This window comes from Arenibacterium halophilum (genome assembly GCF_005938225.1).
Classification (GTDB): Bacteria; Pseudomonadota; Alphaproteobacteria; order Rhodobacterales; family Rhodobacteraceae; genus Arenibacterium; species Arenibacterium halophilum.
The window spans coordinates 167,294-278,825 of sequence record NZ_VCPC01000004.1 but is presented as its reverse complement, the minus strand read 5'-3'; the positions used below and the strand labels follow the sequence as shown (position 1 = coordinate 278,825).

The window sequence follows — 111,532 nt, the reverse complement described above, 5'->3', positions numbered from 1 at the left end:
GGGCAATCCTTGTAGATATCACCTCGCGTGCGCTGCATTTCTGGGACGAAAGCGGGCAATACTTCCTGTTTCCCTCCAGCGTTCCGCTGACCGAGGATCTGACGCGCCGGGGTCGCACGCAGGTGACGCGCAAGGTGGAAGGGCCGGATTGGCGCCCGACCCCGAACATGCTGAAGCGAAACCCCGAGTGGCCTGCGCATATCCCGCCGGGGCCGAACAACCCGCTGGGCACCCATGCGCTGTACCTCAGCTGGCAGTATTACCGGATTCACGGAACCCACGACACGCGCAAAATCGGGCGGCGATCATCGAACGGATGTATCGGGCTTTACAATGAACACATCGCACGGCTGTTCTCGATGACCGAGGTCGGGACACAAGTGTTGCTTATTTGACGACATTCTGGATGGCCTGCGGGTCATAACCTCAACAACCGATTGCAATCTTTTGGCATAGCTGGTTAGAAAAATAACCACGAGGTATGTCTTGGGTGCGCGATTCATCTTGGTGAATCGTGCTTATTCTGGAGGTTAACATGAAGAAACTCGTTCTCGCCGCCGCTCTGGCAGCTGCTGCTTCGACCGCAACTGCTGGTTCGCTCGCAGACCCGATCATCGAAGCACCGGTGATCGTTGAAGATGCACGCTCGTCCTCGAGCGGTATCGTTCTGCCGCTGATCCTGCTGGCACTGGTTGCTGCAGCTGTCGCTTCCTAAGCGATCGGCACAGACCAAAAGAAAGGCGGTGGGGAAACCTGCCGCCTTTTTTATTGTTTGGTGGTCTGGTGTCTGACTAAAGCCAGCCGCCCAGGTTTTCGCCGATCACCTCGGCCAGCGCGGCGATATGCGCGGGCTCGTCGTTCAGGCAGGGGATATAGGTAAATTCCTTGCCGCCCGCGTGTTCGAAACTTTCGCGGATTTCCTCGTTGATTTCTTCCAGCGTCTCGATGCAGTCGGCGGAAAACGCCGGGGCGATCACCGCGATGCGGGTTTTGCCCTCTTCCTGCGCAAGCCGCGCAACTTCTTTCACCGTATAGGGTTTCAGCCATTCCTCGGGGCCAAAGACCGATTGGAAGGTGGTCCTGATCTCGGTCTGGGGCCAGCCCAGCCGTTCGCGCAGCAGCCGCGTGGTTTTCTGGCACTGGCAATGGTACGGGTCGCCGTTCATCAGGTATCGTTGCGGCATCCCGTGATAGGACGCGATCAGCAGGTCTGGGCGGTTGTCGATCCCGGCATAGGCGCGTTCGACGGATTGGGCCAGCGCCTCGACATAGCTGGGGTGGTCGAAATAAGCAGGTACGGTGCGGGCGGCGGGCTGGTACACCTGTTTTGTCAGCGCGCGAAAGAATTCATCGTTTGCGGTGGCCGAGGTGGCGCCCGCATATTGCGGATAAAGCGGGAAAAACAGGATCTTCGTGCAGCCGGCGGCGACCATCGCATCGACCTTTGACCGGGTCGAGGGGTTGCCATAGCGCATGCAGAAATCGACCATCACACCATCGCCGTAGCGTTCGGCCAGCGCCGCGGACAGCGCGGCGCATTGCTGTTTGGTGATTGTCATCAGCGGGCTTTCGCCTGCTTCCTCGTTCCAGATGGATTTATAGGCCGCGCCGCTGGTGAAGGGCCGTTTGGTCAGGATGATCGCCTGCAACAGCGGCTGCCATTTCCACGGGGCATAGTCGATCACCCGCCGGTCCGACAGGAATTCGTTCAGATAGCGCCGCATCGACCAGTAATCATAGCCATCGGGCGTGCCGAGATTGGCGATCAGCACGCCGACCTTTTCGCGCGGAACGGTTGGGTGATCCTTCGGCGCATGGGTCGGGCGGGCGGAATCGTTCATCTGGGCATCCTGCGTTGGATCGGGTTTCGGGTGAGTTAAGCGGTTTTCCGCCGTGGTCAATCGGGCAGCGGCGTTTCCGAGGTGCCAAGCGCGTCCGCCAGCCGCGCCTGCGCGGACCCGGGGCGTAGGGGTTTGGGCTGGCTCTCGTCCGGTGCCCAGCCTGTCAGGCAGACCAGCTCGAAGGTCGCAAGGATACGGCCCTGACCCGTGGCGAATTGGTCGATGTAGAGCCGGTTTGCCACGTCGAACAGCGCGCGCCGCGTGGGGTGGCGCAGACGCCCGCTCAGCGCGTTCGCCTCGCCCATGGCGCGCAGGTCGTGCATCAGGTGGCGCAGGTCGCGGTATTCGGCGGTCAGCGGCACGGAATCGGCCACGGGCAGGTTCAGCCCCGAGCGTTGCAAAATCGCGCCCAGATCGCGGATTTCGGGCATCGGCGCGACGCGGGGCGACAAGCCGCCGGATACGGTGCTTTCGGCATGGGCCAGCACGGCGCGCAGCTGCGCCAGCGTCTGCCCGCCCAGCGTTACCGCAAGAAACAGACCATCGGCCTGCAATGCCCTTCGGCACTGGATCACCTGTCCGACCACGTCATTGGCCCAATGCAGCGCCATGGCGTGGATCACCAGATCATGAGCGCCCGGTTCCAGCGCCAGATGCGAGTCGTCCGCGACGATCGTCGCCTCTGGCATCGCGCTGGACCAGAGCCCCGGGAACGGCGTCACGACGGCAGGCGACGTAAACGTTCTGTTAACCATCGCCAGACGATCCTGAACCTCGTCGATCGCGGCGCGGTGCAGGAACAGCGCCTCGGGCGCGGCGCGGGCGCGATTGCGGGTAAGGGCGGCGCGGTCGGTGATTTGGGGCACTTCTGACATGGGTAGACCCTTAGAATGATGCAGCAGATGATACAAACGGCGGTTCGCCTTGTGTACCCGCCGCGCTGCCTTGGCTGTGGCGATCTGGTCGAAAGCGATTTTGGTCTGTGCGCCACCTGCTGGCGCGACACCCCATTTATCGGTGGAACCACCTGCGCGGCCTGCGGCATTCCGTTGCAGGGGCCAGATGATGGCCATCGGATTGAATGTGACGATTGCATCGCCACCCCCCGGCCGTGGCGCGACGGGCGCGCGGCGCTGATGTATCGTGATCGCGCCCGGCGGATCGTGCTGGGGCTGAAACACGGCGACCGCGCCGACCTTGTGCAAAGCGCCGCCGACTGGATGGCGCGAGCCGGGGCCGACATTTTGCAACCCGGCTGCCTGCTGGCACCGGTGCCGCTGCATTGGCTTCGGCTGGCGCGGCGGCGGTACAATCAATCCGCGCTGCTGGCGCAGGCCATGGCGCGGCGCACGGGCCTGATGGCTTGCCCCGATCTGCTGCAAAGGATCCGGCGCACGCCCTCGCAAGATGGGCTGACCGCGTCGCAGCGGGCCGAGAACCTGACCGGCGCGATCCGAGTGCACCCCCGCCGTGCCGAGATGGCCCGGGGCGCAAGCGTCGTGCTGGTCGATGACGTGATGACTTCGGGCGCGACACTGTCGGCCTGTACGGATGCCTGCCTTGCGGCTGGGGCAAACCGGGTTGATGTTCTGGTACTGGCGCGGGTGGGCAAGGATGATTAGGTTCTGCGCAAGTCAAGCAAGGAACCCGTCATGCAACCCGTCGAAATCTATACCACGCCGCTGTGCGGTTTCTGCCATGCGGCCAAACGGCTGCTGACCCAGAAGGGTGTCAGCTTTGCCGAGGTTGACGTGGCCGCCCAGCCGGAGCGCCGGGCCGAAATGACCCAGCGCGCCAATGGAGGGCGCACGGTGCCGCAGATTTTCATCGGCGATACGCATGTCGGCGGTTGTGACGACCTGTACGCGCTGGAACGAGCGGGCAAGCTCGACCCGCTTCTGGCCGGCAAATGAAGGCCGCGCTGATCCAGCTGTGTTCCAGCGATGACCCGGCCGCCAATCTTGCCATGGTGCAGGACCGCGTGGCGCAGGCCGCCGCGCAGGGGGCCGGGTTTGTCCTGACGCCCGAGGTGACGAATTGCCTGTCGACCAGCCGCAAGCACCAGCAAGAGGTGCTGAAGCTGGAGGAAGAGGATCAGACCTTGCCCGCGCTGCGCGATCAGGCGCGCGATTTGGGCATCTGGCTGCTGATCGGCTCGCTCGGGCTGAAAACCGGGGATGCGGACGGGCGCTTTGCCAATCGGTCGTTCCTGATTGGCCCCGATGGCGCGGTTGCCGCGTGGTACGACAAGATCCACATGTTCGACGTGGATGTGACGCCCGAAGAAACCTATCGCGAATCCGATGGCTATCGGCCGGGCACGCGGGCGGTGGTGCAGGATGCGGGCTTTGCCACCATCGGGATGAGCGTCTGTTACGACGTGCGCTTTCCTGCGCTCTATCGCGCGCTGGCACAGGCCGGGGCGCAGGTCATCACCGTTCCGGCGGCGTTTTCGCCTGTCACCGGCGCCGCTCATTGGCACAGCCTGCTGCGCGCGCGGGCCATTGAAACCGGGTGTTACGTGCTGGCGCCCGCGCAATGCGGCACGCATCCATCCTCGGGCTCCAAGCAGCGCAGCACATACGGCCACAGCTTGGCCGTGTCGCCCTGGGGCGAGGTGCTGGTGGATGGCGGAACCGAACCGGGCATTCACTTTGTCGACATAGATGTTAAGACTGTGGTCGAAGCCCGCCGCAAGGTGCCTTCGCTTTCGCACGGCCGCCCCTTCGACGGGCCGTGATTCGCCCCGCCCAAGCCCGGACGCCCGATGACTGACGAAAAAAATGCATTGGCGATTGCCCTTTTCAGCGAGGTGCTGACAGCCGACCAGCTGATCCGCAACCGGCTGAGCAAGGTGCTGCCCAAGGGCATGGAGATTTCGCATTTCTCGGTGCTGAACCAACTGGTCTTTGTCGGCGGCGAACGCACGCCCGCACAACTGGCGCAGACGTTTCATGTGACGCGCGGTGCGATGACCAACACGCTGAACAAGCTGGAGTGGGCGGGGTATGTTCATATCCGCCCCGATTGGGATGATGCGCGCCGCAAGATGGTGGCGATCAGCCCGGCCGGGCGGCAGGCGCGCGATCAGGCGGTCGATTCCATCGCGCCGCTGATCAACACAGTGGTGGGCGAAATGGGTGCCGACAAGGTACGTACCGTCCTGCCCGTGCTGCGCGAATTGCGCGCGCAGCTGGAACCTCGCGATTAGGGCCGCAGGCTGGCGGTGACGTAGTTCACCGACAGGTCGCGATCCGACAGGCTCCAGCTCCACGTGATCGGGTTGAACACGAATCCCTTGCGGTCCACCGGGGTCAGCCCGGCGCGGCTCAACAGGTCGAACAGCTCGTCCGGGGTGATGAACTTGCGCCAGTCATGGGTGCCGCGCGGCAGCCAGCGCATCACCACCTCGGCCCCGACGATGGCGACGGCAAAGGATTTCGGGTTGCGGTTGATCGTGGAACAGATGTGCAGCCCGCCGGGGCGCAGCAGGTCGTGGCAGGCCGTCAGATAGGCGAGCGGGTCGGCGACGTGTTCGACCACCTCCATGTTCAGCACCACGTCGAACTGTTCGCCCGCCTCGGCCAGCGATTCGGCGGTGGTGTTGCGATAGTCGATGTTCAGCCCGGATTGTTCTGCGTGGACCTGTGCCACCGGAATGTTCCCGGCAGCAGCATCGGCACCCACCACGTCGGCGCCCAGCCGCGCCATCGGCTCCGACAGCAGCCCGCCGCCACAGCCGATGTCCAGCAGCCTCAGCCCGTCAAACGGCTTGGCCCCGGTCAGGTCGCGCCCGAATTCGCCTGCGATCTGGCGGGTGATGTAATCCAGCCGACAGGGGTTCAGCATGTGCAGCGGCTTGAATTTCCCGTTCGGATCCCACCATTCGGCGGCCATCGCCTCGAATTTCGACACCTCCGCGAGGTCAACTGTAGACTGCGACACTTGCATTCCAATCTGTGAATGACGTTTTCTGCACAAGGCAGTATATAGGTACGTAATGGACAAGTACCCGGACCAAAAGCGCGCAGTGCAATATCTTCACCCGCCGATCGACCCCTTCGATCAGCGCCTGCTGGACGTGGGTGATGGCCATACCCTGTATGTCGAGCAATGCGGCAACCCCAATGGTATTCCGGTGGTGGTGCTGCACGGCGGACCAGGCGGTGGTTGCAGCCCAGCGATGCGGCGCTATTTCGATCCCGAGGTTTATCGTGTCGTGCTGTTCGATCAGCGCGGATGCGGACGCTCGCGGCCCCATGCCTCGGTCCAGGACAACACGACATGGCATCTTGTTGCCGATATCGAGCTGATCCGCACGACCCTGGGAATCGACAGCTGGCTGGTGTTCGGCGGTAGCTGGGGCGCGACGCTGGCGCTGATCTATGCGCAGACCCATCCCGAGCGGGCGCGCCACCTGATCCTGCGCGGTGTTTTCCTGATGACGCAGGCGGAACTTGATTGGTTCTATGGCGGAGGGGCAGGGCGGTTCTGGCCCGAATCCTGGGCGCGCTTCGTGGCCCCCATCCCCGAAGACGAACGTCACGATCTGATCGGCGCCTACCACCGGCGGCTGTTTTCCGGCAACCTGGCCGAGGAAACCAAGCTGGCCCGACTGTGGGCGGGTTGGGAAAACGCGCTGGCCTCGGTGCATTCCAACGGCACCATTGGCGACGCGCCCGGCGATTACGCGCGCAGCTTTGCGCGGCTGGAAAACCACTATTTCCAGAACGCCGGGTTTCTTGAGTTCGACGGTCAAATCCTCGCGAACATGGACCGGATTGCGCATATCCCCGGCGTCATCGTGCAGGGCCGTTATGACATGATTTGCCCGCCGGTGTCGGCCTGGTCGCTGGCCAAGGCGTGGCCGGGGTCGGATTACCGGCTGGTGCGCAACGCCGGGCACGCGCTGTCTGAACCCGGGATCAGCGCCGAACTGGTGCGAATCATGGACGACATCGCGCACAGCAAGGTGGGTGCGGCATGACCCGGATCGACCGCCGCGCGCTGTTTACCTCGGGTGCGGCCGCCGCGCTTCTGGCGGCGTCGGGCCTGTCTGCGCAATCGCGCCCGCGTCGGGGCGGCCGGTTGCGGCTGGCGCTGGCGCGCGAGGGTGATTCGCTGGGGATGATTGCGCGTGGCGCGGCCTTTGACACGCTGATCGAACTGGCCCCCGATGGCACCCTGCGTGGAGAGTTGGCGACGGACTGGACAAGCGATGCCACGGCCCAGCACTGGGTTTTGATCCTTCGCGAGGGCGTGACCTTCCACAACGGTGCAGCATTTTCCGCCACAGATGCCGCGCGGATGCTTCGGCGGCATGGTATCGCGGCACAGGCCGAAACCGCCATCCGCCTGACGATAGCGCTGGATCAGGGCGATCCGCAATTTCCGTTCCGCCTGACCCGGGCCGACATGATCGTGCGCGATGCCGATGAATCGCCGCTGAACGGAACCGGGCTGTACCGCATTGCGCGCTTTGAAGATGGCCGCCATTTCCGCGCAACGCGTGTGGCCGACCACTACAAGGGCGACACCGCCGGTTGGGCGGAAACCATCGACGCCATCGCCATGTCGGATCCGCGGGCGCGCGCCGCCGCTTTGCGTGACGATTATGTCGATGTGGCCGAACTGCCCGAAGCCTCGGAACTGCCTGTAGACGGTGACCTGCGTTATCATCCCTCGCGTGATCATATGCTGCTGGCAGCGCGTCCCAGCGTGGGGCTGCCGTCGGTGATTGGGCAAGGCACCCCGCTGGACGATGGGCGGTTGGCCGAACGCTGGTGGCTGGTCTAGCCGCCCCTTTTCAATCGGGGCTTGCAGACTCGGGCGGTTGAGCGTATACGCCCCTTAACAGCGGCGCGCTTGGCCTTGGTCGGGCGCTCCACCGGAGACGTGTGACGGGCCGCGCGCCCGTTTTTTTGTGTTTGGACCTATGAGCAACGACCTGATTGCAAAAGCAGCGATCGACCGCCGCCTGGCCGAGATCATCACCCCCGCCATCGAGGATCTGGGGTTTGAACTGGTGCGCGTGCGTCTGATGTCGGGCAAATCGACGACGCTGCAAATCATGGCCGACCGTCCGAATGGCGGGATCGAGGTGGATGATTGCGCCGAGATTTCCAATGCCGTGGGCGCAGTGCTGGATGTCGAGGATCCGATCCTTGACGAATATACGCTGGAAGTGTCGAGCCCCGGAATCGACCGCCCCCTGACCCGGCTGAAGGATTTCGAAGCCTTTGAAGGTTATGAGGCCAAGCTGGAAACGACCGAGCTGATCGACGGGCGCCGCCGGTTCAAGGGGATGCTGGCGGGCATCGAAGGCGACGAAGTGCTGATCAACGTCGAGGAAGGCACCATCGGGTTGCAGTTCGACTGGCTGAGCGACGCCAAGCTGGTGCTGACCGACGATCTGATCAAGGAAATGCTGCGCCAGCGGAAATCGGCAGGCGCGCTGAACGAAGACAATTTCGACGAGATTGAGACCGAAGGGTCAACCGAGGAGAACAGGTAAATGGCAATCACCTCTGCGAACCAGCTGGAGCTGTTGCAAACCGCCGAAGCGGTCGCGCGCGAAAAGATGATCGACCCGTCGCTGGTGATCGAGGCGATGGAAGAGTCGCTCGCCCGTGCTGCCAAGAGCCGCTACGGCGCCGAGATGGACATCCGCGTGAGCATCGACCGCAAGACCGGCCGCGCCACCTTTACCCGCGTTCGCACCGTCGTCGAAGACGAAGAGCTTGAGAATTACCAGGCCGAATTCACGGTCGAGCAGGCCAAGCAGTACATGGCCGACCCGGTGGTGGGCGATACCTATGTCGAAGAGGTTCCGCCGGTTGAAATGGGCCGCATCGCGGCGCAATCGGCCAAGCAGGTGATCCTGCAGAAGGTCCGCGAAGCCGAGCGTGATCGCCAGTACGAAGAATTCAAGGACCGCGCCGGCACGATCATCAACGGTCAGGTCAAGCGCGAGGAATACGGCAACGTCATCGTCGATGTGGGCGCGGGCGAAGCGATCCTGCGGCGCAACGAAAAGATCGGCCGCGAAAGCTATCGCCCGAACGACCGTATCCGCTGCTATATCAAGGACGTGCGCCGCGAACCGCGCGGGCCGCAGATTTTCCTGTCGCGCACCGCGCCGGAATTCATGGCCGAGCTGTTCAAGATGGAAGTGCCGGAAATCTACGACGGCATCATCGAAATCAAGGCCGTGGCCCGCGACCCGGGTTCGCGCGCGAAGATCGCCGTGATTTCCTATGATGGCTCGATCGACCCGGTTGGTGCCTGCGTGGGTATGCGCGGCAGCCGCGTGCAGGCCGTGGTGAACGAGCTTCAGGGCGAAAAGATCGACATCATCCCGTGGAACGAGGACCAGCCGACGTTCCTTGTGAACGCGCTGCAACCGGCCGAAGTGACCAAGGTGGTTCTGGACGAAGAGGCCGAGCGGATCGAGGTTGTCGTTCCCGAGGAACAGCTGAGCCTCGCCATCGGCCGCCGTGGTCAGAACGTGCGCCTTGCCTCGCAGTTGACCGGGCTCGACATCGACATCATGACCGAAGAAGAAGAATCGGCCCGGCGTCAGGCGGAATTCGAGCAGCGCACCAAGCTGTTCATGGATACGCTGGATCTTGACGAATTCTTTGCACAACTTCTGGTATCTGAAGGGTTCACCAACCTGGAAGAAGTCGCCTATGTCGAGGTGGACGAACTTCTGGTGATCGACGGAGTCGACGAAGACACCGCAAGCGAGCTTCAGGCGCGCGCCCGCGATTACCTGGATGCGCAGAACAAGGCGGCGCTGGAAGCGGCCCGCGAACTGGGTGTGGAAGACAGCCTGGTTGAATTCGAAGGCCTGACACCCCAGATGCTTGAGGCGCTGGGCAAGGACGGCGTCAAGACGCTGGAAGATTTCGCAACCTGCGCCGACTGGGAACTGGCTGGTGGCTGGACTACGGTCGATGGCGAACGCGTCAAGGATGACGGTATTCTGGAACCCTTCGATGTGTCCCTGGAAGAGGCACAATCGCTGGTCATGACGGCGCGGATTGCGCTGGGCTGGGTTGATCCCGCCGAGCTGGAAGACGAAGACACCGAAGGTGATGTTGACGGCGCTGATGCCGAAACCGAGGAGGCCGGAGCCTGATTTCAGGCTCCGAGGAGGCTGAAATGGGACGCGGTGGCGCACCAAAAGACAGATCGGGCGATCCCGATCGCAAGTGCGTCGTCACCGGCGAGGTTCAGCCCAAGAATGGGCTGATCCGTTTCGTGGCGGGCCCGGAAGCACAGCTTGTTCCCGATGTGGCGAACAAGCTGCCGGGACGCGGCGTTTATGTTGCGGCGGATCGCGCCGCGCTGGAAAAGGCCGTCGCGAAGAAGGCCTTCGCGCGCGGATTGAAAATGCAGGTTGCCGTGCCCGATGGGCTGGTCGACGAAGTCGAACGACAACTGGCGCGTCGTGTGGTCGATTTGATCAGCATGGGGCGCAAATCCGGCGACGCGGTTGCCGGTTACGAAAAGGTAAAGGCCTGGCTGGACCGTGAAGAAGCGCATGTGCTGATTCAGGCGGTCGATGGATCCGGGCGTGGAAAGTCGAAACTGAGCACGCCGCACTTCGGCAAATACATCGGCTGGCTCACGTCGGATGAACTGGGCATGGCTTTTGGCCGTGAAACTGTGATACATGCCGCGCTCGCCTCTGGTGGACTCGGCCGACGTGTTGTAGAGGAAGCGCAAAGATTGCGCGGTGTACGCGAAACTGAGGACGGCAACGGCTGTTCGGAAGGAAAAAGAGCTTTATGAGCGATACTGACGGCAAAAAGACTTTGGGCCTGCGGGGCGGGTCCCGCCCGGGGAATGTGAAACAGAGTTTCAGCCACGGACGGACGAAGAATGTCGTAGTGGAAACCAAACGCAAGCGCGTTGTCGTGCCCAAGCCCGGTGCTGTCAAATCTGCATCCGCCGGTGTGTCGGCTGGCGATCCGTCGCGGCGTCCGGGTGGCATTTCCGATGCCGAGATGGAGCGTCGTCTGAAGGCGTTGCAGGCCGCCAAGGCCCGCGAAGCCGACGAAGCCGCGCAGCGCGAAGCCGAGGAAAAGGCCCGCGAGGAAGAACGCGACCGCCGCCGCGCCGAGGCCGAGGCCAAGGAACGCGAAGAGCGCGAGCGTGAAGAGGCGCTGAAGGCCAAGGCCGAAGAGGAAGAGCGCCAGAAGCGCGAAGCCGAAGAAGCGGCGCGCCGTGCGGCCGAACCGGCACCCGCGCCGGAAGAGGCTAACCGTGGTGGCGGTGCAGCCAAGGCTGCGCCCAGCTCGCCCCGCAAGGTCGACACCGAGAAAGACCGCGAACAGCGCACGACGCGTGGCAAGGGCCGCGACGACAACCGGCGTTCGGGCAAACTGACACTGAATCAGGCGCTTAGCGGTGGTGAAGGTGGGCGGCAACGTTCGGTTGCGGCGATGAAGCGCAAGCAGGAACGCGCACGCCAGAAGGCGATGGGCGGCAATGTCGAGCGTGAAAAGGTCGTGCGCGACGTGCAGGTGCCCGAAGCCATCGTGGTCAGCGAGCTGGCCAACCGTATGGCCGAACGCGTGGGCGCTGTCGTTAAGGCGCTGATGCAGAACGGCATGATGGTGACCCAGAACCAGACGATCGACGCGGATACCGCTGAACTGATCGTCGAGGAATTCGGCCACAACGTTGTTCGCGTCTCCGACTCGGATGTGGAAGACGTGATCACACAGGTCGAGGACAAGGCCGACGATCTGTCGCCGCGTCCGCCGGTCATCACGATCATGGGCCACGTCGACCACGGCAAAACCTCGCTTCTGGATGCAATCCGGAATGCCAAGGTTGTCGCTGGCGAAGCGGGCGGGATCACCCAGCACATCGGTGCCTATCAGGTGAAAACCGAAGGCGGGCAGATGCTGACCTTCCTTGATACGCCGGGCCACGCGGCCTTTACCTCGATGCGCTCGCGTGGCGCTCAGGTGACGGACATCGTGGTTCTGGTGGTCGCTGCAGACGATGCGGTGATGCCGCAGACGATCGAGGCGATCAACCACGCCAAGGCGGCAAAGGTGCCGATGATCGTGGCGATCAACAAGATCGACAAGCACGAGGCGAACCCGACCAAGGTGCGTACCGACCTGCTTCAACACGAAGTGGTCGTGGAACAGATGTCGGGCGACGTGCAGGATGTCGAGGTGTCGGCCCACACCGGCCAGGGCCTGGACAACCTGCTGGAAGCCATCGCGCTTCAGGCGGAAATCCTTGAACTGAAAGCCAACCCCGACCGCGCCGCCCAGGGCGCCGTGATCGAGGCCAAGCTGGACGTGGGCCGCGGCCCCGTTGCCACCGTTCTGGTGCAGACCGGCACGCTGAAGCAGGGCGACATCTTTGTCGTCGGCGAACAGTGGGGCAAGGTTCGCGCGATGGAGAACGACAAGGGCGAACGCGTCAAGGAAGCCGGACCTTCGGTGCCTGTCGAGGTGCTGGGTCTGAACGGCACACCCGAAGCGGGCGACGTTCTGAACGTGGTCTCGACCGAGGCGCAGGCGCGCGAAATCGCGGAATATCGCGAAAAAGCGGCCAAGGACAAACGCGCAGCTGCCGGTGCCGCCACGACGCTGGAACAGCTTATGGCGAATGCCAAGGCCGACGAAAACATGTCGGAGCTGCCGATCCTCATCAAGGCCGACGTGCAAGGTTCGGCGGAGGCGATCGTGCAGGCGATGGAAAAGATCGGCAACGAAGAGGTGCGCGTGCGCGTGCTGCATTCGGGCGTCGGTGCCATCACCGAAACCGACGTGGGCCTGGCCGAGGCAAGCAATGCGCCGATCATGGGCTTTAACGTCCGTGCCAACGCCAGCGCGCGGAACACGGCAAACCAGAAGGGCGTGGAAATCCGGTACTATTCGGTCATCTACGACCTTGTGGATGACGTGAAGAATGCGGCCAGCGGTCTGCTGTCGGCCGAAATTCGCGAGCACTTTATCGGTTACGCCGAAATTCGCGAAGTCTTCAAGGTGACGGGCGTGGGCAAGGTTGCCGGCTGTCTGGTCACCGAAGGCACGGCGCGCCGTTCTGCCGGTGTGCGCCTGCTGCGCGACAACGTGGTGATCCACGAGGGCACGCTGAAAACGCTCAAACGCTTCAAGGACGAAGTGTCCGAGGTTCAGTCGGGCCAGGAATGCGGTATGGCCTTTGAAAACTACGACGATATCCGCAACGGCGATGTGATCGAGATTTTCCAGCGCGAAGAGGTGACCCGGACGCTGTAAGCCTGGGTCGCACATCACAAAATACTAAAAAAGGCACGGTCTTGCGACTGTGCCTTTTTCCGTTTCGTGAGTGGAAGCTTCGATCAGGCGGCGGTTTTCACCGGTTTCCCCGTGTAGATCGTGTTTCCGTCGCGAACAGCGATTTTTCCATCCGGATAGTCCCGGACGAACATTCCCTGAATCGTGACTGAAGTGCCAAGTGTGATGGTACGTAACATGTCGAATCCTCCCCAAAAGAACCGAACTGTTGCTGTGTAAGAAAAAAATACGGTCAAACAAATAATATAGCGAGAGTTAATATTAAGTTCACATGCAGAAATTTGTGGCGAAACGATGAAGCGGCGCCCAGATCCTGTGCAAAAACTGTATATACATGCAAGAGGCATGAATTTATCGTTTAGTTACATGCACATCACAGGCGAACTACAGCCAATCGCGTAGAATCGCTATCAGCGGAACGTCGGCCTCGGGCATCGGATAGCTGCGCATTTCATTGGGTCGCGCCCATGCAAGGCGCTGTCCTTCGCGCGGCTGAGGGGTGCCCTGCCACTTCCGGCAGGCGAACAGCGGCATCAGCAAATGAAAGCTGTCATAGCTGTGGCTGGCGAATGTCAGCGGTGCCAGACAGGATTGCCAGGTCTCGATCCCCAACTCTTCGTGCAGTTCGCGAATCAACGCCGCCTCGGGCGTTTCGCCCGGTTCAACTTTGCCGCCCGGAAACTCCCATAGTCCGGCCATGGCCTTGCCTTCGGGGCGTTGGGCCAGAAGCACCCGGCCGTCGCGATCAATCAAAGCGACGGCCGAGACCAGAACGGTTTTCAACCCACTCACGACCGGTAGTCGGCGTTGATGTCGATGTAACCGTGGGTCAGATCGCAGGTCCAGACAGTAGAAGCGCCATCGCCTAGGCCCAGATCGACACGAATCACCAGATCTTGCCCCTTCATGTGGGCGGCGCCGTCGGCTTCTTTATAGTCGGGACTGACCCAGCCTTTTTCGGCCACCAACACATCGCCGAACCAGATTGACAGCAGATCACGGTCAGCCGCGGCGCCGGATTTGCCGATGGCCATGACAACACGGCCCCAGTTCGGATCTTCGCCGGCGATGGCAGTTTTCACCAGCGGAGAGTTCGCGATGGCCAGCCCGTGCACCTTGGCATCGGCATCGCTGGCCGCGCCTGTCACGCGGATTTCCACGAATTTCGTAGCGCCTTCGCCGTCGCGCACCACCTGGTGTGCAAGGTCCAGCATCACGTCCGACAAGGCGGTGCGGAAGGCATCGCTGTTGCTGGCATCAACGCCCGAGGCCCCCGTAGCGGCCAGCATCAGGCTGTCCGAGGTCGAGGTGTCGCTGTCCACCGTGATGCAGTTGAAGGTGCGGTCGGTCAACGACGACAGCATCGATTGCAGCGCGCCCTGTTCGACCACGGCATCGGTGAAGATGTAGACCAGCATCGTCGCCATATCGGGCGCGATCATGCCCGATCCCTTGGCGATGCCCGCGATCTGAACCGTCTTGCCATCGATCGTGACCGATTTGCACGCGCCCTTGGGGAAGGTGTCTGTGGTCATGATCGCGCGGGCCGAGCCCTTGATCGCATCTTCGCTCAGGTTGCCCGTCAGCTCGTCCAGCTTGGCGACGATGCGCTCATGTGGCAGCGGTTCGCCGATCACGCCGGTGGAGGCGGTGAAGATTCGGGACTGCGGAACGCCGGTGGCCTTTTCGGCAGCCATGCACAGCTCGGCGACCGAGGTTTGCCCGCGCGCGCCGGTGAAGGCGTTGGAATTGCCCGAATTCACAAGGATCGCGGCGCCGGCATCGCTGGCGCCGCCGCCCGCCGCCAGTTTGGACTGGCAATCCAAAACCGGTGCCGACCGCGTGGCCGAGCGCGTGAACACGCCCGCCACCGTGCTGCCGGGCGCAAGCACTGCCAGCATCACATCGGTGCGGTTCTTATAGCGCACGCCGGCCTCGGCGCTGGCAAAGCGCACGCCCGAAATCACCGGTAGCTCGGGAAAGCTGGCCGGAGCCAGCGGAGACACAGCCAGAGTTTTGCCCATCTATCAGTTCCGAATCAGATCAAGGTTGTTGATGATTTCAGGCGACAAGCCTTCGACCTCGGGGCGTTCAATCGTGGCTTCGCGCGTCAGCAGTTCGACCCGGTCCTGCACGGCCTGCTTGCGCAGTTCTTCGCCCAGCTGGCCCTGCACCTCATCCAGAGCGGGGGCTTCGGATTTGCGCTTTTCATTCAGGCGGATCACATGCCAGCCGAATTGCGTCTGCACCGGGTCGGAGACGGTTTCGGGCTCCAGCGCGACAACGGCGGTTTCAAACTCGGGGACCATCGCGCCCATACCGAACCAACCCAGTTCTCCCCCGTTGGGGCCCGAGGGACCTGTCGATTTTTCCTTGGCGACGGTGGCGAAATCGGCGCCTGCGTCCAGTTCGTCCTTGATCGCGTTTGCCTCGTCTTCGGTTTCGACAAGGATATGCGAGGCGTTGAATTCGTCGCCGCCAAAGCCGTCGGCGTATTTCGCATCATATGCGGCCTTGATATCGGCGTCGGTCACCGCGTCGGCCATGATATTTTCGATCTCGGCGGCGGCAATCAGCGAGCGGCGTTCGTTGTCCAGCGACAGTTGAACATGGCGCGGGGGGTTGCCTTGATAGGCATCGGACAGCGCGGTTTGCTGGATCAGCTGATCAACCACCGCGTTGTACAGCACGTCCGGCGGCAGCTGGCGGTACTGTTGCGGCAGCGTGGCCGTGGCCACGATGACATGGCCCAGCGTGATATCCTGATTGTTGACACGGGCCACCAAGGTATCCGCATCGGGTTCGGCAATGGCGAGCTGCGGCAGCGCCATCACGGCGGCAAACGCCAGCGTTGTCGCAAAAGTGAGACCTTTGGGCATGGAAATCTTCCTATTCTGGGCGCGCGACCGGGCGCGCCGTTGACACTCTAAACCCTGCCCCTTACATCGCGGTGTGGCCTTGGCAGGGCCGTCGTTCACCCCCGTATCTATGGGGAGCGTGACAGGCGGGCAAGCCTGCGACAACCACGAAAACGTCAGATCGGCTGGAGAGAGCATGCTGGGTATCGGAACACTTGCAAAAAAGGTGTTCGGCACACCGAACGACCGAATGATCAAGGCAGTCCGCCCTCTGGTTGCACAGATCAACGATCTGGAAGACGAATTCGCCAAGCTGGACGATGCCGGGCTGAAGGCCAAGACGGAAGAGCTGGCCAAGCGCGCGATGCAGGGCGACAGCCTTGACGATCTGCTGCCTGAGGCTTTTGCCAACTGCCGCGAAGCCGCCAAGCGGGCCCTAGGCCTGCGCGCGTTTGATACGCAGCTGATGGGCGCGATCTTCCTGCACCGCGGCAATATCGCCGAGCAGAAGACGGGTGAAGGCAAGACGCTGACGGCGACCTTCGCCGCCTATCTGAACGCGCTGCCGGGCAAGGGCGTGCATGTGGTAACGGTCAACGAATACCTCGCCCGCCGCGACTCTGAATGGATGGGCAAGGTTTTCGCGGCCTTGGGGCTGTCCAGCGGTGTGATCTATTCCGAGCAGCCGCCCGAAGAAAAGATGGCCGCCTATACCAGCGACATCACCTATGGCACGAACAATGAATTCGGGTTCGATTACCTGCGCGACAACATGAAATCGGATCTGGCGCAGGTGCACCAGAAACAGCATTTCTTTGCCATCGTGGACGAAGTCGACAGCATCCTGATCGACGAGGCGCGGACCCCGCTGGTGATTTCCGGCATGGCGACCGACCGGTCCGATCTGTACCAGGCGATTGACGCTCTGATCCCGTCTCTGACAGAAGAACATTTCACCATCGACGAAAAGTCGCGTCAGGTGACGTTCACCGACGAGGGCAATGAATACCTGGAAGACCAGTTGCACGCGCGCGGTTTCCTCGAAGAAGGCCAGACGCTGTACGATCCCGAAAGCACCACGATCGTTCACCACGTGAACCAGGGTCTGCGGGCGCACAAGCTGTTCCTGAAAGACAAGGATTACATGGTTCGCAACGGCGAGGTCGTGCTGGTTGACGAATTCACGGGCCGCATGATGGCCGGGCGCCGCCTGTCGGACGGGCTGCATCAGGCAATCGAGGCGAAGGAAGGCGTTGATATCAAGCCCGAGAACGTCACGATGGCGTCGATCACCTTCCAGAACTACTTCCGCCTCTATGAAAAGCTGGCCGGGATGACTGGCACCGCCACCACCGAGGCCGAAGAATTCCAGGAAATCTATGGCCTTGGCGTGGTCGAGATTCCGACCAACGTACCGATTGCCCGGGTAGACGAAGACGATCAGGTGTACCGCACCGCGCGCGAGAAATACCTTGCGATGATCGAAGAGGTGAAAGCCGCCCATGCCAAGGGCCAGCCGGTTCTGGTGGGCACCACCTCGATTGAGAAATCGGAAATGCTTAGCCAGATGCTGACCGCCGAAGGCATCGCACATAACGTTCTGAACGCACGCCAGCACGAACAGGAAGCCAATATCGTCGCTGATGCGGGCAAGCTGGGCGCTGTGACCATCGCCACCAACATGGCCGGGCGCGGCACCGACATTCAGCTGGGCGGCAACGTCGAATCCAAGGTGCTCGAGGCGCTGGAAGCGAACCCCGACGCCGACCCGGAACAGGTCCGAAAAGATGAAACCGCGCGCCACGCCGAAGAGAACCGCAAGGTGAAAGAGGCCGGTGGTCTGTGCGTTCTGGCCTCGGAACGGCACGAAAGCCGCCGGATCGACAACCAGCTGCGCGGCCGTTCGGGCCGTCAGGGCGACCCGGGGCGCACGGCGTTCTTCCTCAGCCTCGAAGACGACCTGATGCGCATCTTCGGGTCAGAACGGCTCGACAAGGTGTTGAAAACGCTGGGCCTGAAAGAAGGCGAGGCGATCGTTCACCCTTGGGTCAACAAATCGCTGGAACGCGCGCAGGCGAAGGTTGAAGGCCGCAACTTCGACATCCGCAAGCAGTTGCTGAAATTCGACGACGTGATGAACGACCAGCGCAAGGTGATCTTTGCGCAGCGTCGCGAAATCATGGAAGCAGAGGATCTGGCCGAAATCGCCGCTGACATGCGCCATCAGGTGATCGACGATCTGGTGGACGAACATATTCCGGCAAAATCCTACGCGGAACAGTGGGATACCCACGGGCTGTATGCGCAGGTGATCGAAAAGCTGGGCATGGATGTGCCGGTGATCGATTGGGCCGCCGAGGATGGTGTGGACGACGAAGCGATCCGCGAACGGCTGGTCAAGGCGTCGGACGAACATATGGCCAAGAAGGCCAGCGAGTTCGGCCCCGACAACATGCGCAACATCGAAAAGCAGGTGCTGCTGCAAAGCATCGACAGCAAGTGGCGTGAACACCTGCTGACGCTGGAGCATCTGCGCTCGGTCGTTGGCTTCCGCGGCTATGCGCAGCGCGATCCGCTGAACGAATACAAGAACGAAGGCTTTGCGCTGTTTGAAAACATGCTCGACAGCCTGCGCCTGACCGTCACGCAAACCCTGTCAAGCCTGCGCCTGCCGTCCGAGGACGAACAGCGCAAGATGATGGAAGACTATCTTGCCCAGCAGGGGCAAACGGCCGCCCCCGCGCAGCCCGAGCCTGCACCGACGGGCGAAGCAACAGCGGGGTTCGACGAAAACGACCCCGCAACCTGGGGCAACCCCAGCCGCAACGATCCCTGCCCCTGTGGCAGTGGCAAGAAATTTAAACATTGCCACGGTAAGGTCGCCTGACCTGATGTGACCAGTCAGGGCGTTGCGCCTGAATGACTCCGCATCGCGGCCACACCTTGGCCGCGATTGCCTGCAAGCTCTGGGATGCTCGCCACATCGCCGGAGAATGAGATGCCCAAGACCAGATTGATCGCAACCAGCGTTGCCACGCTTAGCTGCGCGCTGGGCGTCGGGTACTTCATGCAACGTACCGGGGGGCCGGAAACGACTGGCCGGATGGCGGCGTCGGTCATGCTGGCGCCTCAGCCAGCTGTTACGGCGGAACCTCTGGACCTGTCGCAGATCATTCTGGCATCGGCACCTGCTGACATTGCGGCGATGGATGCGGCGGAAGAGCCGATGGTCATCGAGCCTCAACCGCTCGCTCTGCCGGCCGATTGCACTGTCTCTGTGGCGGCTTCTACCGTCGAACCGGCCAGTGTGGCGCTGGACATTGCTGCGCCTTGCAATCGAAACGACAGGATCACCGTGCACCACAGCGGCATGATGTTTACCCTTGCCACGGACACGACCGGCGCGGCGAGCGTGACTGTCCCGGCGCTGAACAGCGATGCGATCTTCATCGTCGAAACCCCGACCGGAGGCGCCGTTGCCTCAGCCGAAGTGCCCAGCCTGAGCGACTATGACCGCGTGGCGCTGCAATGGACCGGCGAGACCGGGCTTCAAATTCACGCCCGCGAATACGAGGCAGACTACGGATCGGGCCGCCATGTCTGGACCGGGCACGCCGAGTCTGACGGCCCGGTTGGGGGCAGCGTTGTGCGGCTGGGCGATCCCGACACGCTGAACCCGCGGCTGGCCGAGGTGTATACCTTCCCCGCCTCACGCGCGGTCGAGTCGGGCACAGTTGCGCTGACCGTCGAAGCCGAAGTGACAGAGGCGAACTGCGGTCGCGATATCGCCGCGCAATCGATCACACCGCGTGGCGCGGAGTCGGCCCCGCGCACCCGCGATCTGGTTCTTTCGGTTCCCGATTGTGACGCAAAGGGCGACTTTCTGGTGTTGAATAATCTGCTGGATGATCTGAAGATCGCCGCGAACTGACCTGATACGGTACGGCATCACCATGATCTGGCATCGTGCGGCGATATTCGCCGCACTTTTTCTGTTTCTTTTCGGGCCGCTGGCCCGCGCGCAGGACATCACGCTGACTTCGCGTGACGGTGCGGTGGAAATCACCGGGACCCTGCTGGGCTATGACGGCGAATTCTATCGCGTCGAGACCAAATTCGGAGAGCTGACGCTGGACGGGTCGGGCGTGCTGTGCGACGGGCCAGGCTGCCCCAGCCTGTCTGATTTCGTGGCCGAGATCGACTTTTCCGGGTCCTCCACCATCGCGCGCGTGTTGATGCCCGCGCTGGTCGAAGGCTTCGCGCTGCGCAATGGATATGATACCCGCGCCAGTCAGACCGACGAGTCGCACCAGTTGATCGAGTTGATTGACCGGACCACCCAAGACCCGCGCGCGCGACTGCGTTTTCGCGTGACCAATACCGACGAAGGCTTTGCCGATCTCTTGGCCAACGAGGCCGATATTGCGATGGCCTTGCGTGAAATCCGCCCGACCGAACTGTTGCTCGCGAAAGAGGCCGGGCTTACTGGCCCCGATGGCACAATTCCGCATCGGGTCTTGGCGCTGGACGCGGTGGTGCCGATCGTTGCGCCTGATAATCCTGTCCGGCGGATTTCGGCGGCAGATCTTGCGCGCGTTTATTCGGGTGACCTGACGAACTGGGCAGAGGTTGGCGGACCGGATGCGCCGATTTCCGTGCACATGCCAGCCCAAGGATCGGGCCTGTCGCAGGCGGTCGAAGACTATGTGCTGGCGCCCGGCGGGCTTGCTTTGGCCGAAACAATACAGCGGCATCGGTTGAATGCCGATATGGTGCGGGCCGTCACGCGCGATCCCTTCGGCATTGGCGTGGCCAGCTTTGCCGAAACCGGAGATGCGCGGGTGTTGCCTTTGTCGGGTGGCTGCGGCTTTGCGATTTCGCCCAGCCGTCGCAGCATCAAGACCGAAGATTACCCCCTGACGTCGCCCGTGTTTCTGTACCTGCCGGCCCGGCGGTTGCCAAAGGAAGGGCGTGAATTCCTGAAATATCTGCGCGGCCCGATGGCGCAGAACGTGATCCGGCGCGCGGGATTCGTCGATCAGGCCCCCGAAGAGATGCCGATAGATGCGCAGGGCGCGCGATTTGCCCATGCGATTTTGGCGGCGGGGCAGGAAACGACGCTGGATGACCTGCGCGAGATGACAGCCTTTCTGGCACCCTTGCGGCGATTGTCGCTGTCGTTCCGGTTCGAACCGGGTTCGTCGCGGCCGGATGCGCAATCGCGGGCCAATGTAGAGTATTTGGCCGATCTGTTGGAAACCGGCGCCGTCGGCGCCCGGCGATTGGTGTTTGTCGGGTTCAGCGATGGTGACGGTGCGGCCGCTTCGAACCGGCGCATCGCTGCCGCCCGCGCCCGGCATGTGCGCGACGCGGTGCGAGAGATGGCCGGCGCCATGGGCGACACCGCGCCCGCCCTGGAAACCGAAGCCTTTGGCGAGGCGCTGCCGATGGCCTGCGACGACAGCGAATGGGGCCGCAAGATCAATCGCCGTGTCGAAGTATGGGTCGAATAGGGCGGGCTAAATCAATCCCTCCGAGCGAAAGCTGAGTTCGCGGGATTTCCCGATAATCAGGTGATCGTGCAGCGTCAGCCCCAGCGCAGTACAGGCCGCCTGTACCTGCGCGGTCATGGCGATATCGGCCTCTGACGGGGTTGGATCGCCCGAGGGGTGGTTGTGCACGAGAATAATGGCGCAGGCGTTCAGTTCCAGCGCGCGTTTTGCCACCTCGCGTGGGTAGACTGGCACGTGATCCACTGTGCCTTTGGCTTGCTCTTCATCCGCGATCAGCACGTTCTTGCGGTCAAGGAACAGCACGCGAAACTCTTCCGTTTCGCGATGCGCCATGGTGGTGTGGCAATAATCCAGAACGGCATCCCAACTGGAAATCACATGCTGTTTCAGCACGCGGGATCGCGCCATGCGATGTGTTGCGGCCTCGACGATCTTAAGGTCAACAATTGTCTGATCGCCAATTCCGTTAATCTTGGCAAGACGCTCGGGCGACGCTGTCAGCACGCGATTAAAATCGCCGAATTCGTCCAGCAGGTTGCGCGCCAGCGGCTTGACGTCCCGGCGCGGGATCGAGCGGAACAGCACCAGCTCCAGAAGTTCATAATCGGGGATGGCCTTGGCCCCGCCGGCCATGAAGCGCGCCCGAAGCCGGGCGCGATGATCCGTGATATATGAGGGCAAAGGCCCGGTCCCGACAGGACTAGCGGGGGCTTCGTCGCTTTCAAACAGCGACCCCATCGATTCGTGAAAAGAGCGATCCGTAGACATGGGCCCAGCGTCGGCCAGATTGGTGAATTATGGGTTAATTCAGCACTGATCGCCCGTGAATTCCGGCGGGCCATGCAGCGGCCCGCCAGCAAGTGTTTTCAACCCTTCATGCCGTCCCAGAAGGATTTCACGGACGAGAAAAAGGACTTGGATTCCGGGTTGTTATCTTCGCCCAGGTCCTCGAATTCCTTCAAGAGCTCTTTTTGTCGGCTTGACAGGTTTACCGGCGTTTCAACGGCCAGCTCGATATACATATCGCCATTGCCGGTGCCGCGCAGAGGAGGCATACCTTTACCCCGCAGACGCATCTGACGACCAGACTGGCTGCCAGCAGGAATCTGCACACGCCCGCGCCCGCCATCTATCGTAGGAACTTCGATCGCGCCGCCCAGCGCGGCTTTGGCCATGCTGACAGGCACGCGGCAATACAGGTTTACGCCGTCACGCTCGAACAGGTCATGCGGCCCGACCTCGACAAAGATGTACAGATCGCCCGGTGGGCCACCGCGCATACCGGCTTCGCCTTCGCCGGCCAGGCGAATGCGCGTTCCGGTTTCCACCCCGGCAGGGATGTTCACGTTCAAAGCACGGTTCTTTTCGACCCGGCCTTGGCCGCCGCAGGATTTGCAGGGGTTCTTGATGATCTGCCCAAGCCCCGAACAGGTGGGGCAGGTCCGCTCGACGGTAAAGAAACCTTGCTGTGCCCGCACCTTACCCATGCCAGAACAGGTGGGGCATGTCGTCGGCTCGGCCCCGCCTTCGGCGCCCGACCCGTTGCAGGACGAACAGGCCACAGCAGTGGGCACGTTGATGGTTTTCTGCATCCCGGAGAAGGCTTCGTCGAGCGAGATGCGTAGGTTGTAGCGCAGGTCGGCGCCACGCGCGGCGCGTCGTCCGCCGCCTCCGCCACCTTGGCGGCCGCCCATGAAATCGCCGAACAGATCGTCGAAGACATCCGAGAAGGCGGACGAGAAATCGCCGCCGCCATATCCCTGACCGGGACGGGCACCACCGCCGCCACCCATGCCTCCGTCGAACGCCGCATGACCAAAGCGGTCATAGGCCGCCTTTTTTTCGGCGTCCTTCAGGACTTCGTAGGCGGCATTGGCTTCCTTGAACTGTGCCTCTGCTTCGGGATTGTCGGCGTTGCGGTCGGGATGAAGTTCCTTGGCCTTCTTGCGATAGGCTTTCTTGATTTCATCTGCCGAGGCGGATTTGGCAACGCCAAGCACATCATAGAAGTCACGCTTTGACATCGTTTTACCTCTCTCCCGGAACACATTGGGCCGACCCACACCGGGCCGGCCCAAAAATGGCTCCGGTTTTTAAGCCTTACGCACGCTTGTTGTCATCCAGATCTTCGAAATCCGCATCCACGATGTCGTCGTCGGATCCACCCATGTCGGCGCCTTTGGGCTCGTCTTCGCCCTCGTCCTGGCTGGCCTTATAGATGGCTTCGCCCAGCTTCATCGCCGCTTCGGTGACGTTCTGGATGCCCGACTTGATCTTGTCGGCATTCTCGGTTTCCAGCTCGTCCTTCAGCGCGGCGATTGCCAGTTCGATGGCTTCGATCGTCGTCGGATCGACCTTGTCGGAATGCTCTTCCATCGACTTTTCGGTCGAATGGATCAGGCTTTCGGCTTGGTTCTTCGCATCCACAAGCTCGCGCCGTGCCTTGTCGGACTCGGCGTTTTCTTCGGCGTCCTTGACCATGCGTTCGATATCATCGTCCGACAGACCGCCCGACGCCTGGATCGTGATCTTCTGTTCCTTGCCAGTGCCCTTGTCCTTGGCGCTGACCGACACGATGCCGTTGGCGTCAATGTCGAACGTCACTTCGATCTGCGGCATCCCGCGCGGGGCCGGGGGGATGTTTTCAAGGTTGAACTGGCCGAGGATCTTGTTGTCGGCGGCCATTTCGCGTTCACCCTGGAACACCCGGATGGTCACGGCGCTTTGGTGGTCTTCCGCGGTCGAGAAGATCTGCGACTTCTTGGTCGGGATCGTGGTGTTGCGGTCGATCAGTCGGGTGAACACGCCACCCAGCGTTTCGATACCAAGGCTCAGCGGCGTCACGTCGAGCAGAACGACGTCTTTCACGTCGCCTTGCAGAACGCCGGCCTGAATCGCGGCACCCATGGCGACCACCTCATCGGGGTTGACGCCCTTGTGCGGCTCTTTCCCGAAGAACTTGGTCACCTCTTCGACGACCTTCGGCATACGGGTCATCCCGCCGACCAGCACGACTTCGTCGATGTCCGAGGCTGAGATACCGGCATCCTTCAGCGCGGCCTGGCAGGGTTTCAGCGATGCCTTGATAAGGTCGCCCACCAGGCTTTCCAGCTTGGCGCGGGTCAGCTTCATCACCATGTGCAGCGGCTGCCCGTTCGACCCCATCGAGATGAACGGCTGGTTGATTTCGGTCTGGCTCGAGCTCGACAGTTCGATCTTAGCCTTTTCAGCAGCTTCTTTCAGACGCTGAAGCGCCATCTTGTCCTTGGTCAGGTCGACCTGGTGCTCTTTCTTGAACTCGTCCGCCAGGTAGTTGACGATCCGCATGTCGAAATCTTCACCACCCAGGAAGGTGTCGCCATTGGTCGACTTCACCTCGAACAGGCCATCGTCGATTTCAAGGATGGTCACGTCGAACGTCCCGCCGCCAAGGTCATAAACGGCGATGGTCTGCGTGTTTTCCTTGTCGAGACCATAGGCCAGCGCGGCGGCGGTCGGTTCGTTGATGATGCGCAGCACTTCCAGACCGGCGATCTTGCCGGCGTCCTTGGTGGCTTGGCGCTGGGCGTCGTTGAAGTAGGCCGGAACGGTAATCACGGCCTGGGTCACTTCCTCGCCCAGATAGCTTTCGGCGGTTTCCTTCATCTTGCCCAGGATGAACGCGGAAATCTGCGAGGGGCTGTATTTTTCGCCCTTGGCTTCGACCCATGCGTCACCGTTGCCGCCGTCGATCACGTTGAACGGCAGGTTTTTCTTGTCCTTGGCAAGATCGGCGTCGTCGTTGCGGCGGCCGATCAGCCGCTTGACACCGAAAATCGTGTTGTCGGGGTTAGTGACGGCCTGGCGTTTGGCCGGCTGCCCGACAAGGCGCTCGTCATCCGTGAAGGCGACAATCGACGGAGTCGTGCGCGCCCCTTCCGAGTTTTCGATCACGCGGGGTTGGCTGCCGTCCATGATGGCGATGCAGCTGTTGGTGGTCCCGAGGTCGATCCCGATTACTTTACCCATGTTTGATCCCTTCTGTACGTTAAGGCGATAACCCGAGGCATGAACCCGTTACGGCATCCCTGCCCCGATTGCTCTGCAGGCTCAGGCTGGGCCTGTTCCTGCGTCTCGGCGTATATAGGGAGCGGAAAATCGGCCTGCAACCATTCCTGCGTGCGGTGGGCAGAGAAACGGCTCGGATTTTAGGCAACTGGTTGAACAAGGGCACAATCGACCCATGAACATGCTGACGATCAGAGGCGTTCACGTGTTTCGCGGCTATCTGGATGGGGAACAGCAGCGCGCCATATTGAACGCCGTGCGCGAGATTGCGCGCGCCGCGCCGCCGTTCACGCCGGTCACCGCGCGGGGGCGGCCGATGTCGGTTCAGATGACGGCGGCGGGGCGGTTCGGCTGGTATTCCGACCGGCGCGGCTATCGCTATGTTCCCCACCACCCCTCTGGCACCGACTGGCCCCCGATCCCGCCAGAGATCATGGCGATATGGGAGGATCTGGCCGATTGTCCGCGCGCGCCCGAATGCTGTCTTGTCAATTTCTACGGCGAAGGCGCGCGAATGGGGCTGCATCAAGACAAGGACGAAGCCAGTTTCGACCACCCCGTTGTTTCCGTTTCGCTGGGCGATGATGGCCTGTTCCGCATCGGGAATGTGGAACGTGGCGGCGGCACCGAATCGATTTGGCTGAATTCCGGCGATGTGGTGGTACTGGGCGGCGCGGCGCGGCTGGTGCATCACGGGGTGGACCGTATCCGGTTCGGGTCCTCCCAGTTGTTGTCGAATGGCGGGCGGCTGAACCTGACGCTGCGGGTGGTGACGTAACTACCGGCGGGCGCCCCAGCTGCGCGAGGCATGGCGGCGGGTATAGAATTCGCCCATCAGACCCACCATCGTCAGCGCCATGCCAACCCACAGCGCATAGGGCCAGTGGGAAAAATGCGGGTTGTAGTTGACAAAGACGAACCCGCGCGACTGGTCGATGGTGTGAAACAGCGGGTTCCAGTCAAAGATTGGCAGCATGAACCCCGGCAGCGAATTCGCCAGAAACATCTTGCCCGAGGCGATCATGTTGGCGCGCTGATAGATGGTCGACGCGACGCCTGTCGCCGCCGGGGCCCAGGGTTTCAACGCCATGAAACACAGCCCGACCGCGCAGCCGGTGAACCAGCTGAGCAGCACCATTCCCATGGCGGCGGCGGGTTGGTCTATGGTGATCGGCGTGACCGCGACGTGATAGCCGAACAGGATCACGAACATCGTCAGCACCTGAATATACAGCACGCCCAGCGCGGCCGAAGATATTGTGATCGCCGTATTCAGCGGCGCGTGTTGCAACATTCCGCTGGTCGGCCCCTCGGCCCCGGCGACGGCGCCAACCGCCTTGACGTGGCACATGAACAGAAAGATGCCTGACATCACATAGAGCAGGAAATCACCCCGCACGGCCGAGCTGCGCATTTTCAGCACGGTGAACATGATGTAGAAAACCAGAACGAAAACAATGACCTGAAGCATGTTCAGGCCAATCGCGATCAGTGCATTGTTGTGTTTTGATCGGACGCTGCGCACCACCGAATGATAGATCAGTTCAAGCGTGACAAGCGCGCTGGAAAAAGCCGAGCGTTTGACGCGGTGCTTGAACATGGCGGCGGATTTCCTGTTGCTCTGCCGGGTGTGCGACGGACTTCTTGCTGTTCCGATGCAGGCGCAGCATAAGTGGCGGAAGGTAAAAATTCAACAAATCGAACCGCGTGGAGCGAATTACGTGAATTATGAAACATTGATTCCACTCATCCGAAAACTGGCCATCGAGGCTGGCGAGAAGATCATGGAAATTTATGACGGCGATGATTTCGAGGTGAAGGCCAAGTCGGACGACAGCCCGGTGACGGCCGCGGACGAAGCGGCGGATGCGCTGATCTCGGCGGGGCTGCGTGCGGAACTGCCCGACGTGATGCTGGTGACCGAAGAGCAGGCCGACAGCCACGCGGCCAAGGGCGATACATTTCTGATCGTCGATCCGCTGGACGGGACCAAGGAATTCATCAACCGGCGCGGCGACTTCACGGTGAACATCGCCTATGTCGAAAACGGCGTGCCCACGCGCGGCGTGGTCTATGCGCCGGCGAAGAAGCGGATGTTCTACACCCACCCCTCGGGGCAGTCGGTCGAGGAAATTGGCAGCTTTGATCCGGAAACGCCGGGCGAGCTGCGTGAAATCCATGTGTCCAAGCCGGACAATGGCGCGCTGATGGTGGTGGCCTCGAAGTCGCACCGCGATCAGGCGACGGACGATTACATCGGCAAATACGATGTGAAAGACATGAAAAGCGCCGGGTCGTCGCTGAAATTCTGCCTTGTCGCCACGGGCGAGGCCGATCTGTATCCGCGCGTCGGGCGTACGATGGAATGGGACACGGCCGCAGGCCATGCGGTTCTGGCCGGTGCGGGCGGCAAGGTAGTGCGCTTCGACAACCACAAGCCGCTGACCTACGGCAAGGAGGATTTCGCCAATCCGTTCTTCATCGCCTACGCGCCTGGCGTCGAGCTGAAAGACGCGTGATGTCGGTTCTTGTCGTCATCCCGGCCCGCTATGCCTCGACCCGCTATCCCGGCAAACCGCTTGTGCCGCTGACCGGCGCGGGTGGTGACCGGCGCACGCTGATCGAACGGTCTTGGCGTGCGGCCATGCAGGTGCAAGGCGTCGACCGCGTTGTCGTGGCTACGGATGACGACCGGATTCGCGAGGCCGCAGAGGCCTTCGGCGCAGAGGTGGTGATGACCTCGACCGACTGCGCCAATGGCACCGAACGTTGCGCCGAGGCGCACGCCGCGCTGGGCGGCGGGTTCGACATCGTGGTGAATCTGCAAGGCGATGCGCCGCTGACTCCGCACTGGTTTGTCGAGGATCTCGTTCAAGGTTTGCGTGACAATCCGGATGCCGACATCGCCACGCCGGTGCTGCGTTGTAGCGGCGGGATGCTGGCTGACCTGCTGGAAGATCGCAAAAACGACCGTGTTGGCGGCACAACGGCTGTTTTTTCAGCAGATCGGCAGGCGCTGTATTTCTCGAAAGAGGTTATCCCCTTCACCGCGAAATCCTATGGAACCGATGAGCCAAGCCCGGTGTTCCATCACGTTGGCGTTTACGCCTATCGCCCCAGACCTTTGGGGGAATATGCAACCTGGTCGGTCGGCCCGCTTGAAACCCTGGAAGGGCTCGAGCAGTTGCGGTTCCTCGAAAACGGCCGGCGGGTGTTGTGTGTCGAGGTGGAAGCGCGCGGTCGGCAGTTCTGGGAGTTGAACAATCCAGAAGACGTGCCGAAGCTGGAGAAAATGATGGCCCAGATGGGTCTGGAATGATCGGAGTTGCTATGTCAGACTATTGTGATCGAAATTTGAACAAATTTAGTAGCGATGGTCCGACCGAACGTTACAGATCATGACGAATCTTAGGCTCGGAAAAGCCGGTCGCAAAGTTGAAACGAGAGACGTGTATAAAGCCGGTCGGCCCTGAATAGCCAGTAACGGTGTCACCAAGATTGAGGACAGTAATGCGTAGAAAAGTCACCAAAGCGATTTTCCCGGTCGCGGGGCTCGGGACCCGGTTTCTTCCGGCCACGAAATCGGTGCCGAAGGAAATCATGACGCTGGTGGACCGTCCGTTGGTTCAATACGCCATCGACGAGGCCCGCGCGGCCGGCATCAAGGAATTCATTTTTGTCACCTCGCGCGGGAAGAGTGCGCTTGAAGACTATTTCGACCATTCGCCGGTGCTTGAGCAGGAGCTGCGCAAGAAGGGCAAGGATGACCTGCTGGAAATCCTCAAGGACACCAACATGGACAGCGGCGCCATCGCCTATATCCGCCAGCATAAGGCGCTGGGGCTGGGCCATGCCGTGTGGTGCGCGCGCCGTCTGATCGGCAATGAACCCTTTGCGGTGATGCTGCCCGACGATGTGATCGCCGCCGAAACGCCCTGTCTGCAACAGATGGTCGAGGCCTATGCCGAAACCGGCGGCAACATGGTCGCCGCGATGGAGGTTCCGCCGGAACGTGCCTCGGCCTATGGTGTGCTGGACGTGCAGGAAGACATGGGGTCCATCGTGCAGGTCAAAGGCATGGTCGAAAAGCCCAAGGCGAATGAGGCCCCGTCGAACCTGGCTGTGATTGGCCGCTATATCCTGTCGCCCTCGGTTCTGACCAACCTGAACAAGATGAAATCGGGCGCGGGCGGTGAAATCCAGCTGACCGATGCCATCGCTGCCGACATCGGAACCGACAGCACGGTTTACGGCTATCGTTTCCGCGGCCAGCGGTTCGATTGCGGGTCCAAGGCCGGGTTCCTTCAAGCGACCGTGGCCTTTGCGCTGGCCCGCGACGATCTGCGCGACGACCTGAGCCGCTATCTGCGCGATGTGGTGCAGCAGGACAAGGCGGCCGAATAGGCGCTGACGCGCACCGATCTAGGTGTTACGAAAAGACGGCCCGCAACGCGTGGGCCGTCTTTTTCTTTGAAAGCGGGGCAGATGGCACTGGGGCGCCACCACGTCGGGCTGTTGGGCAGGTATTTTTTGCACCTGAAGCGGCAGCGGCTGGTTTGGCGATCGTTTCGTAGCCGCCACCGGCTGGTCTGCGTCGCCGACCGGACCGGGGAAATCAGGCGGGAAGATATCCTTGCCGTCGTCGTGTTGCGCAACGAAGCGCGGCGCTTGCCCTACTTCCTGAACCACTACCGCGCGCTGGGCGTCGCGCATTTCCTCGTGGTCGACAACGCCAGCACCGACGCTACCGCCTCCTTGCTGGCCGATCAGCCAGATGTATCGCTCTGGCGAACTTCGGCCAGCTATCGCGCAGCGCGGTTCGGGCTGGATTGGGCCAACTGGCTGCTGATGCGATACGGGCATGGGCACTGGTGCCTGACGGTGGATGCGGACGAACTGCTGGTGTTCGCGGGTCACGATACGCGCGGGCTTCCCGGGCTGACCGCCGATCTGGACGCACGCGGGCAGCAGGCCTTTGGTGCACTGATGCTGGACATGTACCCGGAACAGGCGCTTGGTACAGGCGCGGCAGATGCCGACCCGATTCAGGCGGCGCCATGGTTTGACCCGGGCCCTTACGACGCGCGGCGGCAGGCGCCGATGAACAACCTGTGGGTGCAGGGCGGCGTGCGGCGACGGGTATTCTTCTCTGACACGCCTGAAAGTGCGCCGACGTTGAACAAACTGCCACTCGTGCGCTGGAACCGGCGCTGGGCCTATGTGAATTCAACCCATGCGCTGCTGCCCTCGCGCCTGAATATGGCTTATGACGGCCCCGACGATACCCGCCCCAGTGGTGTGTTGCTGCACAGCAAATTTTTGCCCGAGGTCGTGGACAAATCGGCTGAGGACATGTCTCGCCAGCAGCATTTCCACGATCCCGATGCCTATCGGGACTATTACGCGCAGATCGCGACGCGGCCGGTGCTGTGGTCGCCGCAATCGGTGCGCTACGAGGGCTGGCAACAACTGGTCGCGCTTGGCCTGATGTCGCCCGATGCCGGCGCGGACTCGGACGACGAACAAGGCTCTTGTAACGAATAATAAATTATTCGAGTCTCAACTCAGCGGCGGCGCCAATAGCCGCCGATTGAAAAGGGCCGGATGGCGGCGCCTGCGCGGGCGGCGTCAGCAAGGTTGGGCAGAGAACGTGAGCCTTTGGGAGTCTTACAAGATGCGGATCCGGCGTCGTCGCCGGCTCATCCGTGCTGCCCGAAAATCGTTCGAATTGCGCAGAATCCGCAACAACACCAGCGCCATTCGTCCGCGTGACGTGCTGCTGGTGGCGACGATGCGCAACGAATGCGTGCGGCTGCCGTTCTTCCTGAAATACTATCGCGACCATGGCGTGTCGCACTTCCTGATCATCGATAACGGCAGTTCCGACGATACGGTCAGCTATCTGTCGGACCAGCCCGATGTGTCATTGTGGAGCACGCAGGCAGGCTACAAGGCGTCGCATTTCGGGATCGACTGGGTGAACTGGCTGTGCCGCCGCTATGCGCACGGCCATTGGACGGTGGTTGTCGACCCGGATGAATTCCTTGTCTACCCGTTCTGCGATACCCGCCCGATCCCGGCGCTGACCGACTGGCTTGACAGTTCAGGCATCCGGTCGTTCAGCGCGATGCTGCTGGATGTCTACCCCAAGGGGCCGATCAACCAGCATGTCTATCGCGCGGGGGACAATCCGCTGGACGTGTCGTCGTGGTTCGATCCGGGCAACTACTCGATCAAGCGCAACTGGGAATACGGCAACCTGTGGATTCAGGGCGGGCCGCGCGCGCGGATCTTCTTTGCCGACCGCCCCGAACAGGCCCCCGCGTTGAACAAGATCCCGCTGGTGAAATGGCACCGCAAATATGTCTACGTCAGCTCGACCCATATGCTGCTGCCGCGCGGGCTGAACCAGGTCTACGACGAATGGGGCGGTGAAAAAGCCTCGGGTGTGCTGCTGCACGCCAAGTTCCTGAACACCTTTGGCGACAAGGCCCGCGAAGAGCTGGAGCGCGGCCAGCATTATGCAGGATCGGCCGAATATCGCGCATATGCAGAACAGGGCGCGCAGGAACTGTGGTGCAAGTGGAGCGAGAAATACATCAACTGGCGCCAGCTTGAGATTCTGGGCCTGATGTCGAAGGGCAACTGGGCATGACTGTCGGAATCATCATGCTTGTGCATACCGCGCTGGATCGCGCGGCACAGGTCGCGCAGCATTGGACGGCGGCGGGCTGCCCCGTGGTTCTGCATGTCGACACCAAGGTGTCGAAGCCGCGCTATGATGCCTTTGTAGAGACGCTTTCCAGCGATCCGCTGATCCGGTTCAGCCGCCGCCATCACTGTGAATGGGGCACGTGGAGCATCGTTGCCGCCTCGCAATCTGCGGCCGAGCGGATGCTGGCCGAATTCGATCAGGTGCTCCATGTCTACCTGACCTCGGGGTCATGTTTGCCGCTGCGCCCGGTGCAGGAACTGGTGGATTACCTTGCCGCGCGTCCGCGCACCGATTTCATCGAAAGCGCGACAACCGCCGATGTGCCTTGGACGGTGGGCGGGCTGGATCATGAACGATTCACCCTTCGCTTTCCGTTCTCGTGGAAACGGCACCGTTACCTGTTCGACAAATGGGTCGACGTGCAACGCCGGTTTGGGTTGAAACGGGCGATCCCGCACGGGTTAGTGCCGCATATGGGCAGCCAGTGGTGGTGCCTGACACGCCAGACGATCTCGGCCATCCTGCAAGACCCGGATCGCGATATGCACGACCGGTACTTCCGGCGGGTGTGGATTCCGGACGAAAGCTATTACCAGACTCTGGCGCGGAAATATTCGGTCAACATCGAAAGCCGGTCGCTGACGCTGTCGAAGTTCGATCATCAAGGCAAACCGCATGTTTTCTATGACGATCACCTGCAACTGCTGCGGCGGTCGGATTGCTTTGTCGCGCGCAAGATCTGGCCGCGTGCGGATCGGCTCTACCGTGCCTTCCTGACCGATGCAGACACGGCGATGAACCGGACGGAACCGAACCCCGGCAAGATCGACCGCATCTTTGCCAAGGCTGTCGAACGACGCACGCGCGGGCGCGCGGGGCTGTACATGCAAAGCCGCTTTCCCCGGCTGGGCCATGAAAACGGCATCACCTCGAACCCCTATTCGATGTTTCAGGGCTTTGCCGAGTTGTTCGAGGATTTCGAGCCCTGGCTGACCCGCGCGACCGGCACCCGGGTGCATGGTCATCTCTTTGCTCCGGACCGCGCCGAATTTGCGGGAAATCAGACTCTGAACAACGGCGCGCTGACCGACAGCGCGAGGTTGCGCGATTATGCGGCGGAGAGTTTTCTGACCAACTTTCTGTGGAACACGCGGGGCGAACGACAGTGTTTCCAGTTCGGCCCCGGCGACAACCAGCAGGTAAACTGGCTGATCGCACGCGATCCGAATGCGCAGGTGTCGGTGATCTCGGGCGCGTGGGCGGTGCCGCTGTTCCGCGCCAACCTTGATTTCACCGAGGTCCGGCAAGAAGCCGCGCGCCTCCAGCGGATCGAAAGCGAGCATTTGGCGATCCTGCGCTCGGCCCATGCCAAGGCGCGAATACGCATCTGGACGATGGCCGAATTTATCGAGGCCCCGATGGAGCCCTTGCAGGAGATCGTTGATGAAATTGGCTCGGTCCACAGTCGGCGGCTGGCCGAAGTGCCGAAGATGGCCGATCTGGACGGGTTCGGGCGATTTCTGCAGAATCTGAAAAACCAGGGGATGCATCCCTATCTGATGGGCGATTTCCCCGTCGATCAAACACCGCCGCAGCTGCGCAAACCGCCCCGCAAACCCTATTTGGTGCGATAGATGCCCTCTGATTTCGACTATTTCATCGTTCTGGCCGAAATGCGGACAGGCTCCAACTTTCTGGAAATCAACCTGAATGCATTTGAAGGCGTCGCCTGCCATGGCGAGGCGTTCAACCCGCATTTCATCGGCTATCCCAACCGCGATCAGCTGCTGGGGCTGACGCAGGCGCAGCGCGATGCTGACCCGATGGCGCTGGTTCAGGCCATCCGCGCGGCCCCCGGGTTGAACGGCTTTCGGTTCTTTCATTCACACGATCCCCGCGTGATAGAGCCTGTTTTGGATGATCCGCGCTGCGCCAAGATCGTGCTGACCCGCAATCCGCTTGACAGCTATGTCAGCTGGAAAATCGCCCGTGCCACGAACCAGTGGAAACTGACCGATGTGAAGCGCCGCAAACAGGCGCTGGCTGACTTCGACGCCGAGGAATTCGCCGCCCATGTGGCCGAGCTGCAAGCGTTTCAGTTGCGGATTTTGAATCGCATGCAAACCTCGGGGCAGGTGGCGTTTTATGTCGGATACGAAGATCTGCAGGATCTGGCCGTGATGAACGGCTTGGCCCGCTGGCTGGGGGTATCGACGCAGCTAGAGGCGCTGGATGACAGCCTGAAGCCGCAAAACCCCGGTGCAGTCTTTGATAAAGTGGCGAATCCCGAGGTGATGGAACAGGCAATGGCCGATCTGGACCGGTTCAACCTGACACGCACGCCAAACTTTGAACCTCGGCGCGGCGGCGCGGTGCCCAGCTATTACGGCGGGGTGAAAACGCCGCTGCTCTATCTGCCGATTCACGGCGGCCCTGTGGACCGGGTGGCGCAATGGTTGGCGGCGTTGGATGGAGTCGCGGTCGACGCGCTGCATCACAAGATGAACCAGAAAGCGCTGCGCCAATGGAAACGCAAAGCGGGGCAGCACAGGTCGTTCACAGTATTGCGCCACCCGGCCGATCGAATTCACGACGTATTCTGTCAGCGTATCCTGAACACCGGTCCGGGCAGCTTTGTCGCGATCCGAGAGACGTTGATGAAACAGTTCAAGTTGCCGCTGCCTGCGGGTGCGCCCGGAGCCGACTACACCACCGCGCAACATCACGATGCGTTCGAGGGATTTCTGGCTTTCATCAAGGCCAATCTGGCCGGGCAGACCGCGATTCGCGTGGATGCCGCCTGGTGTAGCCAGTCACAGGCATTGGCGGGGTTTGGCGATGTGGTGCTGCCCGATCATGTGCTGCGAGAGGACGAGTTGCCCGTGATGCTTCCACAGCTGGCGCGTCAGGTGGGGCACAACGCTCCGCCCGAGTTGCCTGCGCCCAAGGCATCGGGGCCGTTCACCCTGTCAGATATTCACGACGCGGGGCTGGAGGCGCTCATTCAGGACATCTATCAGCGCGATTACCGGATGTTCGGATTCCCTGACTGGCCAGGCCCGCCAGATCGGAACAATTCAAATTAAAGCGAAGGTGGTTCAGGCCGCTTGAACCGAGCTTCCGGTGGTCAAGAGAGCGTATAGCTTGCTGGCTTCGGGGTTGGCCCGCAATTTCGAGCAAAGCGAGGGCTCGCGCAGGGTGCGCGACACCAGCGCCAGTGCCTTCAGGTGTTCAACACCCGAATCTTCCGGCGCGAAAAGGGCAAAGGATATATCCACGGGCTGGCGATCCACCGAATTGAAATCCAACGGCTTTTCCAGCATCAGGAACACGCCGACCACCTTGTGAAGCGTAGGCAGTCGGGCATGGGGCAGCGCAACGCCGTGGCCCACACCGGTGGGGCCCAGCGCCTCGCGTTCCAGCAACGCTTCGACCGTGTTCGCCGCGTCAAGCCCATAGCATGACGCGGCAACGTCACCGATTTCCTGGAACAGGCGCTTCTTGCTGGACGCAGATGCAAAGACCTTCACGGCCTCAAGTCTCAGGATGCTGGACAGCTCCATAAACACATTGCTCCAACAAGAATTCGCGCCCGTGGCGGTTTTATTCCAGGCTGCTCGGGTCGATCCAGCCGATGTTTCCATCATCCCGGCGGTAGACCACGTTCAACCCGCTTTTGCCTTCATTCCGAAAAATCAGCACAGGGGCACCGGCCAATTCCATCTGCATCACGGCTTCGCCGACCGACAGAGATGGTATCTGCGTCTCCATTTCAGCAACGATGATGGGCTGAAGGGATTCGGGCTCGGCGTCGTCTGACTGCTCTTCCGACGCGAGGATATAAGAGGAGGCGCCGAAAAGTTCAACCGGTTCGGCCCGGTCGCGGTGGTGGTCTTTCAACCGGCGTTTGTAGCGGCGCAACTGCTTGTCCATCTTTTCGGCGCAGGCCTCGAATGCCGCATAGATTTCAACGGCATGGGCCTTGGCCGAGGCATTCAGCCCGGTGGACAGGTGGATGGTGGCTTCGCATACGTATTCATGGGCGGAGCGTGAAAAGATCACGTTGGCGTCGGTAGGTCGGCCGGCGTATTTGCCGCAGATTTCGTTCAGCTCGGTCTGGACATGGCTCTGCAGGGCTTCGCCGATGTCGATCTGCTTTCCGCTGATTTGGTAACGCATTTGAGCTCCTTCACTATTGCATCCGCATGACGCCGCCCGAAGGGGCGGTTGGTATTGCCGTCATGTCTGGATGATGGGGGCGACAGTCGCGCGCGAAAATAAGGGGCCGGGCCATCCACGGAAGGCCACGTAAACCCCTGCATCACAGCGCGTTATCACCATACCCATGATTTGGTCATTGCCACGGGCCGGAGTCAACGAAAAGCGGCTGCGACTTATTGTGATGGGGGCGTCGCTTGACGGCGGCGGGCCGCCCACAGGTCAGGAAATACGAAAGTTCTCGCCCAGATAAACGCGGCGGACGTTTTCGTTTTCCACCACATCCGCGGGCGTGCCCGACATCAGAACCTGGCCGTCGTGCAGGATGTAGGCCCGGTCGACGATTTCCAGCGTTTCGCGCACGTTGTGATCGGTTATCAGAACACCGATGCCACGCTTTTTCAGGTCCGACACAAGGTGACGGATGTCGTTGACCGAAATCGGATCGACCCCGGCAAAGGGTTCATCCAGCAGCAGGTATTTCGGCTCGGCCGCAAGGCAGCGCGCGATTTCCACGCGCCGTCTTTCGCCGCCCGATAGGGCCAGCGCTGGGGCGCGGCGCAGATGCTCGATCGAGAAATCCGAGAGCAGATCCTCAAGCCGTTCGCGACGTTTGTGCGGATCGTCGTGAGTGATGTCGAGTACGGCGGAAATGTTGTCTTCGACGCTGAGGCCCCGAAAGATCGACATTTCCTGCGGCAGATAGCCGATGCCCAGCCGCGCGCGGCGGTACATGGGCAGGTTGGTGACGTTCTGGCCGTCGATTGCGACGGTCCCGGCCTCGGGGAAAACCAGCCCGGCGATGGCGTAGAAGGACGTAGTCTTGCCCGACCCGTTCGGACCCAGCAGCGCCACGACTTCTCCGCGCTGCAAGGTCATCGACACGTCGCGGATCACCAGCTTCTTGCGGTAGGATTTGCGCAATTTCTCGATGCGCAGGCCAGACGACCCGGTGGTGACTGTCAGCAATGGGGAGGGCATCAGTTCTGGCCGTCCGCATTCAGGATCGTTTTGACGCGGCCATTCATCTGTGCGGTGCCCTGGGTCAGGTTCACCGTCATCCTGTCAGACGTCAGCGCGTTGGCGCCCTGGGTCAGCAGTACATCACCCGACATCACGATCACGCCGGTGTCGATGCTGTAATCGGCGCGCTCGGCCTCGGCGGCGTCGGGGCCGTTCACCAGCGTCACGCCGCCGGTCGCCTCCATCCGCTGGATGTTGCGGCTGTCCTGACTATAGATCACCAAAACCCGCGGCGCGCTGAGGCGCATTTCGCCCTGGCCGATCAGTACGTTGCCGGTGAATTCCGCCGATCCATCTTCCTGATTCACATCAAGCTGATCAGCTGTTACTTCGACGGGCAGCGTCGGATCGGCTTTGATCGCGCCAAAGGCAACATTGGTCTGCGCGGCAAGGGGGGCAGCCCCGAGCGACAAAAGAATGCTCAAAAGAGTGGCGCGAAGCGGCAGCAAAATTCGTTATTCCGTTTTTTTCGGTTGATATACCAGCTTTACCCGCTTTGTGAAAAGCATATGCAATGGGCCATCGCCATTTTTTGCGCCAAATTGCATCTGACCGGCGGTAATATCACCAAAGGGGCCGGTGCCTGTGACCTCTCCGGGAGTGTCGCCGCTGACGCCCTCCAGCGCAGTGTTCAGAACGTCTGTGTGCACGACAAGCCCCGTCGAGGTTGAAATTCGGACATCGCCGGAAAACCTAGCGGTGTCGGCCCCCATGTCCACTGTCGCGGTGTCGGAATCCAATGTCACCTGCTGACCATCGGCACGAGTCAGCCGGGCGCTGACATCGGTGGCCTGCGCGGGTGCGCCCGCGCCACCGGGGCGGGCCCGGGTGGCAGAGACGACGATTTCATCGCCACTGGCGGTATTGCCGGAAAAGAACGGCGCAGTGATTTGCTGATCGCGGGTGCGTTCGTGGATGTCGCTTTCGGCGAAGGGGATCACGGCGTCGATCTCGCTGCCGCGCGAGATCAGGAACAGCGTCGCAAGGATTGCCAGCGCCAGAAGCGGCAGCAATACCTTGAAAATCGCGACCATGCGGGAATAGAAATCCACCGCGCCCCCCGCCTAGCCCAGCCCGACGCGCAGGCAGTCGTGAATGTGCAACAACCCCAGCGCGGGGCCGCTGCCCTCGGTCACGAAAAGGCTGGTGATCTTCTTGCGGTTCATGATCGCGGCGCCTTCCTCGGCCAGCGCATCGGGGCGGATCGTCATCGGGGTGCGGGTCATGATATCGCCCGCCGTCTTGTCGAGCAGCCCGGCAATGTTGCGGCGCACGTCCCCGTCGGTGATGATCCCGACCAGCGCGCCATCGGCATCGGAGACGCCAACAAGCCCAAAGGATTTGCTGCTGATCTCGGCCAGCGCCTCGGCCATCGGCGTGCCGGGCGCGACCATCGGGATATCGCTTGCCAAATGCATCAGGTCGCGCACCTTGGTCAGCTGGGCGCCCAGCTTGCCGCCGGGGTGGAACTGGCGGAAATGGTCGGGCGTGAACTGGCGATGTTCCATCAGCGCCACGGCCAGCGCATCGCCCAGCGCCAAAGTCATCGTTGTTGACGATGTGGGGACAATCCCCGTGCCGCAGGCCTCTTCCGCGCGCGGCAGAACCAATGCCACGTCCGATTGCTTCAGCAGAGTTGATTCGGGGCGGCTGGCGACGCCGATCAGGGGGATCGTAAACCGGCGGGTATAGGCGATCAGATCGGCCAGCTCGGGCGTTTCGCCGGAATTCGACAGCACCAGCGCCACGTCGCCCTGCGCCATCATGCCAAGGTCGCCGTGGCTGGCCTCGGCCGGGTGCACGAAATGCGCGGGTGTGCCGGTGCTGGCAAAGGTCGCCGCGATCTTGCGCGCGATATGGCCCGATTTGCCCATGCCCGACACGATGACGCGCCCCGTGGCGTTCAGCAGCAGGCCGATGGCGGCGTCAAAGCTGTCGTCCAGACCCTGTTCCAGCAGGTCCAGCGCCTGCGCCTCGCAGCGGATCACCCGCCGGGCGGTATCCTGAAAGCGGGTCATGCGTGGGCGAAGATGTCGATTTCGGGCCAGCCAGCCAGATCAAGCTGCGCGCGGGCGGGCAGGAAGTCGAAACAGGATTGCGCCAGTTCGGTCCGGCCCTCGCGCGCCAGCCGCTCGTTCAGCCTGTCGCGCAGTTGGTGCAGGTGCAGCACGTCTGACGCGGCATACTCCAGCTGCGCCTCGGTCAGCGTTTCCGCGCCCCAATCGCTCATCTGCTGGTGCTTGGAAATGTCGAGCCCCAGCAGTTCCTGCGTCAGGTTCTTCAGCCCGTGCCGGTCGGTATAGGTGCGTACAAGGCGGCTGGCGATCTTGGTGCAATATACCGGCGCCGCCAGCGCGCCAAAGGCGTTGAACATGGCGGCAATATCGAAGCGCCCGAAATGGAACAGCTTCAGCGTATCGGGGTCGGTCAGCATGGCGCAGAGGTTCGGCGCGCTGGTCTGGCCCTTGGCGATCTGGATGATATGCGCGTTGCCGTCGCCATCCGACAGCTGCACCACGCACAGCCGGTCGCGGTGCGGGTTCAGCCCCATGGTTTCACAGTCGATGGCCACCACGGGGCCCAGCTTCAGCCCATCGGGCAGGTCGTTCTGATACAGGTGATTGGCCACGACAGGCTCCTCGCGGTTGCGTTGGCGCCCAGATAGGCCCTTTGCCGCGATAACTCAACTGTGGCAGGTTCGCGCCCCCGGGTGCAGGGGCGCGAACAGCCTTTATCCGCCGTGCTTGGCAATCAGCGCGCGGGCTTCGTCGATCAGGGCGCGCCCGTCGATGCCTTTCGTTTCCATATCCGCGATCCAGCGATCCACCACTGGCTGCGACTTGGCCTTCCATCGGTCAATTTCCACCGCATCCAGCTGAACGAACTTGGTGCCGTTGCTTTCGGCCAGATCGCGCCCGGGTTTGTCGCGTTCAAACATCACCTGCGCCGCGAATTCCGAAAGCTTCTGGCCCGATTCCGCATCAAGGATCGCGCGCAGGTCATCGGGCAGCGCGTCATAAGCCGCGCGGTTCATCACCGTGACGATGGTCGCGGTATACAGCGCCTCTTTCGAATTGGTGAATTCCACCGCGTTGTTCACCAGTTCCGACAGCTTGATCGCGGGTGTCACCTCCCACGGGATCACGGTGCCGTCGATCACGCCCTTTGACAGCGCCTCGGGGATCGCGGGCAGCGGCATCCCGACCGGAGTCGCCCCCAGCTCGTTCAGCATATCGGTGATCACCCGCGTCGGGCCGCGCATCTTCAGCCCTTCGATATCGTCAAGCGAGGTGACCGGGTTGCGCGTATGCACCACGCCCGGGCCGTGCACCCAGGCGCCCAGCACCTTTACATCGGCGTATTCCCCGGCCTGAAGATCGGTTTCGACCATCTCCATGAACGCCTTCGACGTGGCGATCGGGTCGGTCATCATGAAGGGCAGTTCAAACACCTCGGTCTTGGGGAATCGCCCGGGGGTATAGCCGACCACTGTCATGATGATGTCGGCGGACCCGTCGATGGCCTGGTCCATCAGGCTGGGCGGGGTGCCGCCCAGCGCCATGGCATCGAAATGGTCGATCTTGATGCGCCCTCCCGAGGCGGCCTCGACCTTCTCGGCCCAGGGTTTCAGGATCAGCTTGGGCACCGTTGCCGGGGCCGGCAGAAACTGGTGCAGCTTCAGCGTGACCTCTTGCGCGGCCAGCGGCAGCGGCGCCAGCAACAGCCCGGCCAGCGCGCCTTTCAACAGGTTGCGTTTGAACATGGTTTCCTCCCAGAAATGCGCGGATCGGCGCCCCGCGCGCGGCGATTTGCCCCTTTGCAGGGTCTAATTCAGCGTCACCGGCAGAGACAAAGGCCCGCGAAAGCCAAAGCCCCAGAACTTTACCTTGTCGGGCTCGGGCAAGGCCATGTCGGGGAAGCGATCGAACAGCATCGGCAACAGGATATTCGCCAGCATCCGACGCGCGATATGCGTGCCCTGGCAGAAGTGCGGCCCATTCCCGAACGCCTGGTGCGGGGTGCGCGGGCGAAAGATGTTGTACCTTTCAGGTTCGTCGTACAGCTCTTCATCGTGACAGGCCGAGGCTTGCGAGGTCATCACGATATCGCCCTTCGGGATGAAGATGCCGCGAATCTCCGTGTCTTCCATCACCTTGCGCGAGCTTGCCTGAATCGGTGCAACCCAGCGCACGCCTTCTTCAAAGGCATCGGCCCACAACGCATCGCGCTTGGCCGCCTCCATCTGGTCGGGGTTGGTCAGCAGCCCGTACAGGATCGTCAGCAGCGCGTCCCGCGGTTCGTTGATGCCGCCGCCGATGGCGATCTTGATGTTTGCGTAAATCTGCGACATCGCAATCGGCGCGTCCGCATTCACCATGACCGACAGGGCCGAGGCGTTGGGGTCGGCCCTGTGGCGCGGAATGGCGCGGGCAAACAGCGCGTCCATCTCGTCATTCGCCACATCGCACAGGTCGAATAGTTCCTGCCGATAGCCAAAGTTGCCTGCCCCGTCGATCAGCGTCTGGCTCCAGCGTTCCATCTCGGCATCGCTGGCCTCTTCGATGCCCAGCAGGTGCTTCAGGCAGTGCGCGGCAAAGGGCGCGGCCAGCACCTTGAACAGATCGACGGTTTCGCCGCGCGGCAGCCGCGCCACGAAATCCTCGGCGATCCGGGTATAGATCGGCTCCCAGCAGGCCTTGATGTTGCGCCCGGCAAAGGTGGGCGCCATCGCGTTGCGCTCGGCAAGATGCTCTTCGGCGTCCTTGCGCATCAGCGTATGGGCGCGAAAGGCACGCTCCATCGGGGTGGTCGGATCGTCCGAACTGAACAGCGCGGGGTTTTCCTTGACGTATTTGGTGTCGGCCGCCTTGGTCAGCAGCGTCCGCTTGATCGAGGCGACATGCAGCACCGGCGCCTCGGCCCGTAGCCTTCGGAAAATGCGATAGGGGTCCTCGGTCAGTTGCGCGATGGTGATCTCGTGATCCACCGGTGCGGTTTTCGCAAGCGTCGTGGCCATGGCTGCTCCTCCCCAGAAACGGCTGGGTTTCAGCGTAGGGCGGGCGGATATATCCCGCAATCCGATACCCTGAATGACATTGATCGAAAACTTCGATATACTCACACCATGGCCGCCCCCGTCGATCCCATGTCGCTTGACTTCAACGCGCTGCGCACCCTGCGCCGCGTGCACGCGCTGGGCAGCTTTTCCCGGGCGGCCGAGTCGCTGGGCACCACGCAATCCACCGTCAGCTACACCATCGACAGGCTGCGCCGCGCGCTGGGCGATCCGCTGTTCGTGCGCCAGGGCACGGGTATCGTCGCGACCGACCGTTGCGACGAAATCGCCGCCGCCGTGGCCCGGATCACCGATGATTTCAGTGCCTTGCTTGAACCCGCCGCCTTTGATCCGGGGCAGGCCGAGGCCACGATCACCTTGTCCTGCAATTATTACGAACGGATGCTGATCCTGCCTGGGCTCCTGCAAATTCTGCGCCGCAAGGCACCCGGCATCCGGCTGAACGTTCTGACCTCAACTGTTCTGGGCAAAGGCCAGCTGGATCGCGGCGAAAGCGATCTTCTGATCTCGCCCGTCCCTATCGAGGATTCCGGCTTTTTCCGCCGCCGCCTGCTGCGTGAACATTCCGTCTGCGTCATGTCGCCCGACAACCCGCTCGCCGGCCAACCGATGACACAGGCCACCTACCTTACCGCCCCCCATGTCACAGTCATCTACGGCGGCAGCTGGCAATCCCGTTTCCTGACAGAGATCGAGGCGCAGGGCCTCACCCTGAACGAGGTGCTGCGCGTCCCCAGCCCGGCGGCGGTGCCGCGCATCATTACCGGAACCGATCTCATCTCGACCTTGCCCAGCCGCATCGCCCGCGCCTTCGGCGACCGGGTGCACGTTACCTCTTGCCCGTTCGCTGGCCCATTCGACATTCACCTTTACTGGAACGCGCGCACGCATCACTCTCCGATGCACGGCTGGCTGCGCAGCCAGATCGCGGAAACCGTGATTTCAGGAGGCGATATCCGCCTGCCCTAACCCCCCAGCTTCATTATTCCAAAAAATACTCCGGGGGAGTCCCGAAGGGACGGGGGCAGAGCCCCCCGACTTTCAGAAAACCTTATCCGCCAAAGCCACGGCGCCCGCGCCCAGCAGCACGCCGCACAGCCCGGTCAGCGCCACCAGCGCCCAAGGGAATCGCCTGGGCGGAACAGGGGGCGTGGCCTGTGCCACCAGCGCGTTCTGTACCAACCCCGGCAGGCGCGGGCCGAACCGCGCCATCACCAGCGCGGTGCGCTTCAGGTCGTGCAGCAACGCCTTGGGGCCAATCGAACCCTTGATGTAATCCTCAACCACGGGCCGGGCGACTTCCCAGATGTTGATGTTCGGATCCAGCGACCGCGCCACGCCCTCGACCACCACCATGGTGCGTTGCAGCAGGATCAGCTCGGTCCGGGTTTCCATGCCAAACCGCTCGGTCACCTCGAACAGGTAGGTCAGCAACCGCCCCATCGATATATGCGAGGCGTTCATGCCGAAAATCGGCTCTCCAACCGCGCGCAGGGCGCGGGCGAATTCATCCACGTCGCGGTCGGCGGGGACGTACCCGGCTTCGAAATGCACCTCGGCCACGCGCTGGTAATCGCGGCGGATGAACCCGAACAGGATCTCGGCATAGACCCGGCGGGTGTATTCGTCGATATGGCCCATGATCCCGAAATCATAGGCAATCAGGTCGCCGTTCGCGGCCACCTTCAGGTTGCCCTGATGCATGTCGGAATGGAAAAAACCGTCGCGCAGCGCGTGCAGAAGGAACAGCCGCAGCACCCGCGCGCCCAACTCGGCCCGGTCGTGCCCGGCGGCGTCCAGCGCGGCATTGTCGCCCAGCGACAGACCGTCGGCCCAGCCCAGTGTCATCACCCGCCGCCCCGACAGGTTCCACTTGATCGGCGGGAGAACGAACCCGGCGTCGTCCTTGGTATTGGCGGCAAATTCCGAGGCGGCGGCGCTTTCCAGCCGCAGATCCAGCTCGCCGCGGACCACGCCATCGAAATGTTCGATCACTTCCATCGGGCGCAGACGCCGCGCGCCGGGTGCGAACAGGTCCACCACCCGCGCCGCGAAATAGAACGCATCAATGTCACGGCGAAACGCGCGCTCTATCCCGGGGCGCAGGATTTTCACCGCCACCTCTTCGCCCGTGTCCGCCAGCCGGGCGTGATGCACCTGCGCGATGGACGCGGCGGCAATCGCCTCGCTGAATTCCGAGAACATCGTGTCGATCGGCGCGCCCAATTCGCGTTCCACCGTGGCGCGGGCCTCGGCGGTGGAGAACGGCGGCAGCCTGTCCTGCAACACGCGCAGCTGCACCGCCAGATCGTTGCCCACAAGATCGGGCCGGGTCGAAAGCACTTGGCCGAACTTGATATAGGCCGGGCCCAGCGCCGTCAGCGCGCGCGGGGCGGGCGGCATCAAGGGATCTCCCTTGTAGCCAAGCCATTGAAATGGCTTGCCCAACAGCCGCGCGACGAAGCGCAGGCTGGCCGGTGCGTCATAGGCATCCAGCACCACGTCCATCGCCCCGGTGCGTTCAAAGGTGGCGCCCGTGCGGATCAGGCGGATGATGTTGTGCGGCCCGCGCATGGCTTAGATCTTCCAGCCGGAATGCAGCGCGGCAATGCCCATCGACAGGTTGCGATAGCGCGCCTGTTCGAATCCGGCAGCGCGGATCATCGACAGGAATGTCTCCTGATCGGGGAAATTGCGGATCGATTCGACAAGATACTGATAACTGTCGCGGTCATTGGCGATGATCTGGCCCATCCGCGGAATCACGTTGAAGCTGTAGAGATCATACAGCTTTTGCAGCCCCTCGTTCGGCAGTTGCGAGAATTCCAGCACCATCAGCCGCCCGCCGGGGCGCAGCACGCGATAGGCTTCGGCCAGCGCCTCGGCCGGGCGGGTCACGTTCCGGATGCCAAAGCTGATCGTGTAGACATCGAAGGTATTGTCGGCAAAGGGCAGCGCCATCGCGTCGCCCACCACCCAGTCAAGGCTGTCGGCCATCTGCTCGGCCTCGGCGCGCTTGCGCCCTTCGATCAGCATCGGCTCGGTCAGGTCCAACACGGTAGAATGGCCTTCGCCCGCGCGTTTCAGGAAGCGGAAGGAAATGTCCCCGGTGCCGCCCGCCACATCCAGCAGGCGCTGGCCGGGCCGAGGTGCCAGCCAGTCCATCATCGCGTCTTTCCAGATGCGGTGGATGCCGACGCTCATCACGTCGTTCATCACGTCATACTTGCTGGCGACCGAGTTGAAGACGCCGCGAACGCGCCCGGCCTTCTCCGTTTCGGGGATGGTTTCGCGCCCGAAATGGGTGGTGTTCTGGGAATCGCTGGTCATGGGCCTTGTCGTCGCGTGGTTTTGCCCCTTGTTATAGGGCGTTTCCGGGCGGCACAATGCGCGCCCCCGACGCAGACAGAGCCGAAGGATGACCCGCATGCCAGAATTGCCCGAAGTCGAAACGGTGCGCCGTGGCCTTGCGCCTGCGATGGAAGGTGCGGTGATCGCCCGGGCCGAGGTCAACCGCCCCGACCTGCGCTGGCCGTTTCCGCCGCGCATGGCCGATCGGTTGTCGGGCCAGAGGGTCGAACGGCTGCGGCGGCGCTCGAAATACATCCTTGCCGATCTGACAAGCGGCGAGTCGCTACTGATTCACCTTGGCATGTCGGGGCGCATGACGGTGTCGGGCGACCCGCTGGGCCAATTCGTGCACGAACATCCAATGCCGGAAAAGCACGATCACGTCGTGTTCCACATGTCGAATGGCGCGCGCATCACCTTCAACGACCCGCGTCGCTTTGGTGCGATGGATCTTTTGCCCACGGCAACGGCAGAGGCGCACAAACTGCTGGCATCCATCGGACCCGAGCCGCTGGGCAATGCCTTCAGCGAGGCCTATCTGGTCGAGATGCTGAAAGGGCGCAACACGCCGATCAAATCTGCGCTGCTGGATCAGCGGATCGTGGCGGGTCTGGGCAATATTTATGTCTGCGAGGCGCTTTACCGGGCGCGTATTGCGCCGTCGCGCAAGGCGGGGCGTATCGCGGCGATCCGTGTTGCGGGCCTTGTTCCCATCATCCGGGACGTGCTGACAGAGGCGATCGAGGCCGGGGGATCGTCGCTGAAAGACTATCGCCGGACCGATGGCGAGTTGGGATATTTCCAGCACAGCTTTGATGTCTACGGCCGCGAATCCGAGCCCTGCCGCACCCCGGGCTGCACCGCGCATATTGCCCGAATCGTGCAATCCGGGCGGTCGTCCTTCTATTGCCCGCAATGCCAAAGATAGCTTGAAGTGACGCGAACCCGTGATAAGGGTTCTGCCTGACCGGAACAATTGAGAGCCCGATCCATGGCCTTTGAGACGATCACCGTTGAAACCGACGATCATGTCTGCCTCATCAAGCTGAATCGCCCTGATGCGCTGAACGCGCTGAACACGATGTTGCTGGGCGAGCTGTGCGACGCGCTGGAAGAGGCGGATGCCAACGACAAGATCCGCGTGATCGTGGTGACCGGCTCGGAAAAGGCCTTTGCCGCCGGGGCCGACATCAAGGAAATGTCGGAAAAGTCGTTCGTCGAGGTGTTCAACGAAAACCTGTTCGCGGATGCCTCGGACCGGATCATGGCGATCCGCAAGCCGATCATCGCGGCGGTGTCGGGCTATGCGCTGGGCGGTGGGTGCGAACTGGCGATGGCCTGCGATTTCATCATCGCGGCGGATACTGCCAAATTCGGTCAGCCCGAGATCAACCTTGGCGTTATCGCCGGGATGGGCGGAACGCAGCGGCTGACCCGCTATGTCGGCAAGTCCAAATCGATGGACATGAACCTGTCCGGTCGGTTCATGACCGCCGAAGAAGCCGAGCGCGCCGGGCTGGTCAGCCGCGTCGTGCCCGCCAAGAAGCTGATGGAAGAGGCGATGGGCGCCGCCGGCAAGATCGCCGAGAAATCGCTGCCGACGATCCTGGCCGCGAAAGAGGCGGTGAACCGGTCGTATGAAACCACGCTGCGCGAAGGCATCCTGTTCGAACGCCGCGTGTTCCATTCGATGTTCGCCACCGAAGACCAGAAGGAAGGCATGGCCGCTTTCCTTGAAAAACGACAGCCGCAATTCCGCGACAAATAATACCCTGCGCCCTTTGGGCTTTTCATTTCGGTGAAAAGCCCCTATAGGGCGCGGCTACATGCGCGTGATGCCCGCTTAGGCAAGATTGGACCGGTCGATGGAATCGGTTTCGGGGGCGTTGCGCTGAACAGATTTTAACGGACCCGAACCAGGAAAGACCGAACAATGGCAAATACGCCCCAGTCGAAAAAACGCGCACGTCAGAACCAGACCCGCTTTGCCGTCAACAAGGCGCGTCGTTCGCGCATCCGCACCTACCTGCGCAAAGTCGAAGAAGCCATCGCCTCGGGCGATAAGGATGCAGCCGCAAACGCCCTGCGTGCCGCTCAGCCCGAGCTGATGCGCGGTGTGACGAAAGGGGTGTTGCACAAGAACACCGTTTCCCGAAAATTGTCGCGTCTGAGCGCACGTGTGAAGGCGCTGGCCTGAATCACCCCCGCCAATTGCGGATTTTCCAATAGTGAAAAGGCGTTGCCCCAGGCAGCGCCTTTTTGCATTTTTTGGCGGTTTGATCGTTAACGCGGGGTTCAGAGATTCTTTCGCCCAAAACTCCGAGTCAACTGCATAGTTTCGTTGCCGGTGGTCGCTGGGAATTGCTACCTATGTGATGCGATTCACCTCGCCTTGGGGGACAGGGTTTTTTCAAGGGATACCGCCTGACGGGCATCAGGCTCCTGACAAGAAAACCGTGCCGCATATCCGGGCTGCCAATTCCGGAGAAGCGGCAGATCGTGCAGGCTTGCTGCCGCTGCTGCGCGATTCTGTTAGAGCTGTGTGTATGATAATCGGGTTCCGGTTTTGGGCCGCCAACTGGGTGTGCGGTCATCGGTGATCTGTTGTCGTTCGGTTGCTGGGAAACTGGCAATGCTGCCGTATCAATGCGATTCGGCACACGCCCCATTGTTGTGTGAATCGTGCCGGTGAATGCCGGTCAACGATAGCAAGGCCGCAAGGTCGAAGTGGGATGCACGAGGCACGAATGACACACGAGATGTGGGGACAGCTCAGACAGAAACTCCTGAAAACGGTAGGCCAGAACAACTATACCACCTGGATCGAGCCGCTTGAGTTTTCAGGACTGGAAGACGGGATTGCCGTCTTCAATGTACCGACGACGTTCATGGGGAACTACGTCAGCCAGAACTTTTCCGAACTGATCCTGTATCAGCTGAACACGGCCGGGGAAGACGTGCAGCGCGTGCTGTTCCAGGTTCCGGCAAACGCGCCGGGCCGTCCCAGCGCGCCGCGTGCGGTGCAGGTGGCGAAACCGGATGCAGAGGCGCCGGCGCGCGTGGAAGATCAATCTTCGGTGCTTCAGGCGGCACCGCTGGATGCGCGGTTCACCTTTGACACCTTTGTTGTCGGCAAGCCGAACGAGCTTGCTCATGCAGCCGCGCGCCGCGTCAGCGAAGGCGGGCCTGTCACATTCAACCCGCTGGTTCTGTACGGTGGAGTCGGGCTGGGTAAAACGCACCTGATGCATGCAATCGCATGGGAGCTACGTGCCCGCCAGCCCGAGCTGAACGTGCTGTACCTATCCGCCGAGCAGTTCATGTACCGGTTCGTGCAGGCGCTGCGCGAGCGCAAGATGATGGATTTCAAGCATCTGTTCCGCTCGGTCGATGTGCTGATGGTGGACGACGTGCAGTTCATCGCAGGCAAGGACAGCACCCAGGAAGAGTTCTTTCACACCTTCAACGCTCTGGTGGATCAGAACAAACAGATCATCATTTCGGCCGACCGTGCCCCGGGCGAAATCAAGGAACTGGAAGAGCGTGTGAAATCGCGCCTGCAATGCGGGCTTGTCGTCGATCTGCATCCGACCGACTACGAACTGCGCCTGGGCGTGCTGCAATCCAAGCTGGAACAGTACCGTAAAACCTATCCGGGTCTCGAAATCCAACCCGGGATCCTCGAATTCCTGGCGCATCGCATTTCCACAAACGTGCGTGTGCTGGAAGGCGCGCTGACCCGTCTGTTTGCCTTTGCCTCGCTGGTGGGGCGCAAGATCGACATGGAGCTGACGCAGGACTGTCTGGCCGACGTGCTGCGCGCATCCGAGCGCAAGATCACTGTTGATGAAATCCAGCGTAAGGTTTCGGAATACTACAACATTCGCCTGGCCGATATCATCGGGCCGAAACGGTTGCGGTCGTTTGCGCGGCCCCGACAGGTGGCGATGTACCTGTGCAAGCAGCTGACCAGCCGTTCATTACCCGAAATCGGCCGCCACTTTGGTGGGCGCGACCATACCACCGTGATGCATGGGGTGCGCCGCATCGAAGAGCTACGCGTGTCAGATGGGCAGATCGCCGAGGATGTCGAAAATCTTCGCCGGCAGCTGGAGGCCTGAGAGGCCCGGCCGAAACACTGTGAAAAACCCCGGACTTGTCCGGGGTTTCGCGCATTCAGGGGTACGAATTGCACCGGATCATGGCCAATCGCGGACAAGCCTGCCACAGCGGGCCCGTAATCGGGCGAAAGCCCTTGTGTCGTAGTCGCAAACCGCTAATTTGCCGATCCCGGATGTTGCTAAAGGATCGAGGGACATGAAGATCAGCATCGAACGTGGCGCGCTACTGAAAGCCGTGGCCCAAGCGCAATCCGTGGTCGAGCGCCGCAACACGATTCCGATCCTTGCGAACGTGTTGATCGAAGCCGAAGGCGACACCGTGCAATTCCGCGCCACCGATCTGGATATCGAGGTGGTCGACAAGGCCCCGGCCCAGGTTGAGCGCGCCGGCGCCACAACGGTGGCGGCCACCACGCTGCATGAAATCGTGCGCAAGCTGCCGGATGGTGCGCTTGTCACGCTGAGCGCTGACAGCGCGGCCGGGCGGTTGTCGGTCGAAGCCGGGCGGTCGAGCTTTTCGCTGGCGACCCTGCCGCGCGAGGATTTCCCCGTGATGGCCAGCTCGGAATACCAGTCGAATTTTTCGGCCCCCGCAAAGGTGCTGCGCCGCCTGTTCGACAAGTCGAAATTCGCGATTTCCACGGAAGAGACCCGGTACTATCTGAACGGCGTCTACATGCATGTCTCGGACGGAGACGGCGGCCGGGTGCTGCGCTGCGTCGCGACCGATGGGCACCGGCTGGCCCGGATTGATGCCGATCTGCCGCAGGGCGCGGAAGACATGCCCGGTGTGATCGTGCCACGCAAGACCGTGGGCGAGCTGCGCAAGCTGCTTGAAGACGATGACATGGCGATTGCCGTATCGGTCAGCGAAACCAAAGTGCGCTTTGCCACGCCCGATATCACGTTGACGTCCAAGGTTATCGACGGGACCTTCCCCGATTACACCCGCGTTATTCCGCAGGGAAATACCAAGCGCCTGGAAGTGGACGCCAGCGAATTTGCGCAGGCGGTGGACCGCGTGGCGACGGTGTCTTCGGAACGCTCGCGCGCGGTGAAGTTGCAGCTGGACGAAGACCGGCTGATCCTGTCGGTCAACGCGCCCGACAGCGGCGCCGCCGAGGAAGAATTGGCCGTGGCCTATGGCGACGAGCGGCTGGATATCGGGTTCAACGCGAAATACCTGCTGGAAATCGCCAGCCAGGTCGATCGTGAGAATGCCGTGTTCCTGTTCAACTCGTCCGGCGACCCGACCCTGATGCGGGAAGGCAATGACGAGACGGCCGTATACGTCGTCATGCCGATGCGGGTCTGAATCGGCTGCGCCGATGCCTCCGGCAGGAGTATTTTTGCAAAGAAGAAACCAGGGGCCTGTTCTGGCTGACTTTGGGGCATGACGATTGCTCTGCAATCGCTGATGATGTCGCATTTCCGGTCGCATCGCGTGGTGCGGATGGAGGTGGACGCGCGGCCTGTGGCGCTGTTCGGGCCGAATGGCGCGGGCAAGACCAATATCCTTGAGGCGGTCTCGTTGTTTTCGCCGGGGCGGGGGTTGCGCCGGGCGAGCGCGGCCGAGATGACGCGCCGGCCCGAGGCGCTGGGCTGGAAGCTGTCGGCGGTGGTGTCGGGGCAGGGCGCCCCGCGCGAGATCGAGACGTTTTCCGAAGGTGGCGCGGCGCGGCAGGTGACGATTGACGGCAAAGCCGCGAGCCAGGTGGCGCTGGGCGCGCTGGTGCGGGTGTTGTGGCTGGTGCCTGCGATGGACCGGCTGTGGATCGAAGGTGCGGACGGGCGGCGGCGGTTTCTGGACCGGATGGTGCTGAGTTTCGACCCCGGTCATGCCGAAGCTTCGCTGGCCTATGAAAAAGCGATGCGCGAGCGCAACCGGCTGTTGAAGGACATGGTGCGTGACGCCCATTGGTATGGCGCGCTGGAGCGGCAGATGGCCGAGGCGGGGCATCGCATCGACGTGGCGCGGCGGGCGGCGCTGGCCGAGCTGGCCGCGGCGCAGGAGGGCGCGCAGACGGCCTTTCCCGCTGCCGCGCTGGAGCTGGTGCAGACCGAGGGCGAGATGCCCGAGACCGAAGGTGATCTCCGCGAGGCGCTGGCCGAGAGCCGGTTTCGCGACCTGAGCGCGGGTCGCACGCTGGTCGGGCCGCATCGCAGCGATCTGTACGGGGTGTATGCCGACAAGGGCGTGCCCGCGCGCGATTGTTCGACCGGCGAGCAGAAGGCGCTGCTGGTGTCGCTGATCCTTGCCAATGCGCGGGCCTTGCAGACGCGGATCGGGCAGGCGCCGCTGCTGTTGCTGGACGAGGTGGCCGCGCATCTGGACGCGGGGCGACGGGCGGCGCTTTATGACGAGATTTGCGCGTTGGGTGCGCAGGCCTGGATGACGGGAACCGGGCCGGAATTGTTTGCCGAATTGGGAGAGCGGGCGCAGATGCTGGAAGTGACGGAAACCGGCGGTGAAAGCCGGGTGCGCCTGGCATGACGATCGGGTTTGTCGATCTGGCGCTCTATGCCGGGGCGCTGCTGGCGCTGTTCCTGACGCCGGGGCCGGTGTGGCTGGCTTTGGTGGCGCGTACCGTTTCGGGCGGCTTTGCCGGGGCGTGGCCCTTGGCGCTGGGCGTGGTGGTGGGCGACATGATGTGGCCCTTTATCGCGATCATGGGCGTTTCGTGGCTGGTGCAGGAAGTGACATGGCTGATGTCGCTGCTGCGCTGGGTTGCGGCGGCGATCTTCCTTGTCATGGGCGTGATGCTGGTGCGCAATGCCGACCGGCCCATCGCGACCGATGCGCGGCTGACACGGCCCGGGCGGCTGGCGGGGTTTGCGGCCGGGGTAGCGGTGATCCTTGGCAATCCCAAAGCGATCCTGTTCTACATGAGCGTGCTGCCGGGGTTTTTTGACCTGCGCCGGATCTCGGGCATGGATATTGCCGTGATCGTCGGGTTGTCGGCGCTGATGCCGTTGGTGGGGAACCTGTTTTTCGCCCTCGTCATCGACAAGATGCGCCGCTTTATCGCCTCGCCGGGTGGCGTGCGGCGGCTGAACCTTGTGTCCGGCGGGCTGCTGATTGTGGTCGGGGTGCTGATCCCTCTGCTTTAGCACAAAATATGGGGCAGGTGCGTGACAACCCCCCCAAAAAACAGTATCTAACGGACAAAAGAAAAGAAGGATTTTCGGATGTCCGAAAGCATGGCGACTCCTGAAGAATACGGCGCAAATTCCATCAAGGTTCTCAAGGGGTTGGAGGCCGTAAGGAAACGGCCGGGCATGTACATCGGTGACACCGACGATGGGTCTGGCCTGCACCACATGGTGTACGAGGTCGTGGACAACGGCATCGACGAGGCGCTGGCCGGTCACGCCGATGCCGTGACCGTCAAGATCCACGCGGATTCGAGCGTATCGGTCCATGACAACGGGCGCGGTATTCCGGTTGGCATCCACGAAGAAGAAGGCGTTTCGGCGGCCGAGGTCATCATGACCCAGCTGCACGCAGGTGGGAAGTTCGACAGCAACTCCTACAAGGTGTCGGGCGGGTTGCACGGCGTGGGCGTGTCGGTGGTGAACGCGCTGTCTGTCTGGCTGGAGCTTCGCATCTGGCGCGATGGCAAGGAACACTATGCCCGCTTTGAACATGGCGAAACCGCCGAACACCTGAAAATTGTCGGCGACTCTGAGGGCAAGACCGGCACCGAAGTACGGTTCCTTGCATCAACCGACACGTTCTCGAACCTCGAATACGATTTCCACACGCTGGAAAAGCGCCTGCGTGAGCTGGCGTTCCTGAACTCGGGCGTGCGGATCATCCTGATCGACGAACGCCCCGCCGAGGCGCTGCGCGCCGAGCTGTATTACGAAGGCGGCGTGAAGGAATTTGTGAAATACCTCGACCGGTCGAAGACCCCGGCGATGGCGGAGCCGATCTTCATGACCGGTGAACGCGACGACATCGGCGTTGAAGTCGCGATGTGGTGGAATGATACCTACCACGAAACGGTGCTGCCCTTTACCAACAACATCCCGCAGCGCGATGGCGGCACCCATATGGCGGGCTTTCGCGGTGCGCTGACGCGGACCATCAACAACTACGCCCAGTCCAGCGGCATCGCCAAGCGCGAGAAGGTCAGCTTTACCGGCGATGATGCACGCGAGGGGCTGACCTGCGTTTTGTCGGTCAAGGTGCCCGACCCCAAGTTCAGCTCGCAGACCAAGGACAAGCTGGTCAGCTCCGAAGTCCGCCCGGCGGTGGAATCGCTGGTCAACGAAAAGCTGGCCGAGTGGTTCGAGGAAAACCCGAACGAGGCCAAGATGATCGTCGGCAAGATTATCGAGGCGGCGCTGGCCCGCGAGGCGGCGCGCAAGGCGCGCGAACTGACGCGCCGCAAGACGGCGATGGACGTGAATTTTCTGGCCGGCAAGCTAAAGGATTGTTCGGAAAAAGACCCGGCGCAGACCGAGGTGTTCCTTGTCGAGGGCGACAGCGCCGGTGGGTCGGCCCAGACGGGACGTGACCGGCGCACACAGGCGGTTCTGCCTTTGCGCGGGAAAATCCTGAACGTGGAACGCGCGCGGTTCGACCGGATGTTGAGCAGCCAGGAAATCGGCAACCTTGTGATGGCGCTGGGCACCGGCATCGGGCGCGACGAATTCGACATCAAGAAGCTGCGCTACCACAAAATCGTCATCATGACCGATGCCGACGTGGACGGCGCGCACATCCGCACGCTGCTGCTGACTTTTTTCTATCGCCAGATGCCCGAGCTGATCGAGGGCGGGTATCTCTATATCGCGCAGCCGCCGCTGTATAAGGTGTCGCGCGGCAAGTCCGAGGTCTACCTCAAGGATCAGGCGGCGTTCGACGAATACCTGATCAACCAGGGTGTCGATGGCGCGGTTCTGCGGCTGGGCTCGGGCGAGGAAATCAGCGGGCAGGATCTGACCCGCGTGGTGGAAGAGGCACGGCAGCTGAAACGTGTGCTGGATGCCTTCCCGACGCATTACCCGCGTCACATTCTGGAACAGGCCGCCATCGCCGGGGCCTTTGTGCCGGGTGCGGTGGATTCCGACCTGCAAGGCGTGGCCGACAAGGTGGCGCAGCGGCTTGACCTGATCGCCGTCGAATACGAACGTGGCTGGCAGGGCCGGATCACGCAAGATCACGGCATCCGCCTGGCCCGCATCCTGCGCGGCGTGGAAGAGGTGCGCACCTTGGACGGCCCGATGCTGCGCTCGGGCGAGGCCCGCAAGACCGGCAGCTTCACCCAAAGCCTGATGGATGTGTACGGCGTCGCCGCCACACTGGAACGCCGCGACCGGCGTCAGGTGATCCACGGCCCGCTCGGCCTGCTGGCCGCGATCCTGGAAGAGGGCGCCAAGGGCCTGAGCCTGCAACGCTACAAGGGCCTGGGTGAAATGAACCCCGACCAGCTGTGGGAAACCACACTCGACCCGGACGCTCGCACCCTGTTGCAAGTGAAAGTCGACGACATGGTCGAAGCCGATGACCTGTTCACCAAACTGATGGGCGATGTGGTGGAACCTCGCCGCGAATTCATCCAGCAGAATGCACTGAACGTGGAAAACCTGGATTTCTGACGGTTTGTAGGATCGCGCATAGTTGTGCGCGGTCCTAACAGGTTTGCTCCGTTGGATACTTTCCGAGTTTCGGAAAGTTACCCATAATTCGTGTGCGGCGCGCGCATGCGTCTGGTACAAGCGCCGGTCTATGCGGGTAACCGGCATCGCGCTGCTGTCTCTCAGGTCAATTGCGGGTGGAGATCGAAAGATCGCTGCACGTACAGGTCGGATTTAAATTCTATCGTTAATCGGAAATCCGGTCTGCCCCGCGCCGGGTTCCACCCCGCGCTTGGCTGATTACCAAGTGCAGCGTAGAATGACGGCATGGGCTATGTGACATCGCTCTTCGCGCGAAAGGTGGTCGCCGCGGCGGGCGGTGGCGTCGATGCTGCGGCATTGCTGGACAGTGTCGGGATCGCCCCCGCTGCGCCCTGGGATCCCGGTCAGATGATTCCAGCCGAGCGGTACTATGACATGCTCGAGAGGATCGCCGCGCAGATTGATGTGACCGATCTGCCATTGCGCACGGGCGCCTCAATGCGGCTCGACGAATACGGTGCGCTCGGGCTGGCCTTCAAGGCCGCGACGACACTTGGGGCCTCTTGTGCGCGAGTTGAACGCTACGCACGTCTCTGGAGCAGCGTCGTCGAATACGAGCTGCGCCCGGCGACGGGGGGCACGCATTTCATCCTGCATCGCGCGGGTGAACGGCGCCTCGGGATGCGGCTGTCGAACGAGGCCACGCTGGCCAGCGCCGTGTCCATCGCGCGGCAGGTTTGCCCGGAGCGGCTTGCGCCAGTGGAGGTTCTGGTTCGGCATCCCGCGCCACGCTCGGTCCTTGCGCACGAGAAATACTTCGGCTGCCCGGTGCGATTCGGCGCCCACCTCGACGCGATCCTTTATTCCAACGAGACGCTGACCCGGCCAAACATCCTTGGGGACGAGGGCATTTCGCAATACCTCGCTACACATCTCGACGCGGAATTGTCCGAGATTACCAGAGAGCCTGCGCTTGTCACCCAGGCTCAGGCCGCGATTGCCCAGTCGCTCAGCGAAGGCACGCCGAAGCTGGCTGAGATCGCCCGCAGTCTCGGGCTGAGCGCACGGTCCTTCCACCGGCGTCTTTCGGATCACGGGATGAGCTTCCAGAGCCTCACCGAGGACACCCGTCGCGACCTTGCCGAGGGGCTTTTGCGCGACGAAAGCCATTCACTGGCCGAGATCGCGTTCCTCACCGGGTTTTCCGAGCAAAGCGCTTTTACCCGTGCGTTCAAGCGCTGGGTGGGCACGACTCCGGCGACCTATCGTAAAGGCCTGCTCCGCGGCTGATGGATGAATTGGCGAGGTCGGTCAAAAAGCTGGCAAGGCTGGTCAATACCGCGCTGCCCGGGCGCGCCTATCCCTTGGCCACCGAAACTGAAGCCAAGGAGAGAACCCGATGCAAGACCAACCGATCCTCGTTATCGGCGCGACCGGAAAAACCGGCTGCCGCGTTGCCGACGGCCTCGAAGCGCGGGGCCTGCCTGTGCGCCGCGGCTCGCGCAGGTCCGCCACGCCTTTCGACTGGGAGGCGCCCGATACCTGGGCACCGGCCCTGCGCGGAGCCCGAGCAGCCTATGTCACCTACTTCCCCGACCTTGCCTTTCCCGGGGCTGTGGAAAAGCTCGGGTCCCTTTGCGACACCGCCAGCGATATGGGGGTCGGGCATCTTGTGCTGCTTTCAGGTCGCGGCGAACACCATGCCCGGCTGGGCGAGGAGGTGGTGCGCAATTCAAACATCGACTTCACCATTGTTCGGGCTGCGTGGTTCGCGCAAAACTTTTCCGAAGGTTACCTGCGTGATCCGGTCCTGGGCGGCGTTCTTCCGATGCCCGGAGGGCATGTCGTTGAACCCATCATCGACATCGACGACATCGCTGATGTCGTGGTCGCGGCGCTGACCGAAGAAGGGCACCGAGGCGCGCTTTACGAGGTGACCGGCCCGCGGCTGATGACCTTCGCGGACATGGCGGACGAGCTGTCGCAGGCCACCGGCCGCGATATCCGGCATCTCCCGATCAGCTTCGAGGAATTTCACGCAAATATTGCGCAGGCGGGCGGCAGCTTCGTCGCCGATGTCTTTACTGCCATCGCGCGCGAAACGCTGGATGGGCGCAACGCCCACACCACAGACGGCGTGATGCGCGCGCTTGGTCGCCCGCCCCGCGACTTTGCCGATTTCGCCCTTGAGGCCGCCCGAACCGGTGCCTGGAAAAGCGCGGACTGACAGCACCTGACGAAGGGATCATGACATGAGAGCCACCATGTTCGAAAAGATCGCGCTTGGCCTTTCCGGCCTCATCGCGCTTGTCATCGGCCCTTCCATCCTGTTCGCACCGCAGACATAGGCTGGCAGTGCGATTGCGCCGGGTCCCTCGGCAGCGGCCGCTTCGGCAGCCACCATGCAGTCCAGCGCCATGCGGGCATGACGAATAAAGGCCTCGCCTGCTGCGGTCAGCGCCATGTGTCTTGAACCCCGGTTCAGGAGCTGATTTCCAAGAACCTCTTCAAGCGTCTTCACTTGCCTGCTCAGACGGGACTTGGGGATGCCAAGTGCGAATAGCCATTCCTTCCACGACATGTACCAGGTATTAGGCCTGGTTCAGGTCCATTGCCCGGTCATTTCGTAACCCCATTTCGTTCCATTTACAGAACGATGGGTTCCGAAACCAACAGATTTCGCCAAAGGCGTTCCGATCATAGGCTTATGTTCAGCACAAGGAAGCGAACATGACCGTTCCGGACCAACTTCAAACCCAAGCCCCCCGCGGCGCGAGTACCGCGGACCAGCACGGAGAGCCGAACGCCTTGGCGGAGTTGACGGCCGCAGCCGAAACTCTGGCCAAGTTGGACGTCGCTCGAGATGATCGACCATAGCCACCTTCAACGTCTTTAAGGCTCTCTGGTTATGTCAACTTTCATGTCGACGGCTCTTTCGGGTGTATTCAGCCTTCTGGAATTCGGAGCTTCGGTCCCGTGGCTGCAGGTGTGGGGACAGAGCTTTCCGATCGCCCTGCCGATCGCCTTCTCGCTGGACATGATTTTTGGAAACAGGCTTCGGCTTTTGTCGGCCAACCTGACGGAAAAGGCAGCCGATGCTTGGCCCCGACAACCAGTGTTCGGGAGGCGGCCCAGCCTTGCCGGACTTTGCGCTTTGCTGGGGCGCCGATAACATTGGATGCATTGGTGGACCGTCGCAGGTACCAAGAGGAGACCCATTCATGACGTTTTCCAGCCGCTCGCCCGCCACCCTCCGCCTCGCCGGTCTGCTCTACCTGGTAATCATCGTCTGTGGCCTTGGTGCGGAAGTGCTAGCGCGTGGTCCGCTTGTAGACTTCGACGACCCAGCCGCCACCGCAAGCGCAATACAAAATGCCGTCGGCACGTTCCGGCTGGCGATCGCGGCGGATATCGTCATGGCAGCGGCGGATGCGGCGCTGGCCATTCTGCTCTACGTCATCTTCTATCCGGTCGCGCCGGTTATGGCGTTGACTGCGATGGTGTTCCGGCTGATCCAGTCTGTGATGATCGCCATCAACCTGATGCACATGCAATCCGCGCTGCTTCTGATCACGGGCGCGCCCGAGCTTGCCAAGCAACAGGCAGAGGCGATGGCGCTTCATGCGCTGACTCTGCATGCCCACGGCTACGACCTCGGGCTCGTCTTCTTTGCGATCAACTGCCTGCTGACTGGCGTACTGATCTGGGTCTCACACCTGATCCCGCGCATCATCGGAGCCGGAATCATTGCAGCGGGGATCGTTTACCTCATCGGCAGTTCACTGAGGGTCTTTGCACCTGCCGCGGTCGACGCCTTCATGCCCGCCTATGGAGTGACCATCGTGGCCGAAGGGGCGTTCTGCATTATCCTTCTGTCCGGCGGGACGAGGCGGCGGCGTGTACGGGATGCCTGACGTGCAGGTTTGGCGCGCAAACCGGCACACACCATGACCGATCTGTTGCGGCATCGACTGATTAGCATTGCTGCTGCGATTCTCCTGATTGTGGGAAGCGCTGTGTCTGCGGCCATGATGGCGCCGGATCGCGTAGATGCGGCCGAGGCCCATATTACCCTGATGGGCATGAGCCTGGATGATGTCTGTGGGGGCGAGAGCGCCCACGATCATCACTGCCCCTTTTGTCACCTTGTCCCGGACACGCCTGTTCCGGCTCCGGCCGAAATCACTTCTGTGCTTTTGCCGTTTGCAGCCTGGACTCAGGCGAATGATCTGCATCGCACCGCGCAGGCGCGGGATCATGGCCGCTCTCCAAGTGCTCCTCCGACCGTGATCTGATCGCTGGCCCTCTGCGGGCCGTCCCTGTCAGATCCGCGGCCCCACGGGCCGCCTATTCGCTCAGGATGCGATGCGTCCGCGCGCGCATCTTGTTGGAGACCCACACCGTTCACATCACGCTGCCCGAAGGGTTTTATGCCGCCAAGCCGATGCCCAGGGCCGGGTGGAAGCTGACGACCAAGACCGGCGTCTATGCCACGCGCTACAACAACCATGGCACCGAAATGACCGAAGGCCTGCGCGAGGTCACATGGTCCGGCGGCGATCTGCCGGATGCCTGGTATGACGAATTTACGGTCCGAGGCACCTTCGGCCCGGATGTCGCGCCCGGGACCGTGCTGTATTTTCCGGCCCTCCAGACCTGCGCACATGGCATGGCCGACTGGACCGACACCGGTGGTTCGCATGACGTTCCGAACCCGGCGCCGAAGGTCACGGTTGTCGCGGGTGGCAAAGGGCACGGTTACGGACATGGTGCCAAGGCGGATCATGCCATGGATGCCGTCACGGTCGGCGAGGTCGAGGTTCCGCTGATAATCGGCAGGATGAATGCCAAGTGTCATGTCCATGGGTCCATGGATCACGGCAGCCACGACATGAAGAACTGAGCGCACCATGACTATTCAGCGCAAGCATCTGGTCATCGGTGGTTTATGGGGGCTGGCATTGTTGGCCCTCATGGCCGTGGCCTGGGTTCGTGTGATCGGACCGAAGTTCGAGGCCGGGCTGTCCGACATGATCGGCCCAGGCGACTATCACCTGACGACCACCGATGGTGAGGCGTTCACCGAAGCGACCTTGAAAGGCAGCCCGCTCGCCGTTTTCTTCGGCTTCACCCATTGCCCCGAAGTCTGTCCGACCAGCCTTGGCGACATCGCCGCGTTTCAGCAGGAACTTGGGGACGAGCAGATCCGCGTCTTTTTCGCGACCGGCGATCCGGAGCGCGACACGGTTGACCAGCTGCGCGACTATGTCGGCTGGGCGCCGGGCGTTCAGGGCGTATCGGGAACGCGCGAAGAGATCGACAAGGCGATCACGGCCTTCCGAATCTATGCCCGAAAAATCCCGCTGGAAGATGGCGGATATACGATGGATCATTCGGCCAGCATCCTGCTGTTCGACAGCCGGGGCAGGTTCTTCGAGCCGATTGGATATCAGGAAGACCTGGACCGCGCGGTTGCGAAGATCCGACGCATGAGCGCAGGTTGAGCCAGATGAGGGAGGTGTCGCCCTTAGCGCCGACGGACCTGTGGCGGCACAAATCCCGCGTGTGAATGGCCTTCCACCTGCCCGCCCTCCAGTCGCAAACAGCCGAAGGCCGCGCCGCATCGCGTGGGGCGGCTGCCACCTGCGGTCAGATCACCGGCTGCTTGGCCAGTCCCTTGCCCAGGATCGGGCCAGTCGGCAGGTTGGTCGGCGATCCGCCCGCAGGCTCGACCGTGATCTCGTAAAGCTGTTGCGGGTTCGGAGCGGGCAGACCTTCGATCACCAATGTTTCGGAGCGGCCCGAGGCAAGAAGGCCAAGTGACACGGGCGGGCCATCTTCGTCCGGTTTCGTCCAGACCTGCATCACCCGCTCGGACGGCACCTGGGCCTGTTCCAGCAAGGTGACCAGCGTGGTGTTGTCGGGGCGGCCTTCGACCACTGCGATGGCCTCACCATTGTCGTTCAACAAGACCGCAATCACCGAGGGTTCGGCCGTGGTCATCACCGACCACCCAAGGGTCATGGCCAGCAGGATCGCCGCCGCGATGCTGCCAAGCGCCGCTCCGCGCCAGCGGGTCATGGCCCTGCGTACGGCGGACAAATCGACGACTTCGGCCGAGGTCGGCGCAGCTTCGATGCCGCCTGCATCCAGATCACCTTCGACCCGCGACCAGAAACCGTCGGGCAGGGCAAGCTCGTCGGCTGTGTCGTCAAGCGGGGCAAAGCGGGCGCGGGCGCGTTCAAGCCGGGATGCAATGGCCGGGTCTCGGGCAGCCATGTCCTCGACGCGCGCAACATCGGCGTCATCGGCCAGTCCCAGCACGACTTCGTCGATCAGGATGTCCAGAGTTCTATCCGTCATGACAGACACGCCCTCAGCTTACCAAGCCCGCGTCGGACCCATGATTTGACCGATCCCAGGGGCGCCTCCATCCGCCCTGCGATCTCTCCGTGACTGTGGCCCAGAACGTAGGACGACAGGATCGCCTGCCGCGTCTGTTTGTCCAGCCCTTCAAGGCAGCGGCGCAGGTCCGAGGTTGTGCCCAGCCGATCGAAGGCCTGATTCACAACGGCTCCGTCGGCGGCCCGGTCGAAGGCCTCGGGTTCTGTTGCAACCTCTCGGTCTTCGCGGCGCAGCAAGGTCAGACAGCGGTTGCGGAGGATGGTGTAAACCCAACCTCTGGCGCTGCCCCGCTCGGGGTCGAACTGATGCGCCCTGCGCCAAATCAATACCAGCGCCTCCTGCACCGCATCCTCGGCCAGATCGACACGGCGCAGCATACGCCGCGCAACTCCGAGCATGCGCCCGCCCTCGGCTTCCATCAAGGCATGCAGCGCGGCCCGGTCACCGCCTGCGCAGGATTTCAGCAATGTCGCGTGATCTGTCACGGCTTTTGTCAAGGTCTGGTCTGCCCGATGCTCGCGGTTCCACCCCGGCGCCGCCCTTGCACAAGGGCTACGATTGGTTGTTATCTCTGTCAAACCTTGGGAGCGGTTGACCAGCGGGTCGCGGGTGCCTGGCAAATCTCTCACCCGACAGTCCGGGCTTGGCTGGCGCGTGTCGAACACCGCGCCAGCCTGTTGCGATTCTGGGATCACATTGCCGTCATGAAGGTGATGTCGCGCAGGATCGCGTCACCGGCTTCCATGATTTCCCAGCTTTCCTGGACAGAACCGTCTTCCAGCGACACGGTGTGCAGCATACCGCCTGCGGCGAGCCATGCGGTGTTGGTGCCCTCGGCGTCGGTTGCGATGTCGAATGCATAGCTATCGGCGCCATCGATCCCCAGCTTGCCGACCGCGGCCAGCGTGCCGTCGTTCGGCGATGTCTGCTGGATCAACGCGACAATGCTGCTGTCGATGTCGAACATCGCGGTTTTCTCGGGCTTGCCGTAGGAGTTGATGTAGGCCGCCGCCGCGATTGCCGGGGCTTCGCCCGCATGCATGTCAGTCTCTTCGAAGGCCAGCGAGCCATCGACCGTCACGGCACCGGATTCGATGTCGACGCGGTGGTTGGTGGTGCCGGACATAAAGCGCAGCTTGTCTGCCATCGGGTTGAAATCGACGATCACCGGGGCGCCGTCCATGATCGGCAGTTCGGTGTCCATTTTCGAGATCACGGTCGCCGTGCCGGTATTCGGGTCGATCTCGACGATGTCGAAGGTGTCGGTCACGCCGATCAACTGGCCATTCGAGGGGCGCAAGTCGATGCCGAGCAGACGGTTGACACCTTGGACTTCCATCGACTCGGTCACGGTCGCGGTCGAAGCGTCGATCTTGTGCAGCATTTTGTCACCCGACAGGCCGATGGCCATCAAAGTGTCCTGCGCGAAGGCGCCGGTGGCAGGGATCATCAGGGCGGCAGCGGTCAGTGCGGTCAGCGTCTTGGTCATGAAAAGTGTCCTCTCAGATGCACGGCCACGGATCATCCGCAGCCTCGATACGGTTAAGGACTCGGGCAGGACTCAGTTTGGATGCACACCACCCGAAAAAAATTTTACGTTAAGTCGAAGGTGCAATCGGGAACGCAATCATGAGCATCTGCATGGCAGCCAGCCAGAATGCCGCAATCCTGATTGCGATGCGTACCCAGGGGCGTGGCACACGTTCGATCACGAGCCGCGCAACCCCGGCACCGGCGGTAACGGCGACACTCGCCGCAGCGAAAATACCGAGGTAGATCGGCAGGGAGAGTTCGAACCATTGGTGCCCTTCAAGGCTGACCAGCATCGTCAGCAGGCCGACCGTGGTATTCAGCGCCAGGGCGACTGGCCTGGATGGATGCGGCAGAACCGCCGCCACGGCGCCGGTGACGCATCCGGCGCCGACGAGGGCGGGGATCGCCCAGGTTCCGACTATGGGCGCGATCCCAAACCCCACGACGTGGGATGCGATCAGAGAGGGTCAGGCCTTCACCATGCCCTCCAGGTGCCACAGGGTCAGCAAGAGGCCCGTGCCGACGACAAAAACCGACAGCATAGCCGTAGGCTCTGAACGCCTCGGGCAGTTCCGCCCCATGTGCATGGCCGTGGAAAATTGGAAAAACGCCAACGATCACCCCAGCGACCCAAATCGTCGCGCCCGCGACGTCTTCCGCAGGCGGCGCGGTGCCGGGAGCCGTGAACGGCGTTTTGTGAACCGCAGCACCTTCGTTCATGCTCTTTCCCGGAACCATGCCCGGCGGCGATTTTCGGCAGGACGGGCTGTCAGCTGACCCGGTTACGGACTTCGCAAAGCACGCGTCATAATCGGCAGATGATCAATCAATAGGGCAACGGATGCATCGTGCCGTCCGGCAACATTACCGGCAGGCGCAGGTCCTCCACGCATGAGGTATCGAGATTGCCCTCCGGGTCCTCGATGAAAGCGGCCGTGATGTCCCTGGCGCACTGGCTGAACTGGATCGTGCCGTGACCGGATTCAGGGACTATGACCATCTGGGCGTTGCTGTAGTTCTGAACCGAAAGGGCTCCCCAGACCGCGGCAGTCTGGGTGTCGAGTTCCCCGTTCATCGACAGCACCGGCAGGTCCGAGGATCCGACGCTCGTCCAGTTCTCGCGCGGGTGTTTCTTGAACAGGGCGCAGGGTTCAACGAAGTAGGCAGCCAGCCCGCCGACCAGAATGTCCTGCATGACCGGTCCCCAGGACCCTTCGGCGACCATGAGTTCGCGAAACTTTTCGGGCGAGTTCCACCCGTTCGCAAAGTCCTCCTGGCAGGCGTAGAGCATGAGTTGCAGATCGCCTTCCACGTCTTTGACCGTGGCCTGATTGTCGATCCGGATCAGGTCGAAGACCCGCGCCACTTCGCCGGGGTCCAGCTGCCGGGCAAGGGCGACAATGGCGCTGGCGGTTTTTTCCTCGAAATGGGCGTTGGCCAAAGTGATCAGCGGATCGACCGAGGGTGTGACGAACCGCAGATCGAGATAGTCGCGCCCGGCCGCAAGCCGCGCCTCGGCTTCCTCCAGAGACTGGATGGCCTGCGCGAGCTGGTCGTCGAAGATTTCGGCCAGGTCCATGTTGCGGGCCTCGGAATCGAGGCCGGCTTCCAACGCTTGCGCGGTGCGCGTCACGGTGTCCCCCGCAGTCCGGATATGGTTGGCGGCGGACAGCATCGCATCGACAAGAACCATGTCCGAGGCGCTCAGGCCTGCCGCCTGCGCGGCAGCGCGGACGGTGTCGTCATCGGCGGTGGCCGGTTTCGGTGGCAGCTCACCTGCGGCGATCCGGTCGTATATCGTGGTGTCGCCCTTCTCGAGCTGGTCGATCATCAGGGGCATGTAGGGAGACAGGGGCTCGTACTTGCCCGTCATGTCGACCCGGTTGTCGAAGGTGAAAAATACCTCCTCGAGGCCAACCTTGCCGTTTGGACCTTGCACCGGTTCGCTGTCCAGCTTGTCGATCAGTGCGAAGGTCCGCGAGATGATGTCGGGATAGGCTGCATTGCATACCGGGTCGCGTTCGCAGGGCTCGAGCGTCTTGCGGATCGGCGTGGAATGCGACTCCCAGAACATCGAATAAAGCGGCAGCCAGGGCGGGGCGTTGCCGTCGATCACTGCCGCGCGGATGCCGGGCGGATCCTGTCGCAGAATCTCCATCGTCAGCTTGGTGCCGTAGGAGACGCCGTAGATGTTGTAGCTGTCGTAGCCTAGGGCCGACATCACGGCCGGCACGTCCATCGCATTCTGCTCGGTGTTGATGAGCGAATAGTCGATGCCCTTGGACTCCAGCTCGTCGAGGCACCCCTTGATGAAGTCGAGCGACAGGGACGGGACATCCGTGCCGGCCTTCTTCTCGACCACCGGGCCGAGCTGTTCGCCGAGGGTCGAATAGCAATCCATCTCGGGCGCGCTGGAATCCACGCCGCGTTCGTCGATGGCGATGATGTCGCGCCGCCCCCGTAGGTGTTCGAAATAGCTGATGGTCTTGGCCACGTGGATGACCGTGCCGCTGCCGGGGCCACCGTGCAGGTAGATCACCGGGTCGGGCTGGGGGGACAGCGAATGCGCCTTGTAGAGGTTGAAGGCGATATTGATCCTGGCACCCTCCGGCGCGCGATGGTCGAAGGGCACTTCGACCGTGCCGCAGATTACGGTTTGGCCATCGATCTCGGTCGGGGCGACGGGCCGGGCGCAGGGGGTGACGGTGACCGGGTAGTCGGGGTTTGCGCCCCCGGCTTTCAGCGAGGCAAAGGCGTTCGGGTCCGGTTCAGCCGCCAAGGCAGCAATGAGGGCAACGATTTGCTCGGGCGACATGGGGTGCTTCTGTAATCGGGTCTATTGATTTGGGGGCGCAATATAGAATTTGGGTATCAAATTGGCGGTGCAGGCCGCGTTCACGGGGGCTGAGGGATCCTCGATGAACCCCACGGCCACGTCCTTGGCGCATTGCGAGAACTGGATCACGGCGTGACCTGCTTCGGGGAACAGCACGGCCTGTCCGTTGGCCAGGGTGCGCACAACCTTTTCGGCGGCCTCCGGGTCGGTCTGCGTGTCCTTGGTGCCGGACATAGCGAGCACCGGAATGTCGCTGACCACCGGGTCGTGAAAGCCGTCGCGCGGGTGTTTGTCGAACAGGTCGCAGAACCCATAGAGAGGCAGGGTCGATTTCCGCACGCCCGGATCGACGGCGGGGAAGCGATAGTTTGCCGCCACCGCGTCGTAGCCCTCGGGCGAATTGAACGGGAAGTCCTCTTGGCAGGCGATGATCCCAAGCGTGAAGGTCATCCGCGACCGCGAGGTCAGATTGGCGGAATCGACCCGGGCCCGCTGGTAGAAGGCGTCCACGTCTTCCTCCGTCATTGCCGCGACCAGGCCGAGGAGGCGTGGTTTTTCGACCTCCGGCACATGGGTCGCAATAAGCGTTTCGATGGCCGCGCGGTCGGGCTGTTGGCCGATGAACATCACGTAGTCCCGCATCATGGCCAGCACGTCGTCCGACTCCATAGTGGCGGCGACGGAGGACAGCGCGTCATCCAGCAGCGCCTCGGTATTCAGCGCACCCGAGCTGGCCAGATCGTCCGACAGGGTCGACAGCAGCTTGGCGAGGGCCGACTGGGCGCTGGTGATCTGCGTGGCCTCGATCAGGGCAACCTCGGCGATGGTGCGGTCCAGATCGCCGAGGCCCGCTCCATAGCGGGCAATGATCGCCTCGGGCGTCGGGATGAAGTTGAAGTCGCCGGCCAGCAGCTTTTGCAAAGTCGCTGTCTGCCCCTCGGATAGTTCGGTGAAGACCTGCGGCAGATAGGCGGTGAAGGGCATATTCCGGCCATTGCTGGCATCCAGAAGGTCAGCGATCAGCTCCGGCCCGACCTCTTCGCCCATCACGGTCAGCTTGGGGTCTTCCGCCAGCCGACGGCCTGCGGCGGCGATGGTCTCCTCCAGATCGGGATAAGCTGCGGCGCAGGCCTCCTCCGCCATGCAATAGTCGACCACCCAGCCAAGCGCCTGATCCGCAGGCATCCCGTTCGTGTCGTAGGCCGCGTTGTCAACGCGGCTGATGCTGTCGATCACAAGGCTGCGCAGCCCTTCGGGCGCTGTGCGCAGCAGTTCCTGTCCCAGCTTGGTGCCGTAGGAGATGCCGAATGCGTTATAGGTCGGATAGCCGAGCGTATCCATGATCGCGCGCACGTCGCGGGCGCTTTGGGTCGTGTTATACAGCGACAGGTCGACGCCGGTGGCCGTGGTCTCTGTCAGGCATTTCGCAAGCGGGTCGTCAGGGCCGAACATCTTCTCCTCGTCGGCCTTGGTGAACTGGACGAAGTCCGCCGCGAGTTCGCTGTAGCAGGCGATGGTGCGGTCCGAGATGCCCGCCCCACGCTGGTCGAACAGGATGATGTCCCGCCGGTCGCGCAGGAAGTCGAAGATATGCGCGTTTAGCGGGATCGCCTGCACGGTGTAGCCGCCGGGGCCCCCGTGCAGATAGATGACCGGGTCCGGCGCCGGCGCGGTCGAGCGGGACTTCAGGACCGCGAAGGCCAGCGGGATCGTCGCGCCGCCGGTCGCCGCGTAATCCTCCGGCACCTCGATGCGGCCACAGATCACTGTCTGCCCCTCGACTTCCATAGGACCCAGAGGGCGCGGGCAGGTTTCGATCGTGATCGGGTAACGGCTGTCATGGCCGCCATCGCGCAACACGTCGAAGGCGGGCTCCGTTGCTCCGGTCATGAGTGCGATGAGGACCGGGATGATCTGGTCTGGCGACATGGGCTGGCTCCTTGGTCAGGCGGCGTTTCAGTCAGTCGGGGGCCCGGTGCCATCAAATGACGGCACCGGGCGGCACGGGCAGGGTCAACCCGCCCCCGGACGGGGAACGGGACGAGGTTCATGACCCTGCGACGTTCAGAACATGACATATCCCCCGGTGCCGTTGGTCAGGGTCATCGTCAGGGTGCTGCCGTTGCCGCTGCGGTTCCGGACAAGGGTGGCCAGGCCGCTGGCCCCGTCTGTGCAGTGGACGCTCACGGCCTCGCTCCGGACCGTGCCGGGTGCATGGCGAAGAAGACCCGTGCAGGTCACACCGCCTGTGATTGCCAGCGCATAGGCGCCTTCCTTGTGCCCGAAGATGCGCCCGTTCAGGGCACCGCCGCCATAGATCGTCCCCTTGCCCGAGATGTTCACATCGGCCGACGCCACCGAACCACCACCGGAGTGATCGGCGTGGTTCCCCTGTTCCCGCATATGCGCCTCGACCGCGTCGTGGGCCCGGTTACGCTGTGTGCCCGAGCAGGAACTGCCCGCCGTGATGACCCGGCCCATCGGGTTGTAAAGCACCGTGCAGCCTTGGGCGAAACGCACCTCGATCTCGCCGGTCTGGCGTTCGTACAGCTCGGGCACGTCCGACTGGCCCGAGCCGCTGCCGTGGCTCGGCGCGCCGGATTCTTGCAGGAACCGTCCCGCAGCCCAGCCCGAGGTGCTGCCGTCCGGCGTTTCAAGATGGCACCACCGGGCGTTGCCTTCGCCCCGGCAGCCAAGGTTGCGAAAGACCGCGCCATTCGGGGCGAGCGCCACGACGCGGTTCGAGGTTCCGGGACCGCTGCGGATGTTCAGGTGATCGTTCGAGGCAACCCCTGTCACCTGCCAGTAGTCTGGCCCCATCTGGGCCTGCGCCGGGCCGGGCATGGCTGCAAAACATGCGGCAAGGGCGAAGGCGGTGCCGGCAATGGCCGTCTTCAGGCGTGGCGGTATCATCTTGGTGCGAAAATTCATTATCTTGTCTCCAAAAGGTTCGGCGACGATCACGTCGCCATGTCGTCGGATCGGGTCATCGAGGCTGGCAGGCATGTTCTTCGCCGTAGGCGTCGCTGACACTCGTGGTGTCACCATCCATCACAAGGCCACCGGCGCTGCGCATGTAGTAGGTGCCCGGACTGTTCATCGCGAGCTGCGCGCCAATGTAGACGCTATCGCCTTCCTCGACCCGAAGGCCGGGCAGATCGGTTGCGAAGGTCATCGCGGTCAGGGCGCGTGGCCCGCAGGTCAGCTCGACTGTCTCGGACGGCGGTTCCAGCATGAATTCGGCGACCAGTTCGGCCTCGCGCTGAAGATACTCGGTCTCGACGCAAACACGCAGATCGGGCTCTTTCCAGCATTCGTCCCGGCCCGAGATCCAGCCGCGTTGCATGGCGCGCAGCGTGTCGGTCGCCTCCTCGGCCCCAGCATCCAGACCCTTGGCAACGTCGACCGCGGCAGCGAAACGGTCGGCAAGACGGCGGTCCAGCGCGGCCAGAGCGTCGTCGTCGCAGACCAGCTTCTCGGCAGAACTTTGGGCCTTCGCGCAGTCGAAGGCGGGACCATCCTGGGCCAGTCCCGCGGCGGGGCTCAGCGCAAGGCAGGCCAAGATTGAGAGGGATCGCAGTGTCATCGGGGGTTCCTCCTTTGGATAGGGATCAGCCAGCATGCGTCGCGCCGAATGCTGCCAGTCCGAAGATCGACCAGTCGTTGAGGATGTGGGTTCCGGTCGATGTCCAGATGTTGCGGGTGATGAGGTAGGGCATCAGCAGAACGATCCTGACCGGGACCAGCGCGGCGGCCTGGATCAGGTTGCCCTGATATGTGGGCAGATGGATCAGCCCGAAAATGATCGCGGCCAACAACACGGCGAGGCAAAGGGCCAGCTTGCGCGGCATCACTCGATTCAGACCCGCCATGGCGCCGAGGAAAATCAGAATGGTGAAAATCTCTTCGCCCAGAAGCTGGACGGCGCTCCAGAGGAAGAACAGGATCTGATCCGCTCGGGACGCCGTGGCCACCATATCCGTGGCGGGGTTCGCAGCTGTGTGAAACGCGCTGTTCATGATCGCGCCCAGGATGAGCGTCACAATCGCGTTCAGGACGAAGAACAAAACGATCAACCCGATATCCCTGAGGCCAACCGGTTTGAACAAGGCAGACGGCGCTTTCGCTCCGGCGACGGTGGCAACAGCCGCGAGCGGGATGAGCACAAAGAGTACGGGCGGGAGGAAGCCCGCGAACCCGCTATGAAACCGCTGTTGCACGATGTTCAGAACGAGGAAGGAGACCGCGACGGCGGCCAGCACAATGAGCCAGCCAACCATGCTGAAACCCTCTGGCGCGGGCCTGTAGTAGGGCAGATCGCAGTGCTTGCGCTCGAAGAAGAGGAACGCCTTTTCGGCCTGCAAATCTTTAGTGGACATCGACGCAACCCTCATGACCTGTCAGCGGCATTTGACCCGCGGCGCGTGACACGGACGTTGGGACATATCGGTCAGGTTAGTCTGTTGGGTCTGGCCGGACTATCCGATCTGCGCGGGCCCTATCCGGATTGCGGGATGTGCAGCATGGGCGGAGTCCCGGGCCCGTGTCAGCGTGACGGAAGGTGCCTCGCCGTAGGTGTCACGATAAGTTTGCGAAAACCGCCCGAGATGCGAAAATCCGCAGTCGAAAGCGATCGCCGTCACCGATGGGCCCGCAGCGGCCAGTAACCTTGTCCGGGCATTCGCCAGCCGTATCTCGGTCAGGTGCTCCCATGGCGTCCGCCCGGTTGTCAGCCGAAAGGCGTCCTGAAGCCTCCGGGTGCTGACTCCGACCACTTCGGCTATGGCAGGGACGGTCAGGGGATCACCGGAGCAGGCCGCCATGTAATCCGTTGCGCGGCGAACAAGGTTGGCCTGCGATCCGTCGAGCGCGGGATCGGCGTTGGATGACGCCAGAAGGTGCCGCAGGTGTTCGAGGACGAGTGCCGCAAACAAATCCGAAGCAGGCTGGTGGACAAGCGTGGGCACTGGCGATGCGAGATCGGCGAACAGGTACCGCATCAGCCCGCGAAATCCTTCGAGCGCCGGTGTCGAGACCGGCACGACGGGATCCGTGTCAGCTTCGGGGAATATCTTGCCTCGCCCGATTTGTTTCAGGTCGATCTTCGCGACGTTGGCCCGGAAATTCCTATGTCCGCGCGGGTCGACCTGCGTCCACCGCTCGGACGGGCCAAGCGCAAGCGCGCCGCCTTCCCCGATGACTCGCTCTTTCCTGTCCATGCGAACCCGGGTGACACCCCGTGTTGGCAACATGATCGTCAAAAAGCTCTCGTCGGCGAGGTCTATCTCGTGGCCCGAGGAGGACACGCTAAACAGACTGGTCCCGATCAACGGGAAGATGGCCGAGTTGACCCTGAGGTGACGATCCGGGCCGCGCGACATATTGAACGCGTCCGCGGCGCTGAACAGCATGGACCGATAGTCGCCACGGCGGCTCGCCTTTTCTTCCCAATGTTTCGCTTCGTACGTAAGCATGGAATCGCAGGCACCCGATCTACACCCTTAAGGTAGATTAACATTCTTTACGCAATTGTCGTCGTTTTTGACTGGAATTTCAGGGTGCTCACCGGCGGATTTAATTGATCCGTAAAATTAGGATGTGCGGAACACTGTTTTCTGCCTAATCTGAGGTAACATTTTGCACGGCGGACGGGGGGTGAGATGGCCGCCAAAACAAGACTCTCCAGACGTAATTTCAGTGCCCTTTTGTGCGTGTCCGGTCTTTCAATGTTGGCCGGCCCTCTTGCTGGCCAACACGTTTACAAGGAAATCAACGCGCTTCAGCCCGGTGAATACACCTGGCATCCGGAACGGCAACCCGAGGGTTCGGTGTCGATCGTGGTGTCACTGGATGAACAGCGGGTGCACGTCTATCGCAACGGCGTTCGCATCGCCGTGTCGACCTGTTCCAGTGGCAAGCCGGGGCACGAAACGCCGACCGGCGTGTTTGTGGTGCTGCAAAAAGACCGAAACCACCGATCTTCCACCTATAACAACGCGCCGATGCCCAACATGAACCGTCTGACGTGGGACGGAATTGCCCTGCACGCCGGCAACCTGCCGGGCTACCCGGCGAGCCATGGCTGCGTCCGGTTGCCTCTCAAGTTCTCGGAACGGCTCTTCGAGGTCACGCATCTCGGCACGCCGGTCATCATCGCGGCGAGTGGGTCTTCGCCCGCCAGTGCCGTGCATCCGGGCTTCATTCTGGGCGACTACAGTGAAGGCGAATTCGAGAGGGTGCTCGCCACGCTGGAGCCGCGCAAACGCCCGTCGGATTGGGCGCTCGATGATGCCTATCCGATCACCTCGATGATCGCCTCATCCCATGAAGAACGGATCATCATCCTTGAAAACGACCGTCAGGTGGCCGAGGGGCCGCTGATCTGGGATGGTCGCCCGCTTGGCCCGCATGTATATGTTTTGCATGGTCCCGACGACGGGCTGCGGGGAATGCAATGGCAGGCGATCACCTATGACGGGACCGTCGCGCAGGCCGATCACGACCTGACCCGCGTCGGTACGGACCATGCCTTTCGCCAGGTTATCGCCCACCACAGTCACCCGGGCATGATCTTTGTCTTCACCGATCTGCCTTTGCACCCGGAAAACCGGTCTGGCCGCGATTTCGTCATCATGTCCTGAAAGGCAAGCTGTCATGCGGCTGTCCGCTCTCGTCCTCTTACTCATGACCACGAAGGTATCTGCCTCTGACTGGACCATTGCAGACCTCAACGGAACGGCAACGACCGGGGCGCCGACGATTTCTTTCGTCGACGGAAACATCTCTGGTTCCACCGGATGCAACAGGTTCAGCGGGCAGGGTGAGATGTCGTCCGGTGTTCTGCAGCTGTCAACTGCGGTGGCCATGACACGCCGCGCCTGCCTTGGTGCAGAGGCATCGTTGCAGGAGACCCGCCTGTCGACTCTGTTGCAGGGCGACGTTCAGATGCAGCCCGATCCTTTCGACGATAGCCTGACGCTTGTCGGCAACGGCGTGACCGCACGACTGGTTCCCGGATTGCCGGATGCGGAGATATCAACGGCGCCTTATGTGACCGTTACTGACGTGGATGCCACGTTGAACATCCGAAGCGCCGCGACAACCGGGTCCGGCGTCGTCGCGCGCGCGCCGCTTGGCATCATCCTGCGCAACGCAGGATGCGACGAGCACAGTGACAGAACGTGGTGCCGGATCACGTTCATCGACGCATCCGGGATCGAAGGTTGGGGAGCGGCGGAGTTCCTGTCTCCCGTCACGGCTGCCCGCCGCGCGGAGGCGGAACTGTTTGATCAGATCGGCCAACTGGATTGCGGTCCGGTGGGTGAGACGGCCCGGCCATGCGACTATGGTTTGGCAAGGGAAAATGACGGGACCGGGGCAATTCTGATCTACCTGCCCAACAACCGGCGTCTGCTTCTTGAGTTTCGGGGAACGGAGGTAGGGGTTAGCGGTAGTGACGGTGCAGATACAACCAAGACCGAGATGCGCGATAACGCGATCGTCGTCACCGCCGATGCCCATCGCGTGATGCTTCCGCTGGCGGTGCTTCAGGATGAATAGGCTCGCTGGCTATTTGGCTGGCCTGTCGTGGGTCGCGCTTGCTGCCGCGACACTGGCCGGAGCCGTTCTCAGAAATCCGAGCTTGCCCGAGATCAACTATTTCATGGTTGCTGTATTCGCCGCAATCGGCGCTTTCGTTATGTGTCGAACAGCGGCTTTCGACCGGCTTCTGCGCGCTTGTCCGGCGACAATCGAGACCCGTCATGCCCGACGGCTCGATCTGACCGCGTCATTGTCAATGTTGGCCTTGGGAGCGGCTTGTCTTTCAGGCGCCTCGCTCCGGGTCTGGTCGGAGGGCAGGGCAGTCTTTGGATAGCGGGTCACGTCCGTCCCTATTTCGGGGCTTCTGCCGCAGAATTGGACAGCACGCACGCCTGCAAGGCAAGCTCCAAGCGACATGGCCAAGCATTGGGTGCCGTCCATCCCGAGGTCATGTCAAAAATAGCTTCGGACCAATGCGTTTGCGATCAGGCTCCATCCGTTTCCAACGACGAAGAATGCGAGTTTGAAGGGAAGCGAAACGATCGCCGGTGGGACCATCATCATCCCCATCGACATGAGCACCGCGGCGACGACAAGATCGATGATCAGGAACGGTAGAAACACCAGAAACCCGATCTGAAATGCACGCGAGATTTCGGAAAGCATGAAGCTCGGGATAAGGAGCGATACCGGAGCCTCGGGGGTCACAATCTCGGGTGCCTCTGGCCGAAGGTCGCCAAGCGCTGCGAAAGTGTCCGGATCCACGCGCGCGGCCATGAATGCGCGAAACGGAGCAAAGGCGCGCTGTGCCGCAGTTTCCGCGTCGATTTCTTCGTTCATCAAGGGCGAAATGCCATCGCTCCACGCCGTCTGAAAGACAGGTTCCATCACGAAATAGGTCAGGAACAGCGCAAGGCTGACGATCAGCATGTTGGGCGGGGATTGCTGCAATCCGATCGCCTGACGCAGGATAGCCAAAACTGTCACAAGAAACGGGAAGCAGGTGATCATGATGATCAGACCCGGCGCCAGCCCCAGTACGGTGATCAGCAGAATTAGTTGGATGGATCGCGCGGTGATTGAACCGCCATCGCCCAGAGAAATCGAAATGTCTTGAGCCAGTGCGGCGGCGGGCCACAGCGCCGCACAGACGGCCAACGACGCCGCAAGAAGGCCGGCGGATCGCGTCATAGGCTGTTTTGCGTATTCGCGATTTCGGTCAGCCTCACGGCAAGCTGACCTTCGTTTTCGCCGTCAAGTTCCTCGAGCTGACCGCGCGCGACCAGCCTGTCGCCGATGTAGAGTTCGACAGGGTCTTCGACGCGCCTGTCGAGTGTCAGAACCGAATTCTCGCCCATGTCCAGCAATTCGCGGATCAGTGGCCGTGCCTTTCCGACCGAGACGGTGATTTCGATCGGAACTGCAAAAAACGATGTGTCATGCGATCCGGCGGTGTCGGAGGTGTCATCCATTGGCGGAATCCTTTTTCGACTGATAGAAGAATGCATCGAGCGCGGTGGTGAGGTCGGTCAGAAGCCGGCCGGTATCCAGCGCACGCTCGACGGATCCGATGCTAAGGTCTGCCTGGCCGGGCGCGAGAGTGGCATCTTCGCGGATCTCGAGCGGCATGTTGAGTGCCTCGCCAATCACGTCATCAAGCCCGGCAGAGCATCCGGGCGGGACGGTGATTATCACCGGGCCCGAGACAGTATCCTTGACCATGGTCCGCAGAAGCTCGACCAGGTGCGCTCTGAAACTTTCTTCAAGAGCTGCAGGAAGAATGATGTCAGCCAAGGTGCGGAAAACGGGTTCGACCGACACGGTCATCTGGGCGATTGCCTCGTGATAGGTGAAAGACAGATCCTCGAGATTGCGTGCGAGCTCCGCTGTGAGGTGCGTCTTCATCTCGGTCTGCGCCTTGACGGCATCTTCCCAACCTGCGGAATAGCCACGTTCGAATTCGGCAAGACGCATTTCTTCATATTGATCGTCCTGCTCCCCGGTTGCAGGAGCAGGGCTGTCTTCCGCGTCGGGCGCGGTGAAGTCTTCGAAGATATGGGATATGCTCATCAGGTTCGTTCCTCGGAATCCTCAAGCCAGCTGCGCAGAATCTCCACCGTTTCGTCCTGACGTTCGCCGATCATCGTGCGCAACCGCTCGACCGGGTCGGAAGAGGGCTCTCCAAAATTGCCCAGACCCATCGCCATGGACCCGCCATCCATGCCTCCTCCGGCCATGTTGAGCTGCGGCAAAGGCGCGAAATCGTCATCTCCGTCGATTTCGCCAGTCAGCGCGGGCGAGCTTTCGGCGTCGTCCGATCCATCGGGCGCAGGAAGGGCAGCCGTGCCAGCCACCGCCGCGTTTCCGAACAGGGGCCGAAGGACGAACAGGCCCAGAATGGCGGCGACAACTGCCAGAATTGCCATTTGCACAAGCGATGTCAGATCGATTCCAAGGGTTTGCCACAGTGCCCCTGTCGCTTCGGTTCCCAAGGGGGCCGTCGCCTGAAGATCCATTGATTTCAATGTGATCTGATCGCCTCGCTCTTCCTGATAACCGACTGCCGAGGCGACGAGATCACGCAGCGCGTCCATTTCCGCCTGGGGCCGTTCCTGAAAACTGGTGACGCCGGCGTCATCGGTGACGGTGAGCCCGTTGACCAGAACGGCAACCGTAACGCGTTTGATGGCACCGGGCGCCCGCAGAATTTCGTGTTCGGTCTCCGAGACCTCGTAATTGATTCGCTCGCGTGTTTCCGCAGCTTGCGCGCTGGACCCTTCGCCGGCGGCAGCATTGCCGTCGGGCAAATTTGACGCGACGGTGACATCGCCGCTGCCCTGGTTCTTTGACGAATCGGTTCGTTCTTCGGTTTCGGTGCTGATCGCCACGCGGCCTTCAGGATCGAAACGGCGCTCGCGGACGGTTTCGGTTTCCGTAACCGTATCCACGCTGACTTCGACAATCGCATTTCCGGGACCAACGCGCGCTTCGACTAGCCTTTGAACTCTTTCGCGCAGGTTCTTGGCGCGGTCTTCTCCGGTTGCCGGAGCCGCGGCGCTGTCGACCGCACCGACGAGAGCTCCATTGGCATCGATGATCGCGACATCTTCTACCTGCATCCCGCTGACCGCCGAGGCGACAAGATAGCGGAGCGCATTGGCTTGTGCCGTGGTGATGGGCACACCGGTCGGCACGATCGACACCGAGGCCGTCGGAGAGACATTGCGCTGGAACGGGTTTGACCCGTTGTTCGCGATATGAACTCGGGCCTGCGCAACATACGGGCTGGCCACGATCGTGCGGGCAAGCTCGCCCTCTTTTGCACGCCAGTAGGCGGCATCGAACATCTGCGAGGTGGTTCCGAAGCCGTTGAGCGAATCAAGCAGTTCGTATCCACGACCACCCGAATTTGGAATGCCGTCACCGGCCAGAGCCAGCCGAAGTTCGTCGCGCTGAGCCGATTCGACATAGATCGAGCCGCCGCGCACTTCGAACGCCGCGCCACGGCCTTCCAGAGCGCGCACAACATCAGCCGCCGCGCTGCTTTCCAGCCCCGCGTACAAGAGCGTCATGCCCGGCTGAGACGCCATCCGGGCCATTGTGACAACCGTCATCACGACCGCGACCACAGCAAGAATTGCCACGACTCGCTTTCGTGCATCCAAGGCCATCCAGACGTTTATCAACTGCTGCACTTCTGCCTCCGTCCCGCCGACATTCTGCGCGGCGTGGCCCATATTTCGTCGATTGCCCTTAACAATCGGTTAGTCCCTGAGAGGTTATGACGGTTCCAGCTGAAACGGCGGAACTGGACATGGCCGAAGAACCGGAAGTACCTGAAGAAGAGGTGAAAAAGCCCTCGAAACTGCCCCTGATTCTGGGCGTGGTCCTTGCGCTGGTTGGCGCCGGGGGAGGCTTTTTTGCGGTTTCGTCGGGGCTTCTTCCCTTCGGCGGTGGAAGTTCTGAAACAGCTATGGCCGAGGGTCATGCGATGCCGGAAAAACCCGACCCGGGTCCGCCGCCTGAAGATGTGTCCAATGTCGAGTTCATTCCGATGGAGCCGATGTTGATTTCGCTGATGAATGGTGGGGCGGTCCGCCATCTGCGGTTTACCGGGCAGATCGAGGTCGAGTCGGAGCACCGGGCCGATGTTGAAAAACTGATGCCGCGTATTCTCGATGTCCTGAACGGATTCATGCGCGCAATCGAAGTCGGAGATCTTTCGGACTCACTCACGCTGAACAAGCTGCGGGCCCAGATGTTGCATCGGGTTCAAATCGTCTCGGGGCGTGGCAGGGTGCGTGACCTTCTGATTACCGAATTCGTGCTGAACTAGGAGAGCGATTAGATGGAATTGATTGCGGATATCCTGCTGATTGCGGGGGCGATCGGCGCCTCTGTCTACTGTTTCGTGCTGGCGCGGCGCCTCAATCGCTTCAACAATCTCGAAAACGGGGTTGGTGGCGCTGTAGCTGTTTTATCGGCTCAGGTCGACGATCTGACCCGAACCTTGGCTGCCGCGCAAAGCGCGTCGGAATCATCGCATGCGGTGCTTGCTGATCTGACGACCCGGGCAGAAACTGTATCGGGCAGGCTCGAACTCATGATGGCTTCGATGCATGACATTTCTGACGCGCCGGAAAATAAGTTCGAATCGCCACGCGCGACATCGTCGGCGGTTCAACCCACAGTGTCTGACCCGGATAAGGATGTGATGTTCGTGCGCCGTGACCGACCAAAGCAGAGGTCGGCGTGATGAAACAGAAGCCCGTGAGATCTCTACGGAAACGGTTGAAGGCCGGTGCCCTGTTCTGGGTCACGTCGATGCTGCTGACTTCGGCGGTTCTGCGTCTTGGACTCGAGATCGGGCCTGCAATCGCACTTGAAAACGAAACATCGTCGGCTGCGGTTGCGGAACCTGCCGGGTCTGCTGACACGCGTGTGGTCACCCCCGACGATTTGAAGCAGCTTATGTCGGAGCTTGAGGTTCGCGAGGCCGCTGTCGAATCGCGCGAACGCCAGATCGAAGAGCGATTGAAGGCACTCCAGACGGCCGATGCTGCCATTGAGGAAAAGCTGACTGCTATGGCAGAGGCAGAAGCCGCGCTGACCGAGACGTTGGCAATTGCAAAGAGCGCTAGTGAAAATGATCTCGCCGCGCTGACGTCCGTCTACGAAAAGATGAAGCCGAAAGAAGCGGCACCGCTTTTCGAAGCTATGGACCCCGTGTTTGCCGCAGGCTTCCTTGCGCGTATGCGCCCGGAGGTGGCTGCCGGGATCATGGCAAAGCTTAGCCCGGATGCTGCATATTCAATAAGCGTTATCCTGGCCGGTCGGAACGCGAACGTACCCCGCGAATAAATCAGCCTTCAGGGTGAAGGTTTCTTAACGCCGGGCAGCGAGACTTGAGCGGCACATCAACCGGAGAATCTGAATGATCGGTATCCTTGGCATTGTCGTGATTTTTATCATGGTGTTCGGGGGCTACATCCTCGCGGGCGGAAAGCTTGGCATCATCCTGAAGTCTTTGCCGTTCGAGATGATGATGATCGGTGGCGCCGCAGCCGGGGCATTCATGATCTCGAATGACATGGCCGGCGTGAAGCACACGTTGAAAGATATTGGCAAGGTGTTCAAGGGCCCGAAGTGGAAGCCCGAGGACTATCGCGATCTGCTGTGTTTGCTGTTCGCCTTGATCCGTCTTGCCCGACAAAATCCTGTCGCCATCGAGCAACATATCGAAGGGCCTGAAAATTCCGACATCTTCTCGCGCTATCCCAAGATTCTGGCTGACAAAGAGGCTGTCAGCCTGATCTGCGATACGATCCGCTCGGCGTCGATGAACTACGACGATCCACATCAGGTCGAAGAGGTTTTGGAAAAGCGGATGGAAGCCAACATGCATCATGCGATGCATTCCAGTCACGCTTTGCAAACCGTGGCTGACGGTCTTCCCGCGCTTGGCATTGTGGCGGCCGTACTCGGCGTGATCAAAACGATGGGCTCTATCGATCAGCCGCCCGAAGTTCTGGGCAAAATGATCGGCGGGGCTCTGGTGGGCACGTTTCTGGGGGTGTTCCTCGCCTATGGTCTGGTTGGGCCTTTCGCGGCCAAGGTCAAAACCGTGGTAGAGGAAGACGGGCATTTCTATCAGCTGATCCGCGAAGTCCTTGTCGCAAATCTGCACAACCACGTCGCTGCTATCTGCATCGAGGTGGGGCGTCAGAATACACCGTCTCATATGCGACCGGGATATTCAGAGCTGGAAGAGGCATTGAAGGCGGCGAAACAGGACGCAGCATGATGTATCGTCTCGCGATATGTCTGACGCTCATTTTTTGCAGTCCGTTATCGGCTCAGTCGATGCCGGTAAGGTCTGGTGAACATGACGGCTTCACTCGATTCACGGTTGGCATCTCCAAGGGAGCATCTTGGTCGATCGAGGCGGATGATGCTCAGGCGCGGCTTCGTGTTGAAGGCATTGATGGCCGGTTTGACTTGTCTGATGCCTTCACCAGGATTCGCCGCACACGGGTCGCAAATGCGTCTCAGGCAACGGCTGGCGCACCTTTGATATTTGATTTGAACTGCCGTTGTCAGGTGTCGTCTTTTCTGAGTGGTGATAGCTTGATCGTGATTGATTTCCGCGATTCTGCGCAAGCGGATGCCGCTTGGCTAAATCTCCCTATCCGGGCGACAGGCGGCTTCGCTTTCCAGCTTCCGGCGTCTCGGGTCCCGGTATCGTCTGATGATGTAGAGCCCAATCGGAATGAGGAAGCAGCGGCTATTTCCCTCCCACTCGACCTGATGCGTCAACCGCTGCCGTCACGTGAAAATGAAAATAGGTATAATCGTATTCAAAATGCCGCTGTAAGTGCCATGGAGCAACGGTTAATCGAACAGATCACGCGTGCGGAAAGCCAAGGTCTGATCGAATCGCAGTCGCGGGCAATGGTCTCAGAAGCCGAGCGACAGAGCGAACCCACAATTCGCAAGGTTGAACTAAAGAACGCGGACATTCCGACTGTTCGGAACCTTGCGGTCACTACGTCTGTTGATCGCGATCTGGCCAGCCTCGCGGCCGATATCGCAACGCCGTCTGAAACCACCTTCTGCATCCCAACCAGTCAGGTCAACATGCAAGACTGGGCTACCGATGCGCCATTTTCTGCCCAAATCGGGCATTGGCGTGCAGCCATTGTGGGTGAGTTTGATCGCGTCGATCTTGATAGTGTCGAGTCTCTTGTCAGGACGTATCTGTATTTCGGGTTCGGAGTCGAGGCGCAGCAGGCACTGAACCTTGCCGAACCACCATTGAAAAACCAAGCGCTGTATGACGTCATCGCACAAATCCTGGATGGTCGACAAGGAACGTCGAGAAATCCGTTCAGTGGTCAGCAATCCTGCGATACAGATGCCGCTTTGTGGGCTGTGTTGAGTGAGCCGGCGCGGATGGAGAACATTAACGACGATGCAATCCAAAGAGCGACAAGCCGTCTACCGCCTTATGTGAGAGAACTTGTTGGGCCTCGCCTGGCACTCGGCTTCGCGCGTGCAGGTCGCAAGGACTCGGCCGAAGGAGTGTTGCGAAGCGTTGACCGCATTGCCGAGGCTTCAGCGCCCGAACTTGCATTGGCTCACGCGTCCACTGCCGAACTTCGCGGTGAGCCGGATCTTGCGAAAGAAAAGCGGTATGAAATCGCGATGGGCGACAATGAGCAATCACCCACGGCTCTGATCGAAGCGATCAACATGGCAAACCGGTCCAAGGAGGCTGTCCCGCCCGATCTGGTGTCACTGGCACAGGCATATGTCACAGAGTTTCGAAATTCCGAAATTAGTGAGCCGCTGGAGCGCGCTTTGATCCTCGCGACGGCATTGAACGGCGATTTTGGAACGGCCTTTGAAGGCCTTGATGAATACGCAAGTCATGCCGACCGCGACGCGAGGGACCTGCGGATTGGGCTGTTGGAGCTAATGTCGGAGCGGGCAGCTGATATAGAGTTCTTGCGCCAGGCACTGAAAGAAACCGCTGGCGTGGAAGATGATCTGCCCGAAACTCTCTCGAATGATATGGCGGAGCGTTTTCTTGAGCTGGGCTTCGCGCGTCCAGCCCAAAGGTTGCTGTCAGGGGCAAGCGCAAACCCACCATCGCGCGAGCGCCGCATCCTGCGCGCCAAAGCCGCATTGGCTGCGAATCTGCCGCGCGAAGCTCTGGTTGCTGTCTTGGGGTTGTCAGGACCAGATGTCACGGAACTGCGCGCCGAGGCCGCACTGCAGACGCGCAATCATTCGCAAGCAGCGTCATTGTTTGCCGAATCCGGCCGATCTGATCAGGCCGTGCGAAGCTCGTGGTTGGCGGATACGACATCGGATGAGATTAAGCCTCCGTCAGAGGAGCGCTACAGGCAGATTTTCGAGCAGATCGGCGCATTGTCCGATGCGTCTGGAACAGCATCAGAACAAACCCCGCTCAGGCGGGCCGAGACGCTTGTAGAACAAAGCAATTCGACGCGGGATGGCGTTCGGGCTTTGTTGGATGCGGTGTCTGTTGACTAAACCTCTCACAGGCTCCGCAAAGCGAATTCAATGGTGGGCCTAACGAAAAATAAATTTGTCTTGGCTACTTTGAGCGCAACTGAAGAATTTAGGGAAGGGCGAAGAATTGCCTGGGTTCAGACCATCGAAGAGTTGGCCGTTTCTGTTTGCGGTATCGGCTCTGTTCGCGCTTACTCTCGAAAGTACAGGGGCACGTGCCGCGGTTGATCGCACAACCTCCTCTCTTTGTGATCAGGCAGCCATGAAGGCTTCGCGCCGGCACGATGTCCCTCTTGATGTGATGGCAGCGATCACGCGAACTGAAACCGGCCGTGGTTCGGCGGGTGAGCTTTTGCCCTGGCCTTGGACCGTCAATATGGAAGGTGCCGGGCGATGGTTTGAGACCCGCACCTCGGCCGAGGCTTTTGCACGCGCAAACCACGCCCAAGGGGTTCGCAGTTTTGATGTCGGATGCTTCCAGATTAACTATAAGTGGCACGCGGCCGCTTTCGATTCGCTGGAAGATATGTTCGACCCGGCGGTGAATGCCGACTATGCCGCGCGCTTTCTGGCGGAACTTTTTGCCGAATTCGGCGACTGGAAAAGCGCGGCGGGCGCGTTTCATTCACGCTCTCCTGAATTTGCCAACATCTATGAAGCCCGGTTTCAGCAAATACGCCAGTCGTTGAATGCGGCAGAAGTATCGGGTCGCCAAAGGTCTACCGGGTTCGGCCCGTCCGCGGCGCTCGATTTGGTCGGCGGGCTTGTCGCGGGGCCGTTCCTCGGCTCTGGCAATGCACGGCTCGGCTCGCTTGTTCCGCTCGAAGGTCGCGGCGCCACAAGCCCAAGCCGGTTTTCACTCTTTCATTGAGAACTAGACACAGGTGTTCGTCTTGCCGAGGTTGAGTACCGCAAACCTTTTTAGCCCGACCGTGCTTCTGGCGCTGGCGCTGATGGCTGTGATCATCATGATGATTCTGCCCATGCCGGCCTGGATCCTTGACGTCGGTCTTGCCGCCTCTTTCGGGCTTGCGATCTTGATCTTCACGGTCACGCTTTTCATTTCGCGACCGCTGGATTTCTCGGCCTTCCCGACGATCCTTCTGGCCTCTTTGATGCTTCGGCTGTCGCTGAATATTTCGTCGACAAAGCTGATCATCGGGCAAGGTCACACGGGGCCAAATGCGGCCGGGGATGTGATTGAAGGGTTCGCCGAATTTATCATGGGCGGCAGTGTGTTTCTTGGGCTGGTTGTGTTCGGCGTGCTGTTGATCGTCAACTTCATGGTCATTACCAAGGGTGCTGCACGCATGGCCGAGGTCGGCGCTCGCTTTGCCTTGGATGCCATGCCGGGCAAGCAGTTGGCCATTGATGCCGATATGTCGGCCGGAGCGATTGACCATCAGCAAGCCAAGGCCCGGCGCGAGCTTGAACAGCAAGAGACAACCTTTTTCGGCTCGCTCGACGGGGCCTCGAAATTCGTCAAGGGCGATGCCATTGCCGGGCTGCTGATTACGCTTCTGAATCTCGTTATGGGCTTGGCGATGGGCGTGTTCGTGCATGGCATGCCAATCGGTTCCGCCTTCGAAACATATGCAATCCTCACCGTGGGGGATGGCTTGGTCACCCAGATTCCGGCGGTGGTGATCTCGATTGCATCGGCTCTATTGCTGGCGCGCGGCGGCACACAAGGCTCGACAGACATGGCGCTGTTCGACCAACTCGGCCGGCATCCGGCGGCCCTGGGCACCGTCGCTATCTTGATGTCACTCTTCGCGTTGGTGCCCGGGCTACCGTTTCTGCCCTTCATCCTTGGTAGTGCAGTTCTTGGGATGGCAGCCTACATGATGTATCAGCGTGATCGAAGACTTGCCGAACGGCCTAATCCAGAGGTCGAAGCCACGGCGAAGAATGACAAGGCCTTGGGCGATCTGCTCGACCTTGATGATGTTCATGTTGAATTTGCGCCCGATCTGGTAGCGATGGTGCTTGATCCGGGCACTGGGTTGGATGGGCGCATTGCGAACATGCGCACCCACGTTGCGATGGTCTATGGCCTGATCCTGCCCGATATTCGCCTGACAGATAAAGCCGATCTGCAAAATGGCGAATATCTGATCCGGGTGCAGGGTGTCGAACAGGTTCGCGGCATATTGCATCCCGACCTGGTACTTGCACTATTGCCCAACGCCCATGATGATCTTCCCGGTGGAAGGGACGTGACAGAGCCAGTGTATGGGGCGCCAGCGCGGTGGATTTCGCCGCGCGACCAAGAGGCTGCCGCCGTCAGCGGGGCAACCATCGTTACGCCGCCGGAAATCCTCGCAACTCATCTGCTCGAGGTCATCAAGCTGAATTTTGCACGCCTTCTGACGCTGAAATCCTTGCGTCGCCTGCTGGCTGAAATGACCCGCCTGTCGGATCCCGGACGATCCGAGGCAAATCGCCGCCTCTTTGATGAATTGATACCTGACAAGGTGCCGATCGATATGTTGCATGGGGTGCTGAGGCTTCTGCTGGAAGAACGGGTTTCGATCAGAAACCTGCCACTGATCATGGAAACGATTGCCGAGGTGCGGCCGCAGACCGCCAGCCTCGAGCTTATCTGCGAACACGTGCGCCAACGGCTTGGATTCCAGCTGGTGGCAGAATTGAAACGCCAGGACGGGACCATTCCGCTGGTTCAACTGGCCCCGGAATGGGAAGATACGTTTTCCGCCTACCAGGTCGAAACCAAGGCGGGAGGTGTGGATATCGCACTTCCCCCGGACGCGTTCAACAAGCTTGCCGATGGCGTGGCAAATCGATTGAACGAGTCTGCCGATCACGGGATCTACCCGGCGCTGGTGACCTCTACGCGACGACGAAGATTTTTACGGTCGATCGTGCGTGCGCGCGGCATGTCTAACCCGGTTCTTTCGTTCGAGGAGATCGGACTCGAAGCGCGCCCGGCACTTGTTGGCGTGGTGGCCGCATGATGCAGGCGCTATCGCTGTTGCTGTCGGACTCTACAGAGGCGTTCTGGTCGCTTGTCGCGGTGTTCCTTCGTATCGGCGGAATCTCTGCTCTTCTTCCGGCATTCGGCGAGCGGACGGTGCCGATGCGGGTCAAGCTTGGACTGGCGATCATGTTCACGCTTGTCGTCGCGCCGGCGGTGCTCACGCTGGATGCTACCCCTGTCACATGGATGTCGGGCTATGGGTTCATGGCCGAGCTCTTGATCGGACTGGCGCTTGGGCTTGCGATCCGGTTGTTTGTTCTTTGCTTGCAGACGGCAGGGTCCATTGCGGCGCAATCCACCTCTCTGGCGCAGATCCTTGGCGGTGCCGCTGTCGAACCCATCCCGGCTCTGGGCTACATTCTGGTTGTCGGCGGGCTGGCACTCGCAACGCTTTCCGGACTGCACGTCAAAGCGGCAGAGATCATGATCTTGTCCTACGCGATTTTTCCGCCAGGCCAATTTCCCGATGCCTCGGTGATGTCTGAGTGGGGTGTCGGTCGGGTCATGTCGGCCTTTACTCTGGCCTTCACCTTGGCAGCGCCATTTGTGATCACTTCCGTGGTCTACAACCTCGCTTTGGGCGTCATCAACCGGGCGATGCCTCAGCTCATGGTCGCCTTTGTCGGTGCGCCCGTGATTACATTCGGAGCCATATTCCTACTGTTTTTGTCAGCCCCACTGGTTCTGACCGTCTGGAACGCCGAGTTCACGTCGTTCCTTGGCAACCCTTTGGTGCCCTTCGAATGAGCGACAATCAGGACGAATCCGACAAGAGTTTTGAGCCAACACCGGAAAAGCTCCGCAAGGCGCGCGAAAAAGGCGAGGTCGCACGGTCGACGGACCTCTCCGTGGCAGCGGCCTATGCGGGCCTTCTTCTGGCGGCGCTTGGTGCGGGGTCTTATTCGATAAAGACGACAGGCTCTGCCTTGGTGGCAATGATTGATCGATCCGAAAGCATGGCAGAGCTTGTATTTGGCGGGGCGCCTTCCGCCGCGCTGGCGGGTCCAATCCGAACGGTTTCAGTTGCCCTACTGCCTTGGTTCGCAATTCCTGCTGCACTGGTACTTGTGTCGATTGTGGCTCAGCGTGCGCTGGTCTTTGCTCCATCAAAGTTGCAACCCAAGATGTCTCGGATCTCGATCATCGCAAACGCGAAGAACAAATTCGGCCGCAACGGGTGGTTCGAGTTTGGCAAAAGTTTCGCGAAGCTCTTGCTCTACTCGATATGCCTCGGGTTTTTTCTTCAGTCCAAATTGCCCGATATCATAGGTTCAGTCGCGGGCCACGGGCGTGGCGTGGCTGCAATGATTGGCCGGACCTGCGTAGAATTCCTAATTCTGGCGCTATTGATTGCCACGGCAATCGGCGCTGTGGATGCGATCTGGCAGCATTTCGAATACCTTCGCAAACATCGCATGTCCCGCAAGGAAATGATGGACGAATCCAAGGACGCCGAAGGTGATCCGCATATGAAACAGCAACGGCGTGCCCGCGGTCAAGAAATCGCCAATTCGAAGATGATTGCCGAGGTTCCGACGGCGGACGTTATCATCGTGAACCCGACCCACTTTGCTGTCGCCCTTCGGTGGAGCCGCGCCAAGGGGTCAGCGCCGGTATGCGTTGCCAAGGGTGTCGACGAGATCGCAGGTACAATTCGCCGTATCGGACAGGAAGCCGGAGTTCCGATTCATAGCGATCCACCTACGGCCCGCGCCATCCATGCAAGTGTCGAGGTTGGCGACGAGATTTCCGAAGAACTGTACGCACCCGTGGCTGCGGCGATCCGATTTGCCGAAGACATGCGTATTCGGGCGAAGGGACGTGTCAGTTCATGAAACCAAACCTTGACCCTTTACGCGATATTGCTGAGGTACGTTTTCAGCGTGAGATTGCTCAGATCGGGCCGATCCTTGCAGAAGAGTCGCGCCTGCGCGAGGCGCTTGCGCGGCTTGAGGGACAGAAGACATCTGCGCGCGAGGCATTCCAGAAAGGGCACGAATCTCAGTATCTCGGTGCCGATCTGATGTGGGAATCATGGGTACTGCGCGCACAGAAGGATCTGAATATCGAACTGGCCCGGGTGCTGGCACGCAAGGCCCGCCATATGGATGCTGTGCGCCAGGCTTTCGGTCGCAAGCACGCTTTGGACGAGATTTCGGCGCGCGACAAAGCCGAGCTGAAGGACAAGAGAACCAAGGCCTATCTGCGAGCGTTGCGCGAGGCGGGAATGCCGTCGTGATCCGAAGATGCTGGCGCGCGCGTTTAACCTTTCCGTCCCGCGCGGCTCTTAGTTGTCCTGCCGGCCGATGTCGGTGATCAGCACGTCGCGGATATCAGGCCCCATTTCTTTTTGCGCCGTTTCGCGTAGTGCGTTGCGCAAGATGTCCAGATTGTCGGGCTGGGTGAATGCGCCGCGAAATCCTCCCATGCTTGCGTGATCGAACATGACTCTCAGGAACAGATCGCGCAATTTCGGCTCCCGCGCCGAGACCCGATCGTTTGCGCCCGGCGCGATTTCCAGGCTGAGGGTCACCACGATGATCGAAACGACCTTATCGTTCTTCATCAGCGGAACAACGAATTGCTTGCCGAACTTCGTGAATTCGGAGTCCGAGGTCTCAACCTCTTCGACGTCTTCTTTCGGCGCCTCCTCTTCCGCGTGCGGCTCATCCGAGGTTGCGGGCGGAGACAACATGATGCCGGCGCCGATGCCCGCGCCAGTACCAAGGATCAACAGCAGTATCGGAAGCAGTTTTTTCAGCATGTCCCGCCCTCAGAATGGCAAGATGGCGTCAAGGATTTGCTGGCCGTACCGCGGCTGCTGTACGTCCGAAATCTGACCGCGCCCGCCGTAAGACACGCGAGCCGACGCGATTTTGTCGTAGGTGATTTCATTCTGTCGCGAAATATCTTCGGGTCGTACGAAACCCGACACCAAAAGCTCGCGAATTTCGAAGTTGACGCGCAGTTCTTGCGACCCGTTGATCGACAGAACACCGTTCGGCAGCACGTCGACAATAGTTGCGGCCACGCGCAGCGTCAGTTTCTCGTTGCGCTTGACAGAGCCTTGACCGCTGGTCTGCGTGCCAGAGTTGATAGACACTGCATCGGCCATGCTGGCGCCTTCGGGCAGGCGTTCGTCGGCTCGTTGCGGCAGGCCGAACAGCTGAGGTATACCCAACCCTTCCGAGGCATTTCTTGATCTGGACGTCCCGTTCGAAATTTCGGCCTTTTCGTCGATTTCGATGACCACGGTCAGAATATCGCCTTTCTGGATCGCGCGTCTGTCCCCGAGCAGGCTCTCGCGACCGCCGCTCCACAACGATGCGCGATCGACTCTTCGCTGCGGCGTGATCGTGCGCGGCAAACCAGGCCAGACCATGGCGCCATGCTCGACCGTATCTTCGTTCGACGAGAAGGACGGTGGTTTGCCGATATGATCCGCGCGCGCGCAGGCGGACAGGGCCAGAACAGTGAGTAAAAGAAAACGTTGCGAAGACATTATCTGACCTCGATTGATCCGTCCGGGCGAACAAGGCCCGAAACTGTTGTGCGCGACGACAGGTTCATCACGCGAAGCATGTCGCCTTCGGCCCCGCGTTCCAGCGCGCGGCCTTCGGTCACGATATGAAGCCCTGACCGCTGAAAGATCAGCGTCACGATCTCGTTGCGCCCGACGATCGCAGGCGGACCAAAGTCGCCGGGGCGAATTGGACGGCCTGGATAGAGCGCGATGCGGGCCTCTTGGCCGATCACATCGTCGATCTGGACCAGGCTTTCGGATTGGGCTGACTGCCAGCCGATATCTTCGGCTGTGATGATTTCCTTGGCTCGGATCGTGCGCAGTGGCATCAGCGCATCGGCCACTGCAGCCGTAGGGCCGATACCGGCAATAAATATGAGCAGGCGAAACATCAGCGCACCTGTGTCGTCGCTGCAAGCATTTGATCGGCGGCCGAAATCACCTTGGCATTCATTTCATAGCCGCGCTGCGCCTCGATCAACTCGGTGATTTCACGGACCGGATCGACTGAACTGGCTTCGAGATAACCTTGCCGCACGGTGCCCAGCCCGTCGATGCCCGGAGTCGAAACCTGCGGTGCGCCAGATGCCTCCGTTTCAACGAAAAGGTTGCTGCCCAAGGCTTCGAGCCCTTTCGGGTTCGTGAAGCCGGCCAATGTGAACTGGCCCAGAAGCTGCCCGGCGGCGGCTTCATCGAAATAGGCGTAAACTTCGCCATCGGCGTTGATTGAGATACTGCGCGCATCGTCAGGGATCACGATTTCCGGGGCCACGGGGAAACCGTCAGAGGTCACGATGACCCCTTCGGCTGACCGCTTCAGCGCGCCGTCACGCGTGAATGCCGCCTGCCCAGAGGGCAAAGTGACCTCGAGAAAACCGTTTCCGTCGATCGCGATGTCAAGGTCGCCCCGGGTCGCTTCCAGCGAGCCCTGTTCCAGATGAATCGACACCGCCGCAGGACGCACGCCAAGCCCCAGCTGAACACCGGTCGGCAGTACAGTGCCGTCAGATGCGTTGATTGTTCCTGCGCGTTGAACTTGTTGATAGTGCAGGTCGGAAAATTCGGCGCGGCGGGCATTGTAGCCTGTTGTGGACATATTGGCGAGGTTGTTCGAAATCGTTTCAACCCGCATCTGCTGGGCGCTCATGCCGGTTGCGGCAATCTTGAGGGCACGCATTGTGAATACTCCTTAGCTGCGGATCAGCGTTTTGACGGCGTTCCGGATCCGTTGGTCTTCGGCTTCCAGAAAGCTCTGTCCCATTTCGTAGGCGCGCTGCACCTCGATCATGCGGGCCACCTGCAGGATCGGATCGACATTCGAACTCTCGAGAAAGCCCTGAATCATGCGTGCGCCTTCAGCGGGTTCGACCCCCCCGGGGCTGTCGAACATCACCCCGCCCTGACGGATCAGGGCCATCGGGTCGCTCGGCATGTAAATTCCGATCTGGCCCTGAGGCTGACCGTCGGCGCTCAGCGTCCCGTCCGAGGCAACGGCGATCTTGGCGCCAGGCGGGGCAAACACCGGAGCGCCACCTGAATCCAAAAGCCGATAGCCCTGCGGCGTGACCAGTTCGCCATTGGCATCGGGCGAAAAGCTGCCGGCGCGGGTCAGCCGTTCACCATTGGGCGTTTCGACCAGAAAGAACCCGTCTCCTTCGATGGCAAAATCGAAACTGCCATTGGTCTGGGTCAGGGTGCCCTGTTCGAAAGAGGTCTCGCGCACCTGTGCCCGGGACATCGACAGCGACGCCTGCCCGGGCGCAGTACGTACGAACTCCGAAAACATCACGCCCTGCTGGCGATAGCCGGTGGTCGCGGCGTTCGCGATGTTGTTCGCGACCATTCGCATTTCATTCATCAGCCCGCTTTGACGCGAGAGAGATATGTAGGTACTGGCTTCCATCAGGCGCCTCCGGCGATCAGGGGAACAATGTGCCCGTCGAAAAATGCGACAAGAGTCTGGGTCATGAACGCCATGGTCACCCAGAATACGGCGATGATGGCCGCGAGTTTGGGAACGAATGTCAGCGTCATTTCCTGAATCGAGGTCAGCGCCTGAAACAGCCCGATGACGAGGCCGACAACGAGCGCGACCGACAAGATCGGCAGAGAGACGAGGATGGCCACCCATAGACCCTGCCGCAGCGTGTCAAAGAAGACTCCGTCGCTGATCATGTTACACCGGCATTCTCAGGATTTCCTGATAGGCCTCGACCACCTTGTTGCGAACGCTCACGGCGGTTTCGACGGCAAGCTCGGTCTGCGCCAGTGCCTGCACCAGGCTGTGTGGATCGGCATCGCCGGTCATCGCCGACATGGCCTGGGTTTCACCCTGCTTCAGAGTGGCCGCAAAATCGCGTGCGACGCCCGCGAAGGCCGCTCCAATATCATTTCCTGCTGGCTGCGCCTTGGTCGCTTCGCGTGCGGCAGCATAGTCCGCTACAGCGGACAGGTTCTGGATTTCCATTCTGGTCTCCTTCAGTTTCTGAGCAGGTCCATCAGACGGGAAGACATGTCGCGCGTCTGTTCGAACATCTTGAGGTTTGCCTCGTAGCTGCGCTGCGCTTCACGCGCGTCAGCGATTTCGATCATGAGATCGACGTTTGAGCCGTCATAGTGGCCGGTGTCATCGGCCAGTGGATTGGAAGGGTCATAAATGCGGTCAAGGTCAGACCGGTCCAGACGCACGCGTCCGACGCTCACAAGATCGGGGCCAGACATCTGGCTGTGGCGCATTTCGAATGGAACCGTCTTGCGCCTGTAGCCGGGCGTGTCGACATTCGAAATGTTCTCGGACACATGCCGCAACCGGGTCGCCTGAGCTTTCATTCCGGCGGTTGACGCCGAAAGCGCGTTACTGAATTCACTCATGTCTTTGGTTTTCCTCAGCTGCGGCTGACGCTTGCGCGCAGCACGTTCATCGCCGAGCGATAGATGGCGAGGGCGCGGTCGTGCTGGCGCTTGACGTCCACCGACTTCATCATCTCGATTTCAAGGGAGACGGTGTTCCGGTTCGGATCGGACGGAGCTTCACTGTCGCGAGATTCACGCGCCCGAATATCTGGAGTGTCGCCGCGTATGTGCCCCTCGCGTGTGGCAACCATGCCTTCACCCGATTGGCGCAGTATCCTGGTGAAATCGGCAATATCCCTGGCCTTGTAGCCCGGGGTGTCTGCATTCGCGATATTCTGGGCAATAACGGATTGCCGCTCACCCGCGTGGGCGGCCATCGCGCTGGAAGTTTGAAAAACCGCAAGGTTGGAAAACATCGGGATTCTCCCTCGATCAATTTCAACCAAGGCTTAACGGCGATTCCTTTAGAAACTGTTTTCAGAACCTGATGGGGAATCGGCGATGACCACACAGATGACTGCGTTTCACTCTGCCCTCCGAAACCTGCGCCTTACGCGATCGGTGGGCCGTGTGGCTGAAATTTCAGGTGGTATATTGGGCATCACCGGCTTGGCCGAGGTGGCTGGAATAGGCGACCGGGTGGAAATCAGTCGCAGGAACGGTGCCGTTCTTGGGGGGGAAGTGCTTCAAATTGATGGCAGTTTCATCCGTGTCCTGCCCGAGGTTGCACCGGATGGAATCGCCTTGCGTGACCGGGCGATTCTTCGTCCGGCGTCGGGGTTCGCCCCGGCCGATCATTGGGTGGGTCGGCTGATCGACCCGTTTGGCAATCCGCTCGACGGCAAGCCGCTGATGCCCGGACCGGTCGAGACAGATGTGATACAGGCGCCTCCGCCTGCAGCAAAGCGCCGCCCGCTTGGCACGCGATTGAATACGGGATTGGCGGTGACAAACACCCTGTTGCCCATGGTGGAAGGGCAGCGGGTCGGATTGTTTGCCGGGTCCGGTGTTGGCAAATCCCGGTTGATGGCGCAATTCGCGCAAGCAATGGAAGCGGATGTTGTCGTGGTCGCATTGGTCGGTGAACGCGGGCGTGAAGTGAACGATTTCGTGACCCGTGTGCTTGGCGAGAGCGGAATGCGACGTTCCGTGGTGGTCGCAGCCACCTCTGACCAGTCGGCGCTCACGCGCCGGCGATGCGCCTGGTCGGCGATGGCCGTAGCCGAGTATTTTCGGGATTCTGGCAAGAATGTCCTGTTCCTGGTCGATTCAGTCACGCGCTTTGCCGAAGCGCATCGCGAAATTGCGGTGGCAGCCGGCGAAGCTCCGGCATTGCGCGGCTTTCCACCCTCGGTATCTCCTATGATAGCCGGACTCTGCGAAAGGTCTGGTCCTGGTCCCGAAGGGACCGGTTTCATCACCGCGATCTATAGCGTGTTGGTTGCTGGCTCTGATATGGATGAACCGATTGCGGACTTGCTGCGCGGCGTGCTTGATGGCCATATCGTTCTGGATCGTGACATCGCCGAGCGGGGGCGCTTTCCCTCGATCAACGTCAGCCGTTCGGTTTCGCGCAGCCTGCCGGATGCCGCAACGGCCTCGCAAAACGCGTTGATCGCTGACACGCGCAAGTATCTCGGCGCATATGAGCACTCAGAGGTGATGATCCGCGCCGGGCTTTATGCGGAAGGCGTGGATCAAATTCTTGACCAGGCGGTAAAAATTTGGCCTGACCTCGACAGTTTCTTCGCCCGGGAAGAAGCCGGCTCCATAGAGGACAGCTTTGACCGGTTGGAGCTGATTTTGCGCCGTGCGTCTGCAGGTGTTCAACAACGAGGATCACGTTAGGCAAACCTTTTATATGATTGGCTGAAGGTCGTAACCGGCATCGCGATCAACATAGGTATGGCCGTCGCGTGCTGTGCCAAGGCACGCGCGGGCAGCAAACGTCCTAAAGCCGAGTGACGTGTCAAGGCCCGAATATCCAAGGTGCAGCTAGGTTCCTAGGCATATGCTTTCGTCAGACTCGGCCGTCTGATTTCGAAGTCAACTGGCGCCAGAATGCCGTTGTTCGAGTGCTCGTGTTTCGATTTTTGGAAGCTATCAACCTACTCGAACAGATCTCGCCGCGCGCTGTCGTGGGCCGGATTGGACATGTCGCGGGATTTTACCGCTCCTTTGACCACTTATGGTGCCGCAAGGGAGAATGCAGAAGGCATCACGACCGACCGAGGACTCCCGCGCCGAAGCAGTACGTGTAGCGTTGACGAGCAACTTGCCGCGTAAGCAGGTAGCGTCCGACTTTGGGGTCGGTTTCTCGACGCTGAACCGCTGGATCAAGCAGGATCGGCGCAGCTTTGAGAAACTGGCGAATCTGACCGGTCCCGAACGGGAGATCGCGCAGTTGCGGAAAGAGAACCGCCTGCTCCGGGAGGAGAGGGAAGCGCTAAAATAGGGTGAGGCCATTGACCGCAATGGGTCCGAGGACAATGGACGAACGCGTTCTTCGCGGAGAGAAACAAACAAGGTTTGCCTTCGTTCTCTGCCCGGCAGGGCATCACGCACTGATGGTTCGAGAGGGTAAGACCACCGGCATGACATCCGGATACCGACTGTGTCAGATCATGGTGGTCAGTCCGCGCGGCTATCGAGGCTGGCGCAACCGCCGCGTCGGCGTCAGCCAGCGCAAGGACTTGATCGTGCTGGCGCATATCCGGGAACAGTCAACCATTTTGCAAGCCAGCTACGGCCGACCGCATATGACCGAGGAACTGAAAGAGCCGAGCTTGATTGTCGGGCATCGTCGTGTCGGCCGGCCGATGGGTGAGAACGGCATTTTCATGAAGAGAAACAAGACGTTCAAACCGACCATGAACAGCAACCACAGCTTCAACTTAGCGCCTAACCTGCTGGATCGCGACTTCTCTGCCGATCGTCCGAACCAGAAATGGGCGGGCGACATCAGCTATGTCTAGACGCGGGAGGCTCGGCTATACTTCGCGCTCGCCATTGTCCTCGGAACAATGGCGGACAATGTCTCGCTCCTCGACCCGAATTCCAAGCGTGTCATCGCCCTCTCATGGTTTGCATACGCAAACCACTGCCGGGTGACAGATGGGCGCTCAGCAACCGGATGAAACGTGACCTGGCCACTGGGGCGCGGAAAATGACCATCGCCTTGCGGCAACTGCCCAAGGGCTACGTTCACCTCACTGACCGAGGCCGCCGAAACTGCTCCCACGATTACCAGAAGCTGATGCGCGAGCATGGCCTAAAAGTATCGAGGAGCATGACCGGGAACTGTTACGACAATGCGGTCGTCGAGACCTTCTTCAGAATGATCAAGGCCGAGCAGCTGTGGCAGCGATCCTGGCCGACGAGACGCGCGCCAAAGAGGGCGATCTTCCAATACATCAGGCTTCTACAATCCGCGCCGACGGCACTCAGCACTCGGCTGAAAAAGACCCTTGGCCTTCGAGGCTCAGGCCGCGTAAATAAGAACCTGGAGCGGCATAATCCCGCGACAGGTCCCATGCACAACCGAAAGACGGTTGAACCGCGCCGGGTTTGCCGGAGGCTGATTGATCTTAGTTACGCGGACATGTCTGATGTTTCCATAGCCGCGTAGAAGTTTGTCTCGGCCTCTGCGGGCGGGATGTCCCCGATGGGCTCAAGCAGGCGGCGGCTGTTGATCCAGTCGACCCACTCGAGGGTGACGTATTCCACAGCGTCGAAGCTGCGCCATGCTCCGCGCCGGTGGATGACCTCGGCCTTGAACAGCCCGTTGATCGTCTCGGCCAGAGCATTGTCGCAACTGTCGCCCACGCTGCCGACGGACGGCTCGATCCCGGCTTCGGCCAGGCGCTCGGTGTAGCGAATGGACAGATATTGCGATCCGCGATCCGAATGATGAACTAGGCCTAATTCAGGTTTCCGCTGATGCACGGCCTGCTCCAAAGCATCCAGAAAAAAACCCGGCATGAGCCGTCCGACTGACCCGCCAGCCCACGATACGGCGCGCGAAGGTATCGATGACAAAGGCAACGTGAACTAAGCCCTGCCAGGTGGCGACATAGATGAAATCGCTAACCCACAGTATGTTCGGCGCCAGTGCCTTGAACTGACGGTTCACCTTATCAAGCGGGCTTGGCTGAGACTTGTCCGGAATGGTCGTCCTGTGTTTCTTGCCCCGAATGATGCCTTCGATCCAATGTCCTTCATCAGCCGCGCCACCGTGCAGCGGGCGACATAAAAGCCTTCGGGGCGCATCTGGTGTCAGACCTTGCGCACCCCATAGACCTTGTAGCTCTGCTGCCAGACGCGTTCGATCCCTGGCTTCAACGTCACATCCCGCTTCGCCCGATCCGACACCAGGTTGGCGTTCGCCCGCTTGGCCATGTGATCGTAGAAGGTAGACGGGGCGATCGGCAGATGCCTACAGACCGGCTCGATCCCGATGGCGTCATGGTGTTCTTCGATGAAGGCGATCATGTCCTGGACCGGCGGTCGAGCTCCGCCTGGGCAAAAATATGCCGATGCCTTTCGCAAGATCTCGTTGGCCTGCTTCAGTTCCCGGTTCTCGCGTTCCAGCGCCTTCAGCTTCTCGGCCATCTCGGTCGTGATGCCGGCGCGATCACCGCTATCAACCTCGGCCTTTTTGACCTACTCATTAAGCGTTTGCGGCACACAACCGATCTTCAAGGAAATCGACAGGATCGCAGACCAGCGGCTCTCATGCTGCCCTGCGTTGTCCAGAACCATACGAACGGCTCGTTCGCGCATTTCGGGGGAATACTTGTTAGTCGTCTTGCTCATGATGCTCCATCCTAATCAAGAGTTGGAGCCTCCGGCAAACCCGGCGCGGTTCAGTAACACTCGCTAAGCCGCTGCGGAAAATACAATGACAACACGGTTGTGAAGTGCTTATTCAAGCGGCTGAAGTGCGAGCGGATCAGGCACTGGACCTACCGAGCGCGCAAAGAAGCCAGGAAGGATGTGTTCGACTAGATAGAGATGTTCTAAAACCCGAGGCTCAAGCAAACCCAGACCGGAATGCTGTCGCCGGTCGACTTCGAGCGGCAGCAGAAACTGAGAGACGAAGCGCCTAAGGGACGCGGGGCTATTCAATTAACTTGGTCGCGCGGCAAGCAACCTGTCTTCACGCGGTAGCAACGCGCGTAGTGATTTCAGGCAGCGATAGTGCTGGTTATCGACCAAAGCTTGGGTCGCTTCGGCAAGAGATTTGCGGCTATCGATATCTGTGAAAACTTGGCTCAGCTCTTCGATCCTGCGCAAAAGCGTCAGCCTGCTTTCCTGCGGATCGCTATCGCCTGTCAAAACCAACTGTGCGGCATAACAAACACGCCTGACCGGTGTAGTGGCCTCTTCCGGATGGATTGCGTCACGCAGGCGCAGGATATTCGCATCCGGTGTCATGATTGAAAGGCGTGTCCTTCTGTCACCGTTCTCGATGACCGCGCCGTTCACTAGCACGCGTTCCTTGGGCGCCAACTTTAGTACCAATCCGCCCATTTCAGTCTGCTCCACCCCGAAGACCACGCAGAATAGCGGTATTGACCTCAATAAGCGGTTCGACATCCGCTTTTCGTGCAAGAACCTTCACAGTGTGGGCGCGCGTGAACTCCGCGAGGTAAAAAATCCGCGCACGCAAATCGTCTGGAAGAGGATTTTTGGGGTCGGACACATCGATAAGGAAGATGTTCCACAGCTTCCGGTTGTCATTCAGTGCTTCGGCCAAAGCTGGAAAGCCTTCAATACCTTTGGATGCGGCGAAACGAAGCTTTTGCGTTATCCGGGCGACCGCTTCGAATTCAGCACGTCTAGGTGTTCTAGTCGGAGCCGAAACAGCTGAATAGGCACGCTGTGCCTGTGTCATTGCATTCACGTCAAAACCTCACGAGCCAAAATCGAAAAATGTTGGTCGAGGCGGTGGACGCCTCGACCAATTGGTTTTAACGGAACAGAGACAGGATCGTCTGCGGCGCCTGGTTGGCAATTGACAGGGCCTGCACGCCCAACTGCTGCTGAGTTTGAAGAGCCTGAAGGCGCGCCGACGCGGCTTCCATGTCGGCGTCGACCAGCGAACCGATCCCTGATTTCATCGCGTCCATGACTTTTGTCACGAAACCTGACTGATCAGTGATCCGCTTCGACGAGGCACCAAGAGCGGCTGCACCATCGACTGCTGTCTGGATGTGGGCTTCGATGTTCACGATCGATGCTTCGGCCTGAGTCGAGTCGGAGACATCGATATCCGTCAGGTCGAGGTTCGAAGTGAAGTCAACGGCTGCCACCGTGATGTTGGATGCCGTCACAGTACCGGTATTATCACGATCAATCGACGACAGAACGGTCAGGTTAACACCGTCGTCATTCAAAAGATTCATCCCGTTGAACTGGGATGCGTTGATGATCGACGTAACTTGGTTGGTGAGTTCGGTCACGTCCGCCGTCAGTTTAGCGTAATCGACGTTTTCACCGGTTGCGGCAACCACCTTACCCTTGATTTCGTTCAGGATGTTGGTGATCTGTTCGGCGCCTGCCAAAGCCACAGCCACGGTCGATTCGCCCAGAGCCAGCGAATCCGAAACAGCCTGGAAGCCAGACACATCCGATTCCATGACTTTCGAAATTGCCCAGATCGCCGAATTGTCCTTGGCGCCGGCAATTTCCTTGCCCGTGGAAATTTCGCTTTGCGTTTTTTCCAGGTTTTGGTTGATACCCTTCAGGGTCTGCAGCGCGACCATAGCGCTGTTATTTGTCAGAATACTCGACATTTTTTTTCCTTCAGTCATATGGGCGCGTTTCACCCGGTCGTGTTCGCTGCAATGCGAACAATTGCGTCCTTCTGACTTTTGCGGAATTCCTATTTCGAATACCGCGCCACCGCTACGAGGTGCGAGGCCAACATCGGCCGAAAAAACTAACAGGTGCTTAATGTCCAATAGCGTTGATGCGGAGGCTTTTAATAAAATCCTGCAGTCATGCCCGCTTTTCCACGTTTCCGAGCGATGTAGTGTTATAGCGGGTTCGAATGCCAGTTTGATCATAGGTTTCAAGGCCTCCCCGCGCCATCTGAATTGCCTTCATGCGTATGGAAACATCCTGAATACCTGCAATGGCACCTGATATCAGGCTCTGGTTTCGAACAATTTTTGATTGAATTTTCTCAACTCTTTCGCGATCGGTCAGCTTGCAGCTTTCAAGGGTCGCGATAGCCCTCTCCTTCTCATCCAGCAAGCCGGGCAAGGCAGCAAGATCGCCGGCGAGCAATGTCGTCCGTTCGCGATCAAGAAGGTCGTTCAACTGTTTTAGCAACAGTTCAAACGTTGGTTCCGTCATCATGTCTCTCCACCAAATAGTCGAACAAGGCTTCAGCAAGCCCAATTCCACCGCCTTCAACCATTCGGCGGGCTTGTTCCGTGCGCAAAAGAGACGCAAACTGTTCTTCTCCTGCTCCGCCGCCAAAGGCGGACTGCGGCGCTCCGAATCCTGCCGATTTTAACATTTCATCCAGAAATGTTATTTCCAATTCTGTAGCAGCCTGCCGCAAGGGTTCATGCTGGCTTTGCCCTGAAAGGTTTCGTGCTTCGGAGTTTACGCTGCCGATCATAGTATCTCTCGAATTCGCATCATTTCCCTAGATTGCGCAGCAAGCGGTTAAAAAGATCGTAACCTCGGTGGATCAAGTTGGCGCTCGAAAAAAAGAATTTTGGTGAGACATGCACACTCAGATACTGTCCGGTGGGACAACGCCGGCCGGGGCGACTGGTCGAGAAACGGTCTCCGCCCAACACAACCGGGCCCAAGGTGATTATCGGGCTGGCGCAAAGGCATCGGCTTCGTTTTCCGAGTTCGTTGATCAAGACAATGTTAAGGTGGAACTGACAGAAGCAGCTCTGATTGCGGCGCCCGTTTTGTCAGGTAACGAGGATGCCTCGGAGCATGATATTGTCGATGAAGTCCCGGATGCAGGGGGCGAATCAGATACCGATGTGTCAGGTCCTGATGGCGAATTTGGGGGCATCCGGGCGGAGTTGGCGGAAGGGTCGGTTGGTGACAGAAACGGCAATTTGCTTGTGAGTGATGCAGCCGACGCGCGCGCGGATGGGGCTCTACCCGTGCTGGAGCAGGCACCAATTTCTGCGCGAACTGGTGAGATGATGAAAGTTGACCCGGGCTCGGTGCGCGAAACCCGCCAGGCAGCAGGTCCTGCTGTCTCTGTGTCTGCTGAAGCACATCAAAAAGCATCGCCTCGAAATGGACCAGCTACACTCTCTTCGATGGACTTGAAGGCAAACACCAACGTTGCATCTTCACAAGAAGGCAGAGCCGCTGACGCCGTGCACCGCGCGAGCTTTGGACGTGGGACCGAGAGTGGCTCGACCATGGTAAGTGTCGCCCGCCAAATTGCGCGGCAGGCTTCTGAAATTCCGTCCAGCCAGAGCATGGCTGGCACCGCGGTTGCGGCCAACGCGACGGACGCGATGGCCAAGTCGACGGAAGCGGATCTCAAAAATCGTCCAGTTCCAAATCTCCAGGTCGTGGACCAGAACTCTGCCGCTGATCGCCGGTTCGCTTCCAGAGTCGAAAGTTTTGATGCACCGCAAGCCCAGCTACGCCGCCCCGAAGGATTCGAGGGCGTGGCGAGGTTCGTGCAGAATGCGTCCGCATATGGGGTAAGTAGCGCACCGTCGAATTCTCCGGACCTAACCACCATGTCCAAGAACAGCATGTCCGTTGTGTTTGAGCCCGGGGCCATAGCGTCAATACCGGATTTCGACGGGTTGGCGCGGGAAATGCCCGGTACCTCGCACAGCCCGGGCGTCAGTTCTACACTTCGGGTAGAAGCCTCGCGGATGCCGTTTGCCCAGATTGTAGATCAAGTTGTCCGCAGCCCGGATAAGTCTGTTGATATTGCGCTGTCTCCAAAAGAGTTGGGCCATGTCAGGATGCAACTGGCGACAACAGACGGCGCCTTGACGATCATCGTAACTGCAGAGCGCGCCGAAACGACAGAGCTGATGCGTCGTCACATGGACAGTCTCCTGCAGGAATTTCGCAAACTTGGCTTTGAACAAGCCGGCTTTGAGTTCCGCCAGCAGGGGCAAGGGGCGCAGGGCGGGGATAGGGCAAACACCGTCGCGACTTTGAAAAGCGATGGAGTTGCGCCGCCTGAGGGCAGCACACCGGCAGCCAAGTCGCCTCCGCGCGCGCTCACAGTTTCTGGTTTGGATATAAGGATTTAAACATGGTCGTTGACTCTGTCGGAGCAACTGGCGCCACACCCGCCACCACGGGCGCGTCCTCTGCAGGTTCCTCGGGGAAATCCGCAATTGCCGGGCTGACTTCGGATTTCGAGACATTTATCAAACTGCTCACCACGCAGGCAAAGTACCAAGACCCGCTGGAGCCGTTGGATTCTACGGAATATGCTTCGCAGCTTGCCCAGTTTTCGATGGTCGAACAGCAGGTGAAAACGAACGATTCGCTTGAGGCCATGGTTGCCGGCATGCTGTCGCGGGCCGGGTTGTCGGGTCAGGCCGACAGTTTGGCGGCTTGGATCGGGCGTGATATCCGCGCTGCCGCGCCCGTGTCCTATACTGGAACAGCGGTAGAGATTGCACCGAAACCGACGCAAACAGCGGATAAGGCCCAGCTTGTCGTTAAATCGTTGAACGGAACAGAAGTTCAGCGTTTGGATATTCCGGTGTCACGAAATACATTCATGTGGACAGGCGGAGGTCTTGGGCACGGCGACTACACGTTCCACGTCGAAAGCTTCAAATCCGGAAAGCTGGAAGCATCATCACAGGCTGAAGTGTACGGCCGTGTGAATGAGGCACAGATTGACGGAGAATTGATCAAACTGGTGCTGAGTACGGGGCAAACCATCAATTCCAGCGACGTCACCGCGATGCGTGCGGGATGATGCGGCCCGGAAAGGGTCTGATTCGTCAGGGACTCCAATGCCGGCCCGCCGCCAAACTCTGTCCAACGCGTATCGCTCTATATAGCAAACGAAACGAAGTGCGCGATGCTCTCCAGCTCAGACCGAGTTAGGCAAGCACATAGTCATTCGTCTGAAAATTCGTCTGCGCGACCAACTGAAACATACCGGCTGAACCCGGCGCGGCGGGCATCACGCGCAGAATATATGTTGCGCAGGTCGGCCATCGTCGGGGTCGTCATCCGTCTTGCGAGCCGCTTCAGATCAAGTGCGCGGAATTCGTTCCATTCCGTCAGCAAAACCAAGGCATCGGCATTTTGCGCTGCCTTGTATGGGTCATCGAGCCATTGAACCCCCGGAAGCAGATCCTGCGCTTCGCGATGTGCCTGCGGATCGACCGCGCGCACTTTCGCACCTGCACCGATCAGGGCAGGAATAACGGTCAGCGATGGTGCTTCGCGCATGTCATCGGTGTTGGGCTTGAAGGTTACGCCCAAAACGGCAACCGTTTTTCCAGCCAGCTTCCCATCCAGCAGTTCCGAAACTTTGGTCACCATGCGGCGGCGTACCTCGTCGTTCACCTTGATGACCGTTTCAGTGATCTGCATCGGCAGCCCGTGCTCTTGACCGATCCGGGCAAGCGCCTGTGTATCCTTGGGAAAACACGATCCACCATAGCCCGGCCCGGCGTGAAGAAACTTGTTCCCGATCCTGCCATCCAGCCCCATGCCCTTGCTGACCATCTTCACATCGGCACCGGTGCGTTCACACAGTGCCGCGATTTCATTGATGAAGGTGATTTTGGTCGCGAGGAAAGCGTTGGCGGCGTATTTGATCATCTCGGCGCTTTCCAGATCGGTCGTCAGGATCGGAAAATCGCGCAGGTAGAGCGGGCGATATATGTCGGCCATCACCTCTGCGGCGCGGTCGTTCTGCACGCCCACCACAATGCGGTCCGGGCGCATGAAATCGTCGATCGCAGCCCCCTCGCGCAGGAATTCGGGGTTCGAGGCAACGTCGAAGTCGGCATTGGGATTGGCGTCGGAAATGGTCTGTTTGACCATGCGGTTTGTGCCAACGGGAACGGTCGATTTGGTGACGACGACGGTATAGCTTTTGATAAGTCCGGCAATTTCGGTCGCAGCGGCCTTCACATAGGTCAAATCGGCGTGGCCATCGCCCCGGCGCGTTGGTGTTCCTACCGCGATGAACACGGCTTCGGCGCCTTCCATCGCGGCGGCCATGTCGCAGGTGAACGACAGCCGTCCGGCTTCGACATTGCGGGCCATCAATTCGTCAAGCCCGGGTTCGTAGATCGGAACTTCGCCGCTTTGCAGCTTGGCGATTTTCTCCTCGTTCTTGTCGACGCAGACAACATCGTGTCCGAAGTCCGAAAAACACACACCCGAGACCAGGCCAACATACCCCGTTCCGATCATCGCAATTTTCATCGGGCACCTTTCACAAAAATCCGCCGAAGCATTGGGACGGTGGATGAATCATGTCAACCGGCTAGCGGGCATCACATGTCGGCAAGCGCGCGGGCGATGTAAAATGGCGGCATGAGCAGGCGACGAAATGGACCGAGGGGAAATTTTTCCATCCGTGTTGCCATGACTTGGGGCACCTCGTCACGATCTTGCACAAGTCCGGCAAGCAGTTTGCCGGTGTAGGTGCCCATGGCGACCCCGTTGCCGTGGTAGGCCAAGCCCGCAAACATGCCGGGCTGGTCGGGGACGGGCCCGGCGAAAGGGGTCAGGTTGCGCGCAAGGCAGACCATACCGGACCACGTGTTCGGGCTTTCGACGTGCTTCCAAGCCGGAAACATGCGTTCGAAATCGGCGCGGGTCCGGGCCCGGGCCCGCTTTTCGGCCTCGGCACCCGACATCAGCCCGCCGCGCATCCCGAACAGGAACCGACGGTCGGGCATCAGGCGGAAGTAGTGCAGCAATCCGCGCGTGTCGTAGCACACCTGATCACTGGTCCAACCGGCCGAGTCGAGCTCGCTCTGGGTCAAAGGCCGGGTCACCAGCACATTGGATTGCGCCGGCATGTAGCGCCCGGCCAGCCAATTCGGCATGCCTTCGCTGGAATAGCCGTTCGTGGCCACGATCACCTGCGCGCAACGCACCGAACCGCGCGTGCTGTGCAATAGCCAGGCATTTCCAGAGCGCACGGCCCGCCGCACGGGACTTTGGCGATAGAATCGCGCGCCAGCCTCTTCCGCCGCTTTCGCAAGACCAAACAGGTACTTGCGCGGGTTCAGCCCGAACCCCACAGGATTCGTCAGCGCCCCATGGAACGGACCAGAGATGCCAAGCGATCCCAGATCGGCGGCTTCGGTCAGAACGGGCTGTGGGCCGGTCCCGCCGGCCATCGCCTCGGCCTTGGCGCGCAGGCGGGTCATATCGCGCGGGCGGTGTGCCAGTTGGGTTTCGCCCTTGGAGTGGCGATCGCAGTCGATCCCCAGCGTATTGATCAGCGATTCGGCCATATGCACGGCGTCAATTTCTGCCTGCCAATAGGCGGCGGCAGTCTCGTGGCCGTAGCGGGCGGCGAGGGCCCGATCTTTCACCATGGACCCGCCGACGCAGCAGAATCCGCCGTTTCGGCCCGATGCGCCCCAGCCCGGATCGTTCGCTTCGATCACAGCAACCGACAGCCCGGCCCGCGCAAGGTGCAGCGCCGCCGACACGCCGGTAAACCCGCCACCGATGATACCGACATCAACGGTGTCTTCCCCTTTCAGCATGGGCCAATAAGGGGCATCGGCGGTTTCATCCCACCAACAGGGCGAGCGCGGCCCTGCGCCATAGGCGTATTCGGGGTAGATCCGTTTCATTGCGCGCGCGCCGCGGCCTGTTCCTCGCGGCGCTGACGCACCATCGCCTGTTTCGACACCAGCGAAGCGCTGATGACACCTACGGTGACGATGCCGATCATGATGGTCGACAAGGCGTTGATTTCCGGGCTCACCCCCAGGCGTACGGCCGAGAAGATCTTGATCGGCAAGGTGGTGGCGGACGGCCCGGTCGTAAAGGATGCAATGACAAGATCGTCCAGCGACAGGGTAAAGGCCAGCAGCCAGCCGGAAATCACCGCCGGTGCGATGATGGGAAGGGTGACCAGCCGGAACGCCTGCATCGGCGAACAGCCCAGATCAAGCGCGGCTTCTTCCAGCGAGCGATCGAATGTCACCAGCCGCGACGACACCACGACCGAGACATAGCACATCGCAAAGGTGGTATGTGCCAGAACGATGGTCAGCACGCCGCGATCCAGCCCGATGCCGATGAACAGCAGCAGCAGCGACAGCCCGGTGATGACTTCGGGCATCACCAGCGGCGCATAGATCATGCCGGAAAACAGCGTGCGCCCCATGAAACGGCCGCCGCGCACCAGCACGTAGGCGGCCATTGTGCCAAGGATCGTGGCCAGCGTTGATGAAAACACCGCAACCCGGATGGTGACCCAGGCCGCATCCAGAAACGCCTCGTTCTGCAACAGCTCTCCATACCACTTGGTCGAAAACCCGGCCCAGACCGTCACCAGCTTGCTTTCGTTGAAGCTGAAGATCACCAGAATGACCATAGGGATATACAGAAACGCAAACCCCAGCGTCAGCGAAACGACATTGAACCAACTCAGCCGCATCAGCCCTCGGCCTCCGCCTGTTTTTGCTGGTTGCGCTGGAACAGCACGATGGGAACCACAAGGATCAGCAGCAGGACCACCGCCACCGCCGAAGCCACGGGCCAGTCGCGGTTCGAGAAGAACTCCTCCCACAGCACCTTGCCGATCATCAGCGTGTCGGATCCGCCCAGAAGCGAGGGGATGACGAATTCGCCAAGCGCCGGGATGAACACAAGGAAACAGCCAGCGATGATCCCGTTGCGCGACAGCGGTATTGTTACCAGCCAGAAGGCAGACAGACGCGAACATCCCAGATCTTCGGCGGTCTCGATCAGCGAGCCGTCGAGCCGGTCAAGCGCGGCATAGATCGGCAGCACCATGAAGGGAAGATAGGTGTAAACGATGCCGATATAGACGGCGGAATTGGTGTTCAGGATGGTCAGCGGCTGGTCGATCACGCCGATCCATAGCAGGAACTGGTTCAGGAACCCTTCGGAGCTGAGAATGCCCATCCACGCGTAAACCCGGATCAGGAAGGACGTCCAGAACGGCAGGATGATCAGCATCATCAGTGTAGGGCGCCATTCCTCGGGCGCGCGGGCCATGCCATAGGCAATGGGGTAGCCGATGCACAGCGTAATGAGCGTAGACACCAGCGCGATGGTCAGGCTGGAAAGATACGCCTTCCAGTACAGAGAATCCGTTGTGAGAAAGACGAAATTCTCGAAATCGAGTTCGGACAGGAAGGCGCCGATGCCCTCGGCCCAGTCGAATTGGGGCAGGTAGGGCGGCCGCGCCAATGCCACGTCCGACAGCGAAATTTTCACCACGATGATGAAGGGCACCAGGAACAGCGCCAGCAGCCAGGCATAGGGAACGAGGATCAGAACCAGCCGTCTCATCTGTCGAGCAGCACCCCGGCGGTGGCCGTCCACGATAGCCACACCTCGTCTTCCCAGGTGAAGGTGCGGCGCGCGATGCGGCGCGTGTTGGCGGTTTGCGCCTTGATGATCGTGCCGTCGGCCAGCGCAACGTGATAGGTCGACAAATTGCCCAGATAGGCGATGTCGACCACCTTGCCGCGCAGCGCGTTGTCGTTGCTTTGCGGCTGATCGGCGGTAATCAGGATCTTCTCGGGCCGGATCGCAAGATAGCAGGTCTGCCCCGCGTCGAACCGGGCCGAGGTGGTGGCAAACAGGGGCGGCTGCGCTTCGGCCCAGTCGATGCGGACCTGACCCTCTTCCAATGGTGTGGCACGGCCTTCGATGATGTTAACATCACCAATGAAATCAGCGACATAAACGGAATTCGGCATTTCATAGATGCGGTCGGGCGTGGCAACCTGCATGATGCGGCCTTCGTCCATCACGGCAACACGGCTGGCGACGGTCATCGCCTCTTCCTGATCGTGGGTCACGATCACGAAAGTGGTGCCGGTCTTTTCCTGAATATCCATCAGTTCAAACTGCGTGTCCTGCCGCAGCTTGGCATCCAGCGCGCCCAGCGGTTCGTCCAGCAGCAGAAGCGTCGGCGCCTTGGCCAGCGACCGGGCCAGCGCGACCCGCTGGCGTTGCCCACCTGAAATCTGGTGCGGTTTGCGTTTGGCGAAACGCTCCAGCCGCGTCAGGCGCAGCATCTCCTCGACCCGGGCCTTCAGCTTGCCCGCTTCCATGCCTTCGCGCTTCAGGCCAAAGGCGATGTTGTCCCAAACGGTTAGATGCGGGAACAGCGCGTAGGATTGGAACATCATGTTCACCGCGCGCTTGTTGGGCGGCACCGGCGCGATGTTCTGGCCGTTCAGTTCGATCTGGCCCGAGGTGGGCGTTTCAAACCCCGCCAGCATCCGCATCATAGTTGTCTTGCCGCAGCCCGACGGACCCAGCAGTGCAAAGAATTCGCGTTCGTAAATATCAAGTGTCAGATTGTCGATGGCGACGAATTCGCCGAATTTCTTCGTGACATTGCGAAACCGGATCAACGGTTTCTGATCCGGGTCGTCCCAGGGTGCAAATACGGTGGAATTCAACTGTGCCGTCCCTTGTCGGTTGGGGTGGGCCGGAACGGACGCCGCTCCGGCCCGTCACGTCAGGTGCCCGACTTGATCTTGGTCCAGAGACGAGTCACCACCCGCTGCACCTTGGCCGGGTAGGGCGTGGTGGTAAAGGTGTTGTTCATCGCGGCCTCGGTCGGATAGATCGCCGGATCGCCGATCACGTCCTCCTCAAGGAATTCCTGCGACGCCTTGTTGCCATTGGCGTAGTACACATAGTTCGACGCCGCGGCCATGTTCTGTGCATCCATGATGAAGTTCAGGAAGGTATGCGCCGCCTCGGGGTTGGGCGCGTCCACCGGAATGGCCATCTGGTCGAACCACATCTGCGCGCCTTCATCCGGCGCGTAGTAGGAAATTTCCACGCCATTGTCGGCCTCTGCGGCGCGGTCGCGCGCTTGCAGGATGTCGCCCGACCAACCGACGGCCACGCAGATATCGCCGTTCGCCAGCGCGTTGATGTATTCCGAGCTGTGGAATTTCTGGATGTAGCCGCGGATCGGCATGAACACGCCTTCCGCTTTTTCGATCACTTCCGGGTCGTGGCTGTCGGGATCTTCGCCGATATAGTTCAGCGCCGCCGGGATCATTTCAGCCGGTGCATCCAGGAAATGCACGCCGCATTCGGCCAGTTTTTCCATGTTCTCGGGCTTGAACACCAGGTCCCAAGAGGTCACGGGCGCATCTTCGCCCAGCACTTCCTTGACCTTGGCTTCGTTCACGCCAATGCCGGTGGTGCCCCACATGTAGTTGATGGCGTATTCGTTGCCGGGGTCGTATTTCGAGGTTCGGTCCGCGATCACATCCCACATGTTCGATAGGTTCGGCAGCTTGTCCTTGTCCAGCTTCTGGAACGACCCGGCCGCGATCTGGCGTTGCAGGAACGTGCCGGTGGGCACCACCACGTCATAGCCCGACCCGCCGGCCAGCATCTTGGTTTCCAGAACCTCGTTGCTGTCGAACACGTCGTAGATCAACTCGATTCCGGTTTCTTCCTCGAACTTGGCCAGAAGGTTTTCGTCGATATAGTCGGACCAGTTGTAAACGCGCACTTCTTCGGCGGTTACGCTTGCGGCGCCGACGGCAAGTACGGTTGCCACTGTCAACGTCTGGATTTTCATGAGTGTCTCCCTTGCGCCCCGGGTTCCCCCCGGTGACTTTGGATTTGATCAAGTTTTGCCATGCGCGGCAATAGGGTCTATGTTTCCACGCAGCGGCATGTGACGCAAGTAACCATGTTCCGGGAATCAGGGGGCGATCGTGACACTGGTGAAAAATTCGGCAGTGGAGGCCATGGCCGAGGCCGCACCCCAGCCCGTTCACGAACAGGTGTACCATGCACTGCGCGAACGGGTGCTGTTTGGCGACCTTGCCCCGGGCGAGGCGGTGACGATCCAGGGCCTTGCGCAAAGCCTGCCGGCGGGCATGACCCCGGTGCGCGAGGCGATTCGCCGATTGATTTCGGAAGGCGCTTTGCAGTTCCTTGGCAACCGCCGCGTGATCGTGCCTCAGCTCACGTTGGCTGATCTCGAACAGCTGGTATTCGTAAGGAAATCAATAGAGCCAGAGCTGACACGGCGTGCCGTCTCGGCGATAGAACCGGCGCTGATCAATCGGCTACACGGGCTGGATACTGCGTTGGATCACGCTATATCCCGAGGTGATGTGCCTGCCTATCTGGCGCAGAACTACCGGTTTCATGCGACGCTTTACGCATGTGCCGGGGCGCCCGTACTGGCCGAAATGGCGGATCGGCTCTGGCTCCGGTTCGGCCCGTCGCTGCGCGTGGTCTGTGGCCGTTTCGGCACCCAGAACCTGCCCGACCGTCACAAGGATCTTCTGGCAGCACTGGCCCGAGCCGACACAGAGGCCGCCGCCACGGCGATGGTACAGGATATCGAGCAGGGGATGGAGCAGATCGCCGCGGTGCTGGCAGACTCCCCCTGATTCGATTGACAGCGGATAATTTGATCATATTCTCGCGCCAACCTGACTTCCCCGGAGTTTCCCATGACCTCGATCACCAACCACATGCCCACGGCCGAACTGCAAAAGCTGGACGCTGCGCACCATATGCATCCGTTCTCGACCAACACCGAGATCGCGGAAAAAGGCGCCCGGGTGATAACAAAAGCCAAGGGCGTCTTTCTGACCGACAGCGAAGGCGTTGAAATCCTTGACGCCATGGCTGGTCTGTGGTGCGTGAACATCGGCTACGGGCGCGAGGAACTGGCCGAGGTCGCCGCACGTCAGATGCGCGAACTGCCGTTCTACAATACCTTCTTCCAAACATCGCATGTGCCCGCCATCGCGCTGGCCGCCAAGCTGGCCGAACTGGCGCCGGGCGATCTGAACCACGTCTTCTTCGGCTCGGGCGGGTCGGACGCGAATGACACCAACCTGCGCATGGTGCGCGCCTATTGGGCGATGAAGGGCCAGCCGGACCGCAACATCGTGATCGCGCGCAAGAACGGCTATCACGGGTCTTCGATGGGCAGCGGCAGCCTTGGCGGCATGTCGGCAATTCATTCGCAGGGTGGCCTGCCGATCCCCGACATTCACCATATCAACCAACCGCATTGGTATGCCGAAGGCGGCGACATGAGCCCCGAAGATTTCGGTCTTGCCCGCGCGCAGGAGTTGGAAGCCGAGATCCTGAAGCACGGCGAACATCGCGTGGCGGCCTTTATCGGTGAGCCGATCCAGGGCGCGGGCGGGGTGATCATCCCGCCCGAAACCTACTGGCCGGAAATCCAGCGTATTTGCGACAAATACGGCATTCTGCTGATCGCGGACGAGGTGATCTGCGGCTTTGGCCGGACCGGCAACTGGTTCGGCAGCCAGACGCTCGACATTCGTCCCGACATCATGACCGTCGCCAAGGGCCTCAGCTCGGGCTACCAGCCGATTGGCGCGTCAATTGTCAGCGACAAGATCGCCAGCGTGGTCGACAACAACGAATTCAACCACGGCTACACCTATTCGGGCCACCCGGTCGCCGCCGCCGTCGCGCTGGAAAACCTGCGCATCCTGGAAGAGGAAAACATCCTCGGCCATGTGCGCGAGACTGCGGCGCCCTACCTGGCCGAAAAATGGCAGGCCCTCACCGATCACCCGCTGGTGGGTGAGGCGCGCATTTGCGGCATGATGGGGTCCATCGCGCTGACCCCGCACAAGGAGACCCGCGCGAAGTTTGCCGCCGACGAAGGCACCGTCGGCCTGATCTGCCGCACGCGCTGTTTTGCCAATGGTTTGGTGATGCGCCACGTGGGCGACCGCATGATCATCTCGCCGCCGTTGGTCATCTCGAACGGTGAAATTGACACGCTGATCACCCGTGCGCGCCTGTCGCTGGACGAGGCGCTGGCCGAGGCGACGGACAAGGGCCTGATGGTCGCCGCATCGTGACGGCGGCAATGGCCTCGCCCGAGGCCGATGTCGGAATTTGAGTATTTGGACCGAAAAGAAGGGGCCGGTGATCAATGCCGCGCCCCTGCTTTTTTTCGGCAAAAATACTCACCTGAGCAACATCACGGCAGGTGAGACGCTTATGCGGTCGTCGCCATCTGCGCCCCAAGCCCGTCGAGCATGTCCAAGCAGGCAGACAGTTGATCAAGGGCCAGAAACTCATCTGCCTTATGTGCCTGCTCGATGGACCCCGGACCGCAGACTACGACCGATGTGCCAAGCTCTTGAAACAGCCCGCCTTCGGTGCCGAAAGACACCACATCGGTGCCATTCGCGCCCAACAGGTCTGACACAAGATCGCGGGCGGCGTTGTCGTCCATCACGTCCAGCCCGCAGACTTCGCCGATGATCTCGGTCGCGATCTCTGCCTCCGGGTGGACCGCGCGCATCTCCGGAAGAAGTTCTGTTTCGATATAGGTGGCGATGGATTTGTTTACGAAATCCGAGTCATCACGCTGGACCGGGCGCATTTC

General features: G+C 60.9%; 114 protein-coding genes, 4 pseudogenes and 1 other annotated feature (2 of these 119 cut by a window edge). Of the genes and pseudogenes, 58 read left to right on the top strand and 60 right to left on the bottom strand.

The features are described 5' to 3' along the window. Positions 1-395: the 3' portion of a L,D-transpeptidase gene (locus FGK64_RS18295; RefSeq protein WP_138865292.1), read on the top strand. It extends 208 nt beyond the left edge of the window; 395 of the gene's 603 nt are visible here — the last part of the coding sequence; its start codon lies off the left edge, out of view; the stop codon is at positions 393-395. A 140-nt stretch (positions 396-535) separates the two neighbouring features. Beyond that, entirely contained in the window at positions 536-715 is a 180-nt protein-coding gene (locus FGK64_RS18290) for a hypothetical protein (RefSeq protein ID WP_138865291.1), read from the top strand. Positions 716-791: 76 nt separating this feature from the next. Here the strand turns inward: FGK64_RS18290 and hemH are convergent, their stop codons facing one another. Together hemH and FGK64_RS18280 are read right to left on the bottom strand one after the other, a co-directional pair. After that, a complete protein-coding gene (gene hemH, locus FGK64_RS18285) occupies positions 792-1,841 on the bottom strand; it encodes a ferrochelatase (protein ID WP_138865290.1) in 1,050 nt (349 codons plus the stop codon). Between the two features lie 56 nt (positions 1,842-1,897). Further along, entirely contained in the window at positions 1,898-2,716 is an 819-nt protein-coding gene (locus tag FGK64_RS18280; protein ID WP_138865289.1) for a class I SAM-dependent methyltransferase, read from the bottom strand. A 15-nt stretch (positions 2,717-2,731) separates the two neighbouring features. On the opposite strand from FGK64_RS18280, the gene FGK64_RS18275 reads away from it, so the two are divergent. From FGK64_RS18275 to FGK64_RS18260, 4 genes are read left to right on the top strand one after another with little or no spacing between them, the layout of a single operon-like run. Then, positions 2,732-3,463: a ComF family protein gene (locus FGK64_RS18275; protein ID WP_138865288.1), complete on the top strand. Its 732-nt coding sequence runs from the start codon at positions 2,732-2,734 to the stop codon at positions 3,461-3,463. A 30-nt stretch (positions 3,464-3,493) separates the two neighbouring features. Beyond that, complete coding sequence (grxC, locus tag FGK64_RS18270) at positions 3,494-3,754, top strand: glutaredoxin 3 (RefSeq protein ID WP_138865287.1); 261 nt, start codon at positions 3,494-3,496, stop codon at positions 3,752-3,754. Beyond that, the gene (locus tag FGK64_RS18265; protein WP_138865286.1) at positions 3,751-4,581 is read left to right on the top strand and encodes a carbon-nitrogen hydrolase family protein; all 831 of its coding nucleotides are present in this window, start codon (positions 3,751-3,753) and stop codon (positions 4,579-4,581) included. Before grxC ends, FGK64_RS18265 begins: the two co-directional genes overlap by 4 nt. 27 nt (positions 4,582-4,608) lie before the next feature. Next, the gene (locus FGK64_RS18260; RefSeq protein ID WP_138865285.1) at positions 4,609-5,052 is read left to right on the top strand and encodes a MarR family winged helix-turn-helix transcriptional regulator; all 444 of its coding nucleotides are present in this window, start codon (positions 4,609-4,611) and stop codon (positions 5,050-5,052) included. On the opposite strand, the gene ubiG is transcribed toward FGK64_RS18260, so the two are convergent. Next, the gene (gene ubiG, locus FGK64_RS18255) at positions 5,049-5,792 is read right to left on the bottom strand and encodes a bifunctional 2-polyprenyl-6-hydroxyphenol methylase/3-demethylubiquinol 3-O-methyltransferase UbiG (RefSeq protein WP_138865284.1); all 744 of its coding nucleotides are present in this window, start codon (positions 5,790-5,792) and stop codon (positions 5,049-5,051) included. The two genes, FGK64_RS18260 and ubiG, sit on opposite strands and share 4 nt — an antisense overlap. A 49-nt stretch (positions 5,793-5,841) precedes the next feature. Here ubiG and pip point away from each other — a divergent pair, with 49 nt between their 5' ends. The 6 genes from pip to infB all read left to right on the top strand — a co-directional run bounded on the left by pip (position 5,842) and on the right by infB (position 13,117). Further along, positions 5,842-6,828 (top strand): prolyl aminopeptidase, encoded by a 987-nt coding sequence (pip, locus tag FGK64_RS18250; RefSeq protein ID WP_138865283.1) that lies wholly within the window; start codon positions 5,842-5,844, stop codon positions 6,826-6,828. Continuing rightward, positions 6,825-7,637, top strand: coding sequence for an ABC transporter substrate-binding protein (locus FGK64_RS18245; RefSeq protein WP_138865282.1), 813 nt, complete (start codon positions 6,825-6,827; stop codon positions 7,635-7,637). Before pip ends, FGK64_RS18245 begins: the two co-directional genes overlap by 4 nt. Before the next feature lie 139 nt (positions 7,638-7,776). Next, positions 7,777-8,355 (top strand): ribosome maturation factor RimP, encoded by a 579-nt coding sequence (rimP, locus tag FGK64_RS18240; RefSeq protein ID WP_138865281.1) that lies wholly within the window; start codon positions 7,777-7,779, stop codon positions 8,353-8,355. Next, positions 8,356-9,984 carry a transcription termination factor NusA gene (nusA, locus tag FGK64_RS18235; RefSeq protein ID WP_138865280.1) on the top strand — a complete coding sequence of 543 codons (1,629 nt, stop codon included), beginning with the start codon at positions 8,356-8,358 and terminating at the stop codon, positions 9,982-9,984. A gap of 23 nt (positions 9,985-10,007) precedes the next feature. Continuing rightward, on the top strand, positions 10,008-10,640 hold the full coding sequence (locus FGK64_RS18230; protein ID WP_138865279.1) for an RNA-binding protein: 633 nt from the start codon (positions 10,008-10,010) through the stop codon (positions 10,638-10,640). Beyond that, positions 10,637-13,117 carry a translation initiation factor IF-2 gene (gene infB / locus FGK64_RS18225; RefSeq protein ID WP_138865278.1) on the top strand — a complete coding sequence of 827 codons (2,481 nt, stop codon included), beginning with the start codon at positions 10,637-10,639 and terminating at the stop codon, positions 13,115-13,117. The genes FGK64_RS18230 and infB overlap by 4 nt, the downstream gene beginning before the upstream one ends. 83 nt (positions 13,118-13,200) lie before the next feature. Here the strand turns inward: infB and FGK64_RS22760 are convergent, their stop codons facing one another. The 4 genes from FGK64_RS22760 to FGK64_RS18210 form a co-directional block, all read right to left on the bottom strand. After that, on the bottom strand, positions 13,201-13,335 hold the full coding sequence (locus tag FGK64_RS22760; RefSeq protein ID WP_281280426.1) for a hypothetical protein: 135 nt from the start codon (positions 13,333-13,335) through the stop codon (positions 13,201-13,203). A 205-nt stretch (positions 13,336-13,540) separates the two neighbouring features. Next, complete coding sequence (locus FGK64_RS18220) at positions 13,541-13,939, bottom strand: (deoxy)nucleoside triphosphate pyrophosphohydrolase (RefSeq protein ID WP_138865486.1); 399 nt, start codon at positions 13,937-13,939, stop codon at positions 13,541-13,543. A gap of 5 nt (positions 13,940-13,944) precedes the next feature. Beyond that, positions 13,945-15,180, bottom strand: coding sequence for a bifunctional glutamate N-acetyltransferase/amino-acid acetyltransferase ArgJ (gene argJ / locus FGK64_RS18215; protein ID WP_138865277.1), 1,236 nt, complete (start codon positions 15,178-15,180; stop codon positions 13,945-13,947). 3 nt (positions 15,181-15,183) lie between these two features. Further along, positions 15,184-16,035, bottom strand: coding sequence for a peptidylprolyl isomerase (locus FGK64_RS18210; RefSeq protein WP_138865276.1), 852 nt, complete (start codon positions 16,033-16,035; stop codon positions 15,184-15,186). Positions 16,036-16,210: 175 nt separating this feature from the next. Here FGK64_RS18210 and secA point away from each other — a divergent pair, with 175 nt between their 5' ends. From secA to FGK64_RS18195, 3 genes are all read left to right on the top strand, one after another. Further along, entirely contained in the window at positions 16,211-18,901 is a 2,691-nt protein-coding gene (gene secA, locus FGK64_RS18205; protein ID WP_138865275.1) for a preprotein translocase subunit SecA, read from the top strand. A gap of 111 nt (positions 18,902-19,012) precedes the next feature. Then, entirely contained in the window at positions 19,013-19,945 is a 933-nt protein-coding gene (locus FGK64_RS18200; protein ID WP_138865274.1) for a hypothetical protein, read from the top strand. Between the two features lie 22 nt (positions 19,946-19,967). After that, entirely contained in the window at positions 19,968-21,527 is a 1,560-nt protein-coding gene (locus FGK64_RS18195; protein WP_138865273.1) for a substrate-binding domain-containing protein, read from the top strand. A gap of 6 nt (positions 21,528-21,533) precedes the next feature. Here FGK64_RS18195 and radC read toward each other — a convergent pair whose 3' ends face one another. From radC to dnaK, 3 genes are all read right to left on the bottom strand, one after another. Continuing rightward, positions 21,534-22,295: a RadC family protein gene (radC, locus tag FGK64_RS18190; RefSeq protein ID WP_138865272.1), complete on the bottom strand. Its 762-nt coding sequence runs from the start codon at positions 22,293-22,295 to the stop codon at positions 21,534-21,536. A gap of 98 nt (positions 22,296-22,393) precedes the next feature. Beyond that, positions 22,394-23,551 (bottom strand): molecular chaperone DnaJ, encoded by a 1,158-nt coding sequence (gene dnaJ / locus FGK64_RS18185; protein WP_138865271.1) that lies wholly within the window; start codon positions 23,549-23,551, stop codon positions 22,394-22,396. Positions 23,552-23,627: 76 nt separating this feature from the next. Next, positions 23,628-25,535, bottom strand: coding sequence for a molecular chaperone DnaK (dnaK, locus tag FGK64_RS18180; RefSeq protein WP_138865270.1), 1,908 nt, complete (start codon positions 25,533-25,535; stop codon positions 23,628-23,630). A gap of 220 nt (positions 25,536-25,755) precedes the next feature. Here dnaK and FGK64_RS18175 point away from each other — a divergent pair, with 220 nt between their 5' ends. Then, entirely contained in the window at positions 25,756-26,352 is a 597-nt protein-coding gene (locus FGK64_RS18175; protein WP_246057819.1) for an alpha-ketoglutarate-dependent dioxygenase AlkB family protein, read from the top strand. On the opposite strand, the gene FGK64_RS18170 is transcribed toward FGK64_RS18175, so the two are convergent. Then, on the bottom strand, positions 26,353-27,174 hold the full coding sequence (locus tag FGK64_RS18170) for an ABC transporter permease (protein WP_138865268.1): 822 nt from the start codon (positions 27,172-27,174) through the stop codon (positions 26,353-26,355). 121 nt (positions 27,175-27,295) lie between these two features. Between FGK64_RS18170 and cysQ the strand changes: the two genes are divergently transcribed. The 7 genes from cysQ to FGK64_RS18135 all read left to right on the top strand — a co-directional run bounded on the left by cysQ (position 27,296) and on the right by FGK64_RS18135 (position 35,375). Beyond that, entirely contained in the window at positions 27,296-28,093 is a 798-nt protein-coding gene (cysQ, locus tag FGK64_RS18165; protein WP_138865485.1) for a 3'(2'),5'-bisphosphate nucleotidase CysQ, read from the top strand. Continuing rightward, positions 28,093-28,893, top strand: a complete 801-nt coding sequence (locus FGK64_RS18160) for a 3-deoxy-manno-octulosonate cytidylyltransferase (RefSeq protein ID WP_138865267.1) — start codon at positions 28,093-28,095, stop codon at positions 28,891-28,893. Before cysQ ends, FGK64_RS18160 begins: the two co-directional genes overlap by 1 nt. A gap of 191 nt (positions 28,894-29,084) precedes the next feature. Beyond that, positions 29,085-29,978 carry a UTP--glucose-1-phosphate uridylyltransferase GalU gene (galU, locus tag FGK64_RS18155; RefSeq protein WP_138865266.1) on the top strand — a complete coding sequence of 298 codons (894 nt, stop codon included), beginning with the start codon at positions 29,085-29,087 and terminating at the stop codon, positions 29,976-29,978. An 81-nt stretch (positions 29,979-30,059) separates the two neighbouring features. Continuing rightward, positions 30,060-31,118 (top strand): glycosyltransferase family 2 protein, encoded by a 1,059-nt coding sequence (locus tag FGK64_RS18150; RefSeq protein ID WP_138865265.1) that lies wholly within the window; start codon positions 30,060-30,062, stop codon positions 31,116-31,118. Positions 31,119-31,248: 130 nt separating this feature from the next. Then, complete coding sequence (locus FGK64_RS18145; protein WP_138865264.1) at positions 31,249-32,229, top strand: glycosyltransferase family 2 protein; 981 nt, start codon at positions 31,249-31,251, stop codon at positions 32,227-32,229. Further along, on the top strand, positions 32,226-33,923 hold the full coding sequence (locus FGK64_RS18140) for a DUF5927 domain-containing protein (protein ID WP_138865263.1): 1,698 nt from the start codon (positions 32,226-32,228) through the stop codon (positions 33,921-33,923). The genes FGK64_RS18145 and FGK64_RS18140 overlap by 4 nt, the downstream gene beginning before the upstream one ends. Next, a complete protein-coding gene (locus FGK64_RS18135; RefSeq protein WP_138865262.1) occupies positions 33,924-35,375 on the top strand; it encodes a nodulation protein NodH in 1,452 nt (483 codons plus the stop codon). A gap of 12 nt (positions 35,376-35,387) precedes the next feature. On the opposite strand, the gene FGK64_RS18130 is transcribed toward FGK64_RS18135, so the two are convergent. The 9 genes from FGK64_RS18130 to FGK64_RS18090 form a co-directional block, all read right to left on the bottom strand. Then, a complete protein-coding gene (locus FGK64_RS18130) occupies positions 35,388-35,852 on the bottom strand; it encodes a PTS sugar transporter subunit IIA (protein WP_138865261.1) in 465 nt (154 codons plus the stop codon). Positions 35,853-35,892: 40 nt separating this feature from the next. Then, complete coding sequence (hpf, locus tag FGK64_RS18125) at positions 35,893-36,468, bottom strand: ribosome hibernation-promoting factor, HPF/YfiA family (RefSeq protein WP_138865260.1); 576 nt, start codon at positions 36,466-36,468, stop codon at positions 35,893-35,895. Positions 36,469-36,729: 261 nt separating this feature from the next. Continuing rightward, positions 36,730-37,488, bottom strand: coding sequence for an LPS export ABC transporter ATP-binding protein (gene lptB, locus FGK64_RS18120; protein WP_138865259.1), 759 nt, complete (start codon positions 37,486-37,488; stop codon positions 36,730-36,732). Then, positions 37,488-37,979, bottom strand: a complete 492-nt coding sequence (locus FGK64_RS18115) for an LptA/OstA family protein (protein WP_138865258.1) — start codon at positions 37,977-37,979, stop codon at positions 37,488-37,490. Before FGK64_RS18115 ends, lptB begins: the two co-directional genes overlap by 1 nt. Positions 37,980-37,985: 6 nt before the next feature. Next, positions 37,986-38,582, bottom strand: coding sequence for a hypothetical protein (locus FGK64_RS18110; protein WP_138865257.1), 597 nt, complete (start codon positions 38,580-38,582; stop codon positions 37,986-37,988). Positions 38,583-38,594: 12 nt separating this feature from the next. Then, the gene (locus tag FGK64_RS18105; protein ID WP_138865256.1) at positions 38,595-39,548 is read right to left on the bottom strand and encodes a KpsF/GutQ family sugar-phosphate isomerase; all 954 of its coding nucleotides are present in this window, start codon (positions 39,546-39,548) and stop codon (positions 38,595-38,597) included. Then, the gene (locus FGK64_RS18100; protein WP_138865255.1) at positions 39,545-40,159 is read right to left on the bottom strand and encodes a ribonuclease D; all 615 of its coding nucleotides are present in this window, start codon (positions 40,157-40,159) and stop codon (positions 39,545-39,547) included. The genes FGK64_RS18105 and FGK64_RS18100 overlap by 4 nt, the downstream gene beginning before the upstream one ends. A 102-nt stretch (positions 40,160-40,261) precedes the next feature. Beyond that, positions 40,262-41,293, bottom strand: coding sequence for a TRAP transporter substrate-binding protein (locus tag FGK64_RS18095; RefSeq protein ID WP_138865254.1), 1,032 nt, complete (start codon positions 41,291-41,293; stop codon positions 40,262-40,264). A 63-nt stretch (positions 41,294-41,356) separates the two neighbouring features. Beyond that, positions 41,357-42,547, bottom strand: coding sequence for a cytochrome P450 (locus FGK64_RS18090; protein WP_138865253.1), 1,191 nt, complete (start codon positions 42,545-42,547; stop codon positions 41,357-41,359). 108 nt (positions 42,548-42,655) lie between these two features. On the opposite strand from FGK64_RS18090, the gene FGK64_RS18085 reads away from it, so the two are divergent. Then, complete coding sequence (locus FGK64_RS18085) at positions 42,656-43,576, top strand: LysR family transcriptional regulator (RefSeq protein WP_138865252.1); 921 nt, start codon at positions 42,656-42,658, stop codon at positions 43,574-43,576. Positions 43,577-43,648: 72 nt separating this feature from the next. Here the strand turns inward: FGK64_RS18085 and ubiB are convergent, their stop codons facing one another. Continuing rightward, positions 43,649-45,181 carry a 2-polyprenylphenol 6-hydroxylase gene (gene ubiB / locus FGK64_RS18080; RefSeq protein WP_138865251.1) on the bottom strand — a complete coding sequence of 511 codons (1,533 nt, stop codon included), beginning with the start codon at positions 45,179-45,181 and terminating at the stop codon, positions 43,649-43,651. A gap of 3 nt (positions 45,182-45,184) precedes the next feature. Then, positions 45,185-45,937, bottom strand: a complete 753-nt coding sequence (gene ubiE, locus FGK64_RS18075) for a bifunctional demethylmenaquinone methyltransferase/2-methoxy-6-polyprenyl-1,4-benzoquinol methylase UbiE (protein ID WP_138865250.1) — start codon at positions 45,935-45,937, stop codon at positions 45,185-45,187. A gap of 97 nt (positions 45,938-46,034) precedes the next feature. Here ubiE and mutM point away from each other — a divergent pair, with 97 nt between their 5' ends. From mutM to FGK64_RS18025, 10 genes are all read left to right on the top strand, one after another. Further along, complete coding sequence (gene mutM, locus FGK64_RS18070; RefSeq protein ID WP_138865249.1) at positions 46,035-46,886, top strand: bifunctional DNA-formamidopyrimidine glycosylase/DNA-(apurinic or apyrimidinic site) lyase; 852 nt, start codon at positions 46,035-46,037, stop codon at positions 46,884-46,886. 63 nt (positions 46,887-46,949) lie between these two features. After that, positions 46,950-47,726: an enoyl-CoA hydratase gene (locus tag FGK64_RS18065; protein ID WP_138865248.1), complete on the top strand. Its 777-nt coding sequence runs from the start codon at positions 46,950-46,952 to the stop codon at positions 47,724-47,726. Between the two features lie 165 nt (positions 47,727-47,891). Continuing rightward, positions 47,892-48,155 (top strand): 30S ribosomal protein S20, encoded by a 264-nt coding sequence (rpsT, locus tag FGK64_RS18060; protein ID WP_138865247.1) that lies wholly within the window; start codon positions 47,892-47,894, stop codon positions 48,153-48,155. A gap of 550 nt (positions 48,156-48,705) precedes the next feature. Continuing rightward, positions 48,706-50,079 (top strand): chromosomal replication initiator protein DnaA, encoded by a 1,374-nt coding sequence (dnaA, locus tag FGK64_RS18055; RefSeq protein ID WP_138865246.1) that lies wholly within the window; start codon positions 48,706-48,708, stop codon positions 50,077-50,079. Between the two features lie 196 nt (positions 50,080-50,275). Continuing rightward, a complete protein-coding gene (dnaN, locus tag FGK64_RS18050) occupies positions 50,276-51,394 on the top strand; it encodes a DNA polymerase III subunit beta (RefSeq protein WP_138865245.1) in 1,119 nt (372 codons plus the stop codon). Between the two features lie 78 nt (positions 51,395-51,472). Further along, positions 51,473-52,573 (top strand): DNA replication/repair protein RecF, encoded by a 1,101-nt coding sequence (recF, locus tag FGK64_RS18045; RefSeq protein WP_138865244.1) that lies wholly within the window; start codon positions 51,473-51,475, stop codon positions 52,571-52,573. Continuing rightward, on the top strand, positions 52,570-53,190 hold the full coding sequence (locus FGK64_RS18040; protein ID WP_138865243.1) for a LysE family translocator: 621 nt from the start codon (positions 52,570-52,572) through the stop codon (positions 53,188-53,190). Before recF ends, FGK64_RS18040 begins: the two co-directional genes overlap by 4 nt. Before the next feature lie 78 nt (positions 53,191-53,268). Continuing rightward, the gene (gene gyrB, locus FGK64_RS18035) at positions 53,269-55,686 is read left to right on the top strand and encodes a DNA topoisomerase (ATP-hydrolyzing) subunit B (protein ID WP_138865242.1); all 2,418 of its coding nucleotides are present in this window, start codon (positions 53,269-53,271) and stop codon (positions 55,684-55,686) included. Positions 55,687-55,992: 306 nt separating this feature from the next. Continuing rightward, positions 55,993-56,997 (top strand): AraC family transcriptional regulator, encoded by a 1,005-nt coding sequence (locus FGK64_RS18030; protein ID WP_138865241.1) that lies wholly within the window; start codon positions 55,993-55,995, stop codon positions 56,995-56,997. Between the two features lie 109 nt (positions 56,998-57,106). Then, positions 57,107-57,934 carry a Rossmann-fold NAD(P)-binding domain-containing protein gene (locus tag FGK64_RS18025; protein ID WP_138865240.1) on the top strand — a complete coding sequence of 276 codons (828 nt, stop codon included), beginning with the start codon at positions 57,107-57,109 and terminating at the stop codon, positions 57,932-57,934. A gap of 18 nt (positions 57,935-57,952) precedes the next feature. Here the strand turns inward: FGK64_RS18025 and FGK64_RS18020 are convergent, their stop codons facing one another. Continuing rightward, on the bottom strand, positions 57,953-58,288 hold the full coding sequence (locus FGK64_RS18020) for a LysR family transcriptional regulator (RefSeq protein ID WP_138865239.1): 336 nt from the start codon (positions 58,286-58,288) through the stop codon (positions 57,953-57,955). Between the two features lie 327 nt (positions 58,289-58,615). On the opposite strand from FGK64_RS18020, the gene FGK64_RS22835 reads away from it, so the two are divergent. From FGK64_RS22835 to FGK64_RS17995, 5 genes are read left to right on the top strand one after another with little or no spacing between them, the layout of a single operon-like run. Next, positions 58,616-58,879: a DUF2798 domain-containing protein gene (locus tag FGK64_RS22835; RefSeq protein WP_138865238.1), complete on the top strand. Its 264-nt coding sequence runs from the start codon at positions 58,616-58,618 to the stop codon at positions 58,877-58,879. A gap of 49 nt (positions 58,880-58,928) precedes the next feature. Then, positions 58,929-59,621, top strand: coding sequence for a DUF4386 domain-containing protein (locus FGK64_RS18010; RefSeq protein WP_138865237.1), 693 nt, complete (start codon positions 58,929-58,931; stop codon positions 59,619-59,621). Between the two features lie 33 nt (positions 59,622-59,654). Further along, a complete protein-coding gene (locus tag FGK64_RS18005; protein WP_138865236.1) occupies positions 59,655-60,002 on the top strand; it encodes a hypothetical protein in 348 nt (115 codons plus the stop codon). Next, on the top strand, positions 59,999-60,610 hold the full coding sequence (locus tag FGK64_RS18000; RefSeq protein ID WP_342773970.1) for a YcnI family protein: 612 nt from the start codon (positions 59,999-60,001) through the stop codon (positions 60,608-60,610). The genes FGK64_RS18005 and FGK64_RS18000 overlap by 4 nt, the downstream gene beginning before the upstream one ends. A 7-nt stretch (positions 60,611-60,617) precedes the next feature. Continuing rightward, the gene (locus tag FGK64_RS17995; protein WP_138865234.1) at positions 60,618-61,211 is read left to right on the top strand and encodes an SCO family protein; all 594 of its coding nucleotides are present in this window, start codon (positions 60,618-60,620) and stop codon (positions 61,209-61,211) included. Positions 61,212-61,356: 145 nt separating this feature from the next. Here the strand turns inward: FGK64_RS17995 and FGK64_RS17990 are convergent, their stop codons facing one another. The 11 genes and pseudogenes from FGK64_RS17990 to FGK64_RS17940 form a co-directional block, all read right to left on the bottom strand. Continuing rightward, a complete protein-coding gene (locus FGK64_RS17990) occupies positions 61,357-62,070 on the bottom strand; it encodes an anti-sigma factor (RefSeq protein ID WP_138865233.1) in 714 nt (237 codons plus the stop codon). Beyond that, a complete protein-coding gene (locus FGK64_RS17985; RefSeq protein WP_171054142.1) occupies positions 62,067-62,531 on the bottom strand; it encodes a sigma-70 family RNA polymerase sigma factor in 465 nt (154 codons plus the stop codon). Before FGK64_RS17985 ends, FGK64_RS17990 begins: the two co-directional genes overlap by 4 nt. 272 nt (positions 62,532-62,803) lie before the next feature. Next, entirely contained in the window at positions 62,804-63,601 is a 798-nt protein-coding gene (locus FGK64_RS17980) for a DUF4394 domain-containing protein (protein WP_138865231.1), read from the bottom strand. 109 nt (positions 63,602-63,710) lie between these two features. Further along, positions 63,711-64,088 (bottom strand): hypothetical protein, encoded by a 378-nt coding sequence (locus FGK64_RS17975; RefSeq protein WP_138865230.1) that lies wholly within the window; start codon positions 64,086-64,088, stop codon positions 63,711-63,713. Between the two features lie 136 nt (positions 64,089-64,224). After that, a pseudogene (locus FGK64_RS22610) lies at positions 64,225-64,365 on the bottom strand (hypothetical protein); the annotation flags it as partial. Between the two features lie 106 nt (positions 64,366-64,471). Further along, complete coding sequence (locus tag FGK64_RS17965; protein ID WP_138865229.1) at positions 64,472-66,460, bottom strand: alpha/beta fold hydrolase; 1,989 nt, start codon at positions 66,458-66,460, stop codon at positions 64,472-64,474. Between the two features lie 21 nt (positions 66,461-66,481). Next, positions 66,482-68,410, bottom strand: coding sequence for an alpha/beta fold hydrolase (locus tag FGK64_RS17960; RefSeq protein ID WP_138865228.1), 1,929 nt, complete (start codon positions 68,408-68,410; stop codon positions 66,482-66,484). 135 nt (positions 68,411-68,545) lie between these two features. Further along, a complete protein-coding gene (locus tag FGK64_RS17955; RefSeq protein WP_246057815.1) occupies positions 68,546-69,487 on the bottom strand; it encodes an SH3 domain-containing protein in 942 nt (313 codons plus the stop codon). Next, positions 69,468-70,067, bottom strand: coding sequence for a lysozyme inhibitor LprI family protein (locus tag FGK64_RS17950; protein WP_138865227.1), 600 nt, complete (start codon positions 70,065-70,067; stop codon positions 69,468-69,470). Before FGK64_RS17950 ends, FGK64_RS17955 begins: the two co-directional genes overlap by 20 nt. A gap of 25 nt (positions 70,068-70,092) precedes the next feature. Then, positions 70,093-70,875 (bottom strand): CPBP family glutamic-type intramembrane protease, encoded by a 783-nt coding sequence (locus FGK64_RS17945; RefSeq protein ID WP_246057814.1) that lies wholly within the window; start codon positions 70,873-70,875, stop codon positions 70,093-70,095. Between the two features lie 84 nt (positions 70,876-70,959). After that, on the bottom strand, positions 70,960-71,955 hold the full coding sequence (locus FGK64_RS17940) for an AraC family transcriptional regulator (protein WP_138865226.1): 996 nt from the start codon (positions 71,953-71,955) through the stop codon (positions 70,960-70,962). 252 nt (positions 71,956-72,207) lie between these two features. Between FGK64_RS17940 and FGK64_RS17935 the strand changes: the two genes are divergently transcribed. Continuing rightward, a complete protein-coding gene (locus tag FGK64_RS17935) occupies positions 72,208-73,122 on the top strand; it encodes a L,D-transpeptidase family protein (RefSeq protein WP_246057813.1) in 915 nt (304 codons plus the stop codon). Between the two features lie 13 nt (positions 73,123-73,135). Further along, positions 73,136-74,041 carry an META domain-containing protein gene (locus tag FGK64_RS17930; protein WP_138865224.1) on the top strand — a complete coding sequence of 302 codons (906 nt, stop codon included), beginning with the start codon at positions 73,136-73,138 and terminating at the stop codon, positions 74,039-74,041. Between the two features lie 435 nt (positions 74,042-74,476). Here the strand turns inward: FGK64_RS17930 and fliP are convergent, their stop codons facing one another. From fliP to fliF, 4 genes are read right to left on the bottom strand one after another with little or no spacing between them, the layout of a single operon-like run. After that, positions 74,477-75,214: a flagellar type III secretion system pore protein FliP gene (gene fliP / locus FGK64_RS17925; protein WP_138865223.1), complete on the bottom strand. Its 738-nt coding sequence runs from the start codon at positions 75,212-75,214 to the stop codon at positions 74,477-74,479. Beyond that, a complete protein-coding gene (locus FGK64_RS17920) occupies positions 75,211-75,495 on the bottom strand; it encodes a FliM/FliN family flagellar motor switch protein (protein WP_138865222.1) in 285 nt (94 codons plus the stop codon). Before FGK64_RS17920 ends, fliP begins: the two co-directional genes overlap by 4 nt. Further along, on the bottom strand, positions 75,488-76,093 hold the full coding sequence (locus FGK64_RS17915) for a FliH/SctL family protein (protein WP_138865221.1): 606 nt from the start codon (positions 76,091-76,093) through the stop codon (positions 75,488-75,490). The genes FGK64_RS17920 and FGK64_RS17915 overlap by 8 nt, the downstream gene beginning before the upstream one ends. After that, positions 76,093-77,718, bottom strand: a complete 1,626-nt coding sequence (gene fliF / locus FGK64_RS17910; RefSeq protein WP_138865220.1) for a flagellar basal-body MS-ring/collar protein FliF — start codon at positions 77,716-77,718, stop codon at positions 76,093-76,095. The genes FGK64_RS17915 and fliF overlap by 1 nt, the downstream gene beginning before the upstream one ends. Positions 77,719-77,837: 119 nt before the next feature. Here fliF and FGK64_RS17905 point away from each other — a divergent pair, with 119 nt between their 5' ends. From FGK64_RS17905 to FGK64_RS17860, 10 genes are all read left to right on the top strand, one after another. Then, a complete protein-coding gene (locus tag FGK64_RS17905) occupies positions 77,838-78,359 on the top strand; it encodes a flagellar basal body-associated FliL family protein (RefSeq protein ID WP_138865482.1) in 522 nt (173 codons plus the stop codon). 12 nt (positions 78,360-78,371) lie between these two features. Beyond that, on the top strand, positions 78,372-78,779 hold the full coding sequence (locus FGK64_RS17900; protein ID WP_138865219.1) for a hypothetical protein: 408 nt from the start codon (positions 78,372-78,374) through the stop codon (positions 78,777-78,779). Then, complete coding sequence (locus tag FGK64_RS17895) at positions 78,779-79,384, top strand: MotE family protein (protein WP_138865218.1); 606 nt, start codon at positions 78,779-78,781, stop codon at positions 79,382-79,384. Before FGK64_RS17900 ends, FGK64_RS17895 begins: the two co-directional genes overlap by 1 nt. Positions 79,385-79,457: 73 nt before the next feature. After that, positions 79,458-80,327: a flagellar motor stator protein MotA gene (motA, locus tag FGK64_RS17890; protein ID WP_138865217.1), complete on the top strand. Its 870-nt coding sequence runs from the start codon at positions 79,458-79,460 to the stop codon at positions 80,325-80,327. Continuing rightward, on the top strand, positions 80,324-82,582 hold the full coding sequence (locus tag FGK64_RS17885) for a hypothetical protein (RefSeq protein WP_138865216.1): 2,259 nt from the start codon (positions 80,324-80,326) through the stop codon (positions 82,580-82,582). Before motA ends, FGK64_RS17885 begins: the two co-directional genes overlap by 4 nt. 241 nt (positions 82,583-82,823) lie before the next feature. Continuing rightward, a complete protein-coding gene (locus FGK64_RS17880; protein WP_246057812.1) occupies positions 82,824-83,432 on the top strand; it encodes a lysozyme family protein in 609 nt (202 codons plus the stop codon). An 82-nt stretch (positions 83,433-83,514) separates the two neighbouring features. Next, positions 83,515-85,539: a flagellar biosynthesis protein FlhA gene (gene flhA / locus FGK64_RS17875; protein WP_246057811.1), complete on the top strand. Its 2,025-nt coding sequence runs from the start codon at positions 83,515-83,517 to the stop codon at positions 85,537-85,539. Further along, positions 85,536-86,309 carry a flagellar biosynthetic protein FliR gene (locus tag FGK64_RS17870; protein WP_342773963.1) on the top strand — a complete coding sequence of 258 codons (774 nt, stop codon included), beginning with the start codon at positions 85,536-85,538 and terminating at the stop codon, positions 86,307-86,309. Before flhA ends, FGK64_RS17870 begins: the two co-directional genes overlap by 4 nt. Beyond that, complete coding sequence (locus FGK64_RS17865) at positions 86,306-87,397, top strand: EscU/YscU/HrcU family type III secretion system export apparatus switch protein (RefSeq protein WP_138865215.1); 1,092 nt, start codon at positions 86,306-86,308, stop codon at positions 87,395-87,397. Before FGK64_RS17870 ends, FGK64_RS17865 begins: the two co-directional genes overlap by 4 nt. Further along, positions 87,394-87,801, top strand: coding sequence for a hypothetical protein (locus FGK64_RS17860; protein ID WP_138865214.1), 408 nt, complete (start codon positions 87,394-87,396; stop codon positions 87,799-87,801). Before FGK64_RS17865 ends, FGK64_RS17860 begins: the two co-directional genes overlap by 4 nt. Before the next feature lie 48 nt (positions 87,802-87,849). On the opposite strand, the gene FGK64_RS17855 is transcribed toward FGK64_RS17860, so the two are convergent. Genes FGK64_RS17855 through FGK64_RS17815 form a run of 9 tightly spaced genes read right to left on the bottom strand, consistent with a single transcriptional unit; the run spans position 87,850 to position 92,354 of the window. Next, positions 87,850-88,326 (bottom strand): flagellar basal body-associated FliL family protein, encoded by a 477-nt coding sequence (locus FGK64_RS17855; protein WP_138865213.1) that lies wholly within the window; start codon positions 88,324-88,326, stop codon positions 87,850-87,852. A gap of 9 nt (positions 88,327-88,335) precedes the next feature. Next, positions 88,336-89,064, bottom strand: a complete 729-nt coding sequence (gene flgH / locus FGK64_RS17850; protein WP_138865212.1) for a flagellar basal body L-ring protein FlgH — start codon at positions 89,062-89,064, stop codon at positions 88,336-88,338. After that, on the bottom strand, positions 89,064-89,477 hold the full coding sequence (flgA, locus tag FGK64_RS17845) for a flagellar basal body P-ring formation chaperone FlgA (protein ID WP_138865211.1): 414 nt from the start codon (positions 89,475-89,477) through the stop codon (positions 89,064-89,066). Before flgA ends, flgH begins: the two co-directional genes overlap by 1 nt. After that, complete coding sequence (gene flgG, locus FGK64_RS17840; RefSeq protein WP_138865210.1) at positions 89,477-90,262, bottom strand: flagellar basal-body rod protein FlgG; 786 nt, start codon at positions 90,260-90,262, stop codon at positions 89,477-89,479. The genes flgA and flgG overlap by 1 nt, the downstream gene beginning before the upstream one ends. A gap of 12 nt (positions 90,263-90,274) precedes the next feature. Next, entirely contained in the window at positions 90,275-90,988 is a 714-nt protein-coding gene (locus tag FGK64_RS17835) for a flagellar hook-basal body complex protein (protein ID WP_138865209.1), read from the bottom strand. Further along, positions 90,988-91,260, bottom strand: coding sequence for a flagellar biosynthetic protein FliQ (locus FGK64_RS17830; protein ID WP_138865208.1), 273 nt, complete (start codon positions 91,258-91,260; stop codon positions 90,988-90,990). The genes FGK64_RS17835 and FGK64_RS17830 overlap by 1 nt, the downstream gene beginning before the upstream one ends. Before the next feature lies 1 nt (position 91,261). Further along, positions 91,262-91,552: a flagellar hook-basal body complex protein FliE gene (fliE, locus tag FGK64_RS17825; RefSeq protein WP_138865207.1), complete on the bottom strand. Its 291-nt coding sequence runs from the start codon at positions 91,550-91,552 to the stop codon at positions 91,262-91,264. Between the two features lie 11 nt (positions 91,553-91,563). Beyond that, on the bottom strand, positions 91,564-91,956 hold the full coding sequence (flgC, locus tag FGK64_RS17820) for a flagellar basal body rod protein FlgC (RefSeq protein WP_138865206.1): 393 nt from the start codon (positions 91,954-91,956) through the stop codon (positions 91,564-91,566). 14 nt (positions 91,957-91,970) lie between these two features. Continuing rightward, complete coding sequence (locus FGK64_RS17815) at positions 91,971-92,354, bottom strand: FlgB family protein (RefSeq protein ID WP_138865205.1); 384 nt, start codon at positions 92,352-92,354, stop codon at positions 91,971-91,973. An 85-nt stretch (positions 92,355-92,439) separates the two neighbouring features. Between FGK64_RS17815 and FGK64_RS17810 the strand changes: the two genes are divergently transcribed. Both FGK64_RS17810 and FGK64_RS17805 read left to right on the top strand, forming a co-directional pair. Continuing rightward, on the top strand, positions 92,440-93,786 hold the full coding sequence (locus tag FGK64_RS17810; protein WP_138865204.1) for a FliI/YscN family ATPase: 1,347 nt from the start codon (positions 92,440-92,442) through the stop codon (positions 93,784-93,786). A gap of 358 nt (positions 93,787-94,144) precedes the next feature. Next, a pseudogene (locus FGK64_RS17805) lies at positions 94,145-95,396 on the top strand (DDE-type integrase/transposase/recombinase). A 133-nt stretch (positions 95,397-95,529) separates the two neighbouring features. Here FGK64_RS17805 and FGK64_RS17800 read toward each other — a convergent pair. Next, positions 95,530-96,753: pseudogene (locus FGK64_RS17800) on the bottom strand (IS3 family transposase). Next, positions 96,355-96,472: a sequence feature (AL1L pseudoknot), on the bottom strand. (Overlaps the previous pseudogene by 118 nt.) A 57-nt stretch (positions 96,754-96,810) precedes the next feature. On the opposite strand from FGK64_RS17800, the pseudogene FGK64_RS22605 reads away from it, so the two are divergent. Further along, positions 96,811-97,038: pseudogene (locus FGK64_RS22605) on the top strand (IS3 family transposase); the annotation flags it as partial. A gap of 27 nt (positions 97,039-97,065) precedes the next feature. Here FGK64_RS22605 and flbT read toward each other — a convergent pair. From flbT to FGK64_RS17775, 5 genes are all read right to left on the bottom strand, one after another. Then, a complete protein-coding gene (flbT, locus tag FGK64_RS17795; protein ID WP_138865478.1) occupies positions 97,066-97,470 on the bottom strand; it encodes a flagellar biosynthesis repressor FlbT in 405 nt (134 codons plus the stop codon). Between the two features lies 1 nt (position 97,471). Continuing rightward, on the bottom strand, positions 97,472-97,843 hold the full coding sequence (flaF, locus tag FGK64_RS17790) for a flagellar biosynthesis regulator FlaF (RefSeq protein ID WP_138865203.1): 372 nt from the start codon (positions 97,841-97,843) through the stop codon (positions 97,472-97,474). 67 nt (positions 97,844-97,910) lie between these two features. Then, on the bottom strand, positions 97,911-98,735 hold the full coding sequence (locus FGK64_RS17785) for a flagellin N-terminal helical domain-containing protein (RefSeq protein WP_138865202.1): 825 nt from the start codon (positions 98,733-98,735) through the stop codon (positions 97,911-97,913). 205 nt (positions 98,736-98,940) lie between these two features. After that, complete coding sequence (locus tag FGK64_RS17780; protein ID WP_171054135.1) at positions 98,941-99,300, bottom strand: flagellar biosynthesis protein FlgN; 360 nt, start codon at positions 99,298-99,300, stop codon at positions 98,941-98,943. Further along, entirely contained in the window at positions 99,281-99,571 is a 291-nt protein-coding gene (locus tag FGK64_RS17775) for a rod-binding protein (protein WP_138865200.1), read from the bottom strand. Before FGK64_RS17775 ends, FGK64_RS17780 begins: the two co-directional genes overlap by 20 nt. Positions 99,572-99,836: 265 nt before the next feature. Between FGK64_RS17775 and FGK64_RS17770 the strand changes: the two genes are divergently transcribed. Beyond that, complete coding sequence (locus FGK64_RS17770; protein WP_171054134.1) at positions 99,837-101,207, top strand: flagellar hook-length control protein FliK; 1,371 nt, start codon at positions 99,837-99,839, stop codon at positions 101,205-101,207. A gap of 2 nt (positions 101,208-101,209) precedes the next feature. Then, on the top strand, positions 101,210-101,890 hold the full coding sequence (locus FGK64_RS17765; RefSeq protein WP_138865198.1) for a flagellar hook capping FlgD N-terminal domain-containing protein: 681 nt from the start codon (positions 101,210-101,212) through the stop codon (positions 101,888-101,890). Between the two features lie 143 nt (positions 101,891-102,033). Here the strand turns inward: FGK64_RS17765 and FGK64_RS17760 are convergent, their stop codons facing one another. The 6 genes from FGK64_RS17760 to FGK64_RS17735 all read right to left on the bottom strand — a co-directional run bounded on the left by FGK64_RS17760 (position 102,034) and on the right by FGK64_RS17735 (position 108,712). Continuing rightward, a complete protein-coding gene (locus tag FGK64_RS17760; protein WP_138865197.1) occupies positions 102,034-103,359 on the bottom strand; it encodes a UDP-glucose dehydrogenase family protein in 1,326 nt (441 codons plus the stop codon). A gap of 71 nt (positions 103,360-103,430) precedes the next feature. Continuing rightward, a complete protein-coding gene (locus tag FGK64_RS17755) occupies positions 103,431-104,750 on the bottom strand; it encodes an NAD(P)/FAD-dependent oxidoreductase (protein ID WP_138865196.1) in 1,320 nt (439 codons plus the stop codon). Further along, complete coding sequence (locus tag FGK64_RS17750; RefSeq protein WP_138865477.1) at positions 104,747-105,565, bottom strand: ABC transporter permease; 819 nt, start codon at positions 105,563-105,565, stop codon at positions 104,747-104,749. The genes FGK64_RS17755 and FGK64_RS17750 overlap by 4 nt, the downstream gene beginning before the upstream one ends. Continuing rightward, on the bottom strand, positions 105,562-106,443 hold the full coding sequence (locus FGK64_RS17745; RefSeq protein ID WP_138865195.1) for an ABC transporter permease subunit: 882 nt from the start codon (positions 106,441-106,443) through the stop codon (positions 105,562-105,564). Before FGK64_RS17745 ends, FGK64_RS17750 begins: the two co-directional genes overlap by 4 nt. After that, positions 106,440-107,567, bottom strand: coding sequence for an ABC transporter ATP-binding protein (locus FGK64_RS17740; RefSeq protein ID WP_138865194.1), 1,128 nt, complete (start codon positions 107,565-107,567; stop codon positions 106,440-106,442). The genes FGK64_RS17745 and FGK64_RS17740 overlap by 4 nt, the downstream gene beginning before the upstream one ends. Before the next feature lie 59 nt (positions 107,568-107,626). Then, positions 107,627-108,712: a polyamine ABC transporter substrate-binding protein gene (locus FGK64_RS17735; protein WP_138865193.1), complete on the bottom strand. Its 1,086-nt coding sequence runs from the start codon at positions 108,710-108,712 to the stop codon at positions 107,627-107,629. A gap of 139 nt (positions 108,713-108,851) precedes the next feature. Here FGK64_RS17735 and FGK64_RS17730 point away from each other — a divergent pair, with 139 nt between their 5' ends. Further along, positions 108,852-109,538, top strand: coding sequence for a GntR family transcriptional regulator (locus FGK64_RS17730; RefSeq protein WP_425456647.1), 687 nt, complete (start codon positions 108,852-108,854; stop codon positions 109,536-109,538). A 63-nt stretch (positions 109,539-109,601) separates the two neighbouring features. Then, the gene (locus FGK64_RS17725; protein WP_138865192.1) at positions 109,602-110,999 is read left to right on the top strand and encodes an aspartate aminotransferase family protein; all 1,398 of its coding nucleotides are present in this window, start codon (positions 109,602-109,604) and stop codon (positions 110,997-110,999) included. A 140-nt stretch (positions 111,000-111,139) separates the two neighbouring features. On the opposite strand, the gene argE is transcribed toward FGK64_RS17725, so the two are convergent. Continuing rightward, on the bottom strand, positions 111,140-111,532 hold the end of the coding sequence (gene argE / locus FGK64_RS17720) for an acetylornithine deacetylase (protein WP_138865191.1). The gene runs 777 nt beyond the window's last position; the window shows 393 of its 1,170 coding nt (coding positions 778-1,170); its start codon lies beyond the right edge, outside the window; its stop codon occupies positions 111,140-111,142.

Bases quoted from the DNA above. Each gene is read 5' to 3' on its own strand.
- FGK64_RS18290 (WP_138865291.1), top strand. From the start codon at position 536: ATGAAGAAACTCGTTCTCGCCGCCGCTCTGGCAGCTGCTGCTTCGACC.
- hemH (WP_138865290.1), bottom strand. From the start codon at position 1,841: ATGAACGATTCCGCCCGCCCGACCCATGCGCCGAAGGATCACCCAACC.
- FGK64_RS18280 (WP_138865289.1), bottom strand. From the start codon at position 2,716: ATGTCAGAAGTGCCCCAAATCACCGACCGCGCCGCCCTTACCCGCAAT.
- FGK64_RS18275 (WP_138865288.1), top strand. From the start codon at position 2,732: ATGATGCAGCAGATGATACAAACGGCGGTTCGCCTTGTGTACCCGCCG.
- grxC (WP_138865287.1), top strand. From the start codon at position 3,494: ATGCAACCCGTCGAAATCTATACCACGCCGCTGTGCGGTTTCTGCCAT.
- FGK64_RS18265 (WP_138865286.1), top strand. From the start codon at position 3,751: ATGAAGGCCGCGCTGATCCAGCTGTGTTCCAGCGATGACCCGGCCGCC.
- FGK64_RS18260 (WP_138865285.1), top strand. From the start codon at position 4,609: ATGACTGACGAAAAAAATGCATTGGCGATTGCCCTTTTCAGCGAGGTG.
- ubiG (WP_138865284.1), bottom strand. From the start codon at position 5,792: ATGCAAGTGTCGCAGTCTACAGTTGACCTCGCGGAGGTGTCGAAATTC.
- pip (WP_138865283.1), top strand. From the start codon at position 5,842: ATGGACAAGTACCCGGACCAAAAGCGCGCAGTGCAATATCTTCACCCG.
- FGK64_RS18245 (WP_138865282.1), top strand. From the start codon at position 6,825: ATGACCCGGATCGACCGCCGCGCGCTGTTTACCTCGGGTGCGGCCGCC.
- rimP (WP_138865281.1), top strand. From the start codon at position 7,777: ATGAGCAACGACCTGATTGCAAAAGCAGCGATCGACCGCCGCCTGGCC.
- nusA (WP_138865280.1), top strand. From the start codon at position 8,356: ATGGCAATCACCTCTGCGAACCAGCTGGAGCTGTTGCAAACCGCCGAA.
- FGK64_RS18230 (WP_138865279.1), top strand. From the start codon at position 10,008: ATGGGACGCGGTGGCGCACCAAAAGACAGATCGGGCGATCCCGATCGC.
- infB (WP_138865278.1), top strand. From the start codon at position 10,637: ATGAGCGATACTGACGGCAAAAAGACTTTGGGCCTGCGGGGCGGGTCC.
- FGK64_RS22760 (WP_281280426.1), bottom strand. From the start codon at position 13,335: ATGTTACGTACCATCACACTTGGCACTTCAGTCACGATTCAGGGAATG.
- argJ (WP_138865277.1), bottom strand. From the start codon at position 15,180: ATGGGCAAAACTCTGGCTGTGTCTCCGCTGGCTCCGGCCAGCTTTCCC.
- FGK64_RS18210 (WP_138865276.1), bottom strand. From the start codon at position 16,035: ATGCCCAAAGGTCTCACTTTTGCGACAACGCTGGCGTTTGCCGCCGTG.
- secA (WP_138865275.1), top strand. From the start codon at position 16,211: ATGCTGGGTATCGGAACACTTGCAAAAAAGGTGTTCGGCACACCGAAC.
- FGK64_RS18200 (WP_138865274.1), top strand. From the start codon at position 19,013: ATGCCCAAGACCAGATTGATCGCAACCAGCGTTGCCACGCTTAGCTGC.
- FGK64_RS18195 (WP_138865273.1), top strand. From the start codon at position 19,968: ATGATCTGGCATCGTGCGGCGATATTCGCCGCACTTTTTCTGTTTCTT.
- radC (WP_138865272.1), bottom strand. From the start codon at position 22,295: ATGTCTACGGATCGCTCTTTTCACGAATCGATGGGGTCGCTGTTTGAA.
- dnaJ (WP_138865271.1), bottom strand. From the start codon at position 23,551: ATGTCAAAGCGTGACTTCTATGATGTGCTTGGCGTTGCCAAATCCGCC.
- dnaK (WP_138865270.1), bottom strand. From the start codon at position 25,535: ATGGGTAAAGTAATCGGGATCGACCTCGGGACCACCAACAGCTGCATC.
- FGK64_RS18175 (WP_246057819.1), top strand. From the start codon at position 25,756: ATGCTGACGATCAGAGGCGTTCACGTGTTTCGCGGCTATCTGGATGGG.
- FGK64_RS18170 (WP_138865268.1), bottom strand. From the start codon at position 27,174: ATGTTCAAGCACCGCGTCAAACGCTCGGCTTTTTCCAGCGCGCTTGTC.
- FGK64_RS18160 (WP_138865267.1), top strand. From the start codon at position 28,093: ATGTCGGTTCTTGTCGTCATCCCGGCCCGCTATGCCTCGACCCGCTAT.
- galU (WP_138865266.1), top strand. From the start codon at position 29,085: ATGCGTAGAAAAGTCACCAAAGCGATTTTCCCGGTCGCGGGGCTCGGG.
- FGK64_RS18150 (WP_138865265.1), top strand. From the start codon at position 30,060: ATGGCACTGGGGCGCCACCACGTCGGGCTGTTGGGCAGGTATTTTTTG.
- FGK64_RS18145 (WP_138865264.1), top strand. From the start codon at position 31,249: ATGCGGATCCGGCGTCGTCGCCGGCTCATCCGTGCTGCCCGAAAATCG.
- FGK64_RS18140 (WP_138865263.1), top strand. From the start codon at position 32,226: ATGACTGTCGGAATCATCATGCTTGTGCATACCGCGCTGGATCGCGCG.
- FGK64_RS18135 (WP_138865262.1), top strand. From the start codon at position 33,924: ATGCCCTCTGATTTCGACTATTTCATCGTTCTGGCCGAAATGCGGACA.
- FGK64_RS18130 (WP_138865261.1), bottom strand. From the start codon at position 35,852: ATGGAGCTGTCCAGCATCCTGAGACTTGAGGCCGTGAAGGTCTTTGCA.
- hpf (WP_138865260.1), bottom strand. From the start codon at position 36,468: ATGCGTTACCAAATCAGCGGAAAGCAGATCGACATCGGCGAAGCCCTG.
- lptB (WP_138865259.1), bottom strand. From the start codon at position 37,488: ATGCCCTCCCCATTGCTGACAGTCACCACCGGGTCGTCTGGCCTGCGC.
- FGK64_RS18105 (WP_138865256.1), bottom strand. From the start codon at position 39,548: ATGACCCGCTTTCAGGATACCGCCCGGCGGGTGATCCGCTGCGAGGCG.
- FGK64_RS18095 (WP_138865254.1), bottom strand. From the start codon at position 41,293: ATGTTCAAACGCAACCTGTTGAAAGGCGCGCTGGCCGGGCTGTTGCTG.
- FGK64_RS18090 (WP_138865253.1), bottom strand. From the start codon at position 42,547: ATGGCCACGACGCTTGCGAAAACCGCACCGGTGGATCACGAGATCACC.
- FGK64_RS18085 (WP_138865252.1), top strand. From the start codon at position 42,656: ATGGCCGCCCCCGTCGATCCCATGTCGCTTGACTTCAACGCGCTGCGC.
- ubiB (WP_138865251.1), bottom strand. From the start codon at position 45,181: ATGCGCGGGCCGCACAACATCATCCGCCTGATCCGCACGGGCGCCACC.
- ubiE (WP_138865250.1), bottom strand. From the start codon at position 45,937: ATGACCAGCGATTCCCAGAACACCACCCATTTCGGGCGCGAAACCATC.
- mutM (WP_138865249.1), top strand. From the start codon at position 46,035: ATGCCAGAATTGCCCGAAGTCGAAACGGTGCGCCGTGGCCTTGCGCCT.
- FGK64_RS18065 (WP_138865248.1), top strand. From the start codon at position 46,950: ATGGCCTTTGAGACGATCACCGTTGAAACCGACGATCATGTCTGCCTC.
- rpsT (WP_138865247.1), top strand. From the start codon at position 47,892: ATGGCAAATACGCCCCAGTCGAAAAAACGCGCACGTCAGAACCAGACC.
- dnaA (WP_138865246.1), top strand. From the start codon at position 48,706: ATGACACACGAGATGTGGGGACAGCTCAGACAGAAACTCCTGAAAACG.
- dnaN (WP_138865245.1), top strand. From the start codon at position 50,276: ATGAAGATCAGCATCGAACGTGGCGCGCTACTGAAAGCCGTGGCCCAA.
- recF (WP_138865244.1), top strand. From the start codon at position 51,473: ATGACGATTGCTCTGCAATCGCTGATGATGTCGCATTTCCGGTCGCAT.
- FGK64_RS18040 (WP_138865243.1), top strand. From the start codon at position 52,570: ATGACGATCGGGTTTGTCGATCTGGCGCTCTATGCCGGGGCGCTGCTG.
- gyrB (WP_138865242.1), top strand. From the start codon at position 53,269: ATGTCCGAAAGCATGGCGACTCCTGAAGAATACGGCGCAAATTCCATC.
- FGK64_RS18030 (WP_138865241.1), top strand. From the start codon at position 55,993: ATGGGCTATGTGACATCGCTCTTCGCGCGAAAGGTGGTCGCCGCGGCG.
- FGK64_RS18025 (WP_138865240.1), top strand. From the start codon at position 57,107: ATGCAAGACCAACCGATCCTCGTTATCGGCGCGACCGGAAAAACCGGC.
- FGK64_RS18020 (WP_138865239.1), bottom strand. From the start codon at position 58,288: ATGTCGTGGAAGGAATGGCTATTCGCACTTGGCATCCCCAAGTCCCGT.
- FGK64_RS22835 (WP_138865238.1), top strand. From the start codon at position 58,616: ATGTCAACTTTCATGTCGACGGCTCTTTCGGGTGTATTCAGCCTTCTG.
- FGK64_RS18010 (WP_138865237.1), top strand. From the start codon at position 58,929: ATGACGTTTTCCAGCCGCTCGCCCGCCACCCTCCGCCTCGCCGGTCTG.
- FGK64_RS18005 (WP_138865236.1), top strand. From the start codon at position 59,655: ATGACCGATCTGTTGCGGCATCGACTGATTAGCATTGCTGCTGCGATT.
- FGK64_RS17995 (WP_138865234.1), top strand. From the start codon at position 60,618: ATGACTATTCAGCGCAAGCATCTGGTCATCGGTGGTTTATGGGGGCTG.
- FGK64_RS17990 (WP_138865233.1), bottom strand. From the start codon at position 62,070: ATGACGGATAGAACTCTGGACATCCTGATCGACGAAGTCGTGCTGGGA.
- FGK64_RS17985 (WP_171054142.1), bottom strand. From the start codon at position 62,531: ATGGAAGCCGAGGGCGGGCGCATGCTCGGAGTTGCGCGGCGTATGCTG.
- FGK64_RS17980 (WP_138865231.1), bottom strand. From the start codon at position 63,601: ATGACCAAGACGCTGACCGCACTGACCGCTGCCGCCCTGATGATCCCT.
- FGK64_RS17965 (WP_138865229.1), bottom strand. From the start codon at position 66,460: ATGTCGCCCGAGCAAATCGTTGCCCTCATTGCTGCCTTGGCGGCTGAA.
- FGK64_RS17960 (WP_138865228.1), bottom strand. From the start codon at position 68,410: ATGTCGCCAGACCAGATCATCCCGGTCCTCATCGCACTCATGACCGGA.
- FGK64_RS17955 (WP_246057815.1), bottom strand. From the start codon at position 69,487: ATGCCTGCCAGCCTCGATGACCCGATCCGACGACATGGCGACGTGATC.
- FGK64_RS17950 (WP_138865227.1), bottom strand. From the start codon at position 70,067: ATGACACTGCGATCCCTCTCAATCTTGGCCTGCCTTGCGCTGAGCCCC.
- FGK64_RS17945 (WP_246057814.1), bottom strand. From the start codon at position 70,875: ATGAGGGTTGCGTCGATGTCCACTAAAGATTTGCAGGCCGAAAAGGCG.
- FGK64_RS17940 (WP_138865226.1), bottom strand. From the start codon at position 71,955: ATGCTTACGTACGAAGCGAAACATTGGGAAGAAAAGGCGAGCCGCCGT.
- FGK64_RS17935 (WP_246057813.1), top strand. From the start codon at position 72,208: ATGTTGGCCGGCCCTCTTGCTGGCCAACACGTTTACAAGGAAATCAAC.
- FGK64_RS17930 (WP_138865224.1), top strand. From the start codon at position 73,136: ATGCGGCTGTCCGCTCTCGTCCTCTTACTCATGACCACGAAGGTATCT.
- fliP (WP_138865223.1), bottom strand. From the start codon at position 75,214: ATGACGCGATCCGCCGGCCTTCTTGCGGCGTCGTTGGCCGTCTGTGCG.
- FGK64_RS17920 (WP_138865222.1), bottom strand. From the start codon at position 75,495: ATGGATGACACCTCCGACACCGCCGGATCGCATGACACATCGTTTTTT.
- FGK64_RS17915 (WP_138865221.1), bottom strand. From the start codon at position 76,093: ATGAGCATATCCCATATCTTCGAAGACTTCACCGCGCCCGACGCGGAA.
- FGK64_RS17905 (WP_138865482.1), top strand. From the start codon at position 77,838: ATGGCCGAAGAACCGGAAGTACCTGAAGAAGAGGTGAAAAAGCCCTCG.
- FGK64_RS17900 (WP_138865219.1), top strand. From the start codon at position 78,372: ATGGAATTGATTGCGGATATCCTGCTGATTGCGGGGGCGATCGGCGCC.
- FGK64_RS17895 (WP_138865218.1), top strand. From the start codon at position 78,779: ATGAAACAGAAGCCCGTGAGATCTCTACGGAAACGGTTGAAGGCCGGT.
- motA (WP_138865217.1), top strand. From the start codon at position 79,458: ATGATCGGTATCCTTGGCATTGTCGTGATTTTTATCATGGTGTTCGGG.
- FGK64_RS17885 (WP_138865216.1), top strand. From the start codon at position 80,324: ATGATGTATCGTCTCGCGATATGTCTGACGCTCATTTTTTGCAGTCCG.
- FGK64_RS17880 (WP_246057812.1), top strand. From the start codon at position 82,824: ATGAAGGCTTCGCGCCGGCACGATGTCCCTCTTGATGTGATGGCAGCG.
- flhA (WP_246057811.1), top strand. From the start codon at position 83,515: ATGGCTGTGATCATCATGATGATTCTGCCCATGCCGGCCTGGATCCTT.
- FGK64_RS17870 (WP_342773963.1), top strand. From the start codon at position 85,536: ATGATGCAGGCGCTATCGCTGTTGCTGTCGGACTCTACAGAGGCGTTC.
- FGK64_RS17865 (WP_138865215.1), top strand. From the start codon at position 86,306: ATGAGCGACAATCAGGACGAATCCGACAAGAGTTTTGAGCCAACACCG.
- FGK64_RS17860 (WP_138865214.1), top strand. From the start codon at position 87,394: ATGAAACCAAACCTTGACCCTTTACGCGATATTGCTGAGGTACGTTTT.
- FGK64_RS17855 (WP_138865213.1), bottom strand. From the start codon at position 88,326: ATGCTGAAAAAACTGCTTCCGATACTGCTGTTGATCCTTGGTACTGGC.
- flgH (WP_138865212.1), bottom strand. From the start codon at position 89,064: ATGTCTTCGCAACGTTTTCTTTTACTCACTGTTCTGGCCCTGTCCGCC.
- flgA (WP_138865211.1), bottom strand. From the start codon at position 89,477: ATGTTTCGCCTGCTCATATTTATTGCCGGTATCGGCCCTACGGCTGCA.
- flgG (WP_138865210.1), bottom strand. From the start codon at position 90,262: ATGCGTGCCCTCAAGATTGCCGCAACCGGCATGAGCGCCCAGCAGATG.
- FGK64_RS17835 (WP_138865209.1), bottom strand. From the start codon at position 90,988: ATGGAAGCCAGTACCTACATATCTCTCTCGCGTCAAAGCGGGCTGATG.
- FGK64_RS17830 (WP_138865208.1), bottom strand. From the start codon at position 91,260: ATGATCAGCGACGGAGTCTTCTTTGACACGCTGCGGCAGGGTCTATGG.
- fliE (WP_138865207.1), bottom strand. From the start codon at position 91,552: ATGGAAATCCAGAACCTGTCCGCTGTAGCGGACTATGCTGCCGCACGC.
- flgC (WP_138865206.1), bottom strand. From the start codon at position 91,956: ATGAGTGAATTCAGTAACGCGCTTTCGGCGTCAACCGCCGGAATGAAA.
- FGK64_RS17815 (WP_138865205.1), bottom strand. From the start codon at position 92,354: ATGTTTTCCAACCTTGCGGTTTTTCAAACTTCCAGCGCGATGGCCGCC.
- FGK64_RS17810 (WP_138865204.1), top strand. From the start codon at position 92,440: ATGACCACACAGATGACTGCGTTTCACTCTGCCCTCCGAAACCTGCGC.
- flbT (WP_138865478.1), bottom strand. From the start codon at position 97,470: ATGGGCGGATTGGTACTAAAGTTGGCGCCCAAGGAACGCGTGCTAGTG.
- FGK64_RS17785 (WP_138865202.1), bottom strand. From the start codon at position 98,735: ATGTCGAGTATTCTGACAAATAACAGCGCTATGGTCGCGCTGCAGACC.
- FGK64_RS17780 (WP_171054135.1), bottom strand. From the start codon at position 99,300: ATGACGGAACCAACGTTTGAACTGTTGCTAAAACAGTTGAACGACCTT.
- FGK64_RS17775 (WP_138865200.1), bottom strand. From the start codon at position 99,571: ATGATCGGCAGCGTAAACTCCGAAGCACGAAACCTTTCAGGGCAAAGC.
- FGK64_RS17765 (WP_138865198.1), top strand. From the start codon at position 101,210: ATGGTCGTTGACTCTGTCGGAGCAACTGGCGCCACACCCGCCACCACG.
- FGK64_RS17760 (WP_138865197.1), bottom strand. From the start codon at position 103,359: ATGAAAATTGCGATGATCGGAACGGGGTATGTTGGCCTGGTCTCGGGT.
- FGK64_RS17755 (WP_138865196.1), bottom strand. From the start codon at position 104,750: ATGAAACGGATCTACCCCGAATACGCCTATGGCGCAGGGCCGCGCTCG.
- FGK64_RS17745 (WP_138865195.1), bottom strand. From the start codon at position 106,443: ATGAGACGGCTGGTTCTGATCCTCGTTCCCTATGCCTGGCTGCTGGCG.
- FGK64_RS17735 (WP_138865193.1), bottom strand. From the start codon at position 108,712: ATGAAAATCCAGACGTTGACAGTGGCAACCGTACTTGCCGTCGGCGCC.
- FGK64_RS17725 (WP_138865192.1), top strand. From the start codon at position 109,602: ATGACCTCGATCACCAACCACATGCCCACGGCCGAACTGCAAAAGCTG.